Raw genomic sequence first — 115,343 nt, forward strand, 5'->3', positions numbered from 1 at the left:
AGAACCGTAAGGATAACCTGACCTACCACCTTTTGTTAAGGTCCTGCATTTTACAGAAACAATCCTACACTACTGATCGTTTCTGCCAAGGTTATTTATTAAACCGCGAAATTCTGTGTGTACTCGTGTCCCATGGACTGATCCATTTCCATTTGCCACATTGTTCTGAGCTTGAGTAGCAGCAGATGAAAGGGTTTGCCTAATACTATCGACAGATGAAGTAGAGGTAAACAACCACGCCATTGCCGTACTTGACCAACCGATAGCTGTAGTCCCTGCGATAAACGTTGAAGTCAAAATAGAGCCAGATAATCCCAAGGATGAGAGTCCAAGGACTGCTCCTTGTAAACCCATCCCAACGAGACCAACGCCGCTCACGGCCATGATTACCGCCGAGGTCGCAGCCGCAGCCCCACCCACTCCCATCGCTAAGGTTTGCGCGATGTTATAGCCACAGAAGTTGGTGAAACCATTGGTCTGCTGGTAAGCATCGTAAATCGCTCCAGCGGCAAATCCGATCCCAGCGATGGCGAAGATAGGAACGATTTCCCCGCTCGGATCCGTGTACAGCACCGGGTTGTTCAGCGCGTAAACGTACGGCGTCAGGCTGGCCGGCTGGGTCAGCAAACCGGGGAACGGATCTTCGCTGATAAACCAGCCCTGCGCGGGCGAATAGTAGCGCGCCCGCAGATATTGCAATCCGGTCGCGTCTGTCCATTCGCCGGCGTAGCTGTAGCTGCTACTGCCCGTGCCGGTTTGGGCGATGGGAACGGATCAAAAGCATGGGAGGAGTTTGTTAAGAATTGCTCAAAAAAACAAGATGGAACGATAAAATGAATGTTACATTCAACAATTTTTCAGGAGCGTGTCGTTTACAAATTATTGCCCTTTGCTAAAATCAGCATCGGCCCAACCCTCTCCCCTTCACCCGATTGACTCACTTCGCAATCTCATAAATAAACACCCCATCCCTACGATATTCATTCACCACACCGGGACAATTGGCCAACCCCTCGGGCTGCACCGAACCCACGCCTTCCCGGATGTAGACATGCGTCAACCCGGCGGATTCGACCGCCTGCCAGAAGGCGTCGTCGCAGCCGGCCGCCTGGCTGGCCAGTTCGGCCTGCGCGGTCAACTGCTGCTGGTATTCGGTCGATCCCATCCAGGCCAGCGCCGGCGGGGTGACCGTCTGGCGGCCGGTCAGGGTCAGCAGCCAGTAGCCGCCGTCCACACCGCGGTACAATCCCTGCCAGCCGGCGGTGTTAATGAAAAAGCGCGCGTCCTGAGGTGTGTTTTCCCGCACCCACTGGATGGCCTGCATATCGGCCGGGTTGACCAGCACGGTGGTCGGGTTGAGCACATCCCGGGTGCGCAGCAGGCCCAGCACAAGCAGTCCCACGGCAGTCACCAACAGCGCCAGGTTACCTGCCCATGGCCGCGCCCTGAAAACCCAATCTGCCAGCCGCGCCAGGCCCGCGCCCAGCAGTACCGCCGCCGGCAGGAAGATCAGAATCGCCATGTGATCCGGCCGGAAGGGCGACAGGCGCATACCCCACGGCAGCATCAACAGACCCATCACCAGTCCCCAGGCAGCCAGTTCGCGCCCCGGCCCACGCACCAGCAGCCAGACCAGCGCCGCCAGGGCCAGGAGGTACAGCCCGTAGTTGTAGTTCGGCCCGATCAGGTACAGCAGGTATTGGCCGTAACCGGATTGGTCGCTGCTCAGCGGTGAAACCACCTCCAACCCGGCCTGGTAGCTCAAGGCTGTAAACGATCGCCACAACCAGGGCAGCGCCAGCAGCCCACCCAGCAGCGAAGCCCCGGCGGTGGTCAGCAGCGGCCGCCAGGCGCGCCTGACCAGCATGAACGCGCCCAGGATCAGCAGGAAGACCAGCAGCAGCAGTAGCGTGGTGTAATGCGACAGCGCCACGCCCGCCGTGAGAAAGACCAGCCGCGCCGCCAGCTCGCGCCGGAGAGGCTGGCGGGAGAGCTCCACGGCGGCAGCCATGGCCAACGGCAGCACAACCAGCCCGGTCAGCAGGGTGTAGCGTCCCCAGGAGACATAGTAGGCCGGCATCTGGAACACGAACGCCACCAGCAGGGCCGCCAGGACGGCCGCGCGCCGGTCGCGCCACAGCGCCCGCCCCAGGCGGTAGACCGAAAACGCGACTACGGCGTTGATCACCTGGCCGAACCACAGCACGCCCAGTTCGGCCGGGGTGCGCGCAATCACGCAGAAGATGGCTGCCAGCAGGTGAAAGCCGTAATGATAATTGAACTCGGCCGGGAAAAATGGCTCGAAGGTGGCCGGAATGGCGCCGTTCAGTTCGATCAGTTTGACCACCAGCACGTGGTGCACCGAATCGACCCAGGCCGGCAGTAGCAGGTCGCGCGCCTGAACCATTCGCCAGGCGACCGCCGCCAGCAGCAGCAGTCCGCCGGATAATCCCAGAACCGCCGCCGCCCAGCCGCCGCGGGAAAGCCACCCCGGGCGCAGGACGCCGATCAACCAAGCCGCCAGGCTGAACGCGTAAATGCCAACCATCGCGCTGGCGAAGAAGCTGGCGCCCAGCCAAAAACCGGCCAGCCCCACCAGCGTCGTCACGCCGATGCTGATTCCCAGCCCATCCGCCAGGCGTTCCAGCGGATCGCGTTCGTCAGCGGGCGCCCAGGCCTGCCAGGCCAGCCCGGGCAGGAACAGCACCACCGCCGCCGCCAGCAGATATTTGAGATGCGTGAGCAGGGATAAATCGGTCAGCATATACGGTTCGAATCAGCGGGCGAGATCAGCAGATGGGTTCACAGACGAATCGTCCCGCCGGATAGGATTATACAACGGCTTAGGGGTAACCGGGCGTGGTCGGCACCACAGTAACCGGCGGCGGATAACCGCCGCTGGTGGCCGTGGGTTGGGGCGTATGCGTGGGCGTTGGATACGGCGTACTGGTGGCGCTCGGCAGCGCGGTATGGGTGGAGGTCGGCTGAGGGGTGCGCGTGGGCGTGAATTGGGAGGTCTGGGATGGCGCAGGCGAATAGCGCGCGGTCGGTGTGCGGGTGGGCGAAGGGCCGGGCGTGCGCGTGTACCCCGGGGTCGCGGTCGGCGTCCATTCGAAGGTCAGGGTCAGGGTCGGCGTCCAGGTCAGGGTCGGCGTGACGCCGGGCAGCAGTGTCGCGGTCGGCAAACCGGTCGGCGTAACCGTCAAAGGCAGGAGATCGTCCAGGCGCGGTGTCACCGAGGGAACCGGCGTGAGCAGACCCTCGATGATTCCGGCCGGATCGGTGGCCTGCTGGTCGCGGAGGGCCTCTTCCAGCAGGCGCATCTCAGCCGGCGCCACAAAAACGCCCCGTAAATCGGCGGAATAATCCGCGTACAGCGGCGAATGGACCCCCTCCGGCAGCGATAGCCGCATCTGGCCCAGCCAGCCCTCTGAATTGAGGACAATCGCCACAATAAACACAATCCCTGCCAGCAAAGCCAGCAGGGCCAACAGCATGTAAAAAGAGCGAACAGGGTTGATCTGTCGCATTTCATTCCAAGTATAGCCGGGGTGCGCCGATCGCGACGCGCGTCCGCTTTACAATCGCTTATCAGATCGGGCGCCCGGGCCGTTGGGGATTCAGGTTGGGCAGTTCGTTCAGGCGGTAGACCATCAACTGTTCGGTCTTGCCCTTGACGGAATGTTTCCCCATCGGTTCGAGCCGATAATCCGTTTGCGAGTCGCCCAGGGCCAGCAGAGTGGGCTGGCTGATCAGAGCGCCGGTTTCAGCGAAAAGTTCGCGCGTCAGGCTTTCCAGGCGCTGCGAGGTGTTGACCGTGTCGCCGATGATGGTGTAATGCAGGCGGTCGCTGGTCCCCAGCCCGCCGGCAATGACCACGCCGGTGTGAATGCCAATGCCGGTCAGCAGCGGCGGATCGCCGCGCTGAACGCGTTCCCGGTTCAGGCTGTTGATGGCGCGCAGCATTTCCACGGCCGAATCGCAGGCGTCCTTTGCCGAACGGCGCGGATTGAGCATGCGCGGCAGGATGCCAAAAAAAGCCAGCATGGCGTCGCCGTCGAACTTGTTCACCACGCCGCCGTGCGACACCACGATCGGCACCAGCCGGCCGAAATACTCGTTCAACCAGTTGAACACCGTGGCGGGCGAGGCCTTTTCCGAGAGGGTTGTAAATCCGCGAATATCCGTCATGAGCACGCTGGCCACCGCTTCCTGCCCTTCCAGGCGCAGGTTGCCCGAGCCGAACGTCTGGCGAAGCTGCTCACGCACCTCGGGTGAGACGGTCCGTCCAAGCAAATCCCGGTAGATGTAACCCTCCTGCAGGCCGGCCACCATGAAGTTGAAGGATTGGGCCAGCACGGCCACTTCGTCATCGCCGCCGGAATCCACCTTTACTTCCAGATTGCCCCGGGCGACTTCAGAGGAGGCATGCACCAGTTTCAGAAGCGGTTTGGTGATCAGGCTCGAAAGGAAAAGGCCCACCCCAATCACCATCAAAATGGCCACCACCATTAGTATAAAAACTTCCAGACGGGTGATCTGGGTGGTGCGCACCAGAAAGGTCTGTTCCAGGGCCACGCCCAGCACGCCCAGGTCGGCGCCATTGCGCACTTCCCAGGGCAGCAGCAGCTCGCTGTAGCCCACCTGGCTGATGGTCAGGTCGCGGGTCAGGGTGGATTGATCCTGCTGGATCAAAACATTGCCGACCTGATTGCGGGCCAGCGGGAAACTCTCCGTATCCGTGAACAGAACGGAAGACAGGGGTTGGCCATCGAGATCGTAGATCGTAACCTGGCTGGTCGTATCGCTGCTCATGGCGGTCGCCAGTGAATGGATCGATTTTCCAACCAGCAGCGCGCCCACCTGATCACCGGAGGGGTCGAAGATCGGGCCGCTGACGTAAAAATAGCGGCCGAACGGGGTATCCTGAACTCCGGCAAACTTATCGCCCTGTTCGTCGCTACGCCCCTGCAACACGGCCTGCACGAAACCCACCGGTTGGAAGATCGTTTCGCCGCGCACCGAGGCGTACTCGCCGGCCTGACCGGAAGTACCCGGGCGCAGCCCCAGCACGCTGACGCCCTGCATGTCCAGGAATTCGACCGTCTCTTCGCCCGCGTTGACGATAGCCGGCAGCGTCAGCGAACGCAGGCCCTCCGCGTCACCGGATTGCACAGCCGCCGCGACACCCTGGGTGTTGGCCACCAACCGCAGCGTGGACAGCATGCGGTTTTCCTCACGCACCATCCAATCGCTGCTCTGACGCCCGGTTTCCAGCAATTGGTTGAGAAAACGGTCCTGGATCGAATCGAGCATCACCTGGCTGATGATTAACGCCGCAGCCGAGGCGAGGATGACCGCCAGCAACAAATACGGCAGGGTGATCTTGAAGCGTACCGGCATGCGCACGCGCGGCGCAGCCTGATCTTTCTTCACCGGCTTCGCTGCCTGGGCCCCGGCGGTTGGTCGGGTGTTGGGCGAAAGTCCGCCTTCCGCCCGGCGCAGCGCGACATCCAACCACTGGTTGGTGAAGGGCGCGCGTAAGAACACGCTCACTCCCAGGGCCTGCACGGCCATTTCACGCTGCAGGTCGGGGTGCGTGTTGGTCATGATGATGTTGAGATCCGGTTGGTCCCGGCGCAGGTCGCGCAAGAAATCGGACCAGGTCTTACCCGGAAAGTGAAGATCCATCATCACCAGGTTCGGAAGCACCTGCCCCAGCATGCTGCGCGCCTGATCCAGGTCTTTGGCCAGCCACACTTCGTCTCCGCGCGCGCGAAAAAGGCCGGCCAAGGCGACTGCGTTCTTGGGTTCACTCTGGAGGATCAATACTTTACGCGGCAATGTTCACTCCGATAAAATAGGAAGGCCGCGCACCGGATCATCCGGACGGGCCTTCGTAATGTCCAACGGTTAGCTCAGGTATTCGCGCAGGTGCCGGCTGCGGGTGGGATGGCGCAGTTTGCGCAGCGCCTTGGCTTCGATCTGGCGAATGCGCTCGCGTGTGACATTGAAATAGCGGCTGACTTCTTCGAGCGTGTGATCCTTACCGTCGATCAAGCCGAAGCGCAGTTCCAGCACCTGGCGCTCGCGTTCAGAAAGCGCCCCGAGGGCATTTTGCACCTGTTCGCGCAGCATCTCGCGCGCGGCGGCGTCCATGGGTTCCAGGGCATCGTTATCCTCGATAAAATCGCCCAACTGGCTGCTTTCTTCGTCGCCCACCGGGCGTTCCAGAGAAACCGGCTCTTCCGCCGATTGCAGAATACGCTGCACTTTGGCGGTCGCCCACATCCAGCGCCGCTGAACTTCGGGATCCAGGGACTGGTTTTCAGCGCGCGAACGTTGAATCGACTGCACGTCCTCATCCGACAGGAAGCCCGCTTCGAGGGCCAGCTCTTCGTGGGTCGGCTCGCGGCCCAATTGCTGCACCAGCGACCGCTGCACGCGCAGCAGGCGGGTGATGGCCTCGAACAGGTGCACCGGAATCCGAATGGTGCGGGCCTGTTCGGCAATGTAACGGCTGATCGACTGTCGAATCCACCAGGTGGCGTAGGTGCTGAATTTGAAGCCGCGGGTCGGGTCGAATTTAGCCACCGCGCGCAGCAAGCCGAGATTACCTTCCTGGATCAGGTCCAGGAAAGAAATACCCCGGCCCAGATACCTTTTGGCAATGCTCACCACCAAGCGCAGGTTGGCGCGGATCAGGGTTTGATTCGCTTCCTCCGCCCGGCGCTGGATGGCGTCGAATTCGTTCGGCAATTGACTTTCCTGGGGCAGCGCTTTGACAATCTGATCCAGATCGGGCATGCGCTGGTCGCTGCGCACCGCGCCTAACAAGGCCTGCGCGGTTTCGGACGGCAGCAGGTACAGGCACAGGAACAAAGAGAAAGCATGCCGCACCAATCCGTCCCACATGGGGTCCTTGCCCCACAAGCCGTTATCCATATAGCTGCGCAGATAGGAAGGCTCATCGGCCTGCCACTGGCGTTTCAGCATCTGCGCTTCGGTCAGCACCAGGCTTAAATCGGGCGTCTCCCCCTGGCTCAGACGCTGGCAATCTTCCTCCAGCCGCTCCCACGAGGTGATCAATTCCTGGGCGACATTCTTATACAGCGCCGGATAATGTCCGGGTTTGCCGGACGGCGGATCGATGTGGCTCTGCAAGGAAAGAATCCAGCGCTCAGCCTCGATGCGCGCAGCCAGCCGAAATTCGCTGTCCGCGTCCAACAGGTGAATTTGTCCGATCTCTTTGAGGTACAGGCGAACCGGATCCTCCGAAAGCTCCATCGCGATGGTGGGGTCTTCCAGCATCTCCAGCGGATCGTCCATTGCCATCTCCGCCCATTCTTCGTTGCTCTGCGCCAGAGCCGGTTCATCCGGCTCTTCCTTTGTCAGCGCATCATCGTCCACGGGGTTGAGGTTGGCGGACTTGGGCAGCGGAACGCCAGGTAGCCGGGTGCTGCGAGGACGCGGTAATGATTCGCTGCTCTTCTTTTCCGGCTTGTCGGTCGTATTTTGGGAGGGGATACTCTTCTTCCGGGGCATAAGCTTATTTATACCATAGATCAGGATTTCACATTTCAGTCAGGAATTAACGGCTTTGCAAGCGCCTTTTCCAGGCGATTGCGAGCTTGAGCGGACTGGCCGATCAGCTCTTGATAGGGGTTAAGGTCGAGATTTTCCTCCTGATCCTGCAAATCTTCCTGTAAGAAACGGATTTGTTGGATGCTCTGGTCGATCTTCAAAAGTCTCAAATCCATGATCGTGCGCACCAGGTCCTCGAAGCGTTTTTCAGAAGTTGGCTCGCCATAAGTCATATCGACGGTCAGCGCCTGCCAGGTATCCTCCAGGGAATCCGGCAGATTTTCCTGCAGGTACTTATTGATTTCCAACCGGTCCTGGGCCATCGATTCCAGCAGCAGATGGACGATCTGCTGGTGATCGCTAAGTTCGAAGTCGGCCTCTGAAAAACGCCCCAGGCCGTTTTGTTGTAAGAAACGATCCACCTGGTAAATAATATCCGGTTGGCGCAGCAGCAGGTGCAGGCAGTGCGCTTCCATGGCGGCGGCGCGCTGCCCGGACGTGGCCGGAATGGCCTGCGTGCGCCGACCCGGGCGTTCGGTCTTGATGACCGGTTTGCGGCGCTGGCCGGGCGCGGCTGCCGGAGCAACGCCCTGCAGCGCACGCACATCCACCTTCAACATGCGCGCCAGACGCTGGCGATAGGTATCCCTTTCCACCGGGCTGGGCACATCTTCGATGAGCGGCAGCACCTGCGCCGCCACCTCGGTCTTCGTCTTGGGATCCTCCAGGTCGCGGCCGGCCGCCAGCGTATCCATCACGTGGGCCACGATGGGTTTGGCCGCCTCGAGGATCTTGCGCCATTCTTCCGGATCGCGCAACACCACCTCATCCGGGTCCATACCCGGCGGCAGGGTGGTGACGCGCACATCCGCCTGCAGGCGCGCCTCATGGCGCAGCAGGCCGCGCGCATCGAAGGCGATCTCGTCGTTGTGATCCAGCGACTGGCGGGCGATTTCCAGACCGCGCAGGGTGGCCTTGTCACCGGCTGCGTCGGGGTCCAGCGCCAGCACAAACCGGCGCGTGAAGCGCTTGAGCAGGCGCATTTGATCCTCGGTCAGCGCGGTGCCCATCGGTGAAACCGCGTTGCTGAAACCCGCCTGGTGCAACACGATCACATCCAGGTAACCCTCGACGATCACGACCTGGTCCTGGCTGCGGATCATCTTGCGCGCCTGGTCCAGACCGTAGAGCAGCCGGCCCTTATCGAACAGCGCCGTCTGGGGTGAATTGAGGAACTTGGGGACGTCATTGGGGTCGAGGATGCGCGCGCCAAATCCGGCCATATGGCCCATCGCGTCCCGGATAGGAAACATGATCCGGTTGCGGAAGCGGTCGTAAGTGCCTTCGCGTTCCTGGCGTTCGGTGACCAGCCCGGCCCGCAGCATCTCGTCATTCGAATAGCCCTTGCCGCGAAAATACTGCAGCGAATTTTCCCAACCCTCCGGGGCGTATCCCAGGCCGAAGGTCTCGATGGTTGCCTGCGTCAGGCCGCGTTTGGTCAGATACGCCAGGGCCGGCTGGCCGGCGGGCGTTTGCAGCAGGTGGTGGCGGTAGAAATTGACTGCTTCCTCCAGCAGACCCTGCAGGCGTTCGTTGACCTGCTCGGTTTGCTGGCGTTGCGGGGTAACCGGTTCGAGTTGCACCCCGGCTTTTTCGGCCAGGAAACGCAGCGTCTCCGGAAAATCCCAGCCTTCCTTCTTCATCACGAAGCGGAAGATATCCCCGCCCTCGTTGCACTGGCCAAAGCAGCGCCAGGTGCCCGATTCGGGGAAAACGACGAAGGCCGGCGTGCGGGTATTGGTGTGAAACGGGCAAAACCCGGTGTAGTTTTTACCGGAACGGCGCAGTTTCACCGTCTCGGACACCAGGTCAACAATATCGATGCGCGATTTGATATCGTCAATCGCCGTCATTCACTCACCTCAATCCGGATTCTATCGCACAAAAGGCCTGCGTGCCAGTCAGCCCAAAATTTGAATACTATTTTTATCCAATATATTCAACGCTCCCCCACAGCACAATAACTGTACCGGAGAATTCGTATTCGCTCAACCGAAAAAACGTTACAGATTTGTAACGATTTCTTTACAATCCCCGGGATGCAGCCGGTCTTCTCATCCATAGGGGCGGTCTGTGTGCCGCCTCGGGATCTGGCAGACACATAGGTTTACACCTACAAGAAACCCCAAACCTGGCAGACACACAGGTCTGCACCTACACGTGGAACAACCCTTGTGCCGCCCCCCACACACGCCGGTCTTCTTCTCTGTAGGGGGCGGCCTGTGTGCCGCCCCGGGATCTGGCAGACACGCAGGTCTGCATCTACAAGAAGCCCCAAATCCGGCAGACACATAGGTCTGCACCTACAAGAAGAGGGCGGCCTGTGGCCGCCCTCAAATCCAATTGTTTTTGTGTTTGAAAAAACCGCCGCAGGGCCGAATCTAGAAGCCTTCCAGCTTCGCGAAATCCGCCACCCCGTTGGCCAGCCCGGCGATGCGCTGCAGCATGCCCAGCCGGTTGGCGCGCGCGGTCGCATCCTCCGCCATTACCAGCACCTCATCGAAGAACCGGTTGATGACCGGGATCAGCGGCAGCAACACGGCGAAGAAATCCTCCACCGAACCGGGTGTGCGGGATTGGCCTTCCGCCGCGGTCAGGGCCGCATACAGATCCTTTTCAGCCTTCTCCACCAGAGCGGCCGGATTGACGACATACTGTTCCTTCTGGTCGCGGGTGATGCGTACGCAGCGCGAATAGGCCGGCAGGATGGTATTCCAATCGGGACGCGCCACCCAGGCCGTCAATGCCTTAACGCCCCGTGAAACCGCCGCCGGATTGGAAACCTGCGCCCCCAGCACCGCTGCCACGATATCGTAACGGTAGCCCTGGTCGAGCAGCGCGCTTTGCATGCGCCCGCCGATGAACTCCTGGACCTGGGCCAGCACTTCGGGCGTGACCGCCAGCGGCATTTTTGCCGCGGCCGCTTCCAGCGTGCTCCGCAGGTCGAAGTCCAGGTTCCAGCCGATCAACGCCTGAGCCAGTCCCTGGGCGGCGCGCCGCAGCGCGAAGGGATCCTTCGTGCCGGTGGGCGCCATGCCCGCGGCAAACAAGCCCACCAGCGAGTCGATCCGGTCGGCCAGTCCAACCAGCAACCCGGGTTTGGAGGCCGGCAAAGCGTCGCCGCTGAAGTGCGGCAGGTAATGTTCGTAGATCGCCTTTGCCACCGCCTCGTTCTCACCCGAGCTGAGCGCGTAATGGCTGCCCATGATACCCTGCAATGCGGTCATTTCCACCACCATGTGGGTGGCCAGGTCGGCCTTGCACAGGTGTGCGGCGCGCAAAGCGGTCTTCGTCTCGTCGGGGGTCAATTTCAGCGCCGGAGCCACGTTTTTTACCAGGGTTTCGATGCGTTCGGACTTGTCCAGCATCGAGCCCAGCTTGATCTGGAAAATCAAGGTGGAGAGTTTGGCGCGGAAATCTTCCAGCTTGTGCTGCAGATCTTCGCGGATGAAGAACGCCGCATCCGCAAAGCGTGCGCGAATGACCTGTTCGTTGCCGTCGGTCACCACGTCGATATACTGACCATCTCCGTTGCGCACGGCGATGAAATACGGCATCAGTTTTCCATTGGCCTGGAAGACCGGGAAGTAACGCTGGTGCTTCTTCATGACCGAAACCAGCACTTCGGGGGGCAATTTGAGGTGATCCTTATCGAAGCTGCCCAGCAGCCCGGTCGGAGCTTCCACCAGGTTGTTCACTTCGTCCAGCAGGTCGACGTCCATCCGTTCCGGATCGCCGCCGGCCTGGGCAATCAAGCGCTGCACCTGCACCTGGATGGCGGTCTTCCGCTCGTCCGGGTCGAGGAGGATGCCCTGCTTGCCCAGCGCCTGGAAATACTCCTGGGCGCCGCGCACCGGAATGGTCTCCGGCGGATAGAAGCGCAGGCCGCGGGTGACGTTGCCGGAGATCAGCCCGGCGTATTCGAACGGCGCCACCTCGCCGCCCAACTCGGCCAGCAGCCAGCGAATCGGCCGCGAGAAATACACCCCGCTGGCATTCCAGCGCATGGGTTTGTCGAACTTGATCGCAGCCACCAGACCGGGCAGCGCTTCGGCCAATACCTCACCCGCGCCGCGGCCGGGCTCGTGAACCACGGCCGCCGCGTAGCGGCCGCCGTCGATTTCGCGCACTTCCAGATCTTCCACGCGAAGGCCTTTACCGCGGGCAAATCCCTCGCCGGCTTTGGTGGGCTTACCCTGCGCGTCGAAGGCGCGGTCAGCCGGCGGCCCCTTGATGACCAGGGTACGGTCCGGCTGGCGCGCGGCCAGTTTTTCGACCACCGCCACCAGGCGGCGCGGGGTGCCGTAGATTTGCACCTTCGCATATTCGAGGCGCAGGTCGGCCAGCAGCGCGGGGACGCGCTCGCGCAATTGCGCCACCGCCGATTCCAGGTCCGCGCAGGGCAGCTCTTCGACGCCGATTTCCAGCAGGAAATCGCTGGCTTCGGTCGGCCGCGGAATCAACGGCAGGGTCGGTTCGGCGGCTTTGGCTTTGTCAGCCGGGCTGCCGTTCAACCAGGGGAATTCCATCTCCTGGCGCTGCGCAACATAGGCTTCAGCCGTGCGGCGGGCCAGATCCCGCATGCGCCCGAACAATGCCTGGCGTTCGGTGACGCCGATCGCGCCGCGCGTATCCAGCACATTGAAAGTGTGCGAGCATTTCAAGACGTAATCGTGGGCCGGCAGCACCAACCCCTGGTCCAGCGCGGCTTCGGCTTCGGCCTCGAACAGCTTATACATCTGGCGCAGGCGATCTACGTCGGCGACTTCAAAATAATACTTGCTGTGTTCGAATTCACCGCGCAGGTGCACGTCGCCGTAACTGCGCTCAGGCGACCAGCGGATGTCTTTGAAGTGGTGTACGCGCTGCATGGCCATGGCAATGCGCTCGAGACCGTAGGTAATCTCGACCGAATTCGGCGTCAGCGGCATGCCGCCGGCCTGCTGGAAGTAGGTAAACTGCGTGATTTCCTGCCCGTCCAGCCACACTTCCCATCCCAAACCCCAGGCGCCCAGCGCCGGCGATTCCCAGTTGTCCTCGACGAAGCGAATATCGTGCTGGCGCGGATCGATCCCCAGCGCTTCGAGCGATTTCAGATAGATCTCCTGCGGATTGCCGGGATCGGGTTTGAGGATGACCTGGAACTGGGTGTGCATCTGCAGGCGGTTCGGATTTTCACCGTAACGGCCGTCATCCGGGCGCACGGAGGGCTCCACATAGGCCACCTTCCAGGGTTCCGGTCCCAGTACGCGCAGGTAGGTGGCCGGGTTCATCGTGCCGGCGCCGACCTGGGTGTAGTATGGCTGCCAGATCAGGCAGCCCTGGTCCGACCAGAAACGCTGCAGGGTCAGAATTATCGATTGGAAATCAAGCGCTTGGTTCATGATAAAAACTCCCATCTTTAATTGCAGACATCCGGGACAAAAAGGCCCATATTGTAAAATTTACTCATTCGGCGGGTCGGATAGGCCCGTAGAATGGCTTGAATTATATCCCAGAGTCACAGCTTTGACTTAATCGCCGTTCTACTTGCGCTGCACTTCCCGCAAAAAAGCCGGCGAGTTCAAACCGCGCTCCAACAGATAGGTCAGATAATATTGCATCAGCGCTTCCAATTCCGGCCGCACCGCGTCCGGAAGTCGCACCCGGGTGGCGTCGGCGTAAGAACTGCGCTGGTAATGGCGCAGGAATTTCAACGCCTGCAGCGAGACCGGGCGCGCTTCGGCGGTGTCGATGCCGCAGCGCGGGCAGACCACCCCGCCCAGCAGCGCTGAAAAGAACTGCGCTTCCGGCTGGATCTCATTGCCGCAGCGCACGCAATGTTGTAGTTCGGGCCGAAACCCCAGCAGGTCCAGCAGGCGAACTTCGTAATAGCGAATGGCCGGCACCGGGTCTTCCAACGTGGCGACGCGCTCCAGCCCTTCGACATACAGGCGGTAGAGCGATGAATTCTCACCTTCTTCATACGTAAAGCGGTCGAGTAATTCGGACACATACGCCGCGTACGCCGTGCGCTCCAGGTTATCCCGCAGCGGCAGGAAAGCATCCAGGGTATCCGCCTGAGTCACGATCCAGATATCCCGGCCGCGAGCCAACATCAATGCAACGCGCGTAAACGGCTCGAGGTGCCCGGCCTTGCGCGAACGCAGCCGGCGCACACCTTTGGCCACCACCCGCAGCTTGCCCAGCTCGCGCGTGAAGAGGGTCAGCATCCGATCGGCCTCGCCCCAATCGGAATGCCGCAGGACCACCGCTTCCACGCGCTGCGAGTGAGGCAAACGACTCATTCAGGCGTCCTTAAGGCTGCAACGATTCCGGTGTGAAGGCCCCGGGCAGCAAATCGCGCACGCTCATTTCCATGGTCACGTTGCCCTCCTGGTCGGCCATGATCACCACCGTGTCCAGGCCAAATTCGGCCAGCACCTGGCGGCACGAACCGCACGGCGAGCCCCCATTGGAGGTCACCACGGCAATCGCCTCGAAAGTGCGCTCGCCTTCCGAAACCGCCTTGAAGATGGCGACTCGTTCGGCGCAGACCGTGACCGGGAAAGCCGAATTTTCGATGTTCACGCCGTCATAGATCTTCCCGCTGCGCGTCAGCAGCGCCGCGCCTACGGCGTAATGCGAATAAGGCGAATACGACCATCTGCGCGCCTGGCGAGCCAGTTCGATCAGTTGCTTGCGAGTTTCATCGTTTAGAGTCATTTTCTTCCTTTTCAACGGTCGGTTCAGACAGTATGCGGCGCGCCCGGACCCGGCGAATTCGCCGTCCGCTGACCATTTCCACGGTAAGTTTCCAACCTTCCACTTCCACCGATTCGCCCTCCACCGGGACGTGGCCCAGCGTGCCGTACAGATAACCGCCAACGGTATCGGCCATTTCTTTGGGAATGTGCATCCCCAGCAGGTCATTGAGATCGTCCAGGGCGGTCCGCCCGACGAAGAGCATTTCATCCGGCCCGATCTGTTGGAAGGGTATGTCTTCCGCCTGGTCATATTCGTCGCGGATTTCACCGACGATTTCCTCGACGATGTCCTCCAACGTCACCAGACCGGCCATCCCGCCGTATTCATCCACCACCACGGCAATATGCACGCGTTTGGACTGCATTTCGGCCAGCAGATCATCCACTTTTTTGGACTCGGGCACAAAATAGGCCGGGCGCACGTAGTTGCGGATGGTTTTTTCCTGGCCGCTTTCCAGATGCAGGCGCAGCAAATCCTTTGCGTAAACCACGCCGACCACGTTGTCGATGTTTTCTTCATAAACCGGAATCCGGGAATGGCCGGAGGCAACCAGGGCGCGCGTGGCCTCCAGAATGGTCGTATTGCTTTCCAGGGCCAGCACCTCGATCCGCGGAACCATTACCTCGCGGCACAAGGTATCGCCAAACCGGAAGATGGAATAGATCATCTGGCGCTCGCCCTTTTCCAGGCTGCCGCCTTCGGGTTGGCCGACCTCGACCCAAGTTTTGAGTTCGTCCTCGGTCACGGTGCCAATCTGATGTTCCAGGGTATGCGGCGAATTGCTGAAGGCCAGCATCAGGATGCCCACCGGTCGGAACAGGAAGTCGATCACCCCCGCGGTCCCGGTCATGCGCAGGGCCCAATCCTCCGGGTTACGCAGCGCCATGCCTTCCACGCTGACTTCGATGAGCGAAATCAACAGGCCGGCGCCAACGGCAAACACCAGCGCCTGCCAGCCCGGCAGAGAAAGCCCGGCCGTTTGAGCGGTTGACAGGCGGTTGAACTGCCAGAACCCCGCCGCGGCCAGCGTAAAATGCGCAAGTGCGGCAGAAAACCGCAACGTCATGCGCAATGTCGGTCTTTCGAGCAATTTCAAAGTCCGTTGGCTGTCTTCGTGCCCTTCCTGAGCAGCCAGGTTCATCAACTGTGGCAGGCGCGCATTCACCAGGCTGGCCCGCACCAACGCAAACAGGAAATCCAGCGCCAGCGTTACGCCCAACACAGTCCAAACCAGACTATCTTCGTCCATCCTACTCCATTTTTCCGGAGCATTCCCCCTTGAGGTGAGAATACGGCTCCAAATGAGTCATGGCTGCAACCTCACTGTTTTCAACAATCGCCGCGGTCAGCGTGCAGCCTGCACCGACCTGGCTGTCAATCACCATTGTATTGGGACCCAGAACACAATTCCCGGCGATGCGCGAGTTTCCGCGCAGCCAGGTGTTGGGATAAATAACCGTATCGCGGCCGATTTCGACTTCCGGCTCGATGTAGGTCGTCGCCGGATCGACCATGGTCACGCCTGCCAGCATCCAGGCCGTATTGATGCGCCGGCGTAGGATCGCTTCCACCTCGGACAGGTGAACGCGCGTGTTGACTCCCACCGCTTCGGTCGGATCTTGCGTGCAGAACGCGCGCACCTGCCCGCCTTCCGACACGGCGATCTCGACCAGGTCGGTGAGATAATATTCCCCTTTGGGGGATATGCGCACCATGCGCAGCGCCGGCCATAGCCATTCGGAGCGAAAGACAAAGGCGCTGGCGTTCAATTCGCGCACGGCAAGCTGCTCGGGGTTTGCAACCGCCTCTTCGACGATGGCCCGCACACTGCCGTCTTTCCCGCGGATCACGCGGCCAAAACCATGCGGGTCATCCAGCACCACGCTCAGCATGCTGATCGGCCCGGGGTTATCCAGTTGCATTTCCACAAGATGGTGCAGGGTTTCGCTCTTCAGCAGCGGCATATCCGCGTAGGTCACCAGGATCAAACCGGTTTCATCCCCCAGCAGTCCTTCGGCAGCCTGCACGGCGTTGGCCGTGCCCAATTGTTTTTCCTGCACGGCAAACCGGGCCGTGCTGCCCACCGCTTTGCGCACCGAATCCTCTCCGTACCCTACCACGACCACGGGCGGTTCGTCTGTCAGGGCTGCGGCAGTGGAAAGCGCATGCATCACCAGTGGTTTACCGGCCAGGGGATGTAACATCTTGGGCAGCGCTGATTTCATGCGCGTTCCATGACCGGCTGCCAGCACCACACTCGAAATTCTCATGCCATTGCTCCAGTGAAGTTAAGCGCAAACGAGCCTCGCGCCGCTGAAATCGCCGCGTCAGGCTCGTTCACGCCATCCAGGGGGTGTATGTCTTCCTCCATCAAATCCAATTCATCAGGCTGGGGCACCTGGATTCGAACCAAGATCCACAGATCCAAAGTCTGGTGTGCTGCCTTTGCACCATGCCCCAAGAAACGCGAAATTGATTTTAACACAAAAGTCACAGATCATCCAGATGATGGCGGTTCTGGGCCGAAGACCGTTCATTGCCTTCATCTGGCGCCAATCCCAACTGGCGCGCCTGATCGTAGGACAGCGCGTCCGGAGTCGCCGCGGCGTTGCCGGGGGCTTCGCTGACATTGGCCCAAAATGCGTCCACGTCATCCGGCTTGAGAGTCTCTTTGGACTGGGTCAGCAGTTCGGCCATGGCTTCGACATCTCCGCTCTCTTCGACCGGCGCTTCGGTTTCCACGGCCTCTGGCGGTTCGGCGGGCTCTTCTTCATTGAGCGCGCTCAACGTTTCAGGCGCTACAAACGGCGGCAGCGTTTGAACCGGGGCGCCCATCTGGGTGAGAACACTCAGGATGCGGTCGCGAATGGCCATGGCCGATTCCAGCGCTGCCGCCAGCCGCAGCAGGCTGCGCCCGGCCGGAAAGACCACCAGCAGGCCGAAATCGCCCACTGGCATCACCAGCAGGTCCTTCTTTTCACCACTGAAGATCTGCCCGCCGCGAACCGGGCCGCGCCCCACCAGGCGCCATACCTTCTGCGCAGCACTCAAACTGGAGACGATCCATGAGCCGCCTTCGGCTTCAAGTTCGAGCGTTTGCTCGCTTCCGGCGCTGGCCGCCACGTGCCCACTCTCGTCCAGCAACGTCACCGTCTCGGCAGCGCATTCCTGGCGCAGGCCGGCCAGCAACTCGGGTAGGCGATCTTCACCCTGGGGCGACGCCGGCGCATTTTCCTGCACGGGTCGATCGACCTTGAGTTCCAACAGCCTCTGAACCGTGTTCAAAAAGTCGTCCATTTCCAAAGGTTTGGTGAAAAACGCGTTGACCTGCAAGTCCTCGGACTGCTTGCGATATTCCCCATCCAGCATGCCGGTCATTACGATGACCTTCAGGTCCTTCTGGCGGGCGCGTAGTTTGGATACCAACTCGAAGCCGGTAATGCCCGGCAGACGCACATCCACCACGGCCAGTGAATATCGTTTGCGCGGCGACTCAAGCAGGGCTTCTTCTGCAGACGGAACGACCTGCACTTTAATGTCTGCTCCCAGGGTTGCCAGGGCCGATTGAAGCAGCCTGCCCAAATCGCGTGTATCTTCTACGATGAGGATATTTATTTCTGCCATGACGCTCTTTTCGATTTAACTCATTTTCGAAACATCAAGCCATCCTGCCGCAGACCTCGGCCGAATGCTGCATAAATTATAGCAGAATTCACCCGCGCGGCCTTTCCCCGTAAACCCGCCGGTTTTACAGTCTCATTACAGTTCAGAATCGAAAAATGTCCGCCGGCGGCGGACATTTTTCGATTTGAGAATTCGGAACGGGCTATTTCTTGTGAAGGCGAGTGTAGGTCACCAGACCCAGCATCGCAATCACCAGGCCCAAAATTTGGCAGATATAGCTAAAGAAATTTAGAAAATAAGTCGATTCCAGCACCTTGATCAGAATCAATAAAGGCAATGCGATGCCAACCAGCATCAGGAACACGCCAATTGCCATCATAATTCGTGGATCGAGCGCTTTGGAAGTCATATCCTACTTCCTTATTTCTTATACAACCAGCAAGCTGCGGTATGTTCGCTTTCGATCTCGAAATCCGGCGGTACTTCCACATCGCACAGACCCTTGATGATGAACGGGCAGCGCGGATGGAAGCGGCAGCCAGCCGGCGGCTTGATCAGGTTTGGCGGTTCGCCTGGCGGAACATCCTTGTAACTGTAGGCGTTATTGGCATCCGGCTCCGAAGTACCGGTCAGCAAAGCCTTGGTATACGGATGGGAAGCATTACGCAGCAGGTCCTCGGTCCTGGCCTTTTCGACCAGGTTTCCGGCGTACATGACGAAGATGCGGCGCGAGAAGTAACGCACGGTCGAGAGGTCGTGTGTGATGTAGATCACGGCCACTTTGTACTTTTCCTGCAGGCTGCGCAGCAGTTTGAGGATCTCGACGCGCACCGAGGCATCCAGCATGGACACCGGTTCGTCGGCGACCATCAATTTCGGATCGAGGATCATCGAGCGCGCTATCACGATACGCTGTTGCTGGCCGCCGCTGAGCATATGCGGGAATTTGGGCAGGAAGTCCAGTACCGGCGACACCTTGACTTCAGTCAAAGCCCGTTCGATGCGCTTCATGCGTTCTTCGCGGTTCTTGGTGGTGTTGATCACCAAGGGTTCTTCCAGAATCCGTTCCACGGACATAAAGGGCGCCATTGCGCCGTAGGGATCCTGTTGCACATACCCGACCTGGGAGCGATACTTTCGTAGTTGCTCGCCCCGCATATCGGCAATGCTCTGGCCGCCATATGTGATGCGGCCCTTGGTGATTTTATTCAGGCCCAGGATGGTGCGCATGAGGCTGGATTTACCGCAGCCGCTTTCGCCAACGATGGCGATCGCTTCGCCGTACGCGAGCTGGAAGTTCACGCCATCCACCGCGTGAACGTAGCCTGCGATGCCGAAACCGAAGCGGCGCAATTCGAACCAGACTCGCAAATCTTCGACCGAGAGCAGCACATCGCTCTTCGCCTTCTCGGCTGTGGAAACGGGCGCAGTGCTGACGTTCTCAGGGATGATCGAATCAGTCATGGAGTATCTCCTTTAAACGTACAACCAGCATTTGACCAGATGGCCTTCTTTATTGACCACCGGCGGCTCTTCATCGCATTTCCCAAAGCGCAACGGGCAGCGATCTTTAAAGCGGCAGCCTGTCGGCAGGAAGAGCAGGCTTGGCGGTTGGCCGACGATGAAATCCGGCTCTTTGTCGCCCCGCAGGCGGGGGACGCTGGCCATCAACTTGCGCGAATAGGGATGCAGCGGTTCATGGAAGAAGCGCATCGCATCGCACACTTCGACGATCTGTCCTGCATACATGACGGCCACTTTATTGGCCAGTTCGCTCGAGGTGGCGATGTCATGCGTGATCAGGATATAGCTGGTTTCCATTTCCTTCTTGATCCGCTTGAGAACGTTGAAGATGTTAGCCTGAGTCAACACATCCAGCGCTGAAGTCGGTTCATCCAGAATGATCAGATCCGGCGTGGTGACCAGGGACATGGCGATCGCCGAGCGTTGGCGCATGCCGCCGGAGAGTTCGAACGCATAGCGCTCCAGGAACTCCTCGGGCACACCCACCAGGTCGAACATCTTCCGCGCCTGCTCCATGGCCTTTTCTTTGGAAATTCCAGCGTGAACCATCAACGGCTCGGCCACCTGCTCGCCCACGCGCAGTACCGGGTTGAGCGAGTTCATGGCTGCCTGGGGCACCAGGGACATTTGCTGCCAGCGAACATTGCGCCGGAACTCTTCGTCGTTCAGCGCCATCACGTCGTTGCCGTTCAAAAACACTTTACCGGAATAGGCCTGCACGTTGCGGGGCAACAGGCGCAGCAGCGCTTTCGCCAGGGATGTTTTTCCACAACCCGATTCGCCCAGGACGACCACGGCTTCGTTATGGTTCAATTCGAAATTGACCCCATCCACTGCTTTGACAGCGCCGCGCTCGGTGCGAAAGTGCAAAACCAGGTTTTCGATACGTAAGAGTTGATTGTCAGCCATAGGTTTACAGGCCTCTCAGTTTCGGGTTGAAGATACGGTCGAGAGCAAAGCCCACTGCCGCAAAGCCCAAACCGGTGAACATCAACAGGACGGCCGGCTCGAGGATCCAATAGTAGAGTCCTTTGTAAAGCGCGCCGTTGCGTTCAGCATCGTTGATCATCTTGCCCCAGGTGGGCAATACTGGATCGCCCAGGCCTAGAATGGCCAGGGATGCCTCGAGGAACACGTAGGATGGTACCGAGGAAACTAACGCGGGAATAAGCAGCGGGATGATGCGCGGCATCAAATACTGGAAGATGATGCGGGTATTGCTGGCGCCGTACGCCTTGGCTGCTTCGATATAGGTAGATTCTTTGACCTGCATGAACATGGCGCGGTAGGATTTGATCGAGCTGGTGAAAATGCTCAACGCCACCGTCACGCCCAGAATGAGCCAGATGCTCCGGCTATAGAACGTGCCCACCATAATCAAGATCGCCAGGAAAGGCAGCACCATGTTGATTTCGGTAATCCGCTGGATTAAAGCATCGATCCAACCGCCGTACCAGGCGCCGACTGCCGAGATGATCATGGTCAGCACTGCCGTGAACACAGCCGCCAGCAGACCGAAGGCCAGCGCAATGGGCGTGCCCCACAACAGTGAAATGCCCAGATCGCGCCGCTGATGGTCTGTTCCGGCCCAGCCAGCCACCTGGCCGTGCATCACGAATTCAGCGTTGATATCCGAATCTTTTTCGAACGCCACACCCTGAATGAGAAGCTGGTAGGTGCCCTTCAATGTGACGGGCGGATCGGATTTCGGCACAGAGAACAACCCCTTCATGGCGTCTTCCGTTTTCAGGCGTTTGAGCAGTTTTTCATCCTGAGAGAAACGGAAGGTCTGCTTTGCGTTGATGCCAAAATCGTCGATCCGGATTTTACGCTCATCCGGCGTAATCAGATAAACCGAGACGAAGGGCGGTTTTTCGGCATACGTAGACGTGAAGTAGATCATCAGGTCTTGCGGATAACCGTCGTAGTTGTAATCGAAGGAGTAGGTGAATTCGATGGAGGAAGTGTTCTGCTCGCCAACGGTCACCGTTTTCGTCATCATGCCTTTTCCATCGCCCGATTTGACGGCGAAGGAAACCGGCTGCTTCTTCTCGGTAAACCAGTTGTACCAGATGGGAGGCGCGAACTTGGGATTCTGGTACCAGACGTCTTCTCCGCCGCGCCACAGGCGAACGGCTTCGGCGTAGGGAATTTTGATCAGTGCATAAGCCGCCAGAACGATCAACAAAAAAATGATGATCGAACCCGCTATCGCCGAGGGGTAATGCGCAATATCGCGAAAAAAGTTCTTAAGCTTTTTCATAATTAGCGTCCCCCACCCACTTTTACGCGCGGATCAACCAGCGCATAAACAAAATCAAGGATGAAAACCGTGATCGCCAGCAGGTAGGCATAGATAATGGTCGAACCCACAATCACCGAGGTCTCGTACAAACCAATCGCGGTGTACAATGTGCGGCCCAGACCAGGCCACAGAAATATCGTTTCGGTGATGGTAGCGCCTGTCCACAGGGTGATCACCAGCAGGGCGAAATTGGTGATGATGGTGGGCAGCGTGGGGCGCAAAATGTAGCGGCGCTCGATATCGCGGGATGACAGGCCTTTCGCCTTAGCCATGTCCACGTAATCTTCACTGGAATAGATCAAGAAGAACGTTCGCCAGTTATAGATGCTGAGGAACAGCGAACTGATGATCAACGAAAAACCGGGCAGGATCAAATGCCGGAGCAAACTAACCAGATATGCTCCGGTCGTGTTGGGGGGCGGCGAATCCACCATCCCACCAAACGGCAGAATTCTGAGAACCGCGGCAAAAATCAAGATGAAAAAGATGCCGTAGAACCAGGGTGGCACGGATGAAGTTGGAGATAATGCAATGACGATTTTATCCCAGAAACTGCCATAATTACGCGATAGGACCAATGCGATGAAAACACTGCCGAAAAACAGGAAAAGCTGTGATGTCCCCATCAAGAGAAGCGTGGCGGGCAGGCGCTCGAGGATGATCAATCGAACCGAACGCGAACCGCTGTCGCTGGACATGTTCACAGCTGTACCCAGTTCCAGGCGCAAGGAATTCAAGAGGAATGTAAAGGAACGGACTACGAAAGGTTGATCCAACCCCATGCGTTTTTCTTGCAGGGCGATCATTTCATCTTGCATTTTCTTGCGTACATCTGCCGTCATCGGTGATTTTGATGCGATGGCAGCAACCTGCGCAGTTACGCTTTCGCGGATACTGTTCTTCTGAATCTCATCGACCTTGCCACCCATGTTGGCAATCAATATGGTGAGGTAAAGGCCAATCACCACAGTGACGAATAAGATCAACAAACGAACACCCGCATAACGCATCACCCGGGTAAAGGTGGATGTGGAGGTTGTTCGTTTCTTTGCTCCCTCGGCTGTCCGGAGTACTGTTGCCATATCCTGTCCTCGCTAGTAGGATGGATAGGGGCAAGGTTTTGCCCTTGCCCCTATCCCTTTCATTCCTTACTGAAAACCAACAGCCTTACGGCGCTGTAACGAATTCGATAGAGGTGAACGTCGGTTGGCTGACTACCAACGGAACCACCGCGACCTCGAGCTTGTTGGAACCAGCTTCGAGCTTGGAGGTGATTTCTGCGGGCAGAACGATCTGATACTGACCATCGGCTACAGCGGTAGCAGCTTCAACGGTCACGATTTCGTTCTTGGCGTTGTAGAGCAGGAACTTGACAGAGCTGATCTCGGATTGAGGATAGGGCTGATCTTTGAAGGTCACGAAGACATCAAAGGTGGCTGCCTCACCGGTCTTCACCTGGCCGGGGCCGTCCAGGGTTACATCGGCGATCTTGGGTTCAGCGTAGTTCGACCAGCGGTCCGCCAGATCAGGATAATCGGCGAAGTTCTTGAGAACCAGGCTCTTCTCGGTCAGATAGGCCTTGTCGAGATAGTACGGGCCGGTGCCGATCTTGAAGTGACCGTGCTCGCCGTACCAGGCCTTGAGAGCTTCGTAGCGGGCGACAGCTTCGTCAGCGGTCATGTACTGGCTCAGGGTCGGGGCATACGGGACGTACTTGTCGGCGATCGCCTTATCCAGGTACTTGGCCAGGATTTCGAGGCTCGGGCCACCGATGTCACTGGTCTGTTCGATCTTGGCCGCGATGGCCTTGTCGGCAGAGTAGGCCAGCTCACCATTGGCTTCCGCCAGGTTGGCGACGGCGATGAAGTCCCAGTTGGACTCTTCGACGTTGTTGGCGTAGTTCGGCCAGAGCGCCGGGATGCACAGTTCAGCATCCAGGCTGTAGAGATCGCTGTAGTAATCGACAACCAACGGATCGACCGAGACGATCTTCATACCCTTGAAGGCGGACATGAAGACATCGTAGATCGGAACCGACTGTTCGTCATAGATCGCGCTGTCCTGTTTGGCGCGGTCGAAGCTCATGATCATCGACATGACGAAATCGGACACCGACAGGTTCTGGCCATCGTGCCATTTGACGGTCTTGAACATGTCAGCCGGATAGGTCATGGTGACTTTGGTATTCGCAGTCTGGCCATCGGGGAACTTGGTGTCGGCGGTGATGAAGGTCTGCGCCTTGGCATCCCAGTCAACCCATACATCGCCAGGAACCTTGATTTCGGGCTCGAAGGACAGCGTTACCCAATCATAGGTCTTGGAAATGGGCAGGCCTTCCTTGGCAACCACATCCGCCTTCTCGAGGCGCATCGGCCAGACCAAACCGGTGAAGGGATCATACATGACATCAGCGCCGGAAATGGCGGTGATGGCGGCCTTGTCGAAGGTCCAGTTGCCACCCGCGACAGGGTTCCAGGGCTCGGCGAACATGTCCTGGGTCGCCCACTTCATCGTCCCGCCTTCTTTATCCTTGAAGCGCAGGGTGAACGGGAAGATCTTGCCACTTTCGATACCGGCAGCCAAATCGGCGGTTGCGACAACGTCGTTGTTATACGGCGTGAAATTCTTGCCGTCGATCAGGAAGACCTGCAGGGAGTCCTGGAGTGAGAGCTCGAGGGCCTTGGCCATCATGTCATGGCGTTCCTGTTTGGTCTTGAAATCGGAAGCGTACAGGCGATCACCCAAAGTCTTGAATTCGGGATCCGAGACGTTTTCCAGGAAAGCCGGCAAACCCTGCTGGCTGGAGTTCAAGTACATTTCCTGGAAGATATTGCTCTGATCGCGATCGAGAACGGTGGCGGACCAGGCAGCGGTGTAGATGTGCCACTGGCCGTCTTTCGGTTCGGAACCGATCCAGATCGGGGAGGCTTCGGAACCCTTCTTGTACTGGCGATCGACGGTGAAACCGAGGGTTTCCAACTGAGTGGAAACATAGTCGCCCATCGGGATACGGGTGCCGTCGGAGTCATTGCGGATGATGAAGATCAGGGTAACGGGAGAACCCTTATATTGCCACTTGCCATCGTCTCCCATCGTCGCGCCCAGGCCTTCCATCTCGGCGGTGATGACTTCTTTGGCCTTGTCCATGTTGTAAGCGTATTTGGCTTCCAATTCACGGGCAACGTCCGCCAGGTCGGCGTAATCAGGGAACTGGGTGGTGATGGCGAACCACTTGGGCAGCGCGCCGCCAGCGAAGATTTCCTGATTCAAATAGTCACGATCAACAGCCCAGTTCATGGCTTCGCGAATCTTGCGATCGGAGAATGGGTTCAATCTTCCATCGTTGAATTCGGGACCGGCAGGGTTGAAGAGCAGATCGTAATACAGGCCATTGTTGGTTGAATAGCTGAGGCCGGCTTCCTTGATGGCGGGCAGGTCAGCGGATGAAAGGCCAGCGGCGTAGATATCAATGGCGCCAGCTTTCAACTGAGTAACGGCGGATTCGGCGGTTACGACCGAGAAGTCGATTTCATCCAACCAACCACCATGCCGAGTTGTCGGGGCTACGGTCGGAGCTGCAGTTGGCTCAGCAGTGGGGGCTTCAGTGGCAACCGGTGCTGTAGTAGGCTCAGTGGTAGTCGGAGCCTCGGTTGCAGGAGTTGCCTGCGCGCACGCAGACAATACCATACTGGCGAGCAACAGGATGCTCACCACGAGCAACAACTTACTCTTCTTCATGTCCTTCTCCTCCATAAGATTAGATCCGGGACTTGTGGGTGCAAGAACTGCACATTGAGATTATTCGGCATCGGCGCCGCCGATTAGGGAAATTCAGGCCGCGACAAGGCCTACTTATCTCTCCACGGGAAGATCAGCCGCAGGATTACGGCTGTACGAAAATTAAAGCATAGAAAAAGGCGGAAGTCAAGAATACGGGAGAATAGTCTATTTATAAACTAGACTACTGTCTTATGATTAGTCATATATGAGAGGTGACAAAAGACGTATTCACTGCTGAAAACGTCTTTTGTCACATAAAAATCCTTCTATTTCGGCAATGGGCAATGGATCGAGCAGAGCATCAGGGCGTGCACGTCACACCATAATCATAACTTTCGACGCCCCAGAATTCATTCCGCGCGCTGACATCCAGGCTGAACCCGCAAAAATCAGGTCGGCTGACCGAAATCTTCAACCGGTACAGGAGCGGGATGACAGGTAAATCGGTGACGAATTTCTCCTGCACCGCGTGATGGGCCTGCAGACCTTCGGGCTGTTCGGGGTTGGCCAGTTCAGCGGCCCGGCAGGCTGCGTCATATTCTACGCTGCTGTAGCCGGTAATATTCGCGCCTACCCACAGGTTCTGGGCATTGGGGATCTGGGGGGTGGTATATAAATAACACGGCGTGCCCTTGCCCGCCTGCCAGGCGAATTCGGCCAGGTCGAACTTGCGGCCGAACAAATCGCCATCCGGGCCTGCGGTGTACAACTGTTCTGGGCTCAGCGTGTTTATCTTGACCTCGATGCCACATTGCTTGAGCATGCCCGAGATCTTCTCGGCCATTTGCTGGCGCAAGCCAGCCTGGGTGGTCAAATAGGTTACGCTAAAGGGCGTTCCGGCTGGCGCGGTGCCCGTTCCATTGGCCTGCAATGGCGTTTCAGGATCACCGTCCTGATCCACCCAGCCCGCCTCAGCCAGCAGGCTGGCGGCTCTTTGCGGATCGTAGCCTTGAACGCTCAGATCGGTCGCCAGCCATGGATGCGTGGGCGCCAAAAAACTGTTTGGCGCGGCGGATTGTCCCGCCATCAGGTCGGTATTGAGCGCTTCCCGGTTGATACATGCCGCCACCGCCTGGCGGACGCGCACATCGCTGAAGAAATCGGCCCGGTCGCTTTCGGGTTGGTAACCATCGTCATAGGAAGCCGGGACGATGCCGAAATCGAGATGTTCCCACTCCGGCCCCTGCCCGATGTAGGCTTTCAACTTGCCGCTGTTTTGCAATTCAAGCACCGCGCTGAGCTGATCCTCCAACAGCGTCGATTGGTCGATCAGGTCGCATTCACCGGTCAGCATTGCGGCCAGATCGGTATTCCCGTCCGCTGAGAGGAATCGATACGTCAGGGTGTCGAACTTGGGCAATCCCTCACCGGCGCGAAAATAGGCGGGGTTCTTCTTCAATGTGATGTGGTCGCCGGCTGTCCATTCATCGATGACGTAAGCGCCCCAGCCCAGAGGTTTGCGATTGGCGTCATCGCTGGTGAGCAGTTCAGCAGCACTGTGTCCTCCCCAGGCATGTTGCGGCAGCGGCTGCCAGAAATGATCGGCAAACCGGTGAGTGACGTACCCGGGTTTGCCCGTCCAGCGTACGGTCAGGTCATCCACGGCCTCGTAGGCTGCGGTGCGATCCGCCAGTGTTTTTGAAACCGGCGTGGCCGCATCGGAAGCGAGCTGGTAAGAAAACAATGAATCCTGGGCAGTCACTGCAGTACCGTCTGACCATTGCACGCCGTTGATGAGTTTGAAGGTAATTTGCAGGCTGTCCATCTGTAATTCGCTCTGCCCGTCCCATTCGATGGCGCAGCTCATATCGCGGCAGCCGCTCGGGAACACCTTTGCACCTTTTGCCAGCGTCACCAGATCGCCGTTGGCATCCAACACCTCGTCTCCGGCTTTGACCGCCGCCGGTTGGTAGATGGCATCACCGTCGCTCAGGCTGGGGATCTTTTCCAGGATGACCGGCTGAGCCTCGAAATTGTGGGTGTCAACAGGCCCGTCATAAACGGCTTCCAACACGCTCCACGAACTTCGCGTTGTGCTGCCGTAGATGTACAGGCTTTGTGGTTCCTGGCCCAGGCAGATCGTCAGGCTGCGCGGTGGTTCCGGTGTGGCCGTCGGGGTTGGCAGCACCTCGGTGGCCGTTGGAGTGGGTGTCGGCAACCCCGCGGATTGGCAGGCCGCCAGAATCGCGCCGAGAAGGATCAATGCAAACAGTGGAATTATGTTTCGCGTGAAGTGAAAGCGTTTCACGAATCTTCTCCAACTTTTTCCAGATTTGATACCGAATGGAACCCGAATATCCTCCCCATTATACTTTTGAATCCGCCGGCTTTGCCGACTTGCAATCGGATTGCAGAATCCCGCCAGCCGGCTTCCATCCCTTGACAGTACCCTCCGAACTCATACAATTGGGGAAATTTATCGTCGGATTCTCCCTCTTTTCATGTACAACTCAAACGGCCTTATTCTTACCCTCCATCTGGCTCTGCTTATTCCGAGCCTTTTTCAGCATGGGCGGTGAGTGCCAGGCCATTTCGGATCGCAGAAGGATCTACCCCACCAAATAACCGCCCTCCGGGCGGTTTTTTTATTCTGTTTATCGGAGGAGCCCCATGTCGATTGCTGATATTCGTTATATCTGGATGGATGGTAAGCTGGTCGAACCGCAAAACGCCACCGTGCCTTTTCTGAGCACGGCGCTGCATTACGGGTTATCCGTGTTCGAAGGGATTCGTTGTTACGACACCGCCCGCGGGCCGGCGGTCTTTCGCCTGCGCGAGCATATTCACCGCCTGTTCGATTCGGCGAAGGTACTCGGCTTTCGCGACATACCCTACAGCGAATCCGAGCTTTGCGAGGCCGTCAAAGAAACCGTGCGCGCCAACCAGATGCGTTACGGTTACATTCGACCGCTCATATATCACGACTCACCGGATTTTTCCTTCAACCTCGGCGGCGGTTCCGCCCACGTGGGCATTGCGGCCTGGCCGTGGGGCGCCTATCTGGGCGAAGAAGCCGCCGAAAAGGGCGTGCGCGCCAATGTCTCTTCCTTCCTCCATCATCACGTCAACGTTACTATGACCAAGGCCAAGATCGGTGGAAATTATGTCAGCAGCGCCCTGGCGAAGACGGAATCGATCCGCCTGGGCTTCGATGAGGCCATCATGCTCGACCCGCAGGGTTACGTGGCCGAGTGCAGCGGCGAGAATCTGTTCCTGGTCCGCGGAAAACGCATCCTCACCCCGCACAGCGCATCCATTCTCGAAGGCATCACGCGCGATACCATTCTCACGTTATGCAGCGACCTGGGCTACACGGTCGTCGAGGAGCCCGTCAGCCGGGACCAGCTCTACATTGCCGATGAGGTATTCTTCAGCGGCACGGCCGCCGAACTGGTGGCCGTTACCGAAATCGACTTTCGAACCATCGGCAGTGGGCGCATGGGAACGGTGACACGCCAGATTCAACAATCCTTCGGCGCCGTGGTGCGCGGCGAGCACCCGCTTTCAGAAGGTTGGCTGGCCTACCTCTAGGCCCGACTCACGCCAAAAGCATTCGTCCGGTCATCAATCTTCCCATTGATTCCGGTTTTCCGAGTCAACAAAGCAGCGTTATCTGGACAAAAAAATCTCCTTGCCGGGATGACCGGCAAGGAGATTTGCCTCGTTGAGTGAAATGCAGATCGGGGTTACGACTTGCCGCGCATTCTCGGATCGAGCACGTCGCGGACGGCATCGCCGACCAGGTTCCAGCCCATGACAAAGAACATCAAGATCAGGCCGGGCCACACGACGATGTACCAATAGTGCTGCAGGCTGGTGATCCAGTTGCGGGCAAAGCTGAGCAACTGGCCCCAATCCGCGTAACCGAGCGGGCTGCCGATGCCCAGGAAGGATAGGGCAGCAAAGTTGAGCACCACATCGCCGATGCCGAGTGAGGCCAACACCATGACCGGGAAAATGGCGTTCGGCAGAATGTGGCGGAAGAGGATGCGGCCGTCCTTGACACCCACCACCCGCGCGGCCAGGACGAAATCGCGTTCCTTGATGGAGAGGATATCACCGCGGATGACGCGGGCATAGGTCATCCATCCGAACGCTGTAATGGCCACGATTGGCGGGAACAGGGTCTTTCCCAGGATTGGCGTCAACACAGCCGACAGGATCAATGCCGCCAGAATATACGGCAGCGTCATGAAGATATCGACAATGCGCATGAGGACATTATCAATGATGCCTCCGTAATAGGCCGAAAGGGACCCGATGATCACGCCGATCAAGAAAGTGGCGACAACCACAACAAAGCCGGTTTTAAAGGCCGTGCGCGTGCCCCAGATGAGCCCGTAGAAAATATCGTACTGGCCCTGGGCGGTGCCCAGCAAATGCACCCACTTGGTCTTGCCCGTCAGCGGCGTGTACCAGAATGGGATATCCGGCGCGTTCTTTTTCCATTCGGAGCCCATTGGTTTCGGTTCATTGCTGAAGCCGTCGCGAGGGATCTTGTACGGATCCTTGGTGACGGGCGGGCAAATGATCGGAGCCGCCAGGGCGATGATGATGAACAGGATGATCAGGATGAACCCAATCACCGAGGCCGGCGTCTTTACCAATCCACGGATAATCCGGTAGTTTTCAGGACCCAGGAAACGTTCAAGGCGTCCGATCTTGCGAACCGGCAGCGCATCGCGCAGCAGGCTGTTATCACCCACAGGTGGATTTGCTACAGTCATGGAGTTCTCCTTAAGCTAAACGCACGCGCGGATCGATGACGCCGTAAAGGATATCGACGACCAGGTTGGCTACGATCAGGATCAGACCGTTGAAGACCGCGAAGCCCAGAACGGTGACGACATCCAGGTTTTGAGCCGCATTTGCCGCCGCCTGGCCAATGCCAGGGTAATTGAACACGGTTTCGGTGATGACGACGCCGCCCAGCAGACCCACCACCTGGCCGCCGGCCAGGGTGACGATGGGGATCATGGCGTTCGGGCGGGCATGCTTGTTGATGACATCCTTCTCAGCCAGGCCCTTGGCGCGAGCCGTTACCACATAATCCTGGCGCAGGGTTTCCAGCATGGAGGAGCGGGTGACACGCACGAAGGTCGCCCAGTTGATATAGGACAGGGTGAGGATCGGCAGGATCATGTGCCGCAGCGCATCCCAGAAGATGTCCAAACGGCCGTTGAGCAGGGCGTCGATGGTCAATAGATGCGTATAAGAATGGAATTGGCCAGCAAACATCAATTGAGAGACCCAATCCGACATCTTGCCCGGTGGGAACCAACCCAAGTTGGCATAGAAGATCATCAACACCAGCAGGCCAAATACGAAGGTCGGGAAGGAGGTTCCGACGATACTAAAGATGCGGGCCGCCTGGTCGGCAATCCCATTCTGATGAACGGCGGCCTGGACGCCCATCCAGATACCCACGGAGAGCATCGGGAAAACCGTCCACAGGGCAAGGTCCAGTGTATTCGGGAAACGGTTTTTGATCAGATCGATCACATCCTGCGAAGCGGTACGGGAATAACCGAAATCGCCAAAGAGGATACCGCCCTTGCGTTGGCCGGTGACTACATCCTTATGTCCCACCAACCAGCGCCAATACTGCTCGTAGAGCGGTTTATCCAGGCCATATTTGGTGATGATCCCCTGGATTTGTTTATCGCTCTTCGGAAAATCCCGCACATAGAGAGCCGAACGCTCCACAGGTCCCAGGAATTGGATCATCGCAAAAATAATGACGGTGACGCCAAACAGCAGGACGGGGATGAGCAGAAGACGGCGGATAATATAATTGGTCATCGAATCACCTCAACAAGGATTTTGCCGTTCGGAATGGATTGAAATCCTTTTTCAGTCCATTCCAAGATGCAAAATGCGGGGGGAGGAGCATGCGGGGAGGGTTGCTCCCCGCATGCTGTCATTCAAATCGTTACGATCTCAGTTCTACTCAATATTGAAATTGAATAGAATGACATCCTGCTGCAGGCCAGGTTGGCCAATGTGCAGACGGAACGGATGCTGGGCCATATCCCAGGTCGGTTTTTCGCCGTCTTTGCAGGGCGTGAAGGCTTCGACACCCAACTTGCTGGAGTCGTAAGCGCAGACCGTTTGATCGGGACCGTAGCTGAGGGTTGTGGGATCATAGACCTGCATCACACCCACCATCGGGTCGACCTGCGGCCGGTTCTCGACAGGGACGTAGATGATATCGGCATCGCCAGCCTGGAACATTGCGAAGCGGGTACCGAATTCAGGGATGATCTTGATGCTGACGGTGTTAACCTTGGCGGGATCGCCCCAGTAACCATCGAACTTGGTCAGAACAGTTTCCTGGCCAGGAGTCCAGTGATCCAGCTTGAAGGGGCCGGTGCCGTTGGCGATCGCGGAGAAGGGATCGTCAGCGGAGGTCATGCCGTAGAAGTTCTGCCAGGTGTCGCAAGTGCCGTCCCAGCCGCCCTTCTCCATGACCCATTCCTTGTCCATGATGGAACCCCAGCCATTCGCGAGGGTCGCCAGGAAGGGGCCCCAGGCCTGAGCCAGGGTCATGGTCACGGTGCCGGCAGCGTCATCGGCAACGATGGCCTTCTGGACGGTTTCGCAGGCAGCCTTGAGTTTGGCAGGATCGTTCTTCATCAAGGTTTCGCGGTCGTCAGCGGAAGCGCCGCCGTCCACGATCATGGTGATGTCGTCGTTGCCAATGCCCAGGAAGGGTTCAGCCAGCAGCAACTGCGGGGAGGAATAACCGCCCTGCAGCAGACCGCGCTGTAAAGTGTAAGCAACATCCGACGGGGTCAGATCGCCGCCTTCATGGAACTTCACACCCTGGCGAATCTTGAAGGTCCAGACCTTGCCATCATCCGAGGTTGTCCAGGATTCGGCCAGTTGGGGCACGAATTCGCTCGGTTTGGCGCCATCATAGAACACAAGGCCTTCGTAGACGTTCTGGATGATTTCGCCGCTGGCGGTATCGTAAGCCAGAGCGGGATCCAGGGTGTCGGTGTCACCGGAGGTGGCCATGACGATGGAGGTCGGATCCTTGGCGGCATCGGTCTTCGAGATCGTCTTGTAGTAGACGTTCGAGAAGATCGGGTTCATGACGCGGCCTTCGACCCAGGTCTGTTCGTACGCGTGCTGGGTAACCAGTACCAACGGGATACCCGGGACATCATCGTAGTACAACTGGTTCAATTGTTTGTAGACTTCGGTGCGCTGAGCCGGATCGGTCAGGCCCACACCCTTGATCAGCAGGTCTTTGAAGGCAGCCTTCATGTCATCGGGCATGTTCTGGCGGGCGCCATAAGTGCCGACGGTGTAGGGCTGATACCAGTTATGCGGGTCGTGGATATCTTCCAACCAACCAGCGGTCATGATCGGGATCTTGTGCGCGCGCTGGGCAGCCAGGTAAGCAGGCCAGGGCAGGCCAAGGATTTCGACGACGAATTTTTCATTGACCGCGGCGAGGTTGGCCTGAAGGATTTCGGCCATAACCTGGCGAGTGGTGTTGCCCGTGTTGTAGAGCATCTGAACACGGAAACCCATGTCCCAGACATCACCGGTGTCATCACCAGCCGCAACGCCGTTCTTATTGACGTCGGCCAGTTTGAATTCCTCGGCGCATTTATCCAGATCCAGCGTATAGTGCGGGGCTTCGGTGTCATAGCCGGGCATGCCGGGCAGAGGCAGCGTGAAGGACTGCACAGCTTCGCCTTTGTACACATCATTGATGACGGTATCCCAGTCAAAGCAGTAGGCAAACGCCTTGCGGATGTGAACATCCTGGAAGAAATCAGCGGGGATGCCATTGCCATCCAGCTTGTTCGAGCCCATGTAGGGGTTCAGAGATACTTCGGCGGGGGCAGCTTCGGTCGCCGCAGGAGCAGCTTCGGTCGCCGCGGGGGCAGCCTCGGTCGCCGCGGGGGCAACGACGGTGGCGGTGGGTGTTGCGGTGGCGCAGGCGGTGAGGACCATGCTCAGGACCATCAATACGCCCAACACATTCATTAACTTACGCATTGTTTCTCCTCCTTGAAAGAGATGTGTAGTGAAACAAATTGGGATTGGGATGGGAGACTAATCATTTACGGTATCGAAAATGCATCACCTCCTTATCTCGCGAAAGATGCTAGATTTTTAGGCAAGCTGCGAAATGGCCCGGTTTGATCTCGCGGAACTCAGGCTTCACTTCGGCGCAATGCGCATCCGCAATGGGACAGCGCGTGCGGAAACGGCAGCCAGAGGGCGGGTTCACCGGGGAAGGCACGTCGCCTTCCAATACTTTTCGGTGGTGTGTTTCGCTGTAAACGGGATCGGCCACCGGAATAGCTGAAAGCAGAGCCTGGGTATAGGGATGCAGTGGATTGCGATACAGTTCGTTGCGATCGGTAAGTTCGACGATGATACCCAGGTACATTACAGCCACGCGGTCGCTGATATGCCGGACCATCGAGAGATCATGGGCGATGAATAAATAGGTCAGCCCGAATTCCCGCTGCAGGTCTTCCAGTAGATTGACGACCTGGGCCTGGATGGAAACATCCAGCGCGGAAATGGGTTCATCGCACACGATAAAGGACGGATTCATGGCCAGCGCGCGGGCAATTCCAATGCGCTGGCGTTGGCCGCCCGAGAATTCGTGCGGATAACGTTGGCCGTAATCCGGATTGAGACGCACCAGCTTGAGCAGATGCGCCACCCGTTCGTCGATCTCCTTGCCGCTGGCGGCGCCAAATGCCATCAGCGGTTCGCCGATAATGTCGCGCACAGTCATACGCGGGTTCAGGCTGGCGTAGGGATCCTGGAAGATCATCTGCATTTCGCGGCGCATCTGGCGCATGGGCTCTGGATGAAGTTTGGTCAGATCCGTATCTTTGAAATAGACCTTGCCAGAAGTGGGTTTGTAGAGTTGCAAAATGGTGCGGCCCGTGGTCGATTTTCCACACCCGGATTCACCAACCAGACCCAGCGTTTCGCCTTTCTTTACCTGGAAAGAAATGCCATCCACCGCATGCACGGCGCCCACCTGCCGGCGGATCACGCCGCGGTAGATCGGGAAATGCATCACCAGGTTGTCAACGGTTACTATGGTTTCTGAATTGGTCATGCGTGCTTACTCCCATTCGAGGTATCAACCCAACAAGCGACACGATGATTGGCGCCAATTTCTTCGAGTTTCGGATTTTCAATCCAACATCGTTCGGTCACCCATGCACAGCGTGGAGCGAATGGGCAGGAAGTGGGTTTTTGATAGAGCACCGGAGGCATGCCCTCGATCGAGAACAAGCGGGTTCGGGCTTCTTCGTGAATCTTCGGCAGGCTTCCCAGCAAGCCCAACGTGTACGGGTGGCGGGGTTTAGCGTAGAGTTCCTTGATTTCAGCCTCTTCGATGATGAATCCACCGTACATGACCATCACGCGTTGCGCCAATCCGGCGACAACGCCCAGGTCGTGCGTGATCCAGATGATCGCCATGCCCAGTTCCTGGCGCAGGCGAACCACGAGATCGACGATTTGAGCCTGAATGGTGACATCCAGGGCGGTGGTGGGTTCATCGGCAATCAAGATTTGCGGATTGCAGGATAGCGCCATGGCAATCATGACACGCTGGCGCATACCGCCAGAATATTGATGCGGGTAATCCTTCAAGCGTTCTTCGGCCCGCGGAATGCCGACCAGGCCGAGCAGTTCGATGGACCGCTTGCGCGCTTGCTCGCGGGTCATATTCAGATGCAGCATCAGGGGTTCGGCGAGTTGCTGGCCGATGGTCAAAACCGGATTCAAGGAGGTCATTGGATCCTGGAAGACCATGCTGATTTGACCGCCCCGGACGGCGCGAATTTCCTCGGGATTCAATTTGAGCAAGTCCTTACCGTGAAAAATCGCCTTTCCCGCAACCGTCTTACCGGGTGGGGATTGAATCAGCCGCAAAACGGACAGCATTGTTACGCTTTTTCCGCACCCGCTCTCTCCGACCACGCCCAGTGTTTCCCCTTCAGCCAAATCAAAGGAGACGCCATTTACGGCATGTACGATGCCTTCAGGTGTTTTAAATTGTGTCTCGAGGTCTTGTACGCTTAACAGATGATCAACCATCTACACATCCTCAGTGATTAGGTATCGGGATATTTAAATTTGCAAAAGGGGGAAGATCGAGCATTCGTTCCTATAGTTTACAATTAAAAATTATAGGAGAATATTGATTATACTCTAAATTTTCTGAATAATCGTCAGATATTTGTCATGAATGATCGCATTAATAAGAGAAGAGGAACGCCCACTTCAACGAAAAGCATATCGGGACGGTTCCATTTTTATGCCGTTGTACTTGCACATCGTGGGTTGGTTGTAGATGACCGAGCAGCGCGCCCACTTTCCATTGAAATCAATCAGAATATCCACCTGGCCCAGGGTCCGGTCGAAGGCAATCAAGGTCAATGTTCGCGGCCGGGTAATCAATCCATCCAGGTTCTTTACAACCGTGAGGCGTTTTTGCCGGGCGAGAATCGGCGATATTTCTTTGCCTTGATTATCGGCCGCGTACTGAATCAGGTTATCCATGATCTGGACCGGCTCTCGAAAGAGGCGGTTCAATAGATCGTCGGCCGAATTTCCAGCGATCGTAAACAGTGCCAGGCTGATCAAAAGCGGCGTGATGAGCGAGAGCGTTCCAGTGGTCAACATTGCCTGATCGAGCAGGTGAATTTCCATCAAGCCGCACACCAGGCACATGAAACCGATCACGATCAACCCGATGATCTTGAATTGGATTTCGTTATCGATCGGCGGGAAATAGATCAGATCCGTTATCTTTGGCGTAAAGAATCTCAAAAAAGCCGGCGTAAACTTTAGGGGTAACCACATGACCAACCAGACAAACAGACAGGCCAGCAGCGCCCACAACAATAAAGCCACCCAGATCCGTTCGATGCGGATGGTCAACCAGCCCACCAGAGCACCCGCCATCACGCAAATCAACAGGCCGGGTACGAATTTCAGCAGCGGAAAGGTTGCATGAGCCTGCATCAGCAAAAAAGCATCCACCCCCCAGGCAGTCATCGAAAAAGCCAACCCTGCCACAATGCCAAAAAGCAGGCCCATTCTCTGTTTCCTGGATGAAAACTGTGCGTTCATGAACCTTTCTCCTCTCCGGAGAGGTCGCCCGGCTACTGATAATCCATCCCGGCTATGAAGGTTTTGTGAATTCGGGGAATGTCAATTTCAATATATCACAAATCCGACACTCTGAAAGTCCTGTTTTTCAAAGAAGATCGATTATATCCGATCTTGCTTTTTTACAAAAATTCTCGATGCGGATTAAAATCACCCTTATCTGGAGATGAGCATGCAAACGACGATCGATTCTTGTGAGATGCTTTTGAAACCACTGGCCTGCCGGTATGCCTTTTACTTTGAAGCAGCCGGGCACAATCCGGTGCAGGCAGCCAATTGCCAGCGTTTTCGGTCCGCTTCCATCATCAAAGTCCCCATTCTGCTGGCCTGGGCCTGGCTGGAACGGGCCGGTGAAGTCGATCAGGGTGAAATTTGCGATCTGGACGCCGAACCACCGGTGCGCGGATCGGGTTTTGCGTGGCGAATGCAGGCCCGTCGCCTGCCCTACCATGACGTGCTGTTAATGATGATCGCCACCAGCGACAATCTGTGCACGAATCTGGTCATCCGGCGGATCGGGATGAAACGATTGCAGGCGATCATCCACGACGCGTTGGACCTGCCCGGCGCAGAACTGCAGCGCAGGCTGATGGATTACGAGGCGCGCGCAAAAGGATTGGATAATTTTGTCAGCCCCGCGGCGTTGATTCGCTGCTTTGAACTGGTGGATGGCTTGCCGGCCGAACAGAAAACCTGGGTGGATGCGATGCTGGTCTGCAACCAGGACGCGGCCCTGTTGGCGCGCGACCATCCGCGCGACACGCTCGACTTCTATCACAAAACCGGTTCGATGGACGGCGTGTTGAACGATTGGGGTTACACGCGCGACAGGCGCATCTTCCTGCTTACGGAAGGTTTTTCCGCCGAGCTGCCCGTTTTCGAGGTCTTCGGCCGGCTCGGCCGGCTGCTGTTGGAAGGGTAAGGCCGGGATTCGAACTATTGTCCGGCGAGCGAACACATGGTCGGCTGGTTGACCATGACGGTGCAGGTCGCCAGATTCCCATCGAAGTCGGCCAGAATATCGATTTGCCACATGGATGAATCGAAGCCGATGACCGTCAATTTACGCGGGCGGTCGACCAGGCCGGTAATTTCCTTGACCACGGAAAGCCGTTTTTCGCGGGCCAGGCTCGCGGATACTTCTTTGCCCTCGTTATCGACGGCGAACTGAATCACATCATTCAGGGCCTGGATGGGCTCACGTAAATTCCGGTTCAAGAGATCATCCGCCGAAATACCGGCAAAACCAAATAACGCCAGGCTGATGAGCAGCGGCGTAAGAATGGCCATGCCGCCCTGTGAAATCATGGCCTGATCGATCAGATGGACTTCGAGCAAACCACACACCAGCGAGACAAAGGCAACCACCAGGAAAACAAACGCGGCAATTTGGGTCTTTCCATCGATGGCCGAAAAATGGAAAAAATGGGTTGCCTGGGGATTGAAAGCCTTTTGCAGACCCGGCGCCAGTTGGAGAGGCAGCCAGAGCACCAGCCAGGAGAGAAAAACGGCCAGGGCAAGCCAGAGCAGAATGGCGAGTTTGGCTTTTTCAAAACGGATGGACAGCCAGCCGACCACTCCACCAGCCGCGACGCTCATGGCCATTCCCGGCAGGAATTTTACGAACGGCGTCGCGGAATGCGCCAGCGCCAGTTGGACGGCGTCCGTGCCCCAGGTGGTTATGCTAAAAGCCAGCCCCGCGATGATTCCGAACAACAGGCCGAGAAGCCTTTTGCGATCGGTAAATTCTTTCGTCATGCCCCAGCTCCGAGAAATCCCATCCGACGGATGTGTATGCGTTTATTGATTACAAAAAAGGTGAAGGTTGAACTTAACTATATCATGAAATGCCGGGCGCACACGCGGGATAAGGGCCCGTGTACATTGTCATTCAGAGGCTCATTCGGCTATGCGCAGCGCAGCCGGCGGCGTTGTCCGGCCCCCAATCGGGCTAATCGATAAAAGCCGCGCCGCCTGTCAGGCTATCCCGCAAATGCGGCACTTCCCGCAAATCCTCGTCGATGGCTACGCCGTTGTGGCTGCGTGAGGAATGAATGATCTTCCAACCGCCCATGCTGACGGTCACGTGAGAAATGGACTGGCGGTCGTTGTCTTCGCCAAAGAAGACCAGGTCGCCGGGCTGGAAGGGCCCTTCGACCGCCCGACCGGCGCGGTATTGCATGTGAGCGTCGCGAGGCAGGGAAATGCCAACCATCCGGTACAGCAACTGCGCAAAACCGGAACAATCGATGCCGTTGGCTGTGCAGCCACCCCACAGGTAAGGCACGCCGATATATTCCTGCGCATCGGCCAGAATCTGCTTGCGCCGCGCGGCTGCGGATTGCGGCAGCGCATCCAGCCCGCGCAGTTCGTCCACCAGCACCCAGCCGGGAAGGTGCATGCGCACCCGCGCCCAGTCGCCTTCTACAGCATCCACCGCCACCGGAGTTCCGCCCAGCAGGCGGCTGACGATTTTAGCATCCGGCCGGGGTTCGGCCATCAGCGGGCTGACCGGTTCGACGGCCAGGTGGGTCGGTTGGGGAGGTTCGACCGGGCTGGTGAAGGGCAGGTACGCCCAGCCCAGATAACCGTCGTCCTGGCGAATCAAAGCCCACCGCTCGCGTTCTTCCAACACTTCCAGGCGGACGCCAAACGGCAACTGGCTCACCTGCTCGGCCAGCCAGCCCGGCTGGGCATGCAGGCTGGTGAGATTGGTCGCCACCCAGCGAAAAACCGGTCGCCCGGCGCGCAGAACCTTTACGCCCGAAAGGTCCAGATCCATCCCCGGCAGCGCGGCCCTCAGGGCATCCAGATTGGACCGCTCCAGCACCCGCCCGCGCAGCGCCAGGCGGCTGCCGGCCAGACGGGCAATTTGAATCTCGAACACATCCAGTTGTTTTTCGGAAAACGCCCTGCCCACTGCTGCGATGGCCGTTTCGATCGATTCCATGATTGTTCCCTCTCTCTCGACAACCTGTCAGGGTTTGAGTACCACGCCGATGCCGGCCCGCTCGGGCACGCGGATCACGGCGCCATCGCCGTAGCTCACCCCGTCGAACGGATCGTTGGCAATCAACAGCGGCGCATCCAGGTCCACCCAGTCCGCCAATCCCATCAGGTGCGCCATGGCGGTCGTGCCCAGGGAGGTCTCCACCATGCAGCCCAGCATGATGCGCATGCCCAGTTCGCGGGCCCGTTTCAACATGGCCAACGCGGGCGTCAGGCCGCCCGTCTTCATCAATTTAAGGTTCAGGCCGCGTACGCCGGCCTTGCCCAGGCGTTCGACATCCGCCAGGGTCTGCGCCGACTCATCCGCCACGATCGGGAGTGCCGTGTGCGCCTGCACGCGTCCCATGCCATCGAAATCGTGTTTGTCGAGCGGCTGCTCGACCATCTCCAGGTCGAAGCGTTCCAATTCCTTCAAGTACCGAATTGCGTCCGCTTCCTGCCAGCCGGCGTTGGCATCCACGCGCAGCTTCACATCCGGGCGCGCAGCGCGAACCGCCGCCACCCGATCGACATCCTGGGCGTCGCTGCCCAGTTTGATCTTCAAGACGCGCAAATTGGGCACGCTGCGGGCTGCTTCGGCCATCGCCTCAGGCGTATCGATGCTCAGGGTAAACGAGGTCGGTAGCGGGCGCGGAGCCGGTAACCCCAACAGGCGGTGCAAGGGCAGACGGCGTTGCCGGCCAATCCGGTCGTGCAGCGCCAGATCCAGCGCGCAGCGCGCCACCGCCGGGCCCGCGTCCCCAACCCAGGCCGGTATTCCGGCCGGATCATCCGGCAGAGGTCGGCTGCTGGCGGCCGCGCGGCTCCAGACAGCAATGATATCGGCGGTATCGACGCCGTAATACGGCGGCAGGGTGCCTTCGCCCCAGCCTTCGTCGCCGGTCAGCCTCAGCCAGAAAGCCTGGCGCGTGTCGCTGGTGCCATAAGAAACGGTGAAGGGATTGCGCAGATTGAGCGTGAGGCTTTCCCAGGTGAGCAGTGATTGTGGCATTGTTTCGCTCTTTCCAACGATCGGGGTTTTATTCGTCGGCGACCTCGAATTGAAGGCTGTCGCCGAATCGCATGCGCAAATAACTTTCGAAGCGCGCTTCGGAAACCCGGCCCTCTTCCACGGCGCGTTGGACCGCGCAGCCCGGCTCATCCAGGTGCGTGCAGTCGTTGAACTGGCAGTACTGCACCAGGTCGCGCAGTTCGGGGAAATAACCGTCCAGTTCCTCGGGTTCGGTATCCCACAGCGAAAGCTGGCGCAGGCCGGGCAAATCCACCACAAAACCGCCGTCGTTCAGGGCATACATCTCACGCACAGTGGTGGTATGGCGGCCCTTATTGAATGCTTCGCTGACCTCGCGCACCGCCAGCCCCAGTTCGGGTTGAACGGCGTTCAGCAGACTGCTCTTGCCCACCCCCGAAGGACCCGCCAGGCCGGAGCAACGCCCCACCAGCCGCTCGTGCAGTTTGCGCACGCCCTTATGCTCGGTGGCGGAAGTATAGATCACCGGATAACCGATGCGCTCATACTCGCCAAACATCTCGACGGCGGCGTGTTTGCCGACCAGATCGACCTTGTTGACCACGATGACGGGTGGAATGCCCTGCTTCTCGCACACCACCAGAAAGCGATCGAGCATGCGCAGGTGCGGCACCGGATTGGCGCAGGCAAACACCAGCACCACCTGGTCCAGGTTGGCGGCCAGCAGCTGGCGGTAGACTCCGCGCGCCGTCGGCGCCAGGCGCACCAACGCCGTCTCGCGTTCTTCGATGTGTTCGATGCTGCCATCCCCCTCCGGATGGACCTGCACCTGCACCCGGTCGCCGACGGTGATGAAATCACCGTCCGCGTGGCCTTTTTTCAAGCGGCCGCGTAAATGGCAAATGATTCTGCCTTGCGCGGTTTGAACCGTGTAGAAGCCCGATTGCAAACGAACGACGCGGCCAGAGATCAGATCGGTCATTGTTCCGGTGTTGCGGTGACCTCCGGTGTAGCGGTCTCGGTCGGAACTTCGGGCGGCACAGGGGTGTCGGTCGGTTCCTTATAAGGCGTTTCGGTCACGTAGAAAGTCGATTCCCACGGGTACAGCTTGTTGGGTTTGCCGTAGAAATAATCCTCGACGATGCGGCGGAAGATCGGCGCGGCGTAATCGGAGCCTTCGCCGGCCCGCTCGCACAATACCACCACGGCGATATCGGGTTTATCCTCGCGCCCGGCGTCGGTGTAGCCGGCAAACCAGGCGTGCGGCGTCGGGCCGTCGTTTTGGGCGGTGCCGGTTTTGCCGTAGACCGGGATCTGCAGGCCAACCATCACCCACTGAGCGGTTCCGCGCTTATCCGTTACCACGCTGCGCATGGCGTCTTGAATGGTCGCCAGGTTTTCGGGTTTGACCGGCAGCGTGCCTTTCACTTCGGGCTTGAATTCGAACACCGGGTCGCCGTCCACCGAGGTGATCTTCTCCACCACCTGCGGGCGGTACAGCGTGCCCCCGTTGCCGACAGCGGCGATGAACTCGGCCACCTGCAAAGGCGTCACCAGCAGGGTGCTCTGGCCGATGCCAAGCTGCACGGCGTCATCCTCCGATTCTGGATCCGGGACATTCCCGGTGACTTCAGAAAGCTGACCGATGCCGGTCGCTTTGCCCAATCCAAAGCTGCGCGCCATATCCGAGACGGCCGTCGGCAGGTTGTTGCGGTACAGATCGAGGCTGAGATGGTAGAACCAGATGTTGCACGAACGCATCAGGCCTTCCGGCAGGGTCAACAGCCCGGAAGGCGGCTGATCGTGCTCCAGCGTCCAATCGGTATACGTGCGCCCGGTCTCGTTGAATTCGTAGCCGCACTCATAGGTGTCATTCGCGGTGAACAGGCCGCTTTCGAGGCCCGCCGCCATGACGATGATCTTGAACACCGATCCCAGCGGATACCCCGACATGGTTGCGCGGTTGTAGAGCCGGTTTTCGGTGGTGTCATAGACCTGTTTCAACAGGTACTGGCTGTTGTTGTTGTTCGGGTCGAACAAATTGGGGTCGAATTCGGGGGTGGATACCAGCGCCAAAACCCGGCCGGTATCGCGTTCCAGCACCACGGCCGCGCCGGTGAACCCTTCCATGGCCTTCTGGGTCAGGTCCTGCAGGTTGCTGTCGATGGTGGAATAGATGTTGTAAGCCGGCTGGGCGCTGACTTCGGCCAGCCGCGTGACCGGCGTGCCGTTGGCGTCCACGATATACAACGAGGCGGCGCGAGTCCCAATCAGGTACTGTTCGCCCCATTCCTCCAGCCCCGCGCGCCCGATCTTCTCATCCCCCAGATAACCGTTTTGACGTTTTGCGGTCAGCTCCTCCGGGTAGATAAAGGAGGTATAGCCGACCACATGCGGGCCAATGCCGCCGCTGGGATAATAGCGGGTGGAATATTTGGTGGTATAAATGCCGCCGATCGTGGCAATCTGATCGCTCGCATCGTCGACATCCTGGGCCGAAGCCTCGCCGATCGGGATGTAATAATCCGGGCTTTCATCTTTATACATGGCTTCGATCCAGGCGGCCGGCTGGCCGGTCAACCGCGAAAGCAAAGCCACAGCGCGGCTTTCCATGCCGCTGTTGAATTGTCCGGGCACGATGCCAATGGCGTAGGCGTCCGATTGCACCGCCAGGGCGTTGTCATTTCGATCATAGATCGTCCCCCGCGAGGGCACTTCGACGCGCATCTGCAGTTTGTTGCCGCCCTTCAGCAGCGGGTGGATGAGCGCGTCTTCCCAGTTGATCTTCCAGGCATTTTCTTCCAGGCTCAGGTTCATCACCACATCCGCCTGCAGGTCGCCGACCAGCGCGGTGTGATAGGTGAGCTTGAAGCTGGCCTGAGCGCTGTCCGGGCGAACCAGCGTCGAGCTCAGGGTGTAATCCAGCGATTTCAGGCTGAGCGTTTCGGCTGCGTCCGTATAGCGTTTGGCAAAATCATCGCCGGTGATGGCATCCTGGCTGAGCCGGCTCAGGCTGGCGTACATCGTGGGGTAGTCGAAAGACTGCCAGGCCTTCATAAACGCCTCGGCTGTCGGGCCGACTTCGGGCGCCTGGGTTACGTTGACCTGCGGAGTCGGCAAATTGCTGCTGCCGCCAGGCAAGTTCGTCGCGCCCCCGGCGCAGCCGGCGAGAATGGACATCAGGATCAAAATGCTGAAAGCACGAAGGTTCTTCATGCGAGTGGTTTCCTCCAAAGGCGGGCGAAGCTATCCAATCGCCTCACCCCGCAATACAGCCTCAGAAATGGGGCAGTGATAATGCAAATTCTCACGGCAGATCTGCGCCACATCCACATCCGGCGCAGCCCCCCAACGGCGTAGCGCGCGCAGCAGATGGCACATCGGCAGTCCCATCACGCTGGCATAACAACCCGAAAATTGTTCAACCGGGTGAAATTCGACGCTTTGAATGGCGTAAGCGCCGGCCTTGTCCAGCGGGTCGCCGCTGGCGATATAGGCTTCCATTTCGGCGTCCGTGTAGGCGCGCATGGGCACGTTCGTGCTGCACAATTCGGTCAGCAGGCGGCCGTCCGGCGGTTCGAGCAGTGCCAGGGCGGTGTGGACCTGATGGGTTCGCCCGCGCAGCGCGTTCAACATCCCGCGCGCGCCGTTTTCGCCGTCCGGCTTGCCCAGCAAAGCGTTGCCGTCGGCCACGATGGTATCCGCGGCCAGCACCAGGCGATCGCACGAAGGATTGTGGGCGGCCGCGCGCGCCTTGCTCTCGGCCAGGCGCAGCACGTAAGGCCTGGGCAATTCGCCGGGCAGCGCCGATTCATCGATGTCGGCCGGACGGGAGACGAAATCGATCCCTAACCAGCCCAGCAACTGCCGCCGGCGCGGCGAATTGGACGCCAAGGTGATTTTCAAGTCCATTGCCGCTGATTCTATCACACTTGATTGGCCCCTGAACGCGCCGGCGTCCGTCAAGGGTACAAAAAAAACTGCGGACCCTTTCGGATCCGCAGTGATAATGAATAAGCTGTCGACAATCAGACAGCGGAGCGATGTGCCCGCCGCCGGATGTCTGGGGCAGGCAAAGTCAGGTATTCTCCCGGTCAGCGCCGGAAGCTGGATCAGTACTTGTCGGTCGGCTTGTACAGTGTTCGATCATGTCCCTATCGATTGGCGTCTCTATGGTTGGCAAGAAAGCTGAAGGCGACGAACATCAGGAAGATCGCACCGACTACCAGATAAACTACGGATGCCATCATGCACCTCCTCCTCATCGGGCAGAAAACGCACAGGTAAATCCCCAAATGCCCTTATTACTATATTAACCCGCCGGATCCCAAAAAGCATCGCTCTTCCGACGAGATTGGGGATCAATCTTTGGAGGGAGGTCGCAGCTATCCATACGACCAGGTCGCAGAGCTGTTGCCCCCTGCCTTGCGCCTGAGATTTCACATTCATTTTACGCAAAGCCCGTTAAAAAGGACTCAACAAGTATGTCAGGCCGACAGTTGGCAGGGGTGACCTCACTCGATTCTATATACGCATTAAAGACGCCAAAGTTGCGCAAATGGTTCCCGTTACGGGACATTTTTCTGGGCTATAATCCTCGAAAGCATTCCATATTCGAGGGTAAACCGCAAGGCCATCCATGAGCAGGAATTCCGCGCGAAAAAGAGGAATCGGGGTGTTGATCTGGACCGTCCTACTCGCGGCTTGGGTCGTGGTTGGCTGCCAACCCCCGGCGCAGGTCACCCCGGGCGTCACGTCCTCACCTTCCCCGACGTCCTCGCAGGTCACGCCGACCCCGCGCCGCACGGCCACCTACCTTCCCCCACGCCTGACGCCGATCACGCCCATCCCCGCGCCGATCAGCGGCGTAAGCGTCCCGGATGAGGTGCAGGCGTTCGTCATCCTGGGGACGGATCAATACTCGCCCTACGTCGGGAACACCGAGTCGATGACCCTGGTGGTCTATCACCCCCGCCTGGGACGGGCCGCGCTCATCTCCATCCCGCCGGATTTATTCGTCAACATTCCGGGATACACCATGCAGCGCATCAGCACGGCCTACGCCGTGGGCGGTTTTCGCATGCTGGCCGACGCGCTGGAGTACAACCTGGGCGTCCGCCCGCAGCATTACATCCTCGTCCATCCGGACGACCTGATCAATTTCATCGACGAACTCGGCGGCCTGCAGGTGACCGTGCTGACCAATCTGCAACGCGCGTGCGGCTCGCTGCCCGGCGGCACCGTCAATCTGAGCGGCGAAGAGGTGCTGTGCTACGCCAGCGCGCTGATCGGAGGGAACGAAAAGGATCGCCTTGCCCGCCAGCAGGAAGTGCTCAACGAGGTCTTCCTGCGCATGACCTCGAGCGGCGGGTTGGTCCGTATTCCCGAAATCTACGCCAACTACCGGCCCTTTATCGAGACCGATATCCAATTGCAAACCATCACCGATTCGATCGGCCTGATGCTGCGCTTGAGTTCGCCGGATCACATCGGTTCGTTCTTCATCGATTCCAGCGTTTACACGCCCTGGCGAATCCCCGATCAGGTCGATGTGACCGTTTATCTGCCGCAACAAACGGCCCTGGCCGAGCGCATCCAGGAAGCCCTGGATTACGTCCTGGTTCCCATGCCCTTCTCTGAAGTGGTGCTGACCTACGAGGCCGCCCTGACCATTTCGCCCACGCCCACCGAGACCAACACGCCTACGCCAACCGGCACAGCCACCGACACGCCCACGCCGACGCCCATTCCCACCCTGACGCCGCTGGGCACATCGACGCCCACCACAACGGTCACACCCACCGCATCGGTAACACCCTGAAACAGAAAGCATACCTCATTCACTCCTAACTGATCACCCATCCACTATCCCTGCGCGCCTTCCAGTGTGATAAACTATTGAAACAGTCCAATCGCATCAAAAAGGGGAATGATGCCTTTTTCGCGTAAACTGCTGATCGCTATTGTTCTTATGCTCAGCACGAGCCTGCTGTTGGGCGGGCCGGGCCATGGCCCGACGCCGGTTTACGCGCAAGACGAAGCTCCCACCCCCACTGCAACCCCCGCAGAAATCACCCGAAAAACCACCCTGACCGTCACCTTCACCGAAACCGAATGGTGGTTGGCGCGCTGGTCGGATAACGATATTGCCTGTCGCATGTACGTCGAACACGAAGGCCAGCCCACCCAGGATGAAATCCTGACCGCCTGCGGTCAAACGATCTTCAATGAATGGCAAAAGACGACCCAGTGCAATGAAGCCTCCTCTGACTGCAAAGGCTATTATCTCTACCCGCTGACTTCATACGAAGGAACCCGCCAGGTCGAAGTCGAGCTGCCGCAACCGGCCGTCTGGCTGTCGATCGCCGGCTGCGAGCTGCAATTTCCGCAGAACACCTGCAACGCCGTGCCTCAGTTGGTGCTGACCGGCGAAGAGCCCCTCCCCAACGAATCCATCATTCGCATCAACGGCTCCGTCAACGGCCAGCCCTTCAGTTGCCAGTCCGATTCCTGCATCCTGCCGCTGCAGCCCACCGGCGAACGCGGCCTGACGCTTGAATTCTGGGCCGATTCCAGCTTTGGCGACAGCAGCCCCACCTATTCGGCGCAGTTGCGCATCCTGCCCAAAGGCGATTTCATGTCGCCGGATCAGGCCTCCAGCGACGCGCCCCTGTATTACGTGGACGTCATCAGCAGCCAGTGGCGCGGCGGACCGACCGCTTCCTGCGCCGATACCTGGCAGGTCTTTCCCGAGGTTGGTGGGCCGCCCGCCTGGCTGACAACTCCGGCCAACGCGGCGGAACTGGGGTCCACCAAGGCCTTTTATTACCTGGCCGGGGCCCTGATCACCAACGGCGAAGTGGACGCTGCCGGCTGCGAAGGCGGCGGTCTGGAAGCGCCTTATCTGGCCAATGCCTGCGGCCTGGAAAAGGCTCGCCCGCAGCTCGAAACCTGGCAGAATCAATTCGATGCCGAAATCTGGCAGGTCGCCCGGGATACCGGCGTGCCGGCCATGTTGATGAAAAACATGTTCAGCCGCGAAAGCCAGCTCTGGCCGGGCATCTACGAATCCTATAAAGAAGCCGGGCTCGGCCAGTTGACCGAAAAAGGCGCCGACACCGTGCTGTTGTGGAACCCCAGTTTCTTCGACCAGTTCTGTCCGCTGGTTCTGGATCAGTCGGTCTGCGACCTTGGGTTCGGCAACCTGGGTCAAAACGAGCAGAATATGCTGCGCGGCGCGCTGGTGAGCAAGGTAAACGCCGCCTGCGAAAACTGCCCCATGGGAATCGATCTCAGCCAGGCGGCCTTCAGCGTGCGCGTTTTTGCTGAAGGCCTGGTCGCCAATTGCGAGCAGGTCGGGCGGACGATCTCCAACATCACCGAATACCGTCCCGGCGACATTGCTAGCTACACCGATCTATGGCGCTTTACCCTGGTGAACTATAACGCCGGCGTTGGCTGTCTCGCGCACGCCATCAACGCCGCCTGGCAGTCCGGGCAGCCGCTTACCTGGGACAATGTTTCCGCCAATCTCGAACCGGTATGCCAGAGCGCTGTCGATTACATTGGGGATATCACCGGCATGCAGCCCATCGTTCCTACACCGACTTCCTGGGTATTCCAGGGCACGCCCCTGCCACAGGTCACGCCTGCCAATTATCGCACCCCCACGCCCAGCGCCGTCCAACCCACACCCCAGCCCGGCGCGGTTACACCAACTCCCACACCTTCCGGTTACAATGGCGGACCCACGCCGACCTTATCCGGATATCCGGGCGCTGTCACCCCGTATCCGACTTCTCCTACAGTCACTTATCCCTAAACCGGAGCGCCGTTGCGCCTCCGGTTTTTTCTACGTCCGCACCGCTCTGGGCATTCCCCAGCCGTTGATGCGCACGTCCTCGGGATGGTCCGTCCACACGCCCGGGATCTTCGCGCCGCAGTTCGGGCAGGCCCCCTGCGCCGTCAGGTTGTACTTTTGAATGACGTAACCGCGCCGCTGAACCAGCAGTTGGTTGCAGGCTGGGCAGTAGGTATCTTCCAGCGACCCGACCCGCCCCGGCAGATTGCCGGCATAAACATAATTCAAGCCGGCTTCCTGGCCGATTTCACTGGCGCGTTTGAGCGCGGCTGCGCTGGTCGGAGGTGCGTCGGTGTGTTTGTAGTCCGGGTGAAAGGCGGTCACATGCCATGGAATATCCCGCGAGACCGATACCAGAAAACGGGCCGCGTCCCATAACTCTTCATTGCTGTCATTCATTCCCGGAATGACCAGCGTGACGACTTCCACCCATAGGCCCATTTCGTGCGCCATCTGAATGGTATCCAGAACGTGCTGCAGCATGCCGCCCAACTGGCGGTACTGCCGGTCGCGCATACATTTCAGGTCCACCTTATACGCTGAGAGCACGGGGCGCAGTTCGCGCAGCACCTCGGGTGTGGCGTTGCCGTTGGAGACCATTGCGCAACGCAGTCCCGCCGCCTGAGCGCGGATGAAAATATCCTGGGCCCATTCGGCCGTGATCAGCGGTTCGTTATAGGACGAGACGATCAGGTCAGCGTCATAACGCCGCGCTGCCGCGACCAGACCATCCGGGGTAGCCGGTTGGATGGTCTCATGAACCATTCGCGCCGTTGGATCGCGCAAAGCCTGCGAACTGACCCAATTCTGGCAAAAATCGCAGTGAAAATCACAGCCCAGCATGCCAAAGGTCAGCGCGTTGCTGCCCGGAAACACGTGATTGAAGGGTTTCTTCTCGATGGGATCGACCTGGGCTGCTGCCACGTAGCCCCACGGGGCGCGAAATTCGCCATCGCGGTTGAAGCGCACACCGCAAATTCCACGCCGCCCGGGCTTGATCAGGCAGCGGTGCGCGCAGGACCAGCAGCTCACGGCGCCGTCTTCCAGCTTTTCATAAAATCGAGCCGGCTGGGTATGCTCGTCGAGCAATTCCTCTAAAGTTTTCATAGGGATCACCTGATTTAATTATAGCAAGTGCAGAAAGGAGATGAGTTGATGGGTTCTGAGTGATGCGGATTTATCTCGTCTGGTCCCATTAACGCAGAACTCATCACGCATTCCTCATCAACTATCCACCTGGCTGGTGAACCGTTCCTGTCCTTCATGGTAGAATTTCCCTCGATGGACGATAAATCACTGCATACGCTCGAATATCATAAAGTGCTCGAAAAGCTGGCCGCTTACGCAGATTTCAGCGTCTCGGCGGACCTGGCGAGCGCTCTGCGCCCGACCGACAAGCTGGAGGAGGCGCTGGAACGTCAGACCCGCACCACCGAGGCCCGCCGCCTGCTCAGCATTCGCTCCGAGACCTCGATCGGCGGCGCCACCGACATCCGCCCCCAGATCGAGATCGCGGCCCGCTCGGGCGTCCTGACCGGCGAGGACCTGCTCAACATCAAGGCCACGCTGATCGCCGCTCGCGAACTTTCGCGCGCGCTCGAACGCCAGGCCGAGACCTACCCGCGTCTGTCCGCCATCACCACGCGCATGCCGCCTCCGCCCGGCCTGATCGAAACCATTTCCCGCACCATCTCCGATCACGGCGATGTGCTGGATTCAGCCTCGCCCAAACTGGCATCCATCCGTTCCGAGATGAACGTGGCTCACGAACGCCTGTTGTCGCGTCTCGAGCGCCTGATCAACGATCCGAAAAACGCACCCATCCTGCAGGAGCAGATCATTACCCAGCGCAACGGGCGCTACGTAATACCGCTGCGTGCCGACTTCAAGGGCCGCATCCGTTCCATCGTCCACGACCAGTCCTCCTCCGGCCAGACGCTGTTCGTCGAGCCGCTGGCGGTGGTGGAGCTGAACAACACCTGGCACGAACTGGAACTGGCCGAGCGCGACGAGGAACGCCGCATCCTGGCCGAGCTGACCGACCAGGTCGGCCGCTTTGCCGGCACGCTGATCGGCATCGTCGATGCTCTGGCCGAGATGGATTTCTGCCTGGCGTGTGCCAAATACGCCGAGGATCTCAAGGCCGCCGAGCCGGTGCTGGTGCCCACCCGCAAAATGCGCGACGGGTCACACCCGGGCACAACCCTCAAACTGTATTACGCCCGCCATCCGCTGCTCGACCCGGCTAGCGTGGTGCCCATCGACCTGGTGCTGGACGAATCCACCTACGCGCTGGTCATCACCGGTCCCAATACCGGCGGGAAGACCGTCACGCTCAAGACGGTTGGCCTGCTGGCGCTCATGGCCCAGTCCGGCCTGCACATCCCGGTCCAGTCCGGATCCGAATTGAGCGTCTTCGAGAACATCTACGCCGATATCGGCGACGAACAATCCATCGAACAATCGCTGTCCACCTTCTCCGGGCACATCACCAACATCGTGCGCATCCTCAAGAAAGCCGACCGGCGCTCGCTGGTGCTGCTGGACGAACTCGGCGCGGGCACCGACCCGCAGGAAGGATCGGCTCTGGCGCGCGCGATCATGGCCCACCTGGTCGAACAGCGCGTCACCAATCTGGTGGCCACGCATTACCCCGAATTGAAGGCCTTTGCCCATTCCACGCCCGGTGTGGTCAACGCCAGCATGGAATTCGATCTAAAAACGCTGCGGCCGACCTACCATCTGATCATCGGCCTGCCCGGCCGCTCCAACGCGCTGGCAATCTGCGAACGCCTGCACGTGCCTGACGAGATCATCACCGCGGCCCGCAACATGCTCAATCCAAGCGATCTCAAGGCGGAGGACCTGCTGGACGAAATCCATCGCCAGCGGGATATCGCCCGCCGCCTGCGGTCGGACGCTGACCGCCAGCGCACCGATGCTGAAAAACTGCGCCTGCAGTGGCTGGAAAAGATGGAAAAGGTGGAAGACGAGCGCCAGGCGCTGCTGGAGAAGGCCCGCCATGACGCTGAAACCGAGGTCTTCGAACTGCGCGGAGAACTGGATGAAGTGCGCCGCGAACTTTCGCGCGCCCGGCAGCCGCTGGAAGCCCTCAAACCCCTGCAGCAGCAGGTGAGCGCGCTGGAAGAAGCAGCCCAGGCGCCGGTGGTGCGCCGCCAGCCCGAAAAGGCGGCCGGCGCACCGGCCCCGCGTCCGCTGCGCGTGGGCGACAAGGTCAAACTGCGCTCGCTGCATTTGGACGGCGTGGTGACGGCCCTGGGCGAGAGCGAGGTGGAAGTGCAAATCGGCAACCTGCGCGTACGTTCGCGCCTGACCGATATCCAGCGCCCGAACGAGGATGAACAGACGCCAGCCACGCAGGCGGCCGGGAGTGCTTCTTCTTCCCCCGCCGATCGCGATTCCGCCGCCGCGCGTCCGCAGATCTTTGCGCCCTCCCCGGGCATGGAACTCGACTTGCGCGGCCAGCGCGCCGAGGATGCGCTGGATGCGCTCGACCGCTATATCGACAACGCCTATCTGAGCGGCCTGCCCTTCGTACGCATCATTCACGGCAAAGGCACCGGCAAATTACGTCAGGTCATCCGCGACGCGCTGCGCCATTCGCCGCACGTCGATCGCTGGCAGTCCGGCCAGGAGAACGAAGGCGGCGACGGCGTCACCGTGGCGCACCTGGTGAAAGATTAGACGCCGTTATTCGGGAGGCGTGAAGTGAACCGCCTCTTTTCGTAGTGGCGACGTAAGTCGCTTTTCCAACTGACAACGACTTACGTCGTTACTACAGGACAGATCAAGCTGTCTTCGTAGTGGCGCCGTAAGTCGCTCTTTCGGCTGTCAACGACTGACGTCGTTACGACGAATTAAGATTCCCTGCCCCACAACCTGCGAACCACCAGTTCCTCATGCCCTGAATTCAACGCCAGGATACCATTCTGCGCCAGTGTGTCACGCATAGATCGATCCAGGTTTTGCGATTCATGGAAGATCTGCAGGATCAGATCGTTGTCATCATCGGCGGCGATGCGATTGATGGATACCTTGCCGCATTCGGTGCACACATGCACCAGCATCAACTCGCCGGAATCGGCGGCGTATTTATTTCCGTTGTGCTTGAGGGTCAGCGCCACCGCCCGCATACGGCCCTTGCAGGCCGCCAGGCGATCGCCGGCCTCGTAAAGGTCCAGGTGGCGCGAAGAAAGGCAGTGCGGGCAGTGATTGCGGTTGCGCACGCCCGAGAAAAGCTCATGCGCCTGCACCAGGCGCCGGCAGTGCAAACAGGTGAAATCGCCAAAAGTGTCTTGCAAACCCTTCGAGCGGGTGTAGGTTCGTTGTGCAAAAGTGCTGGTTGTCATGGATCCAATCTCAACTTCAAATAACTCTGGTAACGATACGGGCTGATCTGCCCGGCGGTAACCGCTCTGCGCACGGCGCAGCCGGGTTCGTCCTGGTGGCGGCAGTCCATCCCAAAGCGGCACTTGCCCAGGTAGGGACGCAGCTCGGGGAAAAAGTAGGCCAGATCGGCGCCGTCCACATTCCACAGGCCAAACTCGCGGATGCCGGGCGTGTCGATGATGGCGCCGCCCTGATCCAGCGGGAATAAGGTCGCGCTGGTGGTGGTATGCCGGCCCTTGCCGGTGACGCTGTTGGTCTCCTGTACGCGCAGCCCCAGGCCGGGTTCGAGCGCGTTGAGCAGCGAGGTCTTGCCCACGCCGGATTTGCCCACCAGCAGGCTGCGCCGGCCGCGCAGGACCGTCCGGAAATCATCCACGCCTTCGCCGCTGGCGGTGCTGGTCAGCAGCACCGGGTAACCGATGGCCCGGTATTCCGCGGCCACCTGTTCGATCTCGTTCACCTCGCCCCGCCCCGCCACCAGATCCAGCTTGGTGATGCACACCAGGGCCGGAATTTCAGCCGCCTCGGCCGAAACCAGATAGCGGTCCAGCAGGTGCCAGGCCGGGCGCGGGTTGGCGGCCGCGAAGACCGGCACGATCTGATCGATGTTGGCGGCGATGAGCTGCTCGCAGGTGTGCGCGGCGGCGCGGCGCGAAATCCAGTTCCGCCGCGGCAGCAGCGCCGTGACCTGGTTGGCCGCATCGAAAACGACTTCATCGCCCACCACGAGCTCGACGTCGCCGCCTTTGCGCAGGTGGTTCGAAAGGGAGCAAATCCGCTCGCCGGATTCGGTCGCCAGGCGGTAAAAGCCGTTATTTTTTTGGATCACAACTCCGCGGAAGCCTGCGGAGGAAAGGTCGATATCTGACATGGTCAAAAAGTCCCTGTGCAAAATCAAAAACGCCAGCCCGGGAAATTTCCCGTGGCTGGCGTCTCCATCGATTCTGGCGCGATCTGCCGGTGATTCTCCGGCAGTGTGCATCATCGAGAAATCGCGCGGCGTTTATAAAAAATTCGCCACGGGGCATGAGCACCCGTGGCTGATCTTCATTCAGCGGGCGTCATGCAAAATCTCGGAAGAGCACAAGAACATTTTTTACCATGCTCACAAATTTTAGCAAATCATCCCACCCATCGTCTAGGGCATCTGACCTGGCCAGATGGATAGTCTTTGGGGAAGAAGTGAGGAGTGAAGAGTGAAGAGGAAGAAAATGCTGAATGTTGAATGCTGAATGATGAATGCCAATTCACGGCTCACGAATACCGAATTGACGAATACTGAATTGACGAATACCGTTTACCGGTTCACGCCTCACCCTTCACCCTCTTCTCCTTAAAAAAGCCCGACCGTGTCTGTCCCCTTGCACGGTCGGCCTTTCCGCACAGAGCCCCTGCGATCTGTGCACCTGTGTCTATAAAAATGATGTATTTATTATAGGTCAATTTTTAAACAATGGAATAGGGAATTTCACCTAATTATTGACTATTTTGGTGTTTTATGGGATTTTATGATCTGGTTGGCTGGCATATTGGTTGGCCAGGGCCAGCGCTTCCTGGGCGGCGTGCAAATTGGCTTCGCTGACCCCGCCCAACATCTGGGCCAGTTCTTCCTCGCGCGTGCGTTGGCTCAATTTTTCCACCTGGGTGGTGGTGCGCTCGTTCTGGACGTGCTTGCTGACGCGATAATGCCGGTCGCCGAAGGCCGCCAGTTGCGGTAAATGCGTCACCACCAGCACCTGGTGCTGGCGCCCGAGCTGCCACAGCTTTTCGCCCACCACGGTGCCCACCCGGCCGCCGATGCCCTGGTCGATCTCATCGAAGATCAGCGTGGGGATGTAATCCGCCTGGGCCAGCACGTTCTTCAGCGCCAGCATGAGCCGCGAAGTTTCGCCGCCCGAGGCAATCTTGACCAGTGGTTTCAAACCCTCGCCCGGGTTGGGCGCGATGAGAAATTCCACCCGGTCCAGGCCGCTCTCGTCGAAGGCCACCGTCCGGCCATCCGGCAGGATCAACCCGTTGCCGGCCGGCTCGAACTGGATATCCACCGCGAAACGTGCCCCGGCCATGCTCAAGTCGGCCAGCTCGCGCTCCACCCCCTCGCCCAGACGCCCGGCGGCTGCCCGGCGCTGCTCTGAAAGCGCCCAGCCCAGTCCGGCCAGTTCCTGGCGCAGCTTGTCTTCCTGCTCTTCCAGTTCCGCAATGCGTTCGCCGGCGTGCGCGATCGTCTCCAGTTCGGCGCGCGCCCGCACGGCGAAATCGAGCACAGTCTGCACGTCGCTGCCGTATTTACGTTTGAGGTTGTGTATCAGCTCCAGCCGTTCTTCGATCTGCTCCAGACGGCGCGGGTTGAATTCGATGTTCTCCAGGTAGGCATGCAGCTCGCGGCTCAAATCAGACGCCATTTCCGAAAGCGTCTCGGCCTGATCGCTCAGCCCCTGCTGACTGGAGTCGATGCGGCTCAGGCCGCTCAAAGCCTGGGCCACCTGCCCCAGCAGGTCGGCCGCGGAGAGCGCTTCCGGTGAGCCTTCGTCCAGCGCCGCCAGGGACTGCTGGGCCAGCGAGGCCAGGTTCTCAGCGTTGGCCAGGCGGGTGCGTTCCTGGCGCAGTTCTTCCTCTTCGCCGGCCTGCAAATTAGCGGCTTCGATCTCGTTGGCCTGGAAATTCAGCAGGTCCGTTTTGCGTGCGGCGTCCTGTTCGCTCTGGCGCAAGCCAACCAGGTCGCGCTGCACGCCGCGCAGCACGTGAAATGTCTGCCGGTAAGCGTTCAGGGCTTCCTCGGTTCCCGCGTAGCGGTCCAGCAATCCCAGGTGGGATTTGACGTGCAGCAATGAAAGGTGTTCCGCCTGACCGTGAATATCCACCAGGTAATCGCCCAGCTCGCGTAGCAGGTTGAGGCCCACGCTGCGGCCGTTGATGCGCGCCACGGTGCGGCCTTCGCGGCGCAGCTCGCGCGCCAGCGTAACCGTATCCGGTTCGTCCAGCAGGTTTTCCCGCTCCAGCAGGGCCTGAATTTCAGCCCGGCTGCTGGCCGGGATGCGAAATACGGCCTCCAGGCTGGCGCGATCGGCGCCGGCGCGAATGCTGGTGGCATCCGCCTTGCCGCCCACCAGGGCCATGATGGCGTCCAGAATGATCGATTTACCCGCGCCGGTCTCGCCGGTGAAGGTCAGCAACCCGGCGCCCAGGTCCAACTCAAGGTGCTGGATAATGGCAAAATTATCGATGCGCAGCTCAATCAGCATAGACCCGTACCCCGTTCGAGAGGGCTGTTACCGCCCCAGTTGAATGCCGGTCAGGCGGTAATAGAAACTGGTGGTAACCAGCGCAGTGTAGGCGCCGCGAAGCAGCAGCGTGATCAGCGAACTCAACGGATTGCCCATAAACAGCGGCAGCAGGGCCACCACCAACAACGGCAGGCTGCCCACCACCACCGCCACGGTGGTCACCTGGGATAGCAGTCTGGAACGCCGGCGGTGCACCACCCAGCGGACCGCTTCGGCGATGATCACCCCCACGATGGGCGCGGCCATCAGGATAAAGAACCACAGGAAACCGGCCAGGTAGCTGCCCAGGAAAGAAATCACACCCGCCACCACCACCGCCAGCGGATAATCGAAGGCGCGCGCGGTATCGAAGGTCTTTTGCTGACCGCGGATGCATTCCCTGCAGCGGTAACCGGTCGGGGTCAGTACGGCGCATTCACTGCAGATGGGACGGTTGCAGCGGTTGCAGCGCAGCATGGTTTCACGCTGCGGATGGTTGTAACAATAGAGCTTTGGTGTAGGATCTTCCGGAATGACTTGATTCTCAGCGTTCATCGCGTTCCACCGGTGGAAGGGTTTTGTTGCATAAAGCGAGTCAGGTTGCGATAGAAATACCCCTGCTCTTCGAAGCGAACAAATCGGGCGATATGGTCGCTGGCAGCCACGCGCACCTCGTCTCCGTTTTCCAAATGGGCGGGCGGATGGCCGTCCACGCTCAAAACAGCCTGATGCGAGGTTTGAATCTTCAGACTCACCCGCGCGCCTTCCGGTAAGATCACCGCTCGATCGACCGATAGGTGCGGTGCGATGGCCACGATCAGCATATTGCGCAGTTCAGGCGGCATGATGGGCCCGCCAACCGCCAACGCATAAGCCGTCGAACCGGTCGCCGTGGCAACCAGCAGTCCATCGGCGATGTAACTGGCCAGTTCGCTGCCGTCGACCTGGGCGGTGATCAATATGGGCCGGACGATTTGTCCGCGCGCCACCACCGCCTCGTTCAAAGTCTGCCAGCTGCCCAGGCGCAAACCGCCGCGCCAGTGCTCGGTGGTCAGCATCATCCGCTCTTCCACCCAGCAGCGGCCCGCCAGAAGGTCCGGAAGGCGCTGACGCCAGGTTTCGCGTTGCACTTCGATGAGAAAGCCAAAGTGCCCATAATTGATGCCCAGAACCGGCACGCCCTGCGGAGCGCTCAGGTGAACGGCGCGCAGCATGGTGCCATCACCGCCCAGCGCGATCAACAGATCGAAAACGCCCCCTTTCATCTCCGCCCGCAGTTCCTCATTCGAAATATGGCGGGCCACCACGTGGCTCACACCCAACTCGCGCAGGGCCTGCGCCACGTGCTGACCTTCCGCGGCGGCTTCCGGCAATTGCGGCGGGTAGACGACGGCGATACGATCATAGGAAGGAGACGTCTGGCTTGGCATGAAGATGATTATACCAACTTACAGTTTCTGATCGCAAACCGAACGGTAGCCGCATTTACGGCAACGCCCGGCTTCATCGTGCGAGCGATCCGCCTCGCCGCGTTTTTCCAGCGCGCGCATGACATCCAATTCCTCCAGCAGGCGTTCTTCCCACTCGTGGGTGTAATCGATGGCGAACGTCCGGTCCCGGTAGCGCAAGATTCCATACGGCGGGCGCTTTCCGGTGGCGCGCTCGACCAGCAGGCAGTAGGCGATCAGTTGAAACAGGTGGCTCGCGTACGGCGCGGGCGGCGCCCAGGCGCTTTTCACCTCCACCGGCAGGAGGTCGCCTCCCTGTTCCACCAGGTAATCCGGCTTGCCGGTCAATCCGGTCTGCACGTCGAAGAAGGCTTTCTCCGGGCGTCCCCACATCTTAGGGTCCGCGTAGATGACGCGACCGCGCGGCAATCCCGCGCTGAGCTGCTGCCGGTTTCCCCACCACAACAACAGCGCGGCCAGCAGGGCAGCCGCCAACGCGGCAATCCACAATCCCATGTTAGCCTCAGCCCAACCAGCCCAGGGCCAATGCGGCCACTGCCAGAACCAGCGCCAGGCCCAACAGCAGCCAGGCTGCCAGACGCGCCAGCCGGCCGGTCAGCACCTGGCGGCCGTGCGCGCGGTGATAAGCGCTTCCGCCGGCCAGTTCCATTGGATTTTCAGGCGTCACCCCCTGGCGTTGGTACCACCAGGCCCGGCGGCAGAACTGAAAGGTCCCGATTTCAGACGCTCGTATCGTCCGCATCCTGGTCCTGGGACGGTTCGGTGGAGAAATCGCCCATCTCAGGCAATTCACCCACGTCCGGCAGGCGCGCCGCCAGCTTTTGCATGGCCTCGCGCAGGCGCTGTTCGCGCAGGCTGATGGTCATATCGCCGCGGGTGCGTTCGACGATGCCGCGCACCAGATCCGTCTGGCGGCGCAGGCCGTTGGTGATCGCGTCCGGGTAGTCCACGGTAATCAGCAGCGCGTAGATTTCGTCCATACAGGTCAGCAGGCGCTCGGCCTCGGGTGAATAGCCCTGGCGCAGGATATCCAACGTCTTGCGGCGCAGTTCGCCGGTGACCTCGGCCAGTCCCTTCAGGTAGGTGTTGTATTCGATGCCCAGATCGGCCGGCATGGGCAGGGACTGATTTTCGATCACCGCCACGGTGAGGCTGGCTTCGGCGTATTCCTTGATGGCGTCCTGGGTGTAGCCGGCGTAATACAGATCCGGAAAGGCAGCCAGGTCGTGTTTGAGCGCATCGACCAGGGCGCGCGCTTCGCGCAGGTGATCGTGAGCCAGGTCGTTCTCTGAACGATGAATGGCGCGAATCGTTTGAGCGGCGTGGCGCGTAAGGGCGCGCGCCTGAACCAACGCCTGATCGCGCGCCAGATTGCGCGCTTCAAAATCAGCGTGAACTTGTTCGGAAAGGTCGGCAAAAAAATCCATAAAAGAGTCCAGTGGGAAAGGAATCACCCGCCCGGTTATTCGGGCGGGTGAATATTACGGAACAAATCGGTGGCCAGCGAGTTGTCGCCTGGCAATTGGATGACCCCATTGGCCGCTTCATACCGCGACAGGTTTTCGAGCAGCGCGCGCAGCAGCAGCTTGGTGGCCTGGGGAGACATGACCACCCGCGCCTCCACTTTGGATTCCTGTCCCGGCAGCAGGTGGGTAAAATCGAAAACGAAGTCAGCCAGCGAATGGCTGATGCGCACCACATTGCTGTATACGATGCCTAAATCGGCAGGCAATTCCATGGGCGGAAGGCCGCGCGGAGTCGGTTCTGTCATAGGGTTAAGCCTTTGGGCTAGAAGGGAATGTCTTCTTCACCTGCGGCGGGGACGGATGGGGCTTCTTCACCGAGTTCGCCGCCGCCCGCGCTGGTTTCGCTGCGGGTGGAGAGGAATCGCACGGAGTTCGCCGAAATCTCGAAGGATGCGCCTTCGGTGCCGTCCTGGCGTTTCCAGATGCGCGGCCCGCCGGTCTTGGGATCGCAGGTCAACCGGCCGTCCACCAATACCATCGAGCCTTTCTTAAGGTACTGGTTGGTAGTCTCAGCTTGTTTTCCCCACACCGATACGCGGAACCAGGTGGTTTCTTTCACCCGCTGTCCGTTGCCATCCGTATACTGGCGGTCGGTAGCCACATTGAAACTGGTCACCGCCTGCCCATTGGGGGTATAACGCATTTCGGGATCGCGTCCCAGCCGGCCAACGATGGTAATGTGCTGATACATAATTTGGTTCCTTTCTGAAAAGAAGAAGGATGAAGGACGATGTTTCAGGAAATGATTTTGCTTTCTGGGGCATTTCATCCTGACAGAACAATTGTACAAGAAATTTGAGCGCAGGGCAACCTGTTTATGAGCCTGAATTTGGCCCCAATCGCTGATTTTCCAAATGAAACGGCTATTCGGGCAGGATTGGATAGGTCATGCCGGCGTGCGGCGCCACCAGAACGCGGGCTTTGCCCGGGAAACGTTTGCGGGCGCGCTCGATGCCGGCCTCCACGCTGGGCATGAAGGTGACAAACGGCAAATTCTCGTGAATCTTTTCCGGGATGGTCGGGGCGTAGAGCAGCAGGTCGGCGCGGAGCATGCCCTGCAGCGCGAAATACAGGAAGAATTTATCCTCCTCGTTCGTTCCGTTGAGTTTGATTTTGGAGATGCGCGGCAGCAGCAGCGGAGCCAGCAGTTTGAGCGCTTTGCGCCCCACCGGCAGTTTGCGGGCGGCCAATCCGAACACGCCCACGCCCTCATCGGCCCGAATCAGGTTCAGCATCACCCCGCCCGGACGCACGCCGCGGATCGTGTTGGCCAGCGCCTTCACGCCCTGGCGCAGATCCTGGTCCATCGGGTGCGAACCGGTGATGAGCACGTCCGCCAGGCCGGGCACCGGCACGCCGTAGATGCTGGCGCTGATCTTCGCCCCGGCGCGGTGCGCGGCGATCGGGTCGCCGGCCACCACTGCCACCGGTTTCAGGCTGCTGTTGAGCACGGCGTTGATAATGAACACCGGCGCTTTGAGCTTGCTGGCGCCCTCTTCCAGATCCAGGCGCATCGGATTGCTCTCGATGGGCTGCCCGACCATGTTGAAGGTGTCCGGCGTGCAATTCAACCCGTGGTTATGGGCGATGGTCGCGCGTCCGGCCACGCCCGGAATGATATTCTTGTAGCCGCCGCCGAAGCTGGCGATGATATGGGGTTCGATGCAGCCGATGGAAACGACCAGGTCCGCTTCGGCCACCGTGCGGTTGATCAAAACCGGCGTGCCGCGGCTGGTCACGCCCAGGTCCGCCAGGCGTAGTGGATCATCGCAATCGTGATGTTCCCATTTCAATTTCGCGGCCCACTCGCCGCCGATCCTTTGAACGACCTCATCGTCCGTCATCATGCGGTGCACGCCCAACGCCGGTACGACGGTAATCTTCTCGAGCAAAGCCCCGCCACGCAACAGTTCCGCCAGCACGGCCGGCAGCAGGCTGGCCACCGGCGTCGGCCGGCTGCCATCATCGATCACCAGCGCGATATTGGCGCCAGGTTTTACCATGGCGCCCAGGCGCATCGAGCCGACCGGTTCGCTCAAAGCGCGCTCCGTCTCGGCGGTCGCGTCCGCCACGGCGGAGCGCGGCGAAGGTTCGAGAATGCCGCACAACTCCCAACTTTCCGGTAAAGAAATGGGCAGCTTTTCAGCTCCCCAGGGAATCTCGATATTCTGTTTGGACATGCAGGTCTCTCCTCCTGGTGCGAATGATTTCAAGTGAAAAAAAAGATTTGATAAAGATGTAAAAAAGGTCCGGCGATTCTTCCGAACAGACCCCATCCTCGCGGCCGGAGCCGTGCGTCGCCCGCCTTTAGAGTCTGGCTCAAGTATATCGAAAAGTTGCCCGGGCGCAAACGGTTTTTAGCAGGCGTTGCCGCAAACGCCGGGTTCTCTCGAAATAAACGCGTAAAAAGGACCCCCTCCAACCTCGGAGGCGGTTCTCAAAAAGTCATTGGTTCAGATTTACTTCAGCGAAAGCGCCTCGGCCAGCGATTTGCCGTTGATGGTGATCTCGACCGAAGTCACATCCGCAAATTGGGCGGGAATCATCTCGAGCTGCGCCTGAACGCGCGGGTTGTCGCATTCGCCGCCCAACATCAGCGTGCCTTCCAGGGCAACGATGGCTTTCCCATCCTTGATCTCGGCGCTCTTGACCGTCAAATCCGACTGGTAGAGCGCGTTGTACAGTCCCGATTCGCCTATGGTTCGTTCGTGTTCGTAGAGCAGCTTTTCGTAAGCATAGGTCATGGGTTCTTTGCCAAAGTCGACCACAAATTCCACGGGGACTGCGCTGTCGCCGCAGCCCACCGGCGCGCCACTGACGCCGTTGTCTTCCAGCGCGATATAGTAAACCTTGACCTTGGCGTACGGCAGCGGCGTTGGCGTGTCCGATGGTTCGGGGGGCGGTTGGGTTGGCGGCGGCGCCGTCGGCGTAGGCGTCGGCAGAATCGTTCCACAGCCGGCCAGCAAAATTACCAACAGCAGGACGAGCGCAAAAACCATTCCGATGCCCCGCGTTCGTGTCGTTCGTTCAGTGGGGTGTAAAACGCCAGATCGTTTCTCGGCCATCTCTCCTCCTTTAGGAACAGATTTATTTTAGCACCGGCTTCGCAGGTGAAGCACCGGCTTTGCAGGTGTAACACCGGTGATCGCTGGCGCAGTTTCAACAAAAAGTGCGCGTGATTTCAATATTAAATGGAGTAATTTCAGGAAACCTATCCTATTTAAAGATTGACAAATCGCCTTGAAGGCTTGTGAATATCTGCACTAAACTGAACCCCGAACGATCAATGCAATGGAAAAGGAGATCAGCATGGCGATTACAACTTTTAAAGCGACATCCCGCCTTACCAGCGGTCTGGCCGTCGAAAATGAAGTGCGCGGATTTAAAATAACGCTGGACGAACCCAAAGAACTCGGTGGAACGAACACAGGCATGAATCCGGTGGAGGCCCTTTTGTGCGCGCTGGGTTCCTGCCAGTCCATCGTGGCGGTTGCCTTTGCCAAAGCCAAACACATCGACCTGCAGGATTTCTGGGTCGAATTGGAAGGCGATCTGGATCCGGATGGGTTCTTGAAGGGCAAACCCGGCGTGCGCAACGGCTTCCAGGAGATTCGTTTTAACATGCACATCGTCACCAGCAGTTCACCCGAAGCGGTGGCCGAATTCCAGAAATTCATTCAAAGCCGCTGCCCGGTGGGCGATTCGGTGATGAATGGCGTAAAATTTGTTCCCGGCGCAATCATCATTGAACAGCCGGCAATGCAGGCTGCCTGATTCTTTTCGAATCGCCGATACCGTCATTGAAAGAACGTCCGGAAGGGCTTTTTACCCTTCCGGACGTTCTTGAATAATTTCGGAAGCACTTATATTCTTGGCCTTTAAAGCGTCAAACGGCGGGGTGAGGGGGGCACCCAGCCGTTTGACACAGTTATAATAACCGAAAACGTCGCGAAATGCATTAAAAAATGTTAATAAATATGTTGCAATATCGTTGCAATTTTCGGAAAAGTCTCGAATTCCGATTCAGGCGGCCGCCGGAATGCCCGCCAACTGGCGCGTAAAGGCCTCCAGTTCGGGAATGGTCACATCCTCCACCCTGCCGTCGTCGCATTGCGCGGCAATCTCGGGCCGGATCGGCAAACGCGCCGCGACGGCTGCGCCGGCCAGTTGGGCCACCTCGGCGGCATGGCTGGGGCCGAAGATCTCGTGCGGCTTGCCGGTATCCGGGCAGGTGTAATAGCTCATGTTCTCGATGATGCCGAGGATGGGAACCTCGAGCTCCTGCAGCATGCGCACGCCCTTCCGCACCACCAGCGAGGCCAGCGCCTGGGGTGTCGTCACCAGCACCACGCCGTCAAGCGGGATGGTTTGGACCACGGTCAGGTTGGCGTCCGAGGTGCCCGGCGGCAGATCGATCAGCAGCACATCCAACCGTCCCCACAGCACCTGCTCGTAGAACTGGCGAATGGTGCCGCTCACGATCGGGCCGCGCCAGACCACTGCGGTATCCTCTTCCGGCACCAGCAAATTGGTGGACATGATGCGAATGCCGGTGCGCGTGTTGCCCGGCAAAATGCCCATATCCGAGCCGCGCACGCCGCCTGGCGGCAGCCCGAACAGCTTGGGAATGCTCGGGCCGGTCAGGTCGGCATCCAGAATACCCACCTTCTTGCCCTGGCGGGCCAGATTGACGGCCAGCGAAGCCGTCACCAGCGACTTGCCCACCCCACCCTTGCCGCTCATCACGGCAATGGTTTGACCAATCTTGGAGAACTCGTTCAGTTTGGGCAGGCTGGGCGTGGAGTGGCCGAAAACAGCGGCTCGTTCCTCTTCCGTCATGGCCCCAAAGGTTACTTTCACATCCCGGATGCCCGGCAGCGCGGTCAGTACGGCGTGCGCATCCTGCTGCATGCGGTCCTTCAACGGACAGCCGGGAGCGGTCAGCGCCAGCGTGAAAGATACGAGCCCCTCGGGGTCGATCTTCAAATCGCGCACCATTTGCAAATCCACGATGCTGCGGCCCAGTTCGGGGTCGATGACCTTCTTCAGGGCCTCCATGATCTCTACTTCAGTTGGCATGCATCATCCTCACTTGTAATCAATATTACGATTCACTGCGCGGTTTTTGTCCAAAACGCGCGAATAAGACACTGATGAAAAAAAGGGCAATGAGCGGCGCCATCATCAGCGACATGTTGACGGGATCGACGGTCGGCGTGATCATCGCAGAGGCAATGGCGATGATGACAATTGCTATTCGCCACTGCTTGAGCAGGCCTGAGGCGGTGACGATATTCAACCGCGCCAGAAAATAGATCACGATGGGGGTTTCGAACCCCACTCCCAACCAGAACATTAAACCGGTGACGAAATTCAAATAGCTGCCCAGTCGCAGCGTGGTGGTGATGCCCAGAAAGTTCGTCAGGAAAGGAATGGATACCGGCAGGAGGACGAAATAGGAAAATGCCGCCCCGCCAATGAACAGGAGCGTCGCTATCGCCGTCACCAGCGGCGCAATCCGATTGAACACCTTGCGCTCATTTTCATTCAGGGCCGGCAGCACGAACGCCAGAATCTCATATACGACCACCGGCAGGGCCAGAATCAGACCGCTGAGCATCGAGACGCGCATGAACACGCCCATGTTCTCGGTCACCTCCAGGGCAATCAGCTTGGAGGTACCCCCGGCTGGTTTGGCCAGCCAACTGATCAAGGGCGCCGCGAAATAAAAGCTGCCAAACGTGGTCACAAACAAAACCGCCACGATGATCATCAGGCGCTTGCGCAGTTCGTTGAAGTGCTCCTGCAGCCCTTCCCATAATTCGCGCACCGTCATGCCGTCCAGACCGGTCGTGGAGGGCGGCGGTGCAGCGCGGCCGGCGCTCGAACCCGCTGGATTGCGGGGGGCGCTGTTGCCGGCGGGCACGGAAGGATGCGGCGTGCTATCCATGGGCGGGGGTGGATTGGTCTGAGTTTGCGTCACTGGGAGTCGCTTCGGGCGGCAAAGGTTCGCCTGCCGGCCTTTCCTGGGGTTTAGAATCGTCTGCCTGCGGTTGGGCGGCCGGCCGGGCGGGCGGCAGAATGCGGTGGTTGCCCGGTTGCAGCGTGGCGTCGACCTCGCGTTTCCATTGATTCAGGTCCTTGCCCATCTTGTTCAATTCTTCGCGAGTTTCCTCCAGGCCGCTTTCGCGCAGCAATTCATTGGGAAGTTCCTGAGCCATCTTCCAGGCTTCCCGGGTGGTCCGCCAGAATTCCGATTGGGTTAATAATCGAATCGTCCTGGCAAGTCGTCTGGCTGTGTTGACCATGTCTTTCGGGCCCAACACAATCAATACGATCACCAGGATCAGCCCCAATTCCGGCAGCCCGATTCCCAAGAAATCCATTGTCTTTCAACCTGTCACGGGCAAAGCCCTATTTCTTGGTCTCGTCCTGCGGTTTATCCTCTTCGGAATCGTCTTTCTTTTGCAGGCCGTCCCGAAAGGCTTTGATGCTGCTGCCCAATTCGTTGGCGATCTTCACAATCCGTCCTGGCCCAAACAGCAGTAAAACGATGGCCAGAATGAGTAAAATTTCAGGCAACCCCGGTCGCCATCCCATAATGATTTACTCCTTTTCGTCCGATCTCCATCGGAACGGTTCATACGTGTTCTGCATATTGAATTATATCATTCCCCCTTGCACAACATCTGAAACCTACCTAAGAGGTTTTTAATGACCAAAATACTCCTGTATCGTTCGCTCCGGGTTTGTTTTCAGTTACTTAACAAGTGCAATCCGGCCTAGAGGCAAGCCGGGCTTATTAAGGTATATTTACCGGGTGCGAAAATCAGACTTCCCCTTTCTGGCCGACTGGCTGACCATATCGCTGCGCTGGCTGTCGCTGCTGCTGATGACGGCCGTGTTGAGCCCGCTGCTTCACCTGGGTTACGCGCTTGTCTTGGCATTTTCAGCCGCCGGCAATGTATTTAGCGTCGTTCTGGCGGCATCCAACCGCCGTATGGAAGGCCACCGCCTGTTGAATGTGGGCTTCGATGTTCTGGTGGCGTTGGTGCTTTTTATCCTGGGCGGACTGACGCCTCTTTTCTGGTGCGGTCTGATCGCCATCACTTCGGCGGCTATTTATTATGAATGGCGCGGCAGCCTGCTGACGGCGGCTCTGCTCGGCCTGGCGCAGGCCGCCTGGTTGGTGTTGGTTCAGGCGCAGCCGCCGATTGCCGCGCTGCCGGCTGTTGGTTTCGACCTCGTCAGCGGCTTGCTGCTGGGATGGATGAGCACTTACGTGATGACCGCGGTGCGCCGCAACTACCGGCAGCACCTCAACCAGCGCTCCGATCTGGAACAAAATACCCGTCAGCGCGAGCACGATCGCATGCGCGGGCTCTACAAATTGATCGAATCGCTGAGCGCATCGCTCAATTACCAGGACGTACTCGACGCGGCGCTCGACCTGGGTACCAGCGCCATCGAACCCGTGCAGGCCGGGCAGTCCAGCCAGATAACCTCGGCCGTGCTGCTCTTCAACGAAGAAAGCCTGATCGTCGGCACCGCACGCCGCTTTTCGGCCACGGATCTGCACCAGAATTTTCCGGCCGAGCAGGGCGTGCTGGCCCGGGTGCTGCAGGAAGGCGCGGCCGTGAGAATCGCCAATCCTTCCGCCGACCCCGAATTGGCGAAGATTCTGGCGCTGCAAGGCATGACCTCGGCCGTCGTCTTGCCACTGATGCGCGGCATGAACGCCTACGGCGTGCTGTTGTATGCTCACCCGCAGGCGGATTTCTTCACCACCGAACGCCTGGAACTGCTGGACATGATCAGCACCCAATCGGTCATCGCCATCCAGAACGCGCGCCTGTACGACGCCGTGCGGGTCGAGAAGGAACGCATTGTCGAATCCCAGGAAGAGGCGCGCAAGAAGCTGGCCCGCGATCTGCACGACGGCCCGACCCAGTCGGTGGCCTCGATCGCCATGCGCCTGAGCGTTGCCCGCCGCATGCTGCAGGTCAAACCCGACCAGGTGAACGAAGAACTCGAGCGCATCGAAGAACTGGCCCGCCGCACCACCCAGGAAATCCGCCACATGCTCTTCACCATGCGCCCGCTGGTGCTCGAAAGCGATGGTCTGGCCGCCGCCCTGCAGGCCATGGCCGATAAAATGCGCGATACCTACCAGCAGAATATCGAAATTCAGACCGATCCGGCCGTGATCGACCGGTTGGACAACTCGCGCCAGACGGCCATTTTCTACCTGTCCGAAGAGGCCGTCAACAACGCCCGCAAGCACGCCAAGGCCAGCCGCATCCTCGTGCGCGTCAACAGCCTGCGCAACGATCCCGAAGTAGCCCTGCTGGAAATCGCCGATAACGGCGTGGGTTTCGACCCCAAGGCCGTCGGCACCAATTACGAACGCCGCGGCAGTCTGGGCATGGTCAACCTGCGCGAGCGCACCGAGTTGGTGGAAGGCCTGCTCAACATTGATTCTGCGCCCGGCTGCGGCACCCGCGTCCAGGTCTTCATTCCATTGTCTGCCCAGGCCGCCGACCGCCTGCAGCGCGGGTTGGTCAACGTGCCAGCGAATTAATCACGGTTTTGCTTTCGTAAATATCCCGCCATGCCCATTGCCTCCGGAATGTATTACGCACACAGCGAAGGGGGCAGCCGCCGTCTGCCGCCGGTCATTTTGATTCACGGCGCCGGCAGCAGCCACCTGTGCTGGCCGGCAGCCCTGCGCCGCCTGCCGGGCTGCCGCGTGCTGGCGCTGGACCTGCCCGGGCACGGGCGTTCGGCTGGAGTCGGCCAGCAGTCGCTGGACGCGCTCGCCGACCGGCTGGTGGACTTTCTCGAGGCCCTGGGATTGTACCAGGCCGTCTTCGTCGGGCATTCCATGGGCGGCGCGGTCGCCCTCAGCCTGGCGGTCCGCCACCCCGCAAACGTGGCCGGATTGGGATTGATTGCCTCGGGCGCCTACCTGGACGTGCCGCCGGCGTTGGTGCAGGAACTATCCTCGCAGGTGACCTACGGAATCGGCCTGCAAAGCATCGAAACCCGCCTGAGCGGTCCCAAAACGCCGCCCGGGATGCTGGAGGAGGCCGCCCGCTTATTGCGGGAAACGCGCTCCAGTGTGCTTTACGCCGACTGGCTGGCCTGCTCGCGTTACGATCTGCGCGATCGGGTAGCCGGGATCCGCGCCCCCACCTGGCTGGCCTGCGGCACCGCCGATCGGGCCACTCCGCTGGTCTTTTCGCACTTTCTGGCCTCGCGCCTGCCGGACGCCGAACTGCAGATCTACTCCGGCGCCGGGCACCTCATCTTTCTCGAAGAGGGCGAAGCCCTGGCCAAAGGGCTGCTGGACTTCCTGCGCCGCAAGGGATTGATGGAGGCGGAAGTTTAGATTTTTTGACCGGCAAGGCCCTTGACGACTCGCGTCAGGTGTTGTATTATTGAAAACGCTTAACCGCCCTCGTAGCGCAACTGGACAGAGCGTTTGCTTGCGGAGCAAAAGGTTGCAGATTCGAATTCTGCCGGGGGCACTAGAAATCCTGAATGTGGAATGTTGAATGGCCCGCTTTGGCGGGTCGATTGTTTTAATCCAAGGGTGATTCCTACACCGGCCCTTCAAAAATGTGGTCGGTTTTGGCCGCCATGATAAAGTCGTTCTGGTGAAGCCCTTTGATTTTATGTGTCCACCAGGTGACGGTCACTTTGCCCCATTCGGTCAGAATGGCGGGATGATGGTCTTCCTGATTGGCCTCCGCGGCGATCCGGTCGGTAAAACCCACCGCCTGGACAAAATTCTCAAACTTGAATATTTTCTGCAGGCGTTGTTCGCCCTCTTTTTCATCGATCCGCCAGCCAGACAGTTTTGCCAGTAATTGCCGAATTTCGTCCTCAGTCAGTGCCGGCGTGTTCGCCTTTACCGGGGAGCAATGCAATTGCGCCAATTCCTTCATACGACCTCCTTGGATCATACCTTTTCAAACAGTTCAGGGGCGGCGGCATGACAACCTTCTCCGCTTTTCGTTCATACCCCTGCTCACCTTTCATTTCGTTGCAATCCGCAGGCGGTGAAGAATTCGGCACGCAGCGATGGATCCTCGGCGAAATAGCCGCGCCAGACGGTGGTACGTGTCTTCGGGGAAGTTTCTCTCACGCCGCGCATCTCCATGCATAAATGATGGGCTTCCAGGTAAACAGCCACGCCGTGTGGATGGAGCATCGTTTCCAGGGTATCGGCGATTTGTTGGCCGATCCGTTCCTGCACCGCGAAGCGCTTGGAGAAAATCCGCACCAGGCGGGTCAGCTTGGAAATGCCGATGATGTTTTCATGCGCGATGTAACCCACGTACGCCATCCCGTAGAAGGGCAAGGCATGGTGTTCACACAGCGCAAAGAAAGGGATGGGGCCTTCAACGACCTGGCTCAAGCGACAGTCAGGCTCGCCACGGCATTCCGTGTCGAAGATGCGCAGTAGTTTGGGATCGCCATCGTAGCCTTCGGTTGAATCAAACAGAGCCTTGATGAAACGGCGTGGAGTGTCTTTCGTCGCCGGGGTGTTCAAATTAAGACCAAACGCCGAAAAGATTTCCGCGGCATACCCTTCGAATTTGTGAAACTGCTCGTCCGAGATCTGCCGCATTTGCAGCTTCATGGATTCAAGGTATTCGCTGTCATCGGGATCATCGTGAATATGCATGGCTGTTTCCTGCTTTCTTTCTTATAGGGTGTGTTGCCGAAGCTGGCCGGAAAAACATATAAGCTGTCCGTACGCCTGAAATCCGGTGCGGTTCAGGTGATCTTTATGCATCAGGGTTGCTTATGCATCACGGCTCGTTTTTCTTCCAGGGATGCCATTAATTGGTCAAAGGCAGAAATAAATTTTTCGACGCCTTGATCCTCCAACTGCTGTGTGACCGCGTCCAGGTCAATGCCGACCTGCGCAAGGTCTTTCAGGTTTTGACCCGCATCCGCCACATTCAGGTCAAGGGTCTGTTCGGGATGCCCGTGATCACGATAGGCGGTGATGGTTTCAATGGGCAGGGTGTTGATTGTGTCCGGGCCGATGAGCGCTTCCACATACTTCGTGTCGCTGTAGGCGGGGTTCTTGGTGCTGGTGCTGGCCCATAACAACCGCTGCGGCCGCGCGCCCAGTTTCTCAAGGCTTTTGAAACGCGCGCTGCTGAAAAGATCCTTGTAGATCTCGTAGGCAATTTTTGCGCTGGCAATGGCTGCCTGTCCGTGCAGGCGTGCGGCGATGATGGCTCGCGGGCCGCCGGCGGATATTTCCTTTTCGAATTGGGGTTCAACCAGGACATCGATCCGGCTGAGGAAAAAACTCGCGACGGACGCGGCCTGCCTGAGCGGTTTTCCCCGGGCGGCCAGCGTTTCCAGGCCGCCGAGATAGGCATCGACCACTTCCCGGTAACGCGGCAGGCCGAAGAGCAGGGTGATATTGATGTTGACCCCCTCACCGATCAGGTGTTGGATGGCCGGAATGCCCTGCGGCGTGGCCGGTACTTTGATCATCACATTCGGACGATTCACCGTGGACCACAAGTGGCTGGCTTCTGCGATTGTTCCGGCCGTATCATGTGCCAGGCGAGGGGATACCTCCAGACTAACGAATCCATCCCCGCTGCCGGTGCGGTCGTACGTCGGGCGCAAGAGGTCGGCGACGTTTTGGATATCTTCCACAGTAAGGTACTGGTAAATCTCAGCGGCGGTCATCGCTTTGATCGAAAATGCACGGATGGCCTCATCGTAATCATGGCTTTGCGCGATCGCCTTTTCGAAGATGGAAGGATTGGATGTCACCCCACTCACGCCATCATCCTCGATCAGCTTTCGAAGCTCACCGGAGGTGACCATCCCGCGGCTAATATAATCCATCCAGATGCTTTGCCCAAATGCTTCCAGGGTTAAAAGTGGATTCTCTTTCATCGTTTGTACCTCGTATTGATTCATTATACGAACATACATTAATTTTAATGATATATTTTATGGATTATATCAAATATAAATTTTGTTCGAGGTCTCCCGGGCGCCGTCCAGGCACCGGACACGGTTTCACCGGGGCGCCTGGGTAATTGCGAATTTTATTGTTCTTCACGCGCAACCGTTTATCGCAGGCGGGGGTTATACTAACTGAAGTCGCGGCACAATTCTCGCCGGGCTATGCTTTGTTTCAGGAGGCACCCCCTTTGCCAGAAACTCGTGAGAAAGTGTACGCCTACCGCTGGGTCGTCCTGGCGGTGTTCGCCCTGGCCAACCTGGCCATCCAGGTCCTGTGGATTTGCTACGCCCCCATTTCGTCCATAGCGGTGGAATATTACGGCGTCAGCCAGCTCCAGGTCGGGATGCTGGCCATGGTCTTCATGATCGTTTACGTGCCCATCTCGATCCCGGTTTCCTGGCTGATCGATACGCTCGGTTACCGCAAAGCGGTCAGCATTGGCGTGGTGATGTTGGGCGTCTTCGGCCTGCTGCGGGCTTTTTTCGCCTCCAATTTCGGCCTGGTGATGGCCGCCACGGTCGGCCTCGGCCTGGCCCAGCCCTTCCTGCTGAACGCCGTCAGCACCGTCGCCGGGCGCTGGTTCCCCATTCAAGAGCGCGCCACGGCCTCCGGGCTGGCGTTGGTGGCCAGCTTCATCGGCATCGCCATCGGTCAGGTCACGTCGCCCATTTTGGCGCTGCGCTACGGCATCCCCACCATGGCCATGATCTTCGGCATTCTGGCGGCCGTTTCGGCGGCATTGTTCCTGGTCTTCACCCGCGATGCGCCCCTCACCCCGCCCTGTCCGGCTGACCAGACGGAACGCGCCCTCGTGCTCGACGGCCTGAAATCCATGCTCAAGATGGAAGATATCTGGCTGCTGCTGTATGCTTTCCTGGTCGGGATGGGCATCTTCAACGGCGTTTCCACCTGGATCGCCGCCATCACCGAGCCCAAAGGCTTTTCGCCCACCCAGGCCGGCGATCTGGGCGCGCTGCTCCTGATCGGCGGCATCGTGGGCGCCGTCATCATTCCCGCCCTGTCCGATCACCTGCGCCAGCGCAAACCCTTCCTGTTATTGGGCGTGGGCTTATCCATCCCCTGTTTGATTGGCATCATCTATGCGCAACCCTATTGGTCAGTGGCCGTCTTCATGTTCCTGATGGGTTTCTTTCTAAACAGCCTGGCGCCGATCGGCTATCAATACGCCGCCGAAATCACCTTCCCCGCCCCGGAGGGCACCTCCAACGGCCTGTTGAACCTGGCCGGGCAGTGCTCGGTGGTTTTCATCTACGCCATGGAATTCATGAAAGGCCGGGACGGCTCGTTCACCATCTCGCTGTGGATGCTGTCGGGCCTGATGCTGGTCGGCTGTCTGCTGCTTCTGCGCATGCACGAATCAAAACTGATCCGGCAGGCGGCTCAGGAGTAGAAATGCGAAAAATGATGATCAAAACAGTGAGGCGGGCCGCGGCCCGCCTCACTGTTTTATCGAAAAGAAATGGTTGACCTCACAGCCGCGCCGCGATGGAAAACCCCAGGATCACCAGGCTGAGCAGTCCGCTCAGCAGCAGCATCTGCGCCGCAGGACGCGCCATCGGCAGCACCTGGATTTCCAGGCTGCTATTCGCGCGGTCAGCACGCACCTGTAATTGGGGGATCAGGAAGGCCAAAAAAGCAAGAAATGGCCCCATCACCATCAGCCCGTTGACCAGAGACACAGCCGCCGTTTGGAAAAAGGCATGATCGAAAGCCATGCGGGTGGATTCGGATAACATCCAACCCAGCAATCCCATTCCGGTGTACATCACGAAACCTGCGAACCATAGAAAAATCAGCAGGAAACCAAGCCCCTTACAAATGTTCGAGAGTCTCATCCGGTTCCTCACTTCCCCGATCTGTTCGAATAGGATTGACATCCATAGATCCCAAAAGGTCCCCAGCCAGAAGCCCGCTTTACCCACGGGTTGGTCGTGAAGACGGTCAGCGCAGGTTTGCAGGATTTCATCTGCGAAACGCGCCCGAAATTCGGGTGGATACAGGCGCATACACCCTTTCAGCAGGCCAAACCAGGGAGATTTTTCAGCCCTCATGGCGATTTCCGATCAGGTGCAGCGATTTGAGTTGTCCCGCCAGAAAGGCAATGCGATCCGCCTCGGCCTGCAGCGCCTTGCGCCCATGTTCGGTGATGTGGTAGTAGCGCCGTCGCTCGTCGTCCATGGCCGGGTCAGGGCGCTCGCCGGCTTCCTCGATCAATCCATCCGTCAACATTCGCTTGATGCTGCCGTACAATGTGCCCGCTCCCATACGCAGCCGCCCACCCGACTGCGCTTGCGCGGTCTGCATGATGCGATAACCGTGCTTGTCGCCGTCGCTCAAAGCCAGCAAAATGTGAAAAACAGCCGGGGTCAGAGGAATGAAGGTTGGTGTCGTTTTCATTTTTATATCCGTAAGAATTATATCTGTTACGGATATAATAGCAATATTTTATTAGCTTGTCAACTGGTAATTCTGCGATCTTTAAATCGAAAAACCTTGCGCCGCAGACCCTGAATCGATTATCATCAATGCATGACAAAACCCCGCAAGCAAATCCTCCTCACCAACGACGACGGCATCCGTTCGCCCGGGTTGTGGGCCGCCGCCAAGGCGCTGGCTCCGCTCGGCTTTGTCACCATTGCCGCGCCGCGCGAGCAGTATTCCGGCGCCGGTCGCAGCCTGCCCGTCACCAGCGACGGACGCATTACCCGTCAGACGCTGCAGATCGGTTCGCAGCAATGGACCGCCTACGCCATCGGCGGCACGCCGGCGCAGAGCGTGCTGCATGCCGTCCTTGAAATCCTGCCTCAACCGCCCGATCTGGTGGTTTCGGGCATCAACTACGGCGAGAACGTCGGTTCGGGCATCACCGTCTCGGGCACGGTGGGCGCCGCCCTGGAAGGCGCCGATTTCGGCATCCCGGCCATCGCCGTCTCGCTGGAACTGCCCAGCATGGACTATACCGGCTATTCCGAAGCGATCGATTTCTCGGTGGCAGGCTATTTCTCGTACTATTTCGCCAAAATCCTGCTCGAACGGCCCATGCCGGAGGATGTGGATGTGCTCAAGATCGACGTGCCCGCCAACGCGACGCCCCAAACGCCCTGGGAGCTGACCCGCATGGCCCACCATCACCGTTATTTCGAGCCCTTTGCCAACCGCAAGGGCGCGATGGAGGACCCGGGCGTCATCGACGTGCGCATCGACGTTGAACCTGAGGACGTCCCGGATAATTCGGATATCTATAAACTGCGCTTCGAGCACAAGGTGGCCGTCACCCCGCTCAGCCTGGACATGACCTCGCGCGTGGACTTCAAGGACCTGCGTGGATTACTTGAAAAAGGAGAGTAATCACCACGGAGACACGGAGAACACGGAGAAGAAAGTTAATACAAAAAAAGGAGACGGAAAATTCCGTCTCCTTTTTTTGTATCAATGGTAACCGGTGTTTTTTAAATTCGGGTCGGATATTTCTTCTCTTTCTTCTCTTTCTTCTCTATACTACTCTTTCTTCTCCGTGTCCTCTGTGATCTCTGTGGCTATTCGTCTTCTCCCAGATCGTCTTCCCAGCCTTCGGGCGCGGTGGGCACCAGCAGTTTGCTCGATTCCCACAGTTCCGCGGCCAGTTGCTGCGGATCGCTGCGCATACCGTAGCGCGTGAAGTACTGGCACAGGCGGGTCACGTCCCGCCGGAAGATATCGAAGCCATCGCGGTTGGTGAACGGATCGACGGCCTGCGGGAAGTCGATGATGCGGAACTCACCCTCCCAGTAGAGCACATTGTAGGCCGAAAGGTCGCCGTGGATGCGCCGCAGTTTCAACATGCGCGCGACGTTGTCCATCAACCTGTCGAAAACGCGCTGCGCCTCGCGCCGGTCGAGTGTGACTTCGTTGAGCGTTGGGGCGGGTGCGGTGGCCTCGCCCAGGTATTCCATCAGGATGGTATTGTCGCCGCAGGCCAGCGGGCGCGGCACATCCAGCCCGGCCTTGAAGAGGATCTCCAGAGTCTGGTATTCGTGCATCAGCCAGGAAAAGTGCGACAGACCCTTGCCGAAGTTCGTGCCGTTTTTGACCGCGATCAACGACTTGGGGTCGTGGACTTCCTTGCCGTATTCGTCCAGCACCACCCGCCCGGCCCGATAGCGCGCGTCGTTGCGCAGATTGCGAAACATGCGCGGGCGGTAGAGCTTGGCCGCTACCAACTCGTCGCCGCGCGGGCCGTGCGATGTGCAGCAGTAGACGTTGGCCTCCTTGCCGCCCTTGACCTTGGCGATCACATCACTGATCAGGCCGACGTCGTAGAACGCGCCCAGGTAATCGAGGATCCACTCGCGTTCGTGGAAAGAAGATTGGAAGGAGGGACGGAATACCTCGTCCGGGGCCACCAGCCCGCCGCCGCCGCGGTCGATCAATTCGTTGACGGCCACCTGGGCTTTCTTTTTGTTCGGCAGTGCGGTGCCCTGCACGTGCCGGCCGTGTTTCTTCAGGCGCGGGGCGGTTTCGTGATCGCGGCGGTCGCGTGGGTCTTGATAAATGCTCAATTCTTCATCCGTGAAGAATTTCGGGTTCAGCTTGGTCATAAGGAGTTTTCTTCTCCAATTTTCGAACAAGGGAAAGCAGTCTCGATAGGCCGTTCAACGGCCGGATTGGTCACATGCGTTTTGGACTGTCGATTCATGGTCGCCATGCGGTTCATGCACCGGTTAACGCCAGCGGCCCCGGTGAGACGGGGTCAGTCTGCTGCCGGGGCCGCCGCAACTCTCGCGAGGAGGGTTGGGACGAAAAACCGCAGGGCGTGAATGCTCCTGCGGTTATATGCGTTAAGCGATTAGCCTAACCTACCGTACAGGCGCACTCATGCGTGGCAGCATTGTGCCTGAGAAATTGGATCTTGTGTTGTCCCGTTGCATGAGCACACCTCCTTTCTGTAGATCAGATATCAAAAGTCTAGCATATCCCCGAAAGCCCGTCAAGGTACTTCCGGGCAGAAAATTTCAGGGCGCAGGATTCCGCACCCTGAAATTTTCGAATTGGCAGGGCAAGCCTAACGCAGCACCAGCGGCAGGAAGACCCGGTTCAGGCCGGTTTCGAAGCTCCAACTGACCGGCACCTGCTGGCCGTCGTTTGCGATGTCAGGCTGACCGCTGACTGTAACGGTATAAGTCGCGCCGCCCGCGAGCGGTTGGCCGGGGGTAAAGGTGGTGGTCCGGCTGGCATCGTCGTAACTGCACGTCCCGGCCACAGCGCCGTCCGGGCCGGTCAGGGTCAGGCAGGTATTGACAGCCATCGACTGGCTCCAGGTGACCGTGACCACCGAGTCGGCGCCAACCCCCTGGGCGCCATTCGCCGGGCTGAAACCGGTGACCAGCGGATCGCGCCAGTTGAGCACACCGTATTCGACGAGCTGCGTTCCGTCGGTACTGTACTCAACACCTGTTTCCAGGCCGGCGATTTCCAAATTGCCGTCCAGGCCTTTCATCACAGTATCCCATGAGCCGCGGGTGAACTTGTATACCAACGAAGTCCCATCCAGGAAATCGAGGGTGATGGTCCAGTGCGTTGCGTCCACCTGGGTCATCGGTACTGCGTCGGGTGTCCAATTGCCCATCGTGGGCTGGTTGCCGGAGAGATAGACCGTCCCGACCGTGAAACTGGGCACGCTGACGGTAAAGGTAACCGCCACCATCTTGGCTTCGGCCGTCTGGCTGACCTGGTTGGAAAGCGCCGAACAGTTGAAACTGGTATCGACGGCCAGTACGCGGTAGTAGTACAGCACGCCGCTGGTCACACTATTGTCAACATAAGTCAGGTCCGGCGCCAACACGCGCGCCACGCGATTGCCCGCCAGGGCGGGGTCGGTGGAGCGGTACAGATCGTAGGCATGGACGCCAACGTTATCCGTGGCAGCCGTCCAACCCAATGCGATGAAGCTGTCCGACCAGTCTGTAATGCTTAACAACGGGGCCGCCGGGGCTTCCGAATCTGTGGAGGCATTCACCACCAATGCGCCCGCCTGAGCCGGATCGTAGCCGTTGGCGGTGCCGTCCAGGTCAGCATATACCCAGGTCTGGCCGTTGTTCCCCGAATAGCGGTAAGCGTAATCGAAAGTGCCCACAGTTTCAGGGGTCAGACTGGCGACGAACTCGTCGTTGTTGCCGCCCGGATATAGGACGCTGAAAACCGCTTCCACCCACTGCCAGGCTGCATTGCCGTCCGGGCTGCTGCCATCGGGACCGTAGCCCACCTGCGCGCGCAGGCCGGGTGTGGCGCCGGGCGCGGCGGTTATGCCGTTGATCCACACCTGACCGTAGATATTTTCGGTGGGGGTAGTTCCGATAGTGTGCGTGATACTGGACGGCCATTGAATGTTGGCCCAGTCGATCGCCAGTTGAGGCATGCCGGCGACTTCGTTGGAGTAGCCGCTGACCAGGCCGGTTGCGTCATTGCGGCTGACCACCACATAGTGATAGGTTACCGCGTTGGTCAGGCCGCTGTCTGTGAAGCCGGTGCCGGTGAGGTTGGTCACAAAGCTGTAGCCGCCACCGGAAACCAGGCTGCGATAGATATCATAGCTGGTCGCCCCGCTGACGGCCGTCCAGGCCAGGTTGATCGACCCGACACCCTCACCCACGATGGACAGGTTCGTCACCGCAGCCGGTGAGGCTGGCATGCTGCCGGTGAGGGTCATCAACACGCCTGCGCGGGCCGGCAGATTTTGCGCCGTGATATGGCCGTTGGTGACGGTGAAATTCAGGCCGCCGGACACATCCTGGAAGGTGGCGCCCTCGGAAAAATAGGCGCTCACGTCCACGCTGACTGATTGGGCACTGTTCGCGCGGTTGATGAGCACCAACGCGGCGTCGCTGTTGTCGGCCAGTTTGCGCCCGAAGGCGTAAACGTTGTTGGTGTTATCGATCAGCAGCGGATGGAAGTCTCCGGTGCGCAGGGCCGGGTGGGCATTGCGCGCGGAAATCAGGCGCTGATAGTAAAGGCGCAAATTCGCCTGCGCATCCGTGGTTTGCAGGTGAGTATAGAAGGGCGTGCCGCTTTCATCCAGCCAGGGGAAGGGCTGGCGGTTGTATGGATCGTCCTGCCATCCGCTGACATCCCGGTTGACCGGCCCCACGAGGCCAACTTCGTCGCCGTAATAGATGGTCGGCGCGCCGGGCAGCGTCATCTGCAGCAGCGCGGCGCCCTTCAGCCGGGTGATGGCGTCGCTCCAATCGTAATTCGCGTTCTGGTAGGTGGCCGGGGTGGTCTCGGCCTCGTCTGCGTTTTCATCCAGCAGGAGCAGCGCCCGGTTGGTATCGTGGCTGTCGAGCAGGTTCAGCATGGCCGCGAAGGCCTCGGCCGGGTAACGCTCCTGCAAATTGAGCAGGCGTTCGTTCAACTGCTGCGGCGTGAGTGGGCTGAGCGCGCCGGCCGCGCTGCCGGGATTGTGATCGTTGTCGACCAGCGTTTCATCGCGCCAGAAGCTGAGCAGCGCGCTGCCGAATTGATAGTTCATGGTGGCGTCCCACTCGCCGCCCAGAACCCAGGAGGAGGCATTGCCCCATTCCTCGCCGACGATGTAGGCGTCCGGTTTGGCGGCCTTGACGGCGGCGCGGAAGCCTTCCCAGTACAGGTTGTTCGGGTCACCCGTCACGCCCGGGTCGACATCCCCGCCCACATCTAGCCGCCAGCCGTCGGCCCACTGCAGCCAGTGAACCGCCACACTTTCGGCGCTGTCCCAGATCAGGGCGCGCACCCCGGCGTTGGACGCGTTGAGCTTCGGCAGGCTGTCGTAGCCGTACCAGGAGGTGTAGGTGGCGCCGCCGGGCGTGCCGTCATCGCCCACGCACGGGCCGCTGCCGTCTGCCACCGGCTGGAAGGAATACCAGTCACGGTAAGGCGAATCCGCGCTTTCGCACGCGCCCAGCGAGTCATAACGCCCGTAGCGATCGAAATAGACGCTGTCGGAAGAGGTGTGGTTGAACACGCCGTCCAGGATGATGTGCATACCGCGCGCATGCGCCTGAGACGCGAAGGCCTCGAATTCAGCCTGGGTGCTCAGGCTGCTGTCGATCTGCAGGTAATCGGTCGTATCGTAGCCGTGATTGGAGGGCGAGAAGAAAACCGGGTTGAGGTAGATGGCGGTGACGCCCAGATCCTGCAGATAATCCAGTTTATCGGTCAGGCCTTTCAAATCGCCGCCGTAGAAGTTCTGGCTCCAAACACCCGGGCAGGCGCCGGAGGAATCGCGCGGGTCGCACACCGCGGTATTCCAGTTCACGCCGTTGGAGCGCAGGATGGATCCGCCGGCCCCCTCCAGGCCGTAGAAAAAAGTCCCGGCCGCGGGATCGTTGGAGGGGTTGCCGTCGCGGAAGCGGTCGGGGAAGACCTGGTAGATGATTGCGTTCTTGACCCAATCCGGGGTTTCGAAGGCCGGATCGTAGACGGTGATCTGCCAGGAGTAATCGATGCTCTCATCGTACGCCTGGCCCCAGCCGCCGGTGCGTTCGCCGTCATCCTCGTAGTAGTCGGTGTCCGTGCCGTCGACGGCGATGAAGCGGTACCAGTAAACGGTCGGATCATCGCTGGCGGGTACGGTGGCCTGCCAGTATTCATAGGTACCGTCATTGGCGGCCAGGCTCATGTTCAAAATGGTCTGGGTGTCCAGCCGGTCGTTCCACAGGCGCACCCGGGCGCCGGTCAGGTCACCGCTGGCGGCCCGCAGTCGCAGGGTGACCGGTGTGCCGGTGGGCACCGCGCCGCCGGGTGTGCGATAGAGGGTATTTCGGCTGTCGTGACCGAGTTCGGTCCACCGCACATTGTCATCCTGACTGGCGGCCGGCGCAGAAACGGCAACGGTCGGATCGGATGTCGCGGCTGACGGATTGGCGTCAGGCTGTCGATTCGGCAGCGCCTCGGGCTGCGCGGCCTGGACAACCGGTAAAACCGGGCTGAAAGCCAGGCTGAATAATAGGATTAACCCAAGTGTCAGACGAAATTGTGAAAAGGGCACTTTCATCGCTAATCTCCTGAGGTGAATGAAGGAATCGTGAACGATTGGGAGCAGTTGCAATGCGATTGGTAAGTTCCTTATTTTGAGAATAATTACGGCAGGGATACGAAAAAAATATTCGCCAGAGGAAAACCAGTTCTTGGATATTTTATCTGAATTTGTAAAATAAGTTTACATTTTTATCTGTTTTTAAGAATTCTCGTTCGAAAAAAAGCGATCCCGGATTTTCAGCGGCAAATCATTGGAATATTCACAGAATTCAGGCCGGAATTATGCTGTAGTCAGAAGAATGTGCGTATAATATTGTGGTATGCGCGAATTAACCTTTGAGAGCAGATTTACTATGATTGATCGCACTGCTGTAGGTTTCATCAACACCCGGCGCGCGAATCGGATCGACTGGGACAGGCCAGTCAGCATTGTTTCTCCGGTCCTGGTCTCGGGCCATTCGATCAACGTCAGCGCCACGGGCATTCTCGTCAGTCTGCCGCGCGACCCATTCCTGCAGGTGGGGACGCGCGTAGCCCTGGCCATCCCGCACATGGATGGTCACGCGACCCTGACCGTGCGGGGAAACGTCGTTCGAGTGGAACACTCTCCCGATGACGTGCTTGTGGCGATCAACCTGGCGTAAGGCGGGATAAACCGGGGGGCGTTTTCGCCTGTCCGGATGGAACAGGCGACTCAGCGGCAGCCATAAGCTGTCGCTTTTTATTTTCCGGGCTCCCGAATCTGGGCCAGCACCAGGATGGAAATCAGGAAGAGCATCCCGTAAATCGAGAAAATCACTTCGTAGCCCAGGCCGGGTTGGATGCGGTTGAAAAAGTCGGCCAGCGGGCCGCCGATGCCGGCTCCGACGATGCCTGCGCCCGCCCCGGCCAGGTTGGAGATGCCCAGGTAACGCCCGGCTTCACCCGGCGGAACCAGATCGGTGCCAAGCGCCCAGTTGGTAGCCATAAAACAGCCCGTGGCCAGCCCAAGGATGGCGCCGCTCACCGTCACCTGCAACGGGCTGCGCGCCGTCAGCAGCGCCAGCGCCCCGGCCGCAGCGATCCATCCAGCCAGCGCAACCATGCGTTTGCGCCCAAAACGGTCCGCCAGCACACCACCGGCAAGCGCAGAGGAGACCAGGAAGGCTCCTACCACGGCCAGCAGTTGAGCCGTGGCGGAAGCCGGATTCGGCGCGCGGATCACGTCACGCAGGTAGTATTGGGTAAATCCCTGAATGGAACCCACCGCCGCCAGGAAAAGCAGCCGGTTGATCACCCACCAGATAAAAGACCGCTGACGGCGAGCTTCGGCGCCGATGCCCACCCAGGCGCCCAGATAGACGCCCACCAGAATGGAACCTGCCATGGCAGCCAATCCGGCCAGGCCGAGCAGCCCCACCTTTAGCGCCGGGGACGCTCCCATGCCGGTCAATTTGCCGCCGCTGAAATTCACCAGCCTGATGGCCATCTGCGTAATCCCCACGAAGATCACGGTCAACGCCGTCAGGCGCAGCACCGGCTCGCGTACGCCCCCGGCCGGTCTCTCCCGCAGACGATCTTCTTTGACGAACAGGTCAGTCGCCAGCATGGTAAGCAGGTAACCGGCCGTGATGATGCCGACCACTGCCATAATCTGCCCCCGGTCCACCAGCGGACCGGCCAGCAGGACCAGAAATACCGCCAGCAGTTCGAGTGCCGCCTTGACACCCGAAGCGCGCCCGCGTTGCCGTTTGGGGACGAGATCCGGGATCAACGCCTGTTGGGCGCCCTGGGCGATGTTGGAGAAGAAATGCAGCACCATGCTGCCGGCCACCAGGGCGACGTAGGCCAGGCTGATCCCCAACGCCGCCCGCGAAACGGCATCGGCGGCCGATCCAAGGTAATTCGGCGAAAGGCCGATGAAGACCATGGCCAGGGCGCTGCCCAGTGCTCCGAAAGTGATAAACGGGCGCCGCCTTCCCCAACGCGAAGTGCACCGGTCGCTCAACAAACCCGCCACCGGCTGCACCAGCATGGCTACGGCCAGTCCGATGACGCGCACGGCCGCCAGGTAAGTGTTTTTCTGCTCGACCGGCATGAAAGTCACCACCAGATAGGGCAGCAGGACGGGCGTGAAGATACCCGCGGCCGTACTCAGGCCCAGCGAGTAGCTGTTGAGGCCGAGCAATTCGAATCCATTGAGTTCGCGTTTCATGGGGAGCTGTCTGTATTGTACAGCAGCCGTCCCAGGAATGTTTCGATTTTGGGGTGGGAAAGGATCTGCCCGGGAGTGGCCAGGCTGCCCGGCAAAACGGTTTAGCCCGGCATGGATTGCAGAAACAAACGGTGGTAAAGGATGATGCTGCCGGAGACGGCTACATTGTACGAAGCGCGGTTGACGGATTCGATCCCAACCACAGCGTTACATTGCGCCAGCACCTTTTCGGGCAGCCCCATGTCTTCCGAACCCAACAGGTAGATGGCCTGTTCAGGGTGTTTGAAGGTCGCCAGCGGCTGCCCGCCGATTTCCACGCCCACCAACAGCGCGCCCAGCGGACGCGCCTGCACGAAATCCTCGAAAGTGGTGTAATGCCGTAACGGAATGAGGCGGTGCGCCGCGGAGGTGTCGCTGGATTGCGGTTTATAGGGGCGGCCGATGGTGAAAATGCCGGCCGCGCCCAGTTGCCAGGCCGAGCGCCACAGCGTGCCGATGTTTTCGCTATTGCGCGGGTTGTAAATGCCAATTTCGAAATAGGGCACGAGCCTGCCTCCAGGTTGGTTTTTCTTAGTCTATCACAGGATGGCGGTGGGATTTTGGTTTGGCAAACTAATCCGAAATTGATAAGTCCTGAACCACTTCTAAACATCCATCTGGCACAATGCCTGTAACACAAAGGCCAACCATCCAGTGTAACCTTTCATATGGGAGGTGAAATGACACAGGATACCGTCGAACTCAATCCATTCGGTTCTCAGCCAAAGCAGCTTCCCGTTCAACCCCTGACGGATGATCAGGTCCGTTTTGTAATGGATTTATTCCAGAAATATCCCCCTGGCGACCTGTGCGTTGAGGATGCGGTCGAGATCATCGAAGCCCTGGAAAACGCCGGATTACGCGGGCCGGCAGTGCGGACTTCGCTGATGATTGCCGGACTCGACCCGCAGAAATTCAGGGCGCTGATCTCAATAAATGCTGTTTTACGTCCCTGAGAATCAAACTCTGCCATTTTTAAAAAGGTGAATTAAATCAAACGGGTCTGGCCATCCGATGAGGTCCAGACCCGTTTGATTCCTCACTTCTACCGGTAAATAATGTGTTGGGCTTCAAACAATAAGGACACCTCTATTGCCCACGCGCACTAGTATAGACACAAAACATTAAAATTACCTCAGGATCAGGTTAACATCTTGTTAAGAGTTGCGATTAAACAGAAACTCTACTGGAATTGGTAAACGCTTGCGCCAGGAGCGCGCGCTGTGTGTGGCGCCGGGGAACTCACGCATGAGGTAATCGATGCCGTCGCGCCAGCCAGCCTCTCGTAAAAATCCATTGGCACGCATATTGTGGACGCCATAATCACGATCCAGGCTATGCCCGCTGTAATCAAAGTACAGACGGTGGTTGCCAGGCGGCGGCAAATTGTCACGCATCCATTCTTCAATCTGGCCGGCGCCGATCGGCCAGTGCGTGGAGAGGCAGCCAGCGCTGCCAAAGACTTGCGGGTAGCGGCATAACGCGTACATCGAGACCAGCCCACCCATGCTGGATCCCATGACGATGGTGTGCGTCGGGTCGGGCAGCGTCGCAAGGTTGGCGTCCACCCAGGGTTTCAGCTCTTCCACCAGGAAGCGCAGATAGGCATCCGAATAAGGCGCCACACGGATATCCTTGCACTTACCCTCGCGCATGCCATCGAATTGAGCGCCAACAAAGGGCGCCTCGGGCATGTATTCCGGCACACGATTTTCGCCGGCGCTCCACACGCCCACCACGATGCAATCGATGCCCATTTGGGTGAGCGTTTCGGCCACTCCCCAGGTGCGCCCCAGATAGGCCTCGGCCGGATTGAACAGATTCTTTCCATCATGCATATACAGCACCGGGTAACGTTTGGCGGAGTCATAGCCAACCGGAAGCCAAAAATCGACCTTCCGCAGCGGAATGTCCGTAGATGGAAAGGGGTCGATACGGTACAACGTACCGGGGAAAAACGCTACTGCTGGAAAAAGTTGCGTCCATTGGATCATGAAGATAATGGTATCGTATCTTTGTCCATCTTCGCCACGAAGGATGGCCAGTTTTTGGCCAGGAATTTCCTGAGCATCTGCGAAATCAGGCACTGCAAAGTGAATTCTTTACACGCCTGAGATCCTTCGCCGCGCTCAGGCCTTTACAGTGATGGCAATACAAAAAAAGGAGCCATGCAGCGTGCACAGCTCCCTTTGAGATCGTCGAACGGATTTACTTCAACAGCTCTTCGAGCACCTGGCGGGCGATATTCGGATCGGCCTTACCGCGCATCTTGCGCATCACCTGACCAACGAACCAGCCCATCAGGGTATCCTTGCCGCCTTTGAAAGCTTCCACTTCCTTGGGATTCTCGGCCAGCACTTCCTGCACCACCGTGCGAATGGCGGCGTCGTCGCTGACTTTTGCAAGACCCTCTTTTTCCACCAGCGCAGCCGGCGAAAGGCCGGTTTCTTCCACTTTCAGCAGCAATGCCTTGGCCGTGGAAACGTTGATGGTGCCGGCGTCGACCAGTTTGAGGAGCTCGGCCAGCCAGACCGGAGTGAGTTTGAGCTGGTCGGCGGTCTGGTTACGCTCGTTGAGCCGGCGCAGAATGTCGTTCATCAGCCAATTGGAGACGCGCTTGGGATCGCTTCCGTAGGCCTTGACCGCCGCTTCGAAGTAATCGGATAGTTTGCGTTCGCCGGTCAGAATTTCGGCGTCGTACTCCGGCAGGCCGTAATCGTTGATGAAACGGGCCCGGCGTTCCAGCGGCAGCTCGGGAAAATCCTTGAGGATGGCCGCCTTCCAGGCCTCATCCATGCGAATGGGCAGCAAATCCGGTTCACGGAAGTAGCGGTAATCAGCCTCGGTTTCCTTGGAGCGCATTTTGCGCAGCACGGCGGCGTCTTCGTCCCATTCCAGTGTCCAGGCAAAAATGCGGTTGCCGCCTTCCACCTCGCGGATCTGGCGGTCGATCTCATGCAGGATGGCGTCGCGGACGTTTTCGATCGAATTGACGTTCTTGATCTCGGTCTTCGGGTTGAGAATGGTCTCGCCCTTGTGCCGGATGGAGACATTGGCGTCGCAGCGCAGGTTGCCGCGTTCCATGTCGGCCTCTGAAATGCCTAACCAGCGCAACATCTGGCGCAGGCGGATCAGGTACTGGGCAGCCTCATCGGCCGTACGCAGGTCGGGGCCGGTGACCATTTCGACCAGGGGCACGCCGCAGCGGTTGAAATCCACAAAGCGCCGGCCGCCCGCGTTCTTGGTCTTGCCGGCGTCCTCTTCCAGGTGCAGCTTGGTGATGCTCACGCGGCGTGTGTAGGCTTTGCCATCCGGGCTGGAAGCGGCGGGCACGGGCAGGTCGAGAAAGCCGCCCTTGGCCAGCGATTGGTCGAACTGTGAAATCTGGTAACCCTTGGGTAAATCGGGGTAGAAATAATTTTTCCGGTCGAAGAAAGACAGCGGCCGAATTTCACTGTGCATGGCGGTGGCCAGCAGAACGCCCTTTTCGACGGCGGCTTTGTTCAGCACGGGCAGCACACCCGGCAAGCCGCAGCACACCGGGCAGATATTCGTGTTGGGTGCGTCGTACCAGGAATCGGCCTTGCAGGAGCAAAAAATCTTGGTCTGAGTATTGAGCTGGATGTGGGTTTCCAACCCGATAACGGCTTCGTATTCGATCATCGTCATATCCATCGCCTCACGATAGCAGCCCGCGTTCGACCGCGGACATTAAGGGCACACAAAAAGATCACTGTCATTGAATGATAGCTGGTGATAGAGCCGGCTCGTCAGACGGGCTTCGTCGAAACCATACATACCGGCCGGCATCGATTTCAATATTACCAGTGTTGCCTGATCTTCACAAACCTTTTCGACCAGACGGTCGCTGTCACTGCCGACCGTGTAAATGCCGTCATAGAACTTGCCCGTCCAGAAATACAGGCCTTCGGGGCCGGTGCTGATGATGTCCAGTTCCAGATGGTTCTTGATATAGCGCACGGTCTCCGATTGCGTTACCGCACGGCTGGCATAGCCCAACCCGTCGGCGTGGAGCCTGCGCACGCTGTCGACGCTCCGGTAGCCGTAATACATCAGGAATAAAGCCGCTCCGGCCAGCGCCAGGCCCCTCCAGACCCGCGGCATTTCAGGCGCTGTTTTGCCAAGCGCGGTCGCAGCTGTCATCAAAAACGCCAGCAGCAGCGAAATCAGGTAGCGAGCATTGAATGCCACCAGGTCGGAAAAACCGTTGGCTGCCACCAGCATCAATATTATGAACAGACCGTTTGCGAGCAGAGCGAACAGGGCCGGATCGAGGGTGGTTGACAGCCTGCGTCGAGATCGCCGCAGCCAGACCACCCAGACCGCCACCAGGGCCAGAATCAGCGCCAGCCCAATGACGCCGGCGATCAGTTCGCGCCCGCGAAGGAACCGCCCGGGGACGAACCAGCTTAATGTGGTATAGAAGAACCAGCGGGCCGTATCCAGCGTCGGCCAGGCCCAGTGAAAGCTGGAATAATGCAATGCCCTTCCGGTAGTCAACTGATTGCGCAGCAACCAGGCTGCCATGGGCAGCAGGCTGGCCGCGCCAAAGGCCGCGGCCTGTCCCAGCCGGGCGGCAAAGCGTCGGGCCGGGCTGTACACCACCAATCCCAGGGCAATGGCTGCCACGATCGGAACGCCGGCGTAACGCGCCAGACAGGCCAGCCCTGCCGCAAGCGCGGCCGCAGCCAGCCAGCCCCATCGCGCCCGGCGGATGTACTGCTGGAAAAACAGAACGGCCAGCAGAGAGAGGGTCAGGTTGAGCGCCTCGCTCATCGCCCAGCCGTGCGCTTCGAGCAGCACGTCCGAGAGAAGCATCGCCAGGCTCGCCAGCAGCGCGCCCAATTTACCGCCCCGGCTGCGCCAGACGATCCATCCAACCAGAAAAATGTTCACCCCGAACAGGACGGCGTTCAGCCAGCGCATTCCTGCCAGTGGCTCAAGGCCCAGCCATCCCAAAAGGGTCAGCATCATGCTCAGGCCCGGCGCAAAAGTGCGCGTGGGATTGAAACCCTGGCCCTGCAGGGCCTGTCGGGCCGGAATAATGTACCAGAACGAATCGTCGCTCAGGAAGGCGCCCCAGCGGGTTGCATACAGCACCAGTCCAACACCGACAACCGCCAGTCCCAGCAGGAACAGCGCCAGTTTACCGGCAGATCGTTCGTCTGAGGTCTTTCGTTCAGGCATATTCTGGCCTCTCAGCCCCGGAAAGGATTACACCAACGCCTGCGGGCGAACCTTGCGCCACGCGTCCGTCTCCGTGGCGGTTTCATAGGCCCGGCCGATGCGCAGCAGCACATCTTCGGTGTAATCCGGGCCGAGCAGTTGAATACCAATGGGCAGGCCCTCGCCGTCCAGACCGCCGGGCAGCGAAACGCCCGGTACGCCGGCGTGGTTGGCCGGCACGGTGAGCTGGTCGGCGTACTGCATCAGCACCGAATCGCCGTACAGCGCGGCCATCTTGAAGGCCGTGGTCGGCGTGGTGGGCGTGAGCAGCGCGTTCAACCGGTAGGGGCCCTTGGGATCGAAGACGCGCTCGAAATCCTGGCGGATGAGCGTGCGCACGCGCAGGGCGCGGTTATAGTACTGCTCGCTGTACTGGGCAGCGGATACGTACATCCCCATTAGAATACGCAGCTTGGGTTGCGCGCCAAAGCCCTGCCCGCGCGACTGACGGTACATCTCGCGCAGGTCGTTCATCGGTTGCGGGGTGCGGTAACCGTACTTCACGCCATCGAAACGGTGCAGGTTGGAGGCAGCCTCGACGCGGCTGATCACAAAATAGGCCGGGATGCCAAAACGCGTGTTGGGCATGGGCACGCCCTCGACGATTTCGGCGCCCTGGGCGGCCAGCAGGTCGGCGGCGCGGCGCACGGCGGCTTCGATCTCGGCCGGCAGGGGCTGGGTTTCGAACACGCCGGTCTGCGGATTGGGATACGTGATGCGAAAATAATCCGGCGACAGGCCGATACGCAGGCCCTTGATGCCCTGTTCCAACGCGGCCACGTAATCGGGCACGGCCACGGCGGCCGCGGTGCTGTCGCGCGGATCGGCGCCGGCGATGGTGTTCATCATCAGGGCCGCGTCGGTCACATTGCGCGCCACTGGTCCGGGGCAATCCAGGGAGGAGGCAAAGGCAATCAGGCCGTAGCGCGAGACGCGCCCGTAGGTGGGTTTCATGCCCACCACGCCGCAGAATGCAGCCGGCTGGCGAATGGAACCGGCTGTATCGGTGCCGATCGAGAGCGGCGCCTCGCCGGCGGCCACCGAGGCCGTGCTGCCGCCCGAGGACCCGCCCGGAACGCGGTCGAGTTTCCAGGGATTGCGCGGGCTGGGCTGGAAGGCCGAGGATTCATTGGATGAGCCGTAGGTGAACTCGTCCAGGTTGACCTTGCCCAGCATCACCGCCCCGGCAGCCTCCATGCGCGCCACAGGAGTGGCAGTGTAAGGCGCGCGAAAGTTGGCCAGGATGCGGGAAGCCGCCGTGGACGGCGTATCTTCGACGCAGAAGATGTCTTTGACGGTAAAGGGAATGCCGGCCAGCGGGCCGGGATCTTCGCCGGCGGCAAATTTGCGGTCCACCGTCTCGGCCTGGGCGCGGGCGCGCTCGGCCGTCAACGTGATGAACGAATGCACCCGGGTTTCATCTTCGGCATTCAACGGGCCCGAATCCAACGTCCCCGGCCGTCCGTCGACGGCGGCGATGCGCTTAAGGCTGGATTCCAGGATTTCAACAGCAGAAATGCGGCGCTGGCGCAGTAACAATGCCAGCTCATGCGCGGAAAGATCACAGAGTTCCATAAATGCTTATTCCAATGTCGTATGCGGGATATCCGGGACGACGATATAGGAGTCGCCGGTTTCAGGCGCCTGAGCCAGAATGTCCTGCGGATTCGGATAGGGATGCCACGCATCTTCGCGCGGCGCCGGGCTGATCTCAGCCGTATACGGCACACCGTGTGAGGTGGCGGTTACATTGCCGTCCAGTGGAATGTCTTCCAGTTCCTGGATCGCTTTCAATTGATTATTGAGCTGTTTGCGTACGTACTCGGCTTCTTGCGGATCGAGCGCCAGAGCAGCCAGCTCGACCAGATGATTAAAGATTTCAGGTGTAATGGCTTCACTCATAGGATTTGTTGCTCAACTTGTTTTACGGGTAGGCTACCGCCGTGTTGGTGCTGGTGGCGGTTGGAGGAACAGGAGTATTCGTCGGCACCTTCGTCTTGGTCGGGGTCAGGGTTTTGGTGGGAGTGCTGGTCGGCGTGGGAGTCCGGGTCGGCGTGTTCGTCGCCGTCGCCAGTACAAAACCGGTCGCCGTTGGGAAGGACGTGGAAGACGGGCGCAAGGTGGTGATGCCGCCATACAGCGGTGTGGGAGTCCAGGTGGCCGGCAGCACGCGCGGGGTATTGGTCGGGGTAGGCAATTGAATGGGCGCCGGCAGCGTTTCGGGCGGGAAAGGATTCATGGGAGAATAAGGATCGATGAAGATCTGCAGGAAGATCACGCTCACTAACACGAGCGCCAGGGTAACCATGATTGCCAGAATGTCCCAAAGTGTTAGTCGCATGCCGCTGTCCTTTCCATTTCTCCGGCCGGAAAGCCAGGATTCCTTCAGTCAGTATATCCGAGTTTTGATGCCTGTCAAGAAAAGGAGCCGTCAGCCGGCTGGATCGAGTCTTACAATTGGTTTGCAGATCGCCAGGCGAGATCTTCCAAACCCACCAAAGCCCCGATTTCCCGAAATCGACAGTTCCAGACAACACCGGGGCATGCTATAATTCCATCTGGTTATGATTGACTCCGCGTCTCGACGCCGTTATAAAATTCAGGCTCCATCTCTTGTGGACCTGTTTCAGCCAACCGATGAAGTGAATTTACAGCACCGCCAGTACGAGGGCGACTTTCGATGAGTTCGCGCCTGGAGGATTTCGGCCGCTGGGTGTCAAACGCCCTGACGATTGCTTTCTGGGCCGGGCTGGTGCTGCTGGGCGGGCTGCGTCTGTGGCAAAGCCTGACCCTGGAACCCTGGCTGGTCGAAGTGGGTGTAAAACCCGGGCCGCTCTATCTGACCCTGACCGGAACCGCCCAGGCGCTGGCAGCCGGATTGGCGCTGGTCGCGTATCTATCCAGGCGGCCCGGGTCCAAATGGCTGGTGCGCGCATTGGCCGGACTCTGGTTGCTGGGTTTTTGGATCGACCGGATATGGATCGCCGTCTCGCCGGCAGCGCAGATCAACAACCTCTTTGTGGCCGTCTTTCTGGCTTTGTGGCTTTTGATCATCTGGGCAGCCACTTCCCAACAAAACTGAAAATCGGCGGTCGGTCTCTTTCGAGTAAAATTGAATCAGGGGAGAAAAGAAAACCGGATGAACCCTAAAGAGCAAGAAATAGAAGTAAAGTTTTACGTTCGAGACTTGGCAAAAGTCGAGCAGCATCTTCAGAAGGCCAACGCCAGCTTGAAGCAAAAGCGCATGTTCGAGACCAACCTGCGCTTCGACACCGCCGACACTGCCCTGGGCCGCCAGCGCCGCGTTCTGCGCCTGCGCCGCCCGGCGCCCGGCTTCACCTCCGACGATCCGCAGGGACTGTTAACCTACAAGGGACCCACCCAATCCGGGCAGGCCATCAGCATCCGCCAGGAAATTGAAGTCGTGGTCAGCGATTTCGAGACGGCCTACCACCTGCTGGAAGCTCTGGGGTACCAGCTTGTGGTCATGTATGAAAAATGGCGCACGGTCTATGTGCTCGATTCGGTGGACATCGATCTGGATCAGACGCCGTTGGGCAACTTCATCGAAGTCGAAGGACCCAACACGGCCAAGATCCAGGAAGTGGCCCAGAAGCTCGATTTGGACTGGGAAGCGCGCAGCGGTGAAAGTTATATGGCGCTGTTCAACCGCGTCCGCCTCGCCAAGGAACTGACGGTGCAGAATTTGAGCTTCTCCGAATTAAGCGGCGTGGAAGTCGGCCCGCAGGATATGGGGCTTCGTTCCGCCGATGACCGGTATGTTTAACAGGATAAACAGGATGATTAGGATGAAAAGAAGAAGAGATCTTTTCTTCATCCCGAAAATCCTGTTCATCCGGTTTTTTTGCCTGTATGTTTACCAGGGATAAACGAAATCATCAGGATGAAGAGAAGAAGAGATCTTTTCTTCATCCTGAAAATCCTGTTCATCCTGTTTTCTTATTCCAGTATTTCAAATGAATAGCTGATCTCAGCCACGCCCCGTATCGTCGCAGCCACCGTACAGTACTTTTCTTCGGCGATGCGAATGGCGTCATCCACCGATTTCGGGTCCAGATTTGAGCCCTTCAGGCGATACATCAGGTGGATTTTTCGAAAGGGCCAGGGATTTTTTGCATCCTGCTCGCCGTCCACCTGAATTTCCAGGCTGGTGAGCGACTGGCGTTTCTTTTGCAAAATTTCGACCACGTCGACCGCAGTGCAAGATGCCAACGCCACCAGCAGCAGGTCGGAAGGCGACATGCCCACATTTTCCTCGGCGGTGGATACCACGACCGAATGTTGGGCGGAATCGACCCCGATGAATTGCTTGCCGCCAATCCAGCGAACGGTTGAATGGGGCATGGGCTGCTTCTCCTGCTAGGGAGCCTTGCCGAGCAACGCCACCAGCTCTTGCGCCAGGCGCTCGCGCTGCTCGCGGTCACTCGCTTCGCTGTTTTCCAATAGACAATCCGAGATATATTGTTCCAGGAATGCCAGACTGGCGCCCTGGGCGGCCGAGCGGATGGCGGCCAGTTGCTGAAGAATCTCCTGGCAGTCCCGTTCCTGCTCGACCATGGACTGCACACCGCGCACCTGGCCTTCGATACGTCGCAGGCGTTGGATGAGGATCTGCTTCGAATTTGGATCCTGCAATTTCATTCGATTTTCTTTCTAACCTGCACACGGCAGGTTGCAGTTAACCCGCTCAGGAAAAATGCCCGCCGCCGGAGCAGGACGTCGAGGATGAGTCGCCGGACGAGCCGGTGGAGCCGGTCGCAACCCGCGAGATTTGCTTATGCGTTTCCTTGCTGCCGCAGGCCGGGCAGATCGGAGATTGATCGGCTTCGCTGAAGCGCGCGATGCGTTCGAATTCCTGGCCACACGCTTCACAGACATATTCATAAATCGGCATGTTTCTCACCTATACTATACCAGAGTATGGTATTAAGTTTATCCAGGGTGCGCCGGACTGTCAATTATTCTGGCGCAGGTTAAGACGAATGTAATATCCCACCCCATTTTCGAGGGCGAGGAATTGTTTTTTTTAGCCAAAGGGCTTGACGAATCGACCGGCACGAGCTATAGTAGATGTATACGGTTTGCATTACAAACCGGTTTGCACCTGGAGAACTTCGCGATGAACGATCCCATTCGAAACAATCTCGCCCGACCGCAGCGTTACTGGTACGTCGACGGCCTGGCTGAAATGGCCGGCGGCGGGGTGATTCTTCTGCTCGGCCTGACCTACGCCATTGGCGGCCTGTTACCGAAAGGCCCGTGGCGCGGCTTGGTGATCGGCATCGGCCAACCGGTCATCATCCTGTGCTCCGCCTGGGCCGTTCGCCGTGTAGTCAGCACTCTGAAAGAACGCGTCACCTATCCGCGCACCGGTTATGTCCAATACCGCCATCCCAGAGGCTCTAACCGCTGGTCGCGCGTTCTGTTGATTGGCTTTTTGGCCATGGCAATTTCGATCGCCGTTACCCTGCTGGGACGGGGGTTGCCGGAGCAGGTCTGGCCGGCCTTCACCGGTCTGATGTTGGGCCTGGCGATTGCCTATCTGGGGGCGCGTATCGGGCTCAAACGCTTCTTCGCGGTGGGGTTCTTTTCGATGCTCCTCGGAGCAGTGGTCTGCTGGCTGAATCCGCCTTATCCATGGCCCTATTCGCTGCTCTTCGGCCTCGAAGGATTGGCCTGGATCGTTTGTGGTGCGTTGGTGCTGCGGCATTACCTGCTCTCCACCCGCCCGTTGGATGCGGGGAACTCCGATGAGTGACGAACTGCACCGCATCACCGAGGTAGACCGCCTGATTCACGAACCGGCGCGTCTGTTGATCGTCACCCTGTTGGTCCCGGTGGAGAAAGTCGATTTTCTCTACCTGCTGCACGAGACCGGATTGACCAAGGGCAACCTCTCGGCCCACCTGAGCAAGCTCGAAGAGGCCGGCTATGTGCAGATCGAAAAAACCTATCGCGGCAAGATCCCCCAAACGCTGATCCAGCTCACCCCGGCCGGAAAGGAAGCGTTCGAAGATTACCGCGAAAAATTGAAACGAATCGTCTCTCGTCTTTCACAGGAATAACCTGCCGGGAAGAAAATCCTGGCTTTGAGGAGGTTTTGGATGTCTGTATCGACTGTTATTCGCACCCGGGCCCTGTCCCGTTATTTCAGCGCGGTGCACGCCGTGGACCAGGTCAGCTTTGAGGTCAGCGGCGGCACGGTATTTGGCTTCCTGGGGCCGAATGGCTCCGGGAAAACCACCACCATTCGCCTGCTGTTGGGCCTGCTGGAACCCACTTCCGGCCAGGCTGAGGTCCTGGGGCAGGATACGCGAAGCGGCGGAGACGCCATTCGCCAGCGCTGCGGCGCCCTGTTGGAGCATACCGGGTTATACGAGCGCCTGAGCGCAGAAGAAAACCTGGATTTCTATGGGCGAGTCTGGCATTTGCCGGCTGCCGATCGTTCGGCCCGCATTCACGAGTTGCTCAGCGGCCTGGGCCTGTGGGACCGGCGCAAGGAGACCGTTGCCAACTGGAGCCGCGGCATGAAGCAAAAACTGGCCGTGGCGCGCACCCTGCTGCACCGCCCGCAGCTCATCTTTCTGGACGAACCCACCGCCGGCCTGGACCCGATCGCTGCGGCCGCGCTCCTGGACGACCTGGATCAACTGGTGAAGCAGCAAGGCGTAACGGTCTTTCTGACCACGCACAACCTGGGCGAAGCCGAAAAGTTATGCGACCGCGTGGCGGTCATTCATCAAGGCAGGCTGCTCAGCATTGGTTCGCCGGATGAGCTGCGCCTGCGCCAGGGCGGCCGCCGCCTGGAAATCGTCGGGCGCGGCTTCAACGAGACCGCGCTGGCAGCCCTGCGCCAACGCTCCGAAATCAAGGCCGTCAGCCAGGAAGACCATCACCTGGTGGTGGACCTGTCCGGCGATGTGGACACCGCTCCACTGGTGCAGCTTCTGGTCAGTCTGGGCGTGCAAATCGACGAAGTGCGCAAGGGCAAAGCCAGCCTGGAAGAGGTATTTTTGGAGCTGGTAAAGGAATAGGAACTGAGTTCTGAGTTCTGAGTTCTGAGTTCTGAGTTCTGAGGAAGAAATTACCAAGTTCCATGATTCTTACCTGATCAACTCAGTACACATTCCTCTTTGACGATTCAATTGGAGTCTCCTATGTTTACAGATATCATCACCATCATTCGCAAAGAATGGAAAGAAATGTTCATGATGCGCGGCAGCCTGCGCGGCGGGCTGACCAATCTGCTCATCCAGTTCGGTGTATTCGGCGTGTTCATCCCCTGGCAGTTTGCCTCCGATTGGTTTAAATCCCCGCTCAATCCATTAATCTGGTCGTGGATGCCGGTTTTCATGGCCACCTGGATGGTGTCGGATGCAATCGCCGGCGAACGTGAACGTCATACCCTGGAAACACTGCTGGCCAGCCGGCTGAGCGATCGGGCCATCTACCTGGGCAAATTGAGCGCCGCCATCCTGTACGGTTTCGGTCTGGCGTTGGTCAACCTGCTGCTGGCGGCGGTCACAGTCAATCTCGTTCACCCCGGCGATGGCCTGCAATTTTATCCGCTGGGATTCTTCTTCCTCATTCTGGCCTTCGACATGCTGGGTTGCGGCCTGCTGGCCGGGCTGGGTGTGCTGGTCTCGTTGCGCGCTGCCACTGCCCGGCAGGCTTACCAGCGCATGAGCATAGTCCTGATGGCAGTGTGGCTCCTGCCGGTGGTCGTGGTGCCGATGCTGCCTGAATCCTGGAAAGCGCCCATGATGGCTGTGTTGATGAACGCCAACTACAATGCCATTCTCTTATGGGTCTGCCTGGGGCTGCTGGTTATCGACGGCGCATTGGTGGCGGCCGGCCAGACACGCTTCAAACGCGCCCGTCTGGTCATTGAATAAGGGGTTTCACCTTGAAGGATTCACCACAGAGACTCAGATTCCACAGAGAGTTTTGTGAAAAAAGAGAAGATCTCGCCTAATTCGGCAAATGATGGGAAAGAATCCCACCAAAGGGTCAGTATTTCCAAGACGAGGAAAGAGAATTTCTTCTCTTCCCTCGTCTTTTTCATTTTTCTTCTCCGTGTCCGCCTGCACCCGTAGGGTGCCGTGTCTTCGTGGTGAATCCTCTTCATCCAATTCAGCTTTCCCGGATTTACGAGGTTCTTCTTTCTTTTTCCAAAGATTCTTCTCCGTGTACTCCGTGTCTCCGTGGTGAGTCTTCCTCTTCTTCCCACCGCTTGCGGTACCACGCCACAGCCTCGCTCAACGCCTCGCGCACCGGGGTATAGCTGAAACCCAGTTCGCGTGCCGCCCGGCTGCCGTCGAAATCGAACCCGTTATAAAGCGTCCAGGCGGCGTCCACCGAAAGTCCCCAGGGCGGTGGAGTCTGGGTCAGATTGCTGCACAGCGTAAACCAGTACGCCGCCGCGATGACGACAAAATCGGGCAGGCGCATCCACGGCACACGCACCCCGGCCACATCACAGATCTCGCGCGCGTAATCCATGCCGTTCAAACGCTCCCCGCCGATCAAATAGCGTTTACCGACCGTGTCAGGTTGTTTCGCGGCCTCGATGGCGGCTTCAACCACATCCTCGACCGAGGTGTAGGTTTCCACGGAGCGGCGGAAGATGGGCGTGGGCACCCGTCCACGGATCAAATCCTGGATATAAATCCCGGACGGTTTGTCATCGCCCGGGCCGAGCACGATGCCGGGGTAGAGCGTCACCACCGGCAGGCCGCGCGTGCGGTACAGCTCCCACACCACCTGATCGCCTTCCGCTTTCGACCGGCCGTACGTGCTGAACTGGCGCGGTCCGGCCGGCGAATCTTCATCGAAGGGACGCCCGGCCGGTTTGCCGAGCACCGCCACCGTGCTGACGTACACCACCTTGGCCACTCCGGCTTCCAGCGCGGCTTCCATGACGCAGCGCGTGCCCTCCACGTTGGTCTGCCAGAATTCCTCCGGCCGCGGATGCCACATGGCGTACAGGTTGGCCAGGTGGAAAACCCAATCGCAGCCCCGCATGGCGTCACACAACGTCTCGCGGTCGGTCAGGTCGGCGGTGATGATCTCGGCGCCCAACGCGCGCAGATTTTCCGTCCGGCTGGTCGAACGCGCCAGGCAGCGCAGTTGGTGGCCTTCCGCGGCCAGGCGCTGCGCCAGATGTGAACCGATGAAACCGGTTGCTCCGGTGATGAATATCTTCAAGCGGATTCCCTCGCGTGCAGTGATGGTGTAAAGTCCGGTTTATTTTACCCCGCGCGGGAATGGGAAGGCTTGAGAAAAGTGTAAGGTGGAGAAGAGGTGAGGAGTGAACCGTGATTCGTTATTCGATATTCGCGATGCTTGATTCATGAAACGCCTCACACCGCATGCCTTACGAATCACGAATCACGACGTGCGAATTACGATTACCGAACCACTCCTCACCCTTCACACTTCACGTCTCTTCTACGGAAACATCTCCTCCTTGCGCGGGCGACGACGCAGCAGCAAATAGACGACCGCCAGCATCACGCCCAGGGCAAAGATCAGGAAATGAAAAACCGTCGGGAGCAGAGTACTGGTGTGCATGCTGAAGCCCAGCATGACCAGCCAGGCCACGCCCAGAAAACCAAAGCCGGTCGGCACCCGATCTTCGAGCTGCGCCTGCCGCCAGCGCGGTGTTGCCAGCAGCAGCACCCCCGGCGTCAGGCAGGCGATCACCAGAATGAACCACAGCCCGTACCAGCCATCAACCATTATGAAATGATTGCTGCGCGCCTGAAGCATTTGAGCCGGCAAATCAATGAGCGCCACCAGGAGCAGCGTAATCCCCGCCCCCAGGTAGATCAGCAGGGTCTTCTTCCATTTTTCCAGCTGCTGTTCGAGTGTCTCGGTCATGATTTCTTCTCCTCTCCATGTCCGTTCTGCATCAGCCTTTGAATGGCGTCGGCCACTGGCGATGTCTGAAAGACAAGCAGGTTGCGCTGGGTGAAACGAATGAGCAGGTCGCGCCCTTGTGCGGTGAGCGAATAATAGCGCCGGGCCGGGCCCATTTCGGAAGGCTGGCGCTGGCTGGTGATTAATCCGAGCTGTTCGAAGCGGTTCAGCGCCCGGTACAGGCTGTTATCGTCCGCCGAGATGGTGTTCTGCGACAGCTCGTGGATGAGCGGATTCATCTCGAACGCATAGGTCGGGCGTTGATCCAGCAGCAGCAGGATCCAAAAGCTAAGCAGCCCTTTTTTATAGGTACCTTCCCAGGTTTCCAGCAAATCGTCCATGAGATTCGGCCCTGACTATTGAACCAATTGAGTATTATACAAATAGTATAATAGTAAAAAAGGAAAAAGTCAAGCCCGGGCCGCCTGGAATTCCAAAGATCGTGCCAGACCGGCATTTCTTAAACCGACCTGTAAGGTTACAAAACTGCCAATCGATCGATGATGTATTCTTCATCGGTTATGTTGTAAAATAATCGAAATGCGCGTAGGGGGAAGGAATCGCGCAGCGGCATTATTCCAATAATCCGGATCGCTATTCATCTCCCTCGCCGATCTTCATAACCCGACCGTCTCCATGAAAGTTCAATTTTCATGGTCGAATTTATGGTGCTCATATCTGGGGGAACGAGAATGACGAATCCATCCAACTTCAAACTCATTAATCTGGGCCTCACGTTGATCATCGCCCTGGGCTGTGTTTTCAGCGGGATCACGCCTGTTCAGGCGGCTGCTCAGGGATTGTCGAATACCTATACGCAGAGCTTCGACGGTCTGCGCGCATCGGGCAGCGGCGCCTGGGTCAATGACAGCACCCTGCCGGGCTGGTATGCCTCCCGCAACCAGATCACGGCCGACAACGGCTCGTCCGGCGCGGGTGGGATGTTCAGCTATGGTTCGACGGCCTCCGCCGAACGCGCCTTTGGTGCCCTGCCCAAGAAGAACACGGGCGGCACCATCTACAAGGGTCTGCTGCTGCAGAATGACACCCTCAATGAGATCACCCGCCTATACGTCGCCTTTACCGGCGAGCAGTGGCGCAACAGCGCCGGCGGGACTCAAATCCTCGCCTTTAGTTATCAGGTCGGCGCCTCGGCGATCACCAGCCTGACCGCCGGCGCCTGGACCAGCCTGACGAGTCTGGATTTTTCCGCCCCGGTGACCAGTGGAACCGCCGGCGCGTTGAACGGAAACTTGCCCGCCAACCAGCGCCGGCGGACGGCTCAATTTAGCGTCGCCATTCCGGCCGGTAGCTACATCATGCTGCGCTGGACCGACGCCGACGAACAGGGCGCCGATCACGGCCTGGCCATCGACGATCTGGTGGTCAGCCGTTACGACCCCCCGCAGGCCGCCGCGGATGCCTATCAGACGTCCGAAGACACCCCGCTGACCATCGCAGCGCCCGGTCTGCTCGCCAATGACACCGCCCACCAGGGGCAGCCCCTCAGCGCGGTCCTGGTCGACCAGCCCTCGCACGGCGCCGTGGTTTTGAACGCGGACGGCAGTTTCACGTACACCCCAACCGCCGACTGGAATGGCAGCGACAGCTTCACCTACACCGCGAAAGAAGCCGGCCTCGCTTCCGCTCCGGCTGCCGTCACCCTCACGATCAGCCCGGTGAATGATGCCCCACGGGCTGCGGCCGACGGCGGCACGACCGATGAAGACGTTCCCCTGGTGCAGCCGGCCCCGGGCGTGCTGGACAATGACAGCGATGCGGACGGCGACGCCCTGACCACCGCCCTGGTCGACGGCCCGTCTCACGGCAGCCTGACGTTGAACTCCGACGGCAGCTACACCTATACCCCGAACGCCGACTGGAACGGGACAGACAACTTCACATACACCGCATTCGATGGCGTGGTTAACTCCAGCGTCGCCACTGTAACATTGACAGTCAACCCAGCGGCGGATGCGCCAAGAACGACCCCGGACAGCTATGATGTCGACGAGGATGCGCTCTTATCGATTGCCGCGCCCGGTCTGCTGGAGAATGATACAGACGCGGACGGCGATAATCTCACCGCCGTGTGGGTGTCCGATCCTTTGCATGGTGTTCTCGCACTGAACGCAGATGGCAGTTACACCTACCAGCCGGATGCGAATTGGAACGGAGATGACAGTTTCACCTACCAGGCCAGCGATGGTTTCTTACTTTCCGCCGTCGAAGCCGTTACCCTACACGTACAACCCATCAATGACGCTCCGACGGCTATCGAGGATGGTTATTCGACCCCAGAAGATACGCAATTGAACGTGAATGCGCCCGGTGTGTTGGGTAATGATACAGATCGGGATGGGGATGGCTTAAGTGCGCACCTTGTTACCGACGCATCCCACGGCGACCTGACCCTGAACGCCGATGGCAGCTTCTCCTACCAGCCAGATTCAGACTGGAATGGAGACGACAGCTTCACCTATGCCGCCCACGACGCCGAGAGTACGTCTGGTACGGTCACTGTTGAATTGACCGTCAACCCGGTAAATGATGCCCCAACGGCGACCGCCGATACCTACAGCCTGGTCGAAAACGGTTCACTGTCCATCCCGGCCAACGGCGTGCTGGCCAACGATATCGATGTGGACGGCGACGTGCTGACGGCGGTCCTCGACAGTTCCACCTCGCACGGCAGCCTGACGCTCAACACGGACGGCAGCTTCAGCTATACCCCGGCGGCCGATTGGAACGGCAGCGACAGTTTCACCTATCACGCAAATGACGGCGCGGCGAGTTCCGAAACCGTCACCGTGACGCTGACCGTCGATCCGGACAACACCGCCCCGTATCGGATCGCCCCGCTGCCCGACCAGAACCATCCGGCGCGCACGCCTTACAGCTTCGACACATCTGCTTATTTTGGCGATAGCGATACCGGTGATGTGCTGACCTTCTCAGCCCAACTTGTGGACGGCAATCCGCTCCCTCCCTGGCTGAGTTGCAATACCGCCAGCGGGGTTTTGAGCGGTACACCGCCTCTTGCCGCAATTGGTGTCTACTCCATCCGCGTTACGGCATCCGATGGAAGTGCAACCGTATCGGACGATTTTGATTTGACCGTGGAGGATAATCCATACCGTTTATTCATCCCCATGGTGCTTCGCTAGTTATTTCGTTCGGGTTGCACGACCCATATTCCACAGCGGCGGGGGAACACCCGCCGCTGTGACATTGTTCGTAGCCGCGGACCTGCGTGTCCGCTTCCATCTGTTGCCGTGGACCTGCGTGTCCGCCAACCCGGCTTGACCGCCACAAAGAAAGGATCGGCCTCCGCTTGTAGCCGCGGACCTGCGTGTCCGCTCTACTCTAAATCACTCCCCGGATATTATTCGGATAAATCGGTTTCTTATTTATTTTCGAAAGAAATTCCGAAAAATCGTTTTCAGGCGCTGATCGAACGGGCTCGCAGCGGCGCAAAACTAAACCGGTGTTGCGGGCAGGGCCCCAGTTCATCCAGAGCGCGCTGGTGGCGCGCAGTGCCGTAGCCTTTGTGAGCGGCAAAGCCGTAACCCGGAAACTGCACATCCATCTGCACCATGAAAGCATCCCGCGAAGTTTTGGCCAGCACCGAAGCGGCCGCGATGCTGAGCGAACGCTGGTCGCCGCGCACCAGGGCGGTTTGCGGAATTTTGAGGGCCGGCAGGCGGACTGCGTCGATCAACAGGTGCTCCGGCGCCAACCCGAGTTGCTCGACGGCGCGCTGCATGGCCAGGCGCGTGGCAGGCAGGATACCCTGCGTGTCGATTTCGTCATTCCCGGCCCAGCCGACGCCCCAGGCGACCGCCACGCCGAGAATCTTTTCGGCCCAGAATGTCCGCTGTCTGGGGGTCATCAGCTTGGAATCACGCACACCCGGAAGCTGCGCCAGCAGTTCCTCGCCGCCTGACGGAAGCACCACTGCCGCCGCGTACACCGGTCCGGCCCAGGCGCCCCGTCCGGCCTCATCCAGCCCGGCCAGGCGGCATAGTCCGGCCTGCCAGAGGGGTGTTTCGAGGCTGAGGTCGGGAGAAATGCGCATGGCGGCGGATGAACCTGCAAAGTCAGCCGCTGTGCGCTGAATGGTTATAGCGTCCGGCGCGGGCATTCGAGCGAATATTCCACAAATCCAGAAACATGCGCAGCGAATCGTGCATCACGCGGATCTTGCTGCCCGGATTGAAATACCAGGGGATGCCCACTTCGACGATCTGATAGCCACGCCGGCGGGCAATGAACAGCACTTCGACGTCGAACGACCAGCCGGTCATGGTTTGCAGCGGAAAGATTTCGTCGGCAATGTCGCCGCGGAAACATTTGAAGCCGCACTGCGAATCCCCCAGACCAGGCAGGGCCAGCAAACGAACGATGGCGTTGAACACCCGGCCGGTCAGGTGACGATACTGCGGTTCGCCGTAGCGCACCGCGCCGGGAGCCTCGCGCGAACCGATGGCGACCTCCGAGCCGGGCAGCGCCGGTGGAATGAAGCGGTTGACTTCGGAAATCGGCATGGAGAGGTCGGCGTCGGCAAAAAAGCGGTACGTTCCACGCGCCGCCAGCATGCCCGTTTTGACGGCCAATCCCTTGCCGCGCTGCTCCACGCTCAGGACGCGCAGGTAAGGGATACGCCGCGCGTACTCCTGCGCGGTCGCCAGCGTGCGGTCGCTGCTGCCGTTTTCTACCACCACGATTTCACCGGGGTAAGTCTGTTGATTAATAAAATCAGCGACCTGCTCAAGCGTTTTGGGCAGTCGCTGCTCTTCGTTATGCGCAGGGATGATAATGGAAAGATAGGGCGAATCGGTCACAAGCGGCTCGCGTTTTTAATACTCCGGAACACCTTTCAGGTGATCTCGCCCGATGGGCGGGTTGTCGGTTGCAAAGACTTCTTTTCCGGCCGGCCCGGTCAGGTGAATCTGGGCGCCGGTTTCGAAGGAACTGCCCATCCAGGGTCTTCGTTGGCCGATGACAAAGACCTTGCGGGCTTTGATCCGCCGCACGAGATCGTCCCGGCCGAGCAACACACAGTCCGAAAAGACAGCGCCGCGCCGCTCGTACAGGCGCACCTGTTCCACACGCCCCTCGGCATTGTAATGCACTGCCTCGATGACTCCGTCGTACTTTTTGGGTGACATGACGTCTTTCCCTGGTTGGCAAATTCTAAAAAAAGAGTCGGGGTGGACGGACTTGAACCGTCGACCCCCGCGTCCCAAACGCGGTGCGCTGCCAACTGCGCTACACCCCGGCGCTTCAAAGTATAATCGGTGCAGGGCATAATCGTCAAGTTTACAAATTCGCCATGCAAAACAATACAAGACTCTCACTTCTATTGTTGATTCTTCTACTGGCAGGCTGCGCTTCCGCCGCGCCAACCGCAGCGTCGTCGCCTTCGGCCACGCCGCTGCAGCCCATTTCCACGCTCCAGCCCAGCCCGACCCCGCAGCCCAGCCTGACCCCAACGCCGGCCGGTTGCACGGAAACCCGGGGGCAGGTGAAAAGCTTTGCGGTGTTCTCCACCGAGATCGGTAAGCCTATGACGGTGCGCGTCTACACACCGCCATGCTACGACCCCTCGGCCGATCCGGGTTATCCGGTGCTCTACCTGCTGCACGGCCAGTCCTTCAACGACGATCAGTGGCAGCGCCTGGGCGTTCCGGAAACCGCCGACCGCCTGATCGCTGCCGGCGAGGTCAGGCCCTTCCTGGTAGTCATGCCGCAGGAATATTATTACCTGGCAGATATCAGCCAATCCGCTTTTGGCCGGGCGGTGGTCAATGAGCTTTTACCCTGGGTGGAGGAGAATTACGCCGTTTGCCGCGAGACCGCCTGCCGGGCCATTGGCGGGCTTTCGCGCGGCGCCAGTTGGGCGGTTCGCCTGGGCTATGAATACTGGCCCACCTTCGGCGCCATCGGCCTGCACAGCCTGCCCTCGTCCAGCAACGGAAGCATCTTTTACAATTGGCTGCCAAAGATTCCCGAAGACCAGCGCCCGCGCCTGTACCTGGATATCGGCGTCAAGGATCCCTACTACGCCTATGCGCTGGAATTCGAGGGCATGCTCAACGACGCGCGCCTAGTGCACGAATGGCACCTCAACCCGGGCACGCATAATGAAGAATACTGGTCGGCGCACGTGGAGGAGTATTTGCGCTGGTACGCGGCCGGATGGTAAATCCGATTCGGGTGCTTAGCCGGCCGCCAGGGCCCGATCGATCAGGGCCTGCCAGGTTTCATCCGGTTCCCACACCGAAAGCATATCCCAGCGGGCATCTTCTTCCGGCTCGCCGCAGCGCAGCACGCGCCACAGATAAACGAAGGCCGAGGCCCGGTAATTTCTGCGGCAGTGGACCAGGACGGACTGTGCGCGATGGGCTTCCATCGCGGCAAAGAATTGCTGCAGATTTGCCTGCGTGGGCGTCTCCCAGACCACCGGGATGTGAATATATTCCAGCCCGCGCACGGAAGCCAGCCCGAAAGCATCCGGCATGCCGTCCGGAGCGCTGGTCGGGAACAAATTGATCACCACCTGATAGCCCTGCGCGGCAATCCAATCCCACTGTTCGAGGGTCGGTTGGCCGCAGCAGCCCAGCCGCGCCGATATGCGCATGTAATTCAACGGTTCGTCAGGCAAGCGGCCTCCGGCAGCGCACCGCCAGAACCGGCGGAATTTCTTTGAAGGCTTCCCAGGAAAAAGGCCGCCGCCCCTCCAATTCGGGTGGGAAAGTGGGCTCCTCAATCCCGTCGATCATCCAGCCGGCGCGGAAGGCGGCCCCAAACAGCACGTTGAGCGGCCGATGGAAGTAGTACTGCGCTTCAGGCTGACCGATGATGCCCAGGCCCAGTGAAGAGAAGGGCGTGATGTACTTTTCGACCTTGATGGTGCTGGTCACCACCAGTTCGCCGTCCCGGTCGGCCTCCTCGATAGCCTTGTAAGCGCCGCTCGAGTTGAAACACGGGTGCGCCACCACGAACACGAACCGCCCGCCCGGCCGCACCAGGCGCGCCAGCGCCCGAAACAGCGGATCGATCTGGGCCATATCCATCAGGGCCATGGTATTGGTCGCGGCGTCGAATTTCCCCTCCCCCAGGCTGAGCAGCGCTTCCTCGCGAGAGGCATCCGCTACGGTATATTCCACCCGTCCGGAATAATCCGCCGAGCGGGCGCGGGCGCGTTCGATGAAAACGGGACTGACGTCGCAAGCGGTCACCTTTGCGCCCAGGTCGGCCAGACGGCGGGCCAGCGCACCGTTGCCGCAGGCCACATCCAGCACCTGCTCGCCGGGCTGTAATTCCAGCAGTTTCTCCACCGCAGGCGAAACCAGGTAGCGGTGAAAGGCATTGCCTTCCTTGAAATAATCGTCCCAGAAAGCAGCGTTGCGATTCCAGATACCGCTCGCCTTCTGGCTGAGATCATCTGAGAACATGAGATCCGCTCCTATTTGCGCGCTTCCAGCAGCCGGGGCTGCGCCAACAGCAGCGCGGCCAGCGTCTTGCTGTCGTGAAGGGTATTCCTGCCGGCCAGCACTTCGCCCGCCGGAATGGCTTCCAGTTCCAGGAACTCATCATCGTCCTGCTTCAACGGATCGGGCTGCAGGCCGGTCGCCAGATAAACATACATGTGCTCGTCGCTGTAACCCGGCGCCAGGTAGAAATCGCCCAGCAGTTCCATTTTGCCGGCCGCGTAGCCGGTTTCTTCGCGAACCTCGCGCTCGGCGCAGGCCAGCGGTTCCTCGCCGGCTTCCATCACCCCGGCCGGAAGCTCCAACAACTCCTCGCCGGCGCCCAGTCGAAACTGGCGCACGAACAGCAGCCGGCCCTTCTCATCCAGCGGCACGATCGTGACCGATGGCATATGGTGGACCAGATCGTAATCGCGGACCCGATCATCGGGCAGGCGCAGGTGCACCACCTGCACGCCAAAGGCCCGCCCCTGATAAACCGTATCGCGTTTGAGTTCTTCGAAGATCATTATTTACTCCAGAAAAGAAAATTGCCACAGAGGTCACAGAGACCTCAGAGGAAGAATAAAGCAAGAGAAAAAAGAGACGAATCGAACCGGCAGGAAAATGATCAAGAATATATTCTAACTTCATTGCCGTATTTTGGGCTCACCTTCTCTTTTTCTTAATCTTCGGATACTTCCTCTTCTGTTTATCTTTCACTTCTCTAAGACCTCTGTGTTCTCTGTGGTTATCTTTAAACCAAACGCGGGAGAATGACTCTCCCGCATTTGGTTCGGCGTCTTATGGATTGTCGGGCTACGGGATTTGAAGGGTCTGCCCCGCGGTCAGCGTGTAGGGATCCTTCAGGCCGTTGGCCAGAATGATCATGTTGGGATCCGCATCCCCGAAGGCGCAGGCGATGGAATAGATGGTATCGCCGGAGGCGACTTTATAAGTGGTCGGATGAGTCTTCAAGGCGCGGTCGCCGAAATCCCACGATCCGCTCTGCGGAATCTTCAAGGTCATGCCGGGATCGAGGAAGGCGTTCGCCGAGAGGCCGTTCAACGCAGCCAGGTCCGCCGGGCTGATGTTAAAGCGGCGCGCCAGGCAGTACTGCGATTCACCCTTCTGGACGACGTAGCTGGAAGGACGCCCCGGAGTGGCCGTCGGGACCACGGCGAAAGTGGCGGTGGGCTGAACTGCCTGGGTGGGTTGCACAGCCGGGGTCGGAGTGGCGGCCGCGGCGCCGGGCTGGCCAACTGCGGCGGCCGTCTGGGTGCCGCTGACGATTTCAGTCAGCATGGCATTCGGCGAGACCAGCGGGAAAGGCAACTCGCCCGTAGCGGTCGCCTTGACTGCAGCCGCTGGTGTGGAAGCCGGCAAAACACAGGCGCTCAAGGCGACGCTCATCAACACTACGACGATAATTAGAGTGAGTAGTTTTTTGTGCATCGGGACGATCTCCTTCAACGAATTTAGGCAGCCTGTCGTTTTCCGGACAGGTGAATTGCGTATATTTTAATTTTTAACATAGTAGCATAACCGATGAGACACGTCAAGCGGGTGAATAAGTCCTGTTTCTGTGCTTTCGTGACCTGCATTTGTCATGCCAGAATGCCCGATCAGGGTCAGAAACCACCTTTTTAGCCTGTTATTGTACTGGCGCTGCAGTGAGCAAGATCATCCGCAAGCGATGACTTTCAACAATGGAAGCCGTTTTGAAATGCCGGTATCATAATGCTTGGAGACGGAATAAAAAAGGACACCTCCTAGATGCTCATCGCTGTCTCCTCCTTTGGCGAAAGTCTCCGCCGGGTTTTTCCTCACCGCCCCCGGCGGAGACTCGCGTTAACCCCAAATTCGGAAAGTCTGAATGGCTTTTCGATTTTGATTTTTAAAGATCGTTTCAGTTTTTCACAACCGGCAGCACGACCGTAAATGTGCTGCCTTCATCCAGGGTGGACTCAACCCAGATGCGTCCCTGGTGATTCTCGACGATGGATTTCACGATCGAAAGCCCCAGGCCGGTGCCAGGGATTTCATTGTTCGAATTACTGGCCCGGTAGAACTTGTCGAAGATGAAGGGCAGGTCCACCTGGGGAATGCCGATGCCGTTGTCGGTGAATTGCAGGATGATCTGTTGGTCGTCCATTTCACCGTTGACGGAAATCACCCCGCCGCGGTGGGTATATTTTCTGGCGTTATCCAGGATGTTTTCGACCATTTGCCGGATTTGCACCGGATTGGCGAACACAGCCGGCAGCGACTCGGGCAACTGCACCTGCAGCGTCTGTCCCTTATCGTCAAGCTGCTTCTTCATGCTCTCGGCCACCAGTTGAATGATCTGCTGGATGAGCACCGTCTCTTTACGCGTGTCGAAACCGGATTCGATCCGGCCCAACTCAACCAGGTCGTCCACCAGGTGAGTGATGTTGTGCACGCTGATCTGCACGCGGTGAATGAAATCGCGCTGCAGTTCGGTGACCGGGCCGGCGCGCTCGATCAGCTCCACATAACCCAGAATAGCCGTCAGGGGCGAGCGCAGGTCGTGCGATACGGTGCTGACGAAATCGCTCTTGATGCTGTCCAGCTTTTTCAGGTTGGTGACGTCGTGCATGGTGATGGCGGCGCCGACTTCGCTGATGGGCGTGATTTGAGCGCTGAAGATTCGCCCGTCCTCGACCGTGATTTCAACCCGGTTGGTCTTGCTCTTTCCATCACTTTCCGCCAGTTCCAGCAAGTCGGGATTGCTGAAGACTTCCCGCAGGGGACGCCCCACCAGGTTCTCATCCCCCAGCCTGAAGGCGCCGTTCACCATCTGGTTGACCAGCACCAGACGCTGGTCGAGATCGAAAACCACGACCCCGTCTTGAATCCGGGTGAGAATCGTGCCCAGTTTGTTGCGTTCGGCTTCCGTACTGGAGAATTGGCTGGCATTGACAATGGCAATGGCGGCAAATTCTGCCAGCGCTGAAAGCAATTTCACATCGTGGTCGCGAAACGGGATTTTCTTCTCGCGGTTGTCAATGCCCAGCACGCCGATAACGCTGTCGTGCACGCGCAACGGAACGTAAACCAGATTTTGCACCAGGTAGGCGGTCTTGATCTTCTGGGGCGTGTTTTCATCCAGCAGAAAAGGCCGGCCGGACTGGATCACCGACCCCGCCAGGGTATCCTGTATGGGCAGGCGGAAGGTGCGCGCGAACTCATCCTGGAAGTTGCGCGAGGCGCGCATATACAATTCGCCGGTGACATCGTCCAACAGAAGCAGGCTGCCTTCGTCTGCGTTCGTCAATTTGACGGCCGCCTCGACCACCGACTGCAGGACGCTGTCGGTATCCAACGAGCCGTTGATGGAACGGGCCAGTCCCGCCAGGGTTTCCATTTCGCCGATCTGCTGCTGCAGGTTGGCCGTGGCCCGGCGAGATTCGAGCAGCACCCATTCCTTGCGCAACTGCTGCTTGGCAAGGCTGGATTGCACTGCTTTGAGGATATCCTCGCTGCGCAGCGGCAGGCACAGCGTATCGCTCAGGCCCAATTGCAGCGCGCGCTTGAGCAGCCCGGGGGTCTCCTGAGAGACGAAGAGCAGGATCGGGACCGCCGGAAACCGGCGCAGCAATCCATCTGCCAGGTCCAGCCCGCTGGTATCCTCGACCTTTTCGCCCAAAATCACCAGCGCCGGTGAGGTCAGCTCGATCGAACGCTTGATGGCGGCAGCGTTTTGCTGAAGGGTGACCTGATACCCGGCGGATTTCAAGACCCGCTCCAGCAGGAAATTAATTTGCTGATCCGTGACAGCCACGAGAATGTGGGAAGGGGTCATGAAAATCGCCTGTACGTAATTTAATGAAGGAGGGGCAGCAGGATGTGGAACAGGGTGGTCTGACCTGGCTTGCGTTCCGCCCAGGTCTTGCCGTTGAATTTCAGGATAACGTCCTTCACCAGCGGCAAGCCGATGGCCGCGGCGAAAAAGCGGCGCGAGCGGCTGGGTTCATTGACAGGAGGCTTGTCGAAGATGCGCGCCAGCATTCCCGTATTCAGGTTGGGCCCGCTGTAGTGGATGCTCAGATGGGCCATGCCCTCCGGAGTGCGTTCGAGCTTGAGACCCACCTGGCTGCCGTTGGTGGAAACGCGCAGCACGTAATTAAGCAAACCGGTGACTGCCTGAAGGAGCAGCGCTCCGTCGGCCTGGATGTCGAACGCCTCGTTGGGCAGGTCGGCTGCCAGGCTGAGGTTGTTGGCCCCGACGAAGGGTTGCATCCGGTTGACGGCCAGGCGGGTAATTTCGGTCAGGTTGGCGGGCGAGCCGCGCAGCCCTTCCGATGGTTGCAAAGATTCGGCCAGCCGGCTGGTATATCCGACCTGCTCCTGGACGGCCGAAAGCGCCTGGCGCTGATCGGGCGTCCAATGGATGGTGATATCCTTGGCGAGAAAATCGAGCGCGCTGCGGGCGATTTCCATCGGCCCGCGCAGCTCCTGGCGCAGAGATAGAAGCAGCGAATTGTTGACCTTCTCACCCAACTGGGCGACCTCGGCCGCGTTTTGCTGCATCCGGGCGCGGTCTTCAACGGTGCGGAACAGGCGCGCATTGACCAGAGAAATGGCGGCGTAATCGGCCAGCGCTTCCAGCAGGTGCTGGTCGCTGGGGGTAAACGGCGTGGGCTGCTTGCGCATCATCACCAGCAGGCCGATGACCTGTTTTTGCACCTTTACCGGCACGATCAGAGCCGATTGGCCGAGTGGGGCAATTTTGAACCGTTTGAGGGGTTCGCCGTGAATGGCGAGCGCCTCACCGGAAAGCGCCACCAGCGAACTGATGCCGTCATCCCAGGGCTGCCCCATCTGCACGGGCAGCGAAGCCGGCAGATTGCGCCCGGCCACCAGCAGATAATTTTTGGAGGCCTCGTCCCGCAGCAGGAACCAGCCCAATTCGGCCTGAGTGACGTGCGTCGCCCCTTCCAGGATCTTTTCGAAAACCTGGGATTGGTCGGTGACCGAGGTAACCGCCTTGCCGACCGAGAAAATGGCGGTCAGTTCGCGCACGCGCTGTTGCAATTCCTGGTTGGTATTGTGCAATTGACGCGAAAGACGCTCGCGCTCGTGGCGGTCGTGAACCTGTTTCAGCACGCGCTCGACGACGTTGATCACTTCCGGCTCGCGCGCCGGCCAGGTCAGGTAATCGGCGGCGCCGAGCCGAAATGTTTGAATGATGTCCGCCTCGTTCCCTTTGGGAGCCAGCAGGATGACCGGGGTGGCCAGGCCTTGCGAGGTCAGCGCCACCAGGAGGTCCTTACCGCTCAAACCCGGCAGGTTCAGTTCGGCAATGATGGCATCCGGCGCAAACTGCATGGCCCGATTGATGGCTGAGGAGGCGTCTGAAACCACCAGATATTGATAGCCGGAGGGTTGCAGAATTTGCCGGCCGATCATATCGCTGATAATCGGATCGTTTTCCACGACGAGAATACGGTCACGAGGGGCAGTCATGTTTGTAATGATAGCACGGAACCGCGGAAGGCTGATAAATGTAAAGGGGTTGTAAATTCATGCGGCGCCGGTTTTTGTTAGAAATGCATAAGAGCTTGACCCTCGCACTTGACTCTGCCCCGTTCCTGAGCATACAATCATCGTATGGAGTATAAGGATTATTACAAGGTACTGGGCGTTGATCGAAAAGCAAACGATGACCAGATCAAACGCGCCTATCGTGATTTAGCAAAAAAATATCACCCCGATCGCAACCCCGGCAATAAAGCCGCTGAGGAGCATTTCAAATCCATTAATGAAGCCTACGAGGTCCTCAAGGACCCCAAGAAACGGCAACGCTACGACCAGTTGGGCGATTCCTATTCGACCTGGCAGCAGGGCGGACAGCAGGGCAACTTCAACTGGGAGGACTGGTTCAGCCAGCCGTCGAACACCGGCGGCCAGCGGGTTAATATGGACGACCTGTTCGGCGGCGCGGGCGGTTTCTCCGACTTCTTCAGCGCCATTTTTGGCGGCATGGGTGGTATGGGCGGGATGGGCGGCGTCAATACCCGCACCCAGACTCGCCGCGCATCTGCGCAGCCGCGGGCTGCCGCGATCGAAGTCCCCGTCAGCATCAGCCTGGCGGAAGCCTATCATGGAGCGAGCCGGACGGTGCAGGTCGGAGACCGGCGCCTGGAAGTGAAGATTCCGGCCGGCGCGCGCACCGGCACGAAGGTGCGTATGAAGGGCGCCGCGGTCTCGCCGCAAGGCGGTCGTCCGCAGGATTTGTATCTGGTTGTGGAGGTGCTTTCCGATCCGCGCTTCGAGCGCAAGGAGGATGACCTGTACACCGATGTTTCCATCGATCTCTACACGGCTGTTCTGGGCGGAACGGCGAAGGTACTCACCCTGTCCGGCGAGGTGCTGCTCACAATTCCCGCAGGCACGCAGCCGGGCCAAACCTTCCGCCTTTCCGAGCGCGGCATGCCGCATTTGACGGCTGCCACGACCTTTGGAGATTTATACGCGCGCATCAAGGTGAATCTGCCGCGCAACCTGACGCAGCGCCAGAAAAGCCTTTTCGAACAACTCCGTCAGAGTTGAGCAAATAACGTCCGGATAAAGCTCACTGCGCGCGAAGCCCTTTCAGGTGAAAGCCCGGTGGTCGGATTTTCTTACCAAGGATGCAACGATGAAAAACAAAATTCCCTGGATCTTACTGGCTATTCTGTTAATTGCAACCACAACCCTGGCCTGCCGGTTGAGCCCGTTTGCAGCTTCGCCGATCACCACACTGCAGCCAACGCCCACGCTGAAGGCCCTACCGGCCCAGGCCACGCCGGCGGCGTCCGCCCCTGGCGAAGCGGTCAGCCTGACCGAACGCGACCAGATTCTGGCCGATCTGTACGACCGGGTCAGCCCGGGCGTCGTTTCCATCCGCATCATCACCCAGGACGGCAGCGGGCAGGGCTCCGGCTTTGTGTATGACCAGGAAGGTCACATCGTCACCAATTATCACGTGGTGGAAGGCGCTCAGGAGTTGGAAGTGGATTTCTCCTCCGGGCAGAAGGTCCACGGCGATATTCTGGCTACAGATCTCGACTCGGACCTGGCCATCATCCAGGTGGATGTGCCGGCCGCCGATTTGACCCCGCTGACGTTGGGCGATTCCGACCAGCTTCATGTCGGCCAGACCGTTGTGGCGATTGGCAATCCGTTCGGGCTGAGCGGCACGATGACCATTGGCATTGTCTCGGCCAAAGGGCGCACCCTGGAATCGCTGCGCGAAGCGGATAACAACGCCTATTTCACCGCCGGCGATATCATCCAAACGGACGCGGCCATCAATCCGGGCAATTCCGGCGGACCGCTGCTCAACCTGGCCGGCGAAGTGATCGGTCTCAACCGCGCCATTCGCACTGAAAGCTCCACCGACACCGGCGAACCGGTCAACACCGGCATCGGTTTCGCCATTTCTTCCAAAATCATGTCGCGGGTGGTGCCGGTGCTCATCAAAGATGGTAAGTACGAATATCCTTACCTGGGTATTACCAGCCAGGACGAACTTTCGCTCTTCCTGGCGGAAGAGTTGAAACTGCCGCAGACCTCCGGCGCTTACGTAACCTCGGTGCGAACCGACAGCCCGGCGGATAAGGCCGGCATCCGCGGCGGAAGCGTCGAAACCACCATCCCCGACCTGCTGTCGGGCGGCGACCTGATCATTGCAGTGGACGGGCAGCCGGTTCAGGTGTTTGGCGATCTGCTGAGCTACCTGATGACCAGCAAGAGCCCGGGCGATTCGATTGTGCTGACGATTCTGCGAGATGGTGAACAAAAGGAGGTAACCGTTATTCTCGGTAAACGCCCATAAGCGGGCGGATGGCAAGTTGATTATTCATCACCTATCAATAAAGGAGGGTGCCATGTTGTCAGAAACGAACCTGCGGGAGTTACTGGATTTCTCTGCAACCACCCCGGTTCTCAGCGTGTACCTGAATACCGAGCCCAGCGAGGGCAACGCCGATGCCTATCGGCTGCGCCTGCGCAGTATGCTCAAGGATGTCAACCTCCCGGAAGATGTAGAAGCCATCGAGAAGTATTTTCAACACGAATACAATTGGACCGGGAAAGGCGTCGCGGTCTTTTCCTGCGCCGCGCAGGGTTTCTTCCGCGCCTATTCCCTCGCATTAGCGGTGCAAAATCTGGTTCTGGTCGGCAACCGCCCCAGCGTTCGCCCTCTGGTCGATTTGTTCGATAATTACGGCGGGTACGGGGTTGCTCTGGTCGACAAACAGGGCGCGCGGCTGTTCTTCTTCCACCTGGGCGAATTGCGCGAACAGAACGGCATGGTGGGCGAAGAAGTGCGCAAGGTCAAGCACGGCAGCGCCTCCACCGTAACCGGTCAGCGCGGCGGCATGGCCGGAAAAACCACCTCGACGGACGCGCTGGTCGACCGCAATATCAAGGATACGGTCGATTTCGCGGTCAAGTTCTTCGAGGACAATCACGTCCGGCGCGTCCTGATTGGCGGCACGGACGATAACGCGGCTTCATTTCGCTCGCACCTGCCCAAAGCCTGGCAGAGCCTGGTGATGGGAGCTTTTGCCATGTCCATGACCGCCACCCAGACCGAAGTTCTGGCCAAGGCCCTGCAAATCGGCCGCGATACCGAGGCGCAGCGCGAAGCTCAATTGATCGACAACATGATCACCTCGGCCGCCAAACAAAGCGGCGCCGTGGTGGGCCTGGTTGCCACCCTGGACGCGGTGAACAACAGCCGCGTGCAGCGCCTGGTGCTTTCCAAAGGTTTCGCCCCATCCGGCTACCACTGCCCATCCTGCGGCGCGCTGGTGGCGAAAGCGGCTCCGGCCTGCCCGCAGTGCGGCGCGAGCCTGGCGCCCGCATTGGATATTATCGACCTGGCCGTGAGCGCCGTGCTGCGCAGCGGCGGGGACGTGGAAGTGATCCACGACAACGCGGAATTGGATCAAAGCGGAAAAATCGGCGCGCTGCTGCGCTATTGAACGAATCAACTTCGACAAGGTCCGGCCTGAGGCCGGACCTTTTGTTTTCCCATCCTTACACTTTCGTAAGGTTTCCCCATCCCCCGGCGGTTGGCTTCTTTTTTGCAATTCTCTATAATAGGTTTAGTTTATGTGGGGATCATTCACAACGTTTATCATTCATTCGACTTTTTCTTTTTTCAACCCGAGGGAATTGTATGGATATCAACGCGACATTCAGTCAGGCCCGTGAGCTGGCCCGCCAGGGCGACCGCCAGGCCGCCCGCCAACTGCTGGAGGCGATTCTTCAGCAGGAGCCGAAAAACGAAGAAGTACTGCTGTGGTACGCCCTGCTGGCGCCCACCAAAGCCGAAGTCATCGATGGGTTGCAATTGGTGCTTGAAATCAACCCCAACAATGTCCAGGCGCAGCAAAGATTGGCCAAATTACAGGCCGGCAGCGGTGTGCCAGCCTCCACGCCCAGCAACAGCAGCCCCTTTGCGTACGAAGCCGCCAGGAGCGAAGAGCCCCCCGCCACAGGCGCGTCCACTTTCACGGCCGATGCCGCCGCGCCGGCCGCGCCTGCCTACACGCCGGCGGTTTCCGCCGTCCCCTCCACCCCGCTCGACGCCTCCGCAGCCAGCCCCGCGCTGATCAAGCGCCTCGACACGCTCATCGCGTTCCAGGAGCACATGGACCGGCAGATCAACAAGATCAACCGCGTGGCCCAGTTCTTCTTCTGGCTGGCGATCGTCTCGCTCGTCCTCAGCCTGATTTCGGTCTGCCTGGCCATCGCCGGCGTGCTGCCGCTGCTGAATTCAGCCAATACCTTGATCGGCGGTTAGCGATTAGCGGTTAGCGGTTAGCCGTTGGCGGTTGGCGGTTGGCGGTTAGCCGTGGCCCGTCAGCGATACGCTTGATTCACGCCGGTCTCCGACCGGCGTTTTGCGTTCATCCTTACCCTCGATCGAGCCGGTCTCCGACCGCGCTCTGAGTCGCTCATCTTGGTATCCTGTAAATCCTGTCCATCCTGTTCGATTTCTTTCCCCGCCGTCTTGGAACGTCGGGTTTGCGGGGGAGCAAGGGTTCCATCCCGGCCGTTACCAGTCACCCCCTCCAACCCGACCTACGCGGCGACACATTCAGCA

General features: G+C 59.0%; 103 protein-coding genes and 3 tRNA genes. 26 read left to right on the top strand and 80 right to left on the bottom strand.

Annotated elements, in window-relative coordinates; translation table 11 throughout:
* Positions 1-69: 69 nt before the first annotated feature.
* The 20 genes from LARV_RS00005 to LARV_RS00100 form a co-directional block, all read right to left on the bottom strand.
* On the bottom strand, positions 70-765 hold the full coding sequence (locus LARV_RS00005) for an RHS repeat-associated core domain-containing protein (RefSeq protein WP_083522196.1): 696 nt from the start codon (positions 763-765) through the stop codon (positions 70-72).
* 172 nt (positions 766-937) lie between these two features.
* Positions 938-2,764, bottom strand: coding sequence for a DUF6541 family protein (locus LARV_RS00010; protein ID WP_075071713.1), 1,827 nt, complete (start codon positions 2,762-2,764; stop codon positions 938-940).
* 79 nt (positions 2,765-2,843) lie between these two features.
* Positions 2,844-3,530, bottom strand: coding sequence for a hypothetical protein (locus LARV_RS00015; protein ID WP_075071714.1), 687 nt, complete (start codon positions 3,528-3,530; stop codon positions 2,844-2,846).
* A gap of 61 nt (positions 3,531-3,591) precedes the next feature.
* A complete protein-coding gene (locus LARV_RS00020) occupies positions 3,592-5,844 on the bottom strand; it encodes a cache domain-containing protein (protein ID WP_075071715.1) in 2,253 nt (750 codons plus the stop codon).
* Between the two features lie 69 nt (positions 5,845-5,913).
* Positions 5,914-7,545 (bottom strand): sigma-70 family RNA polymerase sigma factor, encoded by a 1,632-nt coding sequence (locus LARV_RS20865; RefSeq protein WP_075071716.1) that lies wholly within the window; start codon positions 7,543-7,545, stop codon positions 5,914-5,916.
* A gap of 35 nt (positions 7,546-7,580) precedes the next feature.
* On the bottom strand, positions 7,581-9,497 hold the full coding sequence (gene dnaG, locus LARV_RS00030; protein ID WP_075071717.1) for a DNA primase: 1,917 nt from the start codon (positions 9,495-9,497) through the stop codon (positions 7,581-7,583).
* A 528-nt stretch (positions 9,498-10,025) separates the two neighbouring features.
* Complete coding sequence (gene glyS, locus LARV_RS00035; RefSeq protein WP_075071718.1) at positions 10,026-13,028, bottom strand: glycine--tRNA ligase subunit beta; 3,003 nt, start codon at positions 13,026-13,028, stop codon at positions 10,026-10,028.
* A 141-nt stretch (positions 13,029-13,169) separates the two neighbouring features.
* Positions 13,170-13,931, bottom strand: a complete 762-nt coding sequence (gene recO / locus LARV_RS00040; protein WP_075071719.1) for a DNA repair protein RecO — start codon at positions 13,929-13,931, stop codon at positions 13,170-13,172.
* Positions 13,932-13,941: 10 nt separating this feature from the next.
* Positions 13,942-14,349: a cytidine deaminase gene (gene cdd / locus LARV_RS00045; RefSeq protein ID WP_075071720.1), complete on the bottom strand. Its 408-nt coding sequence runs from the start codon at positions 14,347-14,349 to the stop codon at positions 13,942-13,944.
* Positions 14,333-15,640, bottom strand: coding sequence for a hemolysin family protein (locus tag LARV_RS00050; RefSeq protein WP_075071721.1), 1,308 nt, complete (start codon positions 15,638-15,640; stop codon positions 14,333-14,335). Before LARV_RS00050 ends, cdd begins: the two co-directional genes overlap by 17 nt.
* A gap of 1 nt (position 15,641) precedes the next feature.
* Complete coding sequence (locus tag LARV_RS00055) at positions 15,642-16,661, bottom strand: bifunctional UDP-N-acetylglucosamine diphosphorylase/glucosamine-1-phosphate N-acetyltransferase GlmU (protein ID WP_075071722.1); 1,020 nt, start codon at positions 16,659-16,661, stop codon at positions 15,642-15,644.
* A gap of 119 nt (positions 16,662-16,780) precedes the next feature.
* Positions 16,781-16,851: transfer RNA gene (locus LARV_RS00060), tRNA-Gln, on the bottom strand.
* 30 nt (positions 16,852-16,881) lie between these two features.
* Positions 16,882-18,015, bottom strand: coding sequence for a response regulator (locus LARV_RS00065; RefSeq protein WP_075071723.1), 1,134 nt, complete (start codon positions 18,013-18,015; stop codon positions 16,882-16,884).
* Positions 18,016-18,217: 202 nt separating this feature from the next.
* On the bottom strand, positions 18,218-18,424 hold the full coding sequence (locus LARV_RS00070) for a hypothetical protein (RefSeq protein ID WP_075071724.1): 207 nt from the start codon (positions 18,422-18,424) through the stop codon (positions 18,218-18,220).
* Positions 18,425-18,435: 11 nt separating this feature from the next.
* The gene (locus LARV_RS00075) at positions 18,436-19,479 is read right to left on the bottom strand and encodes an ABC transporter ATP-binding protein (RefSeq protein WP_075071725.1); all 1,044 of its coding nucleotides are present in this window, start codon (positions 19,477-19,479) and stop codon (positions 18,436-18,438) included.
* 12 nt (positions 19,480-19,491) lie between these two features.
* Positions 19,492-20,448 carry an ABC transporter ATP-binding protein gene (locus LARV_RS00080; RefSeq protein WP_075071726.1) on the bottom strand — a complete coding sequence of 319 codons (957 nt, stop codon included), beginning with the start codon at positions 20,446-20,448 and terminating at the stop codon, positions 19,492-19,494.
* A 4-nt stretch (positions 20,449-20,452) separates the two neighbouring features.
* Entirely contained in the window at positions 20,453-21,802 is a 1,350-nt protein-coding gene (locus tag LARV_RS00085; protein WP_075071727.1) for an ABC transporter permease, read from the bottom strand.
* A gap of 2 nt (positions 21,803-21,804) precedes the next feature.
* Positions 21,805-22,926: an ABC transporter permease gene (locus LARV_RS00090; protein ID WP_083522197.1), complete on the bottom strand. Its 1,122-nt coding sequence runs from the start codon at positions 22,924-22,926 to the stop codon at positions 21,805-21,807.
* An 85-nt stretch (positions 22,927-23,011) separates the two neighbouring features.
* Complete coding sequence (locus LARV_RS00095) at positions 23,012-25,582, bottom strand: ABC transporter substrate-binding protein (RefSeq protein WP_172797741.1); 2,571 nt, start codon at positions 25,580-25,582, stop codon at positions 23,012-23,014.
* A gap of 343 nt (positions 25,583-25,925) precedes the next feature.
* Positions 25,926-27,872, bottom strand: a complete 1,947-nt coding sequence (locus LARV_RS00100) for a peptide ABC transporter substrate-binding protein (RefSeq protein ID WP_075071730.1) — start codon at positions 27,870-27,872, stop codon at positions 25,926-25,928.
* A 362-nt stretch (positions 27,873-28,234) separates the two neighbouring features.
* Here LARV_RS00100 and LARV_RS00105 point away from each other — a divergent pair, with 362 nt between their 5' ends.
* Positions 28,235-29,155, top strand: a complete 921-nt coding sequence (locus tag LARV_RS00105) for a branched-chain amino acid transaminase (RefSeq protein ID WP_075071731.1) — start codon at positions 28,235-28,237, stop codon at positions 29,153-29,155.
* A gap of 155 nt (positions 29,156-29,310) precedes the next feature.
* On the opposite strand, the gene LARV_RS00110 is transcribed toward LARV_RS00105, so the two are convergent.
* From LARV_RS00110 to LARV_RS00135, 6 genes are all read right to left on the bottom strand, one after another.
* Positions 29,311-30,351, bottom strand: coding sequence for an ABC transporter permease (locus LARV_RS00110; protein WP_083522199.1), 1,041 nt, complete (start codon positions 30,349-30,351; stop codon positions 29,311-29,313).
* Positions 30,352-30,361: 10 nt separating this feature from the next.
* Positions 30,362-31,426, bottom strand: a complete 1,065-nt coding sequence (locus LARV_RS00115) for an ABC transporter permease (protein ID WP_075071732.1) — start codon at positions 31,424-31,426, stop codon at positions 30,362-30,364.
* Between the two features lie 144 nt (positions 31,427-31,570).
* Positions 31,571-33,640 carry an ABC transporter substrate-binding protein gene (locus LARV_RS00120; RefSeq protein WP_083522200.1) on the bottom strand — a complete coding sequence of 690 codons (2,070 nt, stop codon included), beginning with the start codon at positions 33,638-33,640 and terminating at the stop codon, positions 31,571-31,573.
* Positions 33,641-33,749: 109 nt separating this feature from the next.
* A complete protein-coding gene (locus LARV_RS00125) occupies positions 33,750-34,727 on the bottom strand; it encodes an ABC transporter ATP-binding protein (protein ID WP_075071734.1) in 978 nt (325 codons plus the stop codon).
* Complete coding sequence (locus LARV_RS00130; RefSeq protein ID WP_075071735.1) at positions 34,724-35,716, bottom strand: ABC transporter ATP-binding protein; 993 nt, start codon at positions 35,714-35,716, stop codon at positions 34,724-34,726. Before LARV_RS00130 ends, LARV_RS00125 begins: the two co-directional genes overlap by 4 nt.
* Positions 35,717-35,902: 186 nt before the next feature.
* The gene (locus LARV_RS00135) at positions 35,903-36,754 is read right to left on the bottom strand and encodes a hypothetical protein (RefSeq protein ID WP_152031642.1); all 852 of its coding nucleotides are present in this window, start codon (positions 36,752-36,754) and stop codon (positions 35,903-35,905) included.
* Between the two features lie 211 nt (positions 36,755-36,965).
* Here LARV_RS00135 and LARV_RS00140 point away from each other — a divergent pair, with 211 nt between their 5' ends.
* The gene (locus LARV_RS00140) at positions 36,966-37,715 is read left to right on the top strand and encodes a serine hydrolase (RefSeq protein ID WP_075071737.1); all 750 of its coding nucleotides are present in this window, start codon (positions 36,966-36,968) and stop codon (positions 37,713-37,715) included.
* A gap of 14 nt (positions 37,716-37,729) precedes the next feature.
* Here LARV_RS00140 and LARV_RS00145 read toward each other — a convergent pair whose 3' ends face one another.
* The 6 genes from LARV_RS00145 to LARV_RS00170 form a co-directional block, all read right to left on the bottom strand.
* Positions 37,730-38,551 carry a hypothetical protein gene (locus LARV_RS00145; protein WP_075071738.1) on the bottom strand — a complete coding sequence of 274 codons (822 nt, stop codon included), beginning with the start codon at positions 38,549-38,551 and terminating at the stop codon, positions 37,730-37,732.
* A 193-nt stretch (positions 38,552-38,744) separates the two neighbouring features.
* The gene (locus tag LARV_RS00150; protein WP_075071739.1) at positions 38,745-39,743 is read right to left on the bottom strand and encodes a C40 family peptidase; all 999 of its coding nucleotides are present in this window, start codon (positions 39,741-39,743) and stop codon (positions 38,745-38,747) included.
* Between the two features lie 27 nt (positions 39,744-39,770).
* Positions 39,771-40,793, bottom strand: coding sequence for a dipeptide epimerase (locus LARV_RS00155; RefSeq protein ID WP_075071740.1), 1,023 nt, complete (start codon positions 40,791-40,793; stop codon positions 39,771-39,773).
* 28 nt (positions 40,794-40,821) lie between these two features.
* Positions 40,822-41,754: a ribosome small subunit-dependent GTPase A gene (gene rsgA, locus LARV_RS00160; RefSeq protein ID WP_075071741.1), complete on the bottom strand. Its 933-nt coding sequence runs from the start codon at positions 41,752-41,754 to the stop codon at positions 40,822-40,824.
* Positions 41,751-43,988 carry a penicillin-binding transpeptidase domain-containing protein gene (locus tag LARV_RS00165; protein ID WP_075071742.1) on the bottom strand — a complete coding sequence of 746 codons (2,238 nt, stop codon included), beginning with the start codon at positions 43,986-43,988 and terminating at the stop codon, positions 41,751-41,753. Before LARV_RS00165 ends, rsgA (LARV_RS00160) begins: the two co-directional genes overlap by 4 nt.
* 30 nt (positions 43,989-44,018) lie before the next feature.
* Positions 44,019-44,684: a Maf family protein gene (locus tag LARV_RS00170; protein WP_075071743.1), complete on the bottom strand. Its 666-nt coding sequence runs from the start codon at positions 44,682-44,684 to the stop codon at positions 44,019-44,021.
* 727 nt (positions 44,685-45,411) lie between these two features.
* On the opposite strand from LARV_RS00170, the gene LARV_RS19790 reads away from it, so the two are divergent.
* Positions 45,412-46,593, top strand: coding sequence for an LCP family protein (locus tag LARV_RS19790; protein ID WP_083522203.1), 1,182 nt, complete (start codon positions 45,412-45,414; stop codon positions 46,591-46,593).
* A gap of 111 nt (positions 46,594-46,704) precedes the next feature.
* Complete coding sequence (locus LARV_RS00185) at positions 46,705-48,594, top strand: hypothetical protein (RefSeq protein WP_075071745.1); 1,890 nt, start codon at positions 46,705-46,707, stop codon at positions 48,592-48,594.
* Positions 48,595-48,624: 30 nt separating this feature from the next.
* Here the strand turns inward: LARV_RS00185 and amrS are convergent, their stop codons facing one another.
* Positions 48,625-49,740, bottom strand: a complete 1,116-nt coding sequence (gene amrS / locus LARV_RS00190; RefSeq protein ID WP_075071746.1) for an AmmeMemoRadiSam system radical SAM enzyme — start codon at positions 49,738-49,740, stop codon at positions 48,625-48,627.
* A gap of 174 nt (positions 49,741-49,914) precedes the next feature.
* On the opposite strand from amrS, the gene LARV_RS00195 reads away from it, so the two are divergent.
* A complete protein-coding gene (locus LARV_RS00195; RefSeq protein ID WP_075075044.1) occupies positions 49,915-52,338 on the top strand; it encodes an endonuclease MutS2 in 2,424 nt (807 codons plus the stop codon).
* A gap of 173 nt (positions 52,339-52,511) precedes the next feature.
* On the opposite strand, the gene LARV_RS00200 is transcribed toward LARV_RS00195, so the two are convergent.
* Positions 52,512-53,003: an RNHCP domain-containing protein gene (locus LARV_RS00200; protein WP_075071747.1), complete on the bottom strand. Its 492-nt coding sequence runs from the start codon at positions 53,001-53,003 to the stop codon at positions 52,512-52,514.
* Positions 53,000-53,914, bottom strand: coding sequence for a ribosome small subunit-dependent GTPase A (rsgA, locus tag LARV_RS00205; protein ID WP_075071748.1), 915 nt, complete (start codon positions 53,912-53,914; stop codon positions 53,000-53,002). Before rsgA (LARV_RS00205) ends, LARV_RS00200 begins: the two co-directional genes overlap by 4 nt.
* On the opposite strand from rsgA (LARV_RS00205), the gene LARV_RS00210 reads away from it, so the two are divergent.
* Entirely contained in the window at positions 53,913-54,161 is a 249-nt protein-coding gene (locus LARV_RS00210) for a hypothetical protein (RefSeq protein WP_075071749.1), read from the top strand. The genes rsgA (LARV_RS00205) and LARV_RS00210 overlap by 2 nt on opposite strands.
* A gap of 378 nt (positions 54,162-54,539) precedes the next feature.
* Here the strand turns inward: LARV_RS00210 and recN are convergent, their stop codons facing one another.
* From recN to LARV_RS00260, 10 genes are all read right to left on the bottom strand, one after another.
* On the bottom strand, positions 54,540-56,285 hold the full coding sequence (gene recN, locus LARV_RS00215; RefSeq protein ID WP_075071750.1) for a DNA repair protein RecN: 1,746 nt from the start codon (positions 56,283-56,285) through the stop codon (positions 54,540-54,542).
* A gap of 27 nt (positions 56,286-56,312) precedes the next feature.
* The gene (locus LARV_RS00220; protein ID WP_075071751.1) at positions 56,313-56,861 is read right to left on the bottom strand and encodes a B-box zinc finger protein; all 549 of its coding nucleotides are present in this window, start codon (positions 56,859-56,861) and stop codon (positions 56,313-56,315) included.
* Positions 56,858-57,736: an NAD(+)/NADH kinase gene (locus LARV_RS00225; protein ID WP_075071752.1), complete on the bottom strand. Its 879-nt coding sequence runs from the start codon at positions 57,734-57,736 to the stop codon at positions 56,858-56,860. Before LARV_RS00225 ends, LARV_RS00220 begins: the two co-directional genes overlap by 4 nt.
* A gap of 18 nt (positions 57,737-57,754) precedes the next feature.
* Positions 57,755-58,270 carry a CRISPR-associated protein Cas4 gene (locus tag LARV_RS00230; protein WP_075071753.1) on the bottom strand — a complete coding sequence of 172 codons (516 nt, stop codon included), beginning with the start codon at positions 58,268-58,270 and terminating at the stop codon, positions 57,755-57,757.
* A 7-nt stretch (positions 58,271-58,277) separates the two neighbouring features.
* Positions 58,278-58,517 carry a hypothetical protein gene (locus LARV_RS19985; RefSeq protein WP_075071754.1) on the bottom strand — a complete coding sequence of 80 codons (240 nt, stop codon included), beginning with the start codon at positions 58,515-58,517 and terminating at the stop codon, positions 58,278-58,280.
* Complete coding sequence (locus LARV_RS00240) at positions 58,495-59,202, bottom strand: translin family protein (protein WP_075071755.1); 708 nt, start codon at positions 59,200-59,202, stop codon at positions 58,495-58,497. Before LARV_RS00240 ends, LARV_RS19985 begins: the two co-directional genes overlap by 23 nt.
* A gap of 35 nt (positions 59,203-59,237) precedes the next feature.
* Positions 59,238-59,546 (bottom strand): DUF3467 domain-containing protein, encoded by a 309-nt coding sequence (locus LARV_RS00245; protein ID WP_075071756.1) that lies wholly within the window; start codon positions 59,544-59,546, stop codon positions 59,238-59,240.
* A gap of 17 nt (positions 59,547-59,563) precedes the next feature.
* A complete protein-coding gene (locus LARV_RS00250) occupies positions 59,564-59,992 on the bottom strand; it encodes a single-stranded DNA-binding protein (protein WP_075071757.1) in 429 nt (142 codons plus the stop codon).
* 172 nt (positions 59,993-60,164) lie between these two features.
* The gene (locus tag LARV_RS00255) at positions 60,165-61,481 is read right to left on the bottom strand and encodes a nickel-dependent lactate racemase family protein (protein ID WP_075071758.1); all 1,317 of its coding nucleotides are present in this window, start codon (positions 61,479-61,481) and stop codon (positions 60,165-60,167) included.
* A gap of 279 nt (positions 61,482-61,760) precedes the next feature.
* Entirely contained in the window at positions 61,761-62,366 is a 606-nt protein-coding gene (locus LARV_RS00260; protein WP_083522206.1) for a GerMN domain-containing protein, read from the bottom strand.
* Positions 62,367-62,610: 244 nt separating this feature from the next.
* Between LARV_RS00260 and LARV_RS00265 the strand changes: the two genes are divergently transcribed.
* Entirely contained in the window at positions 62,611-63,075 is a 465-nt protein-coding gene (locus LARV_RS00265; RefSeq protein WP_075075046.1) for an OsmC family protein, read from the top strand.
* A gap of 249 nt (positions 63,076-63,324) precedes the next feature.
* Here the strand turns inward: LARV_RS00265 and LARV_RS00270 are convergent, their stop codons facing one another.
* The 4 genes from LARV_RS00270 to LARV_RS00285 are packed head-to-tail and all read right to left on the bottom strand — an operon-like array spanning position 63,325 to position 65,901.
* Entirely contained in the window at positions 63,325-64,380 is a 1,056-nt protein-coding gene (locus tag LARV_RS00270) for an Mrp/NBP35 family ATP-binding protein (protein WP_075071759.1), read from the bottom strand.
* 25 nt (positions 64,381-64,405) lie between these two features.
* A complete protein-coding gene (gene tatC, locus LARV_RS00275; RefSeq protein WP_152031643.1) occupies positions 64,406-65,284 on the bottom strand; it encodes a twin-arginine translocase subunit TatC in 879 nt (292 codons plus the stop codon).
* Positions 65,244-65,687 carry a twin-arginine translocase TatA/TatE family subunit gene (locus LARV_RS00280; protein WP_075071760.1) on the bottom strand — a complete coding sequence of 148 codons (444 nt, stop codon included), beginning with the start codon at positions 65,685-65,687 and terminating at the stop codon, positions 65,244-65,246. The genes tatC and LARV_RS00280 overlap by 41 nt, the downstream gene beginning before the upstream one ends.
* A gap of 28 nt (positions 65,688-65,715) precedes the next feature.
* A complete protein-coding gene (locus LARV_RS00285) occupies positions 65,716-65,901 on the bottom strand; it encodes a twin-arginine translocase TatA/TatE family subunit (RefSeq protein ID WP_075071761.1) in 186 nt (61 codons plus the stop codon).
* 220 nt (positions 65,902-66,121) lie between these two features.
* Here LARV_RS00285 and LARV_RS00290 point away from each other — a divergent pair, with 220 nt between their 5' ends.
* The 3 genes from LARV_RS00290 (at position 66,122) to LARV_RS00300 (ending at position 68,831) form a co-directional block, all read left to right on the top strand.
* Positions 66,122-67,882, top strand: a complete 1,761-nt coding sequence (locus LARV_RS00290; protein ID WP_075071762.1) for a GAF domain-containing sensor histidine kinase — start codon at positions 66,122-66,124, stop codon at positions 67,880-67,882.
* A 30-nt stretch (positions 67,883-67,912) separates the two neighbouring features.
* Complete coding sequence (locus tag LARV_RS00295) at positions 67,913-68,692, top strand: alpha/beta fold hydrolase (RefSeq protein ID WP_075071763.1); 780 nt, start codon at positions 67,913-67,915, stop codon at positions 68,690-68,692.
* Positions 68,693-68,757: 65 nt separating this feature from the next.
* Positions 68,758-68,831: transfer RNA gene (locus tag LARV_RS00300), tRNA-Arg, on the top strand.
* A 72-nt stretch (positions 68,832-68,903) separates the two neighbouring features.
* Here LARV_RS00300 and LARV_RS00305 read toward each other — a convergent pair.
* The 3 genes from LARV_RS00305 to tal form a co-directional block, all read right to left on the bottom strand.
* The gene (locus LARV_RS00305) at positions 68,904-69,251 is read right to left on the bottom strand and encodes a 4a-hydroxytetrahydrobiopterin dehydratase (protein WP_075071764.1); all 348 of its coding nucleotides are present in this window, start codon (positions 69,249-69,251) and stop codon (positions 68,904-68,906) included.
* An 83-nt stretch (positions 69,252-69,334) separates the two neighbouring features.
* Positions 69,335-69,994 carry a GTP cyclohydrolase I gene (gene folE / locus LARV_RS00310; protein WP_083522208.1) on the bottom strand — a complete coding sequence of 220 codons (660 nt, stop codon included), beginning with the start codon at positions 69,992-69,994 and terminating at the stop codon, positions 69,335-69,337.
* A 110-nt stretch (positions 69,995-70,104) separates the two neighbouring features.
* Positions 70,105-71,238, bottom strand: a complete 1,134-nt coding sequence (tal, locus tag LARV_RS00315; RefSeq protein WP_075071765.1) for a transaldolase — start codon at positions 71,236-71,238, stop codon at positions 70,105-70,107.
* A gap of 260 nt (positions 71,239-71,498) precedes the next feature.
* Here tal and LARV_RS00320 point away from each other — a divergent pair, with 260 nt between their 5' ends.
* A complete protein-coding gene (locus tag LARV_RS00320; RefSeq protein WP_075071766.1) occupies positions 71,499-72,722 on the top strand; it encodes an MFS transporter in 1,224 nt (407 codons plus the stop codon).
* A 79-nt stretch (positions 72,723-72,801) separates the two neighbouring features.
* On the opposite strand, the gene LARV_RS00325 is transcribed toward LARV_RS00320, so the two are convergent.
* Together LARV_RS00325 and LARV_RS00330 are read right to left on the bottom strand one after the other, a co-directional pair.
* The gene (locus tag LARV_RS00325; RefSeq protein WP_075071767.1) at positions 72,802-73,383 is read right to left on the bottom strand and encodes a hypothetical protein; all 582 of its coding nucleotides are present in this window, start codon (positions 73,381-73,383) and stop codon (positions 72,802-72,804) included.
* Positions 73,373-73,729: a PadR family transcriptional regulator gene (locus LARV_RS00330; RefSeq protein ID WP_075071768.1), complete on the bottom strand. Its 357-nt coding sequence runs from the start codon at positions 73,727-73,729 to the stop codon at positions 73,373-73,375. The genes LARV_RS00325 and LARV_RS00330 overlap by 11 nt, the downstream gene beginning before the upstream one ends.
* Positions 73,730-73,861: 132 nt before the next feature.
* On the opposite strand from LARV_RS00330, the gene surE reads away from it, so the two are divergent.
* Entirely contained in the window at positions 73,862-74,680 is an 819-nt protein-coding gene (surE, locus tag LARV_RS00335; protein WP_075071769.1) for a 5'/3'-nucleotidase SurE, read from the top strand.
* A 188-nt stretch (positions 74,681-74,868) separates the two neighbouring features.
* On the opposite strand, the gene LARV_RS00340 is transcribed toward surE, so the two are convergent.
* A complete protein-coding gene (locus LARV_RS00340) occupies positions 74,869-75,909 on the bottom strand; it encodes an RIO1 family regulatory kinase/ATPase domain-containing protein (RefSeq protein WP_075071770.1) in 1,041 nt (346 codons plus the stop codon).
* Between the two features lie 464 nt (positions 75,910-76,373).
* Positions 76,374-80,339, bottom strand: coding sequence for an alpha-amylase family glycosyl hydrolase (locus tag LARV_RS00345; protein ID WP_075071771.1), 3,966 nt, complete (start codon positions 80,337-80,339; stop codon positions 76,374-76,376).
* A 337-nt stretch (positions 80,340-80,676) separates the two neighbouring features.
* Here LARV_RS00345 and LARV_RS00350 point away from each other — a divergent pair, with 337 nt between their 5' ends.
* Positions 80,677-80,967 (top strand): PilZ domain-containing protein, encoded by a 291-nt coding sequence (locus LARV_RS00350; RefSeq protein ID WP_075071772.1) that lies wholly within the window; start codon positions 80,677-80,679, stop codon positions 80,965-80,967.
* A gap of 77 nt (positions 80,968-81,044) precedes the next feature.
* Here the strand turns inward: LARV_RS00350 and LARV_RS00355 are convergent, their stop codons facing one another.
* Both LARV_RS00355 and LARV_RS00360 read right to left on the bottom strand, forming a co-directional pair.
* A complete protein-coding gene (locus tag LARV_RS00355; RefSeq protein ID WP_075071773.1) occupies positions 81,045-82,517 on the bottom strand; it encodes an MFS transporter in 1,473 nt (490 codons plus the stop codon).
* Positions 82,518-82,618: 101 nt separating this feature from the next.
* Positions 82,619-83,062: an RNA methyltransferase gene (locus LARV_RS00360; RefSeq protein ID WP_075071774.1), complete on the bottom strand. Its 444-nt coding sequence runs from the start codon at positions 83,060-83,062 to the stop codon at positions 82,619-82,621.
* Positions 83,063-83,236: 174 nt separating this feature from the next.
* On the opposite strand from LARV_RS00360, the gene LARV_RS00365 reads away from it, so the two are divergent.
* Positions 83,237-83,512 (top strand): hypothetical protein, encoded by a 276-nt coding sequence (locus LARV_RS00365; protein WP_075071775.1) that lies wholly within the window; start codon positions 83,237-83,239, stop codon positions 83,510-83,512.
* 201 nt (positions 83,513-83,713) lie between these two features.
* On the opposite strand, the gene LARV_RS00370 is transcribed toward LARV_RS00365, so the two are convergent.
* The 6 genes from LARV_RS00370 to LARV_RS00395 all read right to left on the bottom strand — a co-directional run bounded on the left by LARV_RS00370 (position 83,714) and on the right by LARV_RS00395 (position 90,144).
* Positions 83,714-84,643 carry an alpha/beta hydrolase gene (locus tag LARV_RS00370; protein WP_083522211.1) on the bottom strand — a complete coding sequence of 310 codons (930 nt, stop codon included), beginning with the start codon at positions 84,641-84,643 and terminating at the stop codon, positions 83,714-83,716.
* 121 nt (positions 84,644-84,764) lie between these two features.
* On the bottom strand, positions 84,765-86,225 hold the full coding sequence (gene gatB / locus LARV_RS00375; RefSeq protein ID WP_075071776.1) for an Asp-tRNA(Asn)/Glu-tRNA(Gln) amidotransferase subunit GatB: 1,461 nt from the start codon (positions 86,223-86,225) through the stop codon (positions 84,765-84,767).
* A gap of 42 nt (positions 86,226-86,267) precedes the next feature.
* Positions 86,268-87,764, bottom strand: a complete 1,497-nt coding sequence (locus tag LARV_RS00380) for a phospholipid carrier-dependent glycosyltransferase (protein ID WP_075071777.1) — start codon at positions 87,762-87,764, stop codon at positions 86,268-86,270.
* A 27-nt stretch (positions 87,765-87,791) separates the two neighbouring features.
* Positions 87,792-89,378, bottom strand: coding sequence for an amidase (locus LARV_RS00385; RefSeq protein ID WP_075071778.1), 1,587 nt, complete (start codon positions 89,376-89,378; stop codon positions 87,792-87,794).
* A 6-nt stretch (positions 89,379-89,384) separates the two neighbouring features.
* Positions 89,385-89,705 (bottom strand): Asp-tRNA(Asn)/Glu-tRNA(Gln) amidotransferase subunit GatC, encoded by a 321-nt coding sequence (locus tag LARV_RS00390; RefSeq protein WP_075071779.1) that lies wholly within the window; start codon positions 89,703-89,705, stop codon positions 89,385-89,387.
* 22 nt (positions 89,706-89,727) lie between these two features.
* Positions 89,728-90,144, bottom strand: coding sequence for a hypothetical protein (locus tag LARV_RS00395; RefSeq protein ID WP_075071780.1), 417 nt, complete (start codon positions 90,142-90,144; stop codon positions 89,728-89,730).
* Positions 90,145-90,483: 339 nt separating this feature from the next.
* Between LARV_RS00395 and LARV_RS00400 the strand changes: the two genes are divergently transcribed.
* A complete protein-coding gene (locus LARV_RS00400; RefSeq protein WP_075071781.1) occupies positions 90,484-90,885 on the top strand; it encodes a hypothetical protein in 402 nt (133 codons plus the stop codon).
* A 57-nt stretch (positions 90,886-90,942) separates the two neighbouring features.
* Positions 90,943-91,590 (top strand): class IV adenylate cyclase, encoded by a 648-nt coding sequence (cyaB, locus tag LARV_RS00405; protein WP_075071782.1) that lies wholly within the window; start codon positions 90,943-90,945, stop codon positions 91,588-91,590.
* Positions 91,591-91,763: 173 nt separating this feature from the next.
* Here the strand turns inward: cyaB and LARV_RS00410 are convergent, their stop codons facing one another.
* From LARV_RS00410 to LARV_RS00420, 3 genes are read right to left on the bottom strand one after another with little or no spacing between them, the layout of a single operon-like run.
* Complete coding sequence (locus tag LARV_RS00410; protein ID WP_075071783.1) at positions 91,764-92,168, bottom strand: OsmC family protein; 405 nt, start codon at positions 92,166-92,168, stop codon at positions 91,764-91,766.
* 15 nt (positions 92,169-92,183) lie between these two features.
* Complete coding sequence (locus LARV_RS00415) at positions 92,184-92,465, bottom strand: metal-sensitive transcriptional regulator (protein WP_075071784.1); 282 nt, start codon at positions 92,463-92,465, stop codon at positions 92,184-92,186.
* A 46-nt stretch (positions 92,466-92,511) separates the two neighbouring features.
* Positions 92,512-92,718, bottom strand: a complete 207-nt coding sequence (locus LARV_RS00420) for an FmdB family zinc ribbon protein (RefSeq protein ID WP_075071785.1) — start codon at positions 92,716-92,718, stop codon at positions 92,512-92,514.
* 225 nt (positions 92,719-92,943) lie between these two features.
* Here LARV_RS00420 and LARV_RS00425 point away from each other — a divergent pair, with 225 nt between their 5' ends.
* The 4 genes from LARV_RS00425 (at position 92,944) to LARV_RS00440 (ending at position 95,719) form a co-directional block, all read left to right on the top strand.
* Entirely contained in the window at positions 92,944-93,582 is a 639-nt protein-coding gene (locus LARV_RS00425; protein ID WP_075071786.1) for a hypothetical protein, read from the top strand.
* Complete coding sequence (locus LARV_RS00430; RefSeq protein ID WP_075071787.1) at positions 93,575-93,889, top strand: winged helix-turn-helix domain-containing protein; 315 nt, start codon at positions 93,575-93,577, stop codon at positions 93,887-93,889. Before LARV_RS00425 ends, LARV_RS00430 begins: the two co-directional genes overlap by 8 nt.
* Positions 93,890-93,928: 39 nt before the next feature.
* A complete protein-coding gene (locus tag LARV_RS00435) occupies positions 93,929-94,858 on the top strand; it encodes an ABC transporter ATP-binding protein (RefSeq protein WP_075071788.1) in 930 nt (309 codons plus the stop codon).
* 123 nt (positions 94,859-94,981) lie between these two features.
* Positions 94,982-95,719, top strand: a complete 738-nt coding sequence (locus LARV_RS00440) for an ABC transporter permease subunit (protein WP_075071789.1) — start codon at positions 94,982-94,984, stop codon at positions 95,717-95,719.
* Positions 95,720-95,972: 253 nt separating this feature from the next.
* On the opposite strand, the gene LARV_RS00445 is transcribed toward LARV_RS00440, so the two are convergent.
* From LARV_RS00445 to LARV_RS00455, 3 genes are all read right to left on the bottom strand, one after another.
* Positions 95,973-97,031 (bottom strand): NAD-dependent epimerase/dehydratase family protein, encoded by a 1,059-nt coding sequence (locus LARV_RS00445; protein ID WP_075071790.1) that lies wholly within the window; start codon positions 97,029-97,031, stop codon positions 95,973-95,975.
* A gap of 243 nt (positions 97,032-97,274) precedes the next feature.
* The gene (locus tag LARV_RS00450) at positions 97,275-97,706 is read right to left on the bottom strand and encodes a hypothetical protein (protein ID WP_075071791.1); all 432 of its coding nucleotides are present in this window, start codon (positions 97,704-97,706) and stop codon (positions 97,275-97,277) included.
* Complete coding sequence (locus LARV_RS00455) at positions 97,703-98,086, bottom strand: PadR family transcriptional regulator (RefSeq protein WP_075071792.1); 384 nt, start codon at positions 98,084-98,086, stop codon at positions 97,703-97,705. The genes LARV_RS00450 and LARV_RS00455 overlap by 4 nt, the downstream gene beginning before the upstream one ends.
* A 351-nt stretch (positions 98,087-98,437) precedes the next feature.
* Here LARV_RS00455 and LARV_RS00460 point away from each other — a divergent pair, with 351 nt between their 5' ends.
* Complete coding sequence (locus LARV_RS00460; protein WP_075071793.1) at positions 98,438-100,912, top strand: tandem-95 repeat protein; 2,475 nt, start codon at positions 98,438-98,440, stop codon at positions 100,910-100,912.
* Positions 100,913-101,187: 275 nt separating this feature from the next.
* Here LARV_RS00460 and LARV_RS00465 read toward each other — a convergent pair whose 3' ends face one another.
* The 4 genes from LARV_RS00465 to LARV_RS00480 form a co-directional block, all read right to left on the bottom strand.
* The gene (locus tag LARV_RS00465; protein ID WP_075075050.1) at positions 101,188-101,817 is read right to left on the bottom strand and encodes a ribonuclease HII; all 630 of its coding nucleotides are present in this window, start codon (positions 101,815-101,817) and stop codon (positions 101,188-101,190) included.
* Positions 101,818-101,845: 28 nt separating this feature from the next.
* Entirely contained in the window at positions 101,846-102,589 is a 744-nt protein-coding gene (locus LARV_RS00470; RefSeq protein ID WP_075071794.1) for a dolichyl-phosphate beta-glucosyltransferase, read from the bottom strand.
* A gap of 15 nt (positions 102,590-102,604) precedes the next feature.
* Complete coding sequence (locus LARV_RS00475; RefSeq protein ID WP_075071795.1) at positions 102,605-102,916, bottom strand: hypothetical protein; 312 nt, start codon at positions 102,914-102,916, stop codon at positions 102,605-102,607.
* Between the two features lie 37 nt (positions 102,917-102,953).
* Positions 102,954-103,026 (bottom strand) — tRNA-Pro (locus tag LARV_RS00480).
* 54 nt (positions 103,027-103,080) lie between these two features.
* Between LARV_RS00480 and LARV_RS00485 the strand changes: the two genes are divergently transcribed.
* Positions 103,081-103,953: an alpha/beta hydrolase gene (locus LARV_RS00485; protein WP_083522214.1), complete on the top strand. Its 873-nt coding sequence runs from the start codon at positions 103,081-103,083 to the stop codon at positions 103,951-103,953.
* Between the two features lie 15 nt (positions 103,954-103,968).
* Here the strand turns inward: LARV_RS00485 and LARV_RS00490 are convergent, their stop codons facing one another.
* From LARV_RS00490 to LARV_RS00520, 6 genes are all read right to left on the bottom strand, one after another.
* Positions 103,969-104,412, bottom strand: coding sequence for a protein tyrosine phosphatase family protein (locus LARV_RS00490; RefSeq protein ID WP_083522215.1), 444 nt, complete (start codon positions 104,410-104,412; stop codon positions 103,969-103,971).
* Positions 104,405-105,205, bottom strand: coding sequence for a class I SAM-dependent methyltransferase (locus LARV_RS00495; RefSeq protein WP_075071797.1), 801 nt, complete (start codon positions 105,203-105,205; stop codon positions 104,405-104,407). Before LARV_RS00495 ends, LARV_RS00490 begins: the two co-directional genes overlap by 8 nt.
* A gap of 11 nt (positions 105,206-105,216) precedes the next feature.
* Positions 105,217-105,750 (bottom strand): NUDIX hydrolase, encoded by a 534-nt coding sequence (locus LARV_RS00500; protein WP_075071798.1) that lies wholly within the window; start codon positions 105,748-105,750, stop codon positions 105,217-105,219.
* A 289-nt stretch (positions 105,751-106,039) separates the two neighbouring features.
* Positions 106,040-106,675 (bottom strand): LysM peptidoglycan-binding domain-containing protein, encoded by a 636-nt coding sequence (locus tag LARV_RS00505; RefSeq protein WP_083522216.1) that lies wholly within the window; start codon positions 106,673-106,675, stop codon positions 106,040-106,042.
* 454 nt (positions 106,676-107,129) lie between these two features.
* Positions 107,130-109,046, bottom strand: a complete 1,917-nt coding sequence (locus LARV_RS00515; protein ID WP_075071801.1) for a hybrid sensor histidine kinase/response regulator — start codon at positions 109,044-109,046, stop codon at positions 107,130-107,132.
* A gap of 20 nt (positions 109,047-109,066) precedes the next feature.
* Positions 109,067-110,710: a hybrid sensor histidine kinase/response regulator gene (locus tag LARV_RS00520; protein WP_075071802.1), complete on the bottom strand. Its 1,644-nt coding sequence runs from the start codon at positions 110,708-110,710 to the stop codon at positions 109,067-109,069.
* A 144-nt stretch (positions 110,711-110,854) separates the two neighbouring features.
* On the opposite strand from LARV_RS00520, the gene LARV_RS00525 reads away from it, so the two are divergent.
* From LARV_RS00525 to LARV_RS00540, 4 genes are all read left to right on the top strand, one after another.
* A complete protein-coding gene (locus LARV_RS00525; RefSeq protein WP_075071803.1) occupies positions 110,855-111,796 on the top strand; it encodes a DnaJ C-terminal domain-containing protein in 942 nt (313 codons plus the stop codon).
* Positions 111,797-111,884: 88 nt separating this feature from the next.
* Positions 111,885-113,063 carry a S1C family serine protease gene (locus LARV_RS00530; protein ID WP_075071804.1) on the top strand — a complete coding sequence of 393 codons (1,179 nt, stop codon included), beginning with the start codon at positions 111,885-111,887 and terminating at the stop codon, positions 113,061-113,063.
* Positions 113,064-113,115: 52 nt separating this feature from the next.
* Positions 113,116-114,216, top strand: a complete 1,101-nt coding sequence (locus LARV_RS00535) for a baeRF10 domain-containing protein (protein WP_075071805.1) — start codon at positions 113,116-113,118, stop codon at positions 114,214-114,216.
* Positions 114,217-114,413: 197 nt separating this feature from the next.
* Positions 114,414-115,040 carry a tetratricopeptide repeat protein gene (locus LARV_RS00540; RefSeq protein WP_075071806.1) on the top strand — a complete coding sequence of 209 codons (627 nt, stop codon included), beginning with the start codon at positions 114,414-114,416 and terminating at the stop codon, positions 115,038-115,040.
* Positions 115,041-115,343: the final 303 nt, after the last annotated feature.

The organism is Longilinea arvoryzae, from assembly GCF_001050235.1.
In the GTDB taxonomy this organism is placed as follows: Bacteria; Chloroflexota; Anaerolineae; order Anaerolineales; family Anaerolineaceae; genus Longilinea; species Longilinea arvoryzae.

Bases quoted from the DNA above. Each gene is read 5' to 3' on its own strand.
- LARV_RS19790 (WP_083522203.1), top strand. From the start codon at position 45,412: ATGAGCAGGAATTCCGCGCGAAAAAGAGGAATCGGGGTGTTGATCTGG.
- LARV_RS00435 (WP_075071788.1), top strand. From the start codon at position 93,929: ATGTCTGTATCGACTGTTATTCGCACCCGGGCCCTGTCCCGTTATTTC.
- LARV_RS00200 (WP_075071747.1), bottom strand. From the start codon at position 53,003: ATGACAACCAGCACTTTTGCACAACGAACCTACACCCGCTCGAAGGGT.
- LARV_RS00065 (WP_075071723.1), bottom strand. From the start codon at position 18,015: ATGGCAGAAATAAATATCCTCATCGTAGAAGATACACGCGATTTGGGC.
- LARV_RS00325 (WP_075071767.1), bottom strand. From the start codon at position 73,383: ATGAGGGCTGAAAAATCTCCCTGGTTTGGCCTGCTGAAAGGGTGTATG.
- cdd (WP_075071720.1), bottom strand. From the start codon at position 14,349: ATGACTCTAAACGATGAAACTCGCAAGCAACTGATCGAACTGGCTCGC.
- LARV_RS00230 (WP_075071753.1), bottom strand. From the start codon at position 58,270: ATGGGATTGTGGATTGCCGCGTTGGCGGCTGCCCTGCTGGCCGCGCTG.
- LARV_RS00330 (WP_075071768.1), bottom strand. From the start codon at position 73,729: ATGAAAACGACACCAACCTTCATTCCTCTGACCCCGGCTGTTTTTCAC.
- recN (WP_075071750.1), bottom strand. From the start codon at position 56,285: ATGCTGATTGAGCTGCGCATCGATAATTTTGCCATTATCCAGCACCTT.
- LARV_RS00495 (WP_075071797.1), bottom strand. From the start codon at position 105,205: ATGTTCTCAGATGATCTCAGCCAGAAGGCGAGCGGTATCTGGAATCGC.
- amrS (WP_075071746.1), bottom strand. From the start codon at position 49,740: ATGAAAACTTTAGAGGAATTGCTCGACGAGCATACCCAGCCGGCTCGA.
- LARV_RS00080 (WP_075071726.1), bottom strand. From the start codon at position 20,448: ATGGCTGACAATCAACTCTTACGTATCGAAAACCTGGTTTTGCACTTT.
- LARV_RS00110 (WP_083522199.1), bottom strand. From the start codon at position 30,351: ATGACTGTAGCAAATCCACCTGTGGGTGATAACAGCCTGCTGCGCGAT.
- LARV_RS00380 (WP_075071777.1), bottom strand. From the start codon at position 87,764: ATGCCTGAACGAAAGACCTCAGACGAACGATCTGCCGGTAAACTGGCG.
- LARV_RS00365 (WP_075071775.1), top strand. From the start codon at position 83,237: ATGACACAGGATACCGTCGAACTCAATCCATTCGGTTCTCAGCCAAAG.
- LARV_RS00050 (WP_075071721.1), bottom strand. From the start codon at position 15,640: ATGGACGAAGATAGTCTGGTTTGGACTGTGTTGGGCGTAACGCTGGCG.
- LARV_RS19985 (WP_075071754.1), bottom strand. From the start codon at position 58,517: ATGCGGACGATACGAGCGTCTGAAATCGGGACCTTTCAGTTCTGCCGC.
- LARV_RS00225 (WP_075071752.1), bottom strand. From the start codon at position 57,736: ATGCCAAGCCAGACGTCTCCTTCCTATGATCGTATCGCCGTCGTCTAC.
- dnaG (WP_075071717.1), bottom strand. From the start codon at position 9,497: ATGACGGCGATTGACGATATCAAATCGCGCATCGATATTGTTGACCTG.
- cyaB (WP_075071782.1), top strand. From the start codon at position 90,943: ATGAACCCTAAAGAGCAAGAAATAGAAGTAAAGTTTTACGTTCGAGAC.
- LARV_RS00285 (WP_075071761.1), bottom strand. From the start codon at position 65,901: ATGGGATGGCGACCGGGGTTGCCTGAAATTTTACTCATTCTGGCCATC.
- LARV_RS00055 (WP_075071722.1), bottom strand. From the start codon at position 16,661: ATGAGAATTTCGAGTGTGGTGCTGGCAGCCGGTCATGGAACGCGCATG.
- rsgA (WP_075071741.1), bottom strand. From the start codon at position 41,754: ATGACCGATCTGATCTCTGGCCGCGTCGTTCGTTTGCAATCGGGCTTC.
- LARV_RS00350 (WP_075071772.1), top strand. From the start codon at position 80,677: ATGATTGATCGCACTGCTGTAGGTTTCATCAACACCCGGCGCGCGAAT.
- LARV_RS00430 (WP_075071787.1), top strand. From the start codon at position 93,575: ATGAGTGACGAACTGCACCGCATCACCGAGGTAGACCGCCTGATTCAC.
- LARV_RS00195 (WP_075075044.1), top strand. From the start codon at position 49,915: ATGGACGATAAATCACTGCATACGCTCGAATATCATAAAGTGCTCGAA.
- glyS (WP_075071718.1), bottom strand. From the start codon at position 13,028: ATGAACCAAGCGCTTGATTTCCAATCGATAATTCTGACCCTGCAGCGT.
- LARV_RS00210 (WP_075071749.1), top strand. From the start codon at position 53,913: ATGGTCAAAAAGTCCCTGTGCAAAATCAAAAACGCCAGCCCGGGAAAT.
- LARV_RS00240 (WP_075071755.1), bottom strand. From the start codon at position 59,202: ATGGATTTTTTTGCCGACCTTTCCGAACAAGTTCACGCTGATTTTGAA.
- LARV_RS00505 (WP_083522216.1), bottom strand. From the start codon at position 106,675: ATGCACAAAAAACTACTCACTCTAATTATCGTCGTAGTGTTGATGAGC.
- LARV_RS00015 (WP_075071714.1), bottom strand. From the start codon at position 3,530: ATGCGACAGATCAACCCTGTTCGCTCTTTTTACATGCTGTTGGCCCTG.
- LARV_RS00135 (WP_152031642.1), bottom strand. From the start codon at position 36,754: ATGAACGCACAGTTTTCATCCAGGAAACAGAGAATGGGCCTGCTTTTT.
- LARV_RS00440 (WP_075071789.1), top strand. From the start codon at position 94,982: ATGTTTACAGATATCATCACCATCATTCGCAAAGAATGGAAAGAAATG.
- LARV_RS00520 (WP_075071802.1), bottom strand. From the start codon at position 110,710: ATGACTGCCCCTCGTGACCGTATTCTCGTCGTGGAAAACGATCCGATT.
- LARV_RS00400 (WP_075071781.1), top strand. From the start codon at position 90,484: ATGAGTTCGCGCCTGGAGGATTTCGGCCGCTGGGTGTCAAACGCCCTG.
- LARV_RS00185 (WP_075071745.1), top strand. From the start codon at position 46,705: ATGCCTTTTTCGCGTAAACTGCTGATCGCTATTGTTCTTATGCTCAGC.
- LARV_RS00415 (WP_075071784.1), bottom strand. From the start codon at position 92,465: ATGAAATTGCAGGATCCAAATTCGAAGCAGATCCTCATCCAACGCCTG.
- folE (WP_083522208.1), bottom strand. From the start codon at position 69,994: ATGCATATTCACGATGATCCCGATGACAGCGAATACCTTGAATCCATG.
- LARV_RS00410 (WP_075071783.1), bottom strand. From the start codon at position 92,168: ATGCCCCATTCAACCGTTCGCTGGATTGGCGGCAAGCAATTCATCGGG.
- surE (WP_075071769.1), top strand. From the start codon at position 73,862: ATGACAAAACCCCGCAAGCAAATCCTCCTCACCAACGACGACGGCATC.
- LARV_RS00355 (WP_075071773.1), bottom strand. From the start codon at position 82,517: ATGAAACGCGAACTCAATGGATTCGAATTGCTCGGCCTCAACAGCTAC.
- LARV_RS00245 (WP_075071756.1), bottom strand. From the start codon at position 59,546: ATGACAGAACCGACTCCGCGCGGCCTTCCGCCCATGGAATTGCCTGCC.
- LARV_RS00165 (WP_075071742.1), bottom strand. From the start codon at position 43,988: ATGAAGAACCTTCGTGCTTTCAGCATTTTGATCCTGATGTCCATTCTC.
- LARV_RS00535 (WP_075071805.1), top strand. From the start codon at position 113,116: ATGTTGTCAGAAACGAACCTGCGGGAGTTACTGGATTTCTCTGCAACC.
- LARV_RS00525 (WP_075071803.1), top strand. From the start codon at position 110,855: ATGGAGTATAAGGATTATTACAAGGTACTGGGCGTTGATCGAAAAGCA.
- LARV_RS00420 (WP_075071785.1), bottom strand. From the start codon at position 92,718: ATGCCGATTTATGAATATGTCTGTGAAGCGTGTGGCCAGGAATTCGAA.
- LARV_RS00390 (WP_075071779.1), bottom strand. From the start codon at position 89,705: ATGAGTGAAGCCATTACACCTGAAATCTTTAATCATCTGGTCGAGCTG.
- LARV_RS00070 (WP_075071724.1), bottom strand. From the start codon at position 18,424: ATGACTTCCAAAGCGCTCGATCCACGAATTATGATGGCAATTGGCGTG.
- LARV_RS00540 (WP_075071806.1), top strand. From the start codon at position 114,414: ATGGATATCAACGCGACATTCAGTCAGGCCCGTGAGCTGGCCCGCCAG.
- LARV_RS00255 (WP_075071758.1), bottom strand. From the start codon at position 61,481: ATGTCCAAACAGAATATCGAGATTCCCTGGGGAGCTGAAAAGCTGCCC.
- LARV_RS00450 (WP_075071791.1), bottom strand. From the start codon at position 97,706: ATGACCGAGACACTCGAACAGCAGCTGGAAAAATGGAAGAAGACCCTG.
- recO (WP_075071719.1), bottom strand. From the start codon at position 13,931: ATGAGTCGTTTGCCTCACTCGCAGCGCGTGGAAGCGGTGGTCCTGCGG.
- LARV_RS00340 (WP_075071770.1), bottom strand. From the start codon at position 75,909: ATGACCAAGCTGAACCCGAAATTCTTCACGGATGAAGAATTGAGCATT.
- LARV_RS00345 (WP_075071771.1), bottom strand. From the start codon at position 80,339: ATGAAAGTGCCCTTTTCACAATTTCGTCTGACACTTGGGTTAATCCTA.
- LARV_RS00395 (WP_075071780.1), bottom strand. From the start codon at position 90,144: ATGCGACTAACACTTTGGGACATTCTGGCAATCATGGTTACCCTGGCG.
- LARV_RS00280 (WP_075071760.1), bottom strand. From the start codon at position 65,687: ATGGATTTCTTGGGAATCGGGCTGCCGGAATTGGGGCTGATCCTGGTG.
- LARV_RS00250 (WP_075071757.1), bottom strand. From the start codon at position 59,992: ATGTATCAGCACATTACCATCGTTGGCCGGCTGGGACGCGATCCCGAA.
- LARV_RS00515 (WP_075071801.1), bottom strand. From the start codon at position 109,046: ATGACCCCTTCCCACATTCTCGTGGCTGTCACGGATCAGCAAATTAAT.
- gatB (WP_075071776.1), bottom strand. From the start codon at position 86,225: ATGACGATGATCGAATACGAAGCCGTTATCGGGTTGGAAACCCACATC.
- rsgA (WP_075071748.1), bottom strand. From the start codon at position 53,914: ATGTCAGATATCGACCTTTCCTCCGCAGGCTTCCGCGGAGTTGTGATC.
- LARV_RS00120 (WP_083522200.1), bottom strand. From the start codon at position 33,640: ATGCGTAAGTTAATGAATGTGTTGGGCGTATTGATGGTCCTGAGCATG.
- LARV_RS00295 (WP_075071763.1), top strand. From the start codon at position 67,913: ATGCCCATTGCCTCCGGAATGTATTACGCACACAGCGAAGGGGGCAGC.
- LARV_RS00130 (WP_075071735.1), bottom strand. From the start codon at position 35,716: ATGGTTGATCATCTGTTAAGCGTACAAGACCTCGAGACACAATTTAAA.
- LARV_RS00530 (WP_075071804.1), top strand. From the start codon at position 111,885: ATGAAAAACAAAATTCCCTGGATCTTACTGGCTATTCTGTTAATTGCA.
- LARV_RS00220 (WP_075071751.1), bottom strand. From the start codon at position 56,861: ATGAACGCTGAGAATCAAGTCATTCCGGAAGATCCTACACCAAAGCTC.
- LARV_RS00305 (WP_075071764.1), bottom strand. From the start codon at position 69,251: ATGAAGGAATTGGCGCAATTGCATTGCTCCCCGGTAAAGGCGAACACG.
- LARV_RS00460 (WP_075071793.1), top strand. From the start codon at position 98,438: ATGACGAATCCATCCAACTTCAAACTCATTAATCTGGGCCTCACGTTG.
- LARV_RS00260 (WP_083522206.1), bottom strand. From the start codon at position 62,366: ATGGCCGAGAAACGATCTGGCGTTTTACACCCCACTGAACGAACGACA.
- LARV_RS00085 (WP_075071727.1), bottom strand. From the start codon at position 21,802: ATGAAAAAGCTTAAGAACTTTTTTCGCGATATTGCGCATTACCCCTCG.
- LARV_RS00145 (WP_075071738.1), bottom strand. From the start codon at position 38,551: ATGACGAAAGAATTTACCGATCGCAAAAGGCTTCTCGGCCTGTTGTTC.
- LARV_RS00090 (WP_083522197.1), bottom strand. From the start codon at position 22,926: ATGGCAACAGTACTCCGGACAGCCGAGGGAGCAAAGAAACGAACAACC.
- LARV_RS00385 (WP_075071778.1), bottom strand. From the start codon at position 89,378: ATGGAACTCTGTGATCTTTCCGCGCATGAGCTGGCATTGTTACTGCGC.
- LARV_RS00010 (WP_075071713.1), bottom strand. From the start codon at position 2,764: ATGCTGACCGATTTATCCCTGCTCACGCATCTCAAATATCTGCTGGCG.
- LARV_RS00095 (WP_172797741.1), bottom strand. From the start codon at position 25,582: ATGAAGAAGAGTAAGTTGTTGCTCGTGGTGAGCATCCTGTTGCTCGCC.
- LARV_RS00425 (WP_075071786.1), top strand. From the start codon at position 92,944: ATGAACGATCCCATTCGAAACAATCTCGCCCGACCGCAGCGTTACTGG.
- LARV_RS00265 (WP_075075046.1), top strand. From the start codon at position 62,611: ATGGCGATTACAACTTTTAAAGCGACATCCCGCCTTACCAGCGGTCTG.
- LARV_RS00485 (WP_083522214.1), top strand. From the start codon at position 103,081: ATGCAAAACAATACAAGACTCTCACTTCTATTGTTGATTCTTCTACTG.
- LARV_RS00075 (WP_075071725.1), bottom strand. From the start codon at position 19,479: ATGACTGATTCGATCATCCCTGAGAACGTCAGCACTGCGCCCGTTTCC.
- LARV_RS20865 (WP_075071716.1), bottom strand. From the start codon at position 7,545: ATGCCCCGGAAGAAGAGTATCCCCTCCCAAAATACGACCGACAAGCCG.
- LARV_RS00125 (WP_075071734.1), bottom strand. From the start codon at position 34,727: ATGACCAATTCAGAAACCATAGTAACCGTTGACAACCTGGTGATGCAT.
- tal (WP_075071765.1), bottom strand. From the start codon at position 71,238: ATGAAAGAGAATCCACTTTTAACCCTGGAAGCATTTGGGCAAAGCATC.
- LARV_RS00150 (WP_075071739.1), bottom strand. From the start codon at position 39,743: ATGGAATCGATCGAAACGGCCATCGCAGCAGTGGGCAGGGCGTTTTCC.
- LARV_RS00270 (WP_075071759.1), bottom strand. From the start codon at position 64,380: ATGCCAACTGAAGTAGAGATCATGGAGGCCCTGAAGAAGGTCATCGAC.
- LARV_RS00170 (WP_075071743.1), bottom strand. From the start codon at position 44,684: ATGGACTTGAAAATCACCTTGGCGTCCAATTCGCCGCGCCGGCGGCAG.
- LARV_RS00140 (WP_075071737.1), top strand. From the start codon at position 36,966: ATGCAAACGACGATCGATTCTTGTGAGATGCTTTTGAAACCACTGGCC.
- LARV_RS00155 (WP_075071740.1), bottom strand. From the start codon at position 40,793: ATGCCACAATCACTGCTCACCTGGGAAAGCCTCACGCTCAATCTGCGC.
- LARV_RS00475 (WP_075071795.1), bottom strand. From the start codon at position 102,916: ATGTCACCCAAAAAGTACGACGGAGTCATCGAGGCAGTGCATTACAAT.
- LARV_RS00105 (WP_075071731.1), top strand. From the start codon at position 28,235: ATGTCGATTGCTGATATTCGTTATATCTGGATGGATGGTAAGCTGGTC.
- LARV_RS00455 (WP_075071792.1), bottom strand. From the start codon at position 98,086: ATGGACGATTTGCTGGAAACCTGGGAAGGTACCTATAAAAAAGGGCTG.
- LARV_RS00115 (WP_075071732.1), bottom strand. From the start codon at position 31,426: ATGACCAATTATATTATCCGCCGTCTTCTGCTCATCCCCGTCCTGCTG.
- LARV_RS00500 (WP_075071798.1), bottom strand. From the start codon at position 105,750: ATGATCTTCGAAGAACTCAAACGCGATACGGTTTATCAGGGGCGGGCC.